This window comes from Nocardia sp. CC213A (genome assembly GCF_030766805.1).
Lineage (GTDB): Bacteria > Actinomycetota > Actinomycetes > Mycobacteriales > Mycobacteriaceae > Nocardia > Nocardia otitidiscaviarum.
In genome coordinates this window covers 56,460-170,437 of sequence record NZ_JASFXA010000016.1, presented here as the reverse complement: position 1 = coordinate 170,437, position 113,978 = coordinate 56,460, and the positions used below count along the sequence as shown (strand labels likewise).

Below are 113,978 nucleotides of genomic sequence, written 5' to 3'. Positions count from 1 at the left end.
CCCTCCGGCGACTGGGTTCCGAACTTCAGCGGAACCTCCCGACCGTCGAAGGGGTCGAGCACCCCGACCGCGCCCAGTACCGGCACCAGCAGCATGAACACGCCGACGACCAGCGCTGCCAGCCCGAAAGCCAGTTCCAGCGCACGCTGATCACCCCGGCTCCACCACGCCTTGTCCACGACGCACCCCATATCGTTTATCGATAGTATCGATAAACGATATGGTCGCGTCAAGCCCGAAGGTTCGGACCGGCTGCGTCAGAGCGTCTTCTGCATGGACTGCGCGGATTGCACGGCCGCCGCGATCCGCGCGGGCAGTTCGTCGAGGGTGCGCTGGAGCTGGTCCAGCTTGGCCGGGATGTCCTGCGACAGCTCATGGGCGTGGGCGTCGGCGTTGAGGACGAAACCGGCGAGGGTGTCGATGGGCTCGTCGGTGTGGCGGCGCGCCGACCGGGAGGAATACCGTTGGGTGAGTTCGCGGTGAATGTCGGCCAACATGTGTGCCTCGTCGGGCGTCATATCGTTGATTTCCTCTCTGCGGTGTGGATCGGCGACCTGCGCGACGGCGATGCCGCCTGGCGGATGAGTTCGCCCGCCCCTACTTGCCAACAGCTGGCGGACGTCGAACGTCCACCGAGTTGATCATCCACGCCGCCTGATCGACTGTTAACAGCCTCGGCAACAACGGATTTCAGCCGCGCCGTCCGATCACTCGTCAGAGTTTGCGGCGGTATGGTGTGCGGCGTGCGAGATTTCAGGGCGGGCTTGGGCTATCTGCTCAATGGACAACGGTGGATGACCCGGCATCGGCAGGACTACGGTTTCGGGCTACTACCGGGGGTTCTCACATTGGCTCTGTACGCCGTGGCGCTGGTCGCGCTCGCGGTGTGGGGCTACGATTTGGCCGCGGCGATCACGACGTTCGCCGATGACTGGCCTAATCCGTGGGCGGGGCTGTTTCGCGGGTTCATCACGGCGCTACTGTTCGCCCTGTTCCTGTTTCTGGCGGTGCTCGGCTTCACCGCGGTGACATTGGTGATCGGGCAGCCGTTCTACGAGGCGCTCTCGGAACGGGTCGACCGCTCGGTGTCGCCGGACGGCACCGCTCCCGAATCCGGTCTGCCGCTGTGGCGGGAGCTGTGGACATCGGCCCGCGACAGCCTGCGGATCCTGGTGCGGGCCGGGTTGTGGGGCGTGGGGCTGTTCGTGCTCGGTTTCCTGCCGGTCGTGGGGCAGACCGTGATTCCGGTGGTCGCGATTCTGGTCACCGGGTTCTTCCTGACCGAGGAGCTGACCGCGGTCGCGTTGCAGCGTCGCTCGATCGAGTTGCGAGAACGGCTGGTCCTGTTGCGGTCTCGCAAGATGCTGGTGTGGGGTTTCGGGGCTCCGCTGGCCGCCGCTTTCCTCGTGCCGGTCGTCGCGGTCTTCCTGATGCCGGGCGCGGCGGCCGGTGCCACGCTACTGGCTCGCGATCTGCTGGGCGAGGACGAACACGACACACCGAACGAGGCCGACCCCGCCAATGCTGACCGCGCACCCGATCAGCATCGACACGACACGACATCACCGCAGCGGCAGGACTTTTCGGTGTAGTCCGCGACGATCGCGACCGAAGGCCGGGCCGCTACTGCATGGCGAAGTGCAGCAGCGCCTGCATATCCCCCTGCTTGATCTTGCCCTTGCGATCCAGCACCTCCAGCTGCCAGTCCGGGCCGTTGCGGAACGCGCGGCAGATCGCGTTGGCGTTGTCGGCGCCCAGTAGCGAGGGCCAGATGTCGGCGACCTGCTGGCTGCTGCCGCCGCTGGCGTCGTAAACCTTGAACGAGATGTTGTTGGCCTTCTCGAAGGAGCTGCCCTTCTTGAACGCGGCGGCCACGAACACGATCGCCGTGATGGCGGTCGGCACGTTGGCGAAGGTGACGTGCACGGTTTCGTCGTCGCCGGCGGCCGCGCCGGTCTGCTCGTCGCCGGTGTGGGCCACGGAGCCGTTGCCGAGCGGGTCGAGCGAATCCAGCCCCGCGAACCGCACCGGGTCACTGCCCTGCATGAGTATCGCGATCAGGTCGAGGTCGACGCCCTTCTTACGACGCGCGATGCCGAGCAGCCCGCCGCTGGCTCCCGCGGAGGGATCCCAGCTGACCCCGACACTCAACTTCGCGATGCCGGCGAGATCGGCGGCACCGTGTTCTTTCCTGAGCGTAATCACAGCTCACAACCTATCTAGCGTTCGTATCACGTTGCGGCACCGGGAATTCGGCGCGAGTCAGATGGTGACCCCGAAGTCGCGGGCGATCCCGGTCAGCCCGGACGCGTACCCCTGACCGGTGGCCCGGAACTTCCACTCCGCGCCGTTGCGGTACAGCTCACCGAACACCATGGCGGTCTCGGTGGAGGCGTCCTCGGACAGGTCGTAGCGGGCCAGCTCGGTCCCGTTGGCGCGGTCGACCACGCGGATGTAAGCGTTGCGGACCTGTCCGAAACTCTGTCCGCGCGAATCGGCGTCGTAGATCGAGACCGGGAACACGATGGTGTCGATGGTGGGCGGGGTGTTGGCCAGGTCGACATTGATGACCTCGTCGTCGCCCTCGCCCTCACCGGTGCGATTGTCGCCGGCGTGCTCGATGGCGCCCTCGGGGGACTTCAGGTTGTTGAAGAACACGAAGTGCCCGTCCGAGACGACCTTCTTGTCCGCACCGAGAGCGATGGCGCTGGCGTCGAGGTCGAAGTCGGTGCCCGTGGTGGTGCGCAGGTCCCAGCCCAGGCCGACGGCCACCGCAGTCAGGTTCGGGGCCTGCTTGGTCAGCGACACATTGCCGCCCTTGGTCAGACTGACACCCATTCCGATTTCTCCTATCGATCATCACGGCGGCCGAGTTCCGGCCCACCGAAAACACCCGGCTCACACCGGGACAACACCACCGGGCCCAGTCGAAGCGGGCCACGGAAACGCCCTGCGATCGCACGCCGCCCAGCCTGGTACCGCCCCCTTGGCCCCGGTCGGACTGCCGATCGCCGCACCGCGAACGTACGTTCGCTGCAATGGCATTCGACGCGGATCGACCCAAAGTCGTACTGGGACTGTCCATGTCGTCCGCGCCAGGCATGACTTGACACTAGCACGTAGCGCTGTATGGATTGCCGCGCTGTCGAGTCGCGGATCGCGTGCGGCTGCCACCGATCTTCGAGTACGGTTCCTGATCGCTGAGGCTGTGTGCCTCAGCGATCAGGAACCGGGTGTTACCGCGTGTTGGCCGCAACGGTGGGAAGCAGTCGTTGCAGCACGTCGGTGATGGTGATCAGCCCGACCAGTTGGCCGGTGTCGGGGGTGGTGACCACGGCCAGATGATTGCGGGCTTCACGCATCGTGCGCAGGGCTTCGTACACCGGCACGGTGGTGGTCATGGTCAGCACCGGCCGCATCAGATCTCTCGCGCTGGTTCGCGGGGCGGCGGTGAGGCTGTCTCGCACATGGACGACGCCGTGGATCGCACTCGGGTCGCGGACCAGCAGCCGGAGGTGACCGGTGGTGCGGGATGTCGTTTTGATCGTGTCCAGGTCGGCGTCGGGGGTGACGGCGCTGGGTGTGGGGTTGGGCCGCACGATGTCGGCGATGGTGAGGCTTTCCAGTTCCAGTGCGCTGGTGAGGTTGCCGTGGTAGCGCTCGTCGAGGGTGCCGACGGTGGCGGAGTGCTCGACGAGGTGGCGCAGCGCGGCGGGGTCCTGCCCGGCTTCGACCTCGTCGACCGGGGTGACGCCCACCTTGCGCAGGCACCAGTTGGCCATGCGGTTCAACGCGGTCAGCAGCGGCCGGGTCAGCCCCATGAACGCTCGCATCGGGATGGCCAGCATGGTCGCCGACTTCTCCGGGTGTGCGATCGCCCAGGACTTGGGTGCCATTTCCCCGACCACCAGGTGCAGGAAGGTCACGATGACCAGCGCCAGCACGAACCCGGCGACATCGGCGAACCACAGCGGGGCACCGAAGTTCTCGAACAGCGGCGTCAGCCAGTGGTGCACAGCGGGTTTGGTGATCGCACCCAGGGCCAGGGTGCACACGGTGATGCCGAGCTGGGAACCGGCCAGCAGCACCGACAGCTCCGAGGAGCTGCGCAGCGCCGCACGGGCGGCGCGACTGGTGGGCGCGGCGTCTTCGAGCCGATGCCGCCGCGCGGCGATGAGCGCGAACTCCACGGCGACGAAGAACGCACTGGCCGCGATCAACGCGAACGTGATCGTGGCGATCGTCCAGGGATTACTCATCCGCGCCGGTCTCCTGCTCGACTCGAACGGACATGAACACCGAGGAGGGCACCCGCTTGTCCACTCCGCGCACCTGCACGACCAGCGTGCGCGCGACCGGCCGGTGCTCGGCGGCGTAGTCGGCGCCGTTGGGCGGCAAGGCGATCTCAACGCGGTCACCGGCCTCGGGCAGGCCGCCGAAGGTCGCGATGACCAATCCGGCGAGGGTTTCGTAGTCTCCTGCGGGCAGGTGCAGATCCAGCAGACGCTCGATCTCGTCCAGGTGCAGATCACCCGCGACGAGCCAGCCCTCACCCTCGGCGACGATGTCGGATTCGGTGACGGCGTCGTGCTCGTCGGCGATCTCGCCGACGAGTTCCTCGGCGATGTCTTCGACGGTGACGATGCCGGCGAACCCGCCGTATTCGTCCACCACCAAGGCCATCTCGTCCTTGGCCGCACCGAGTTGGGCGACGACCTCGGGCAGCGGCAGGGATTCGGGCACCATGACCGCGGGCCGCAGCCTGGCACCGGCGGTCCCGGTGGGCGGGCCGTCGAGTAGGTCGTGCAGATGAATGACACCGCGCAGGTCGTCGTTGGTGGCGCCGACGACCGGGTAGCGGGTATGACCGGACCCCATGCGCGCCAGGACCGCGGAGACCGGCTCGTCCACGTGCACGGTGTCCACCCGCGAGCGGGGAATCATCGCGTGCTCGGCAGTCCCGGTCGGGAAGTCGAGGATGCGGTCGAGCAGCGTGGACAGCTCGCGCGGCAGTTCCCCGGCGTCCCGCGAGGCGGCGACGATGTGCTCGAGGTCGCGGGGGGTGGCCGAGTGTTCGACATCGTGCACCGGCTCGATGCGCAACGCGCGCAGCAACAGATTGGAGGACTGGTCGAACAGCCAGATCAGCCAGCCGAACACCTTCAGATACACCGTGGTCGACATCGCCAGCCATCGGGCCACGGGCTCGGGGCGGGCGATGGCGAGATTCTTCGGGAACAGTTCACCGAAGACCATCTGCACGATGGTGGAGAACGCGATGGCAGCCACGGTGCCTACCGCGACGCCGACCGCGGTCGGCACGCCCACCCCGCCGAACAGTTCGCCGAGTCCTCGCCCGATCAGTGGTTCGGCGACATAACCCACCAGCAGTCCGGTGACGGTGATGCCGAGCTGAGCGCCCGAGAGCATGAACGAGGTGCGGCGCGTGACGGACAGGGCGCGACCGGCGGCGGTGTCGCCGGCTTCGGCGCGGGCCTTGAGGCGGGATCGGTCCACGGCCATGAACGCGAATTCCTGGGCGACGAAATACCCGGTCAACGCGGTGATGAGCAGGACAACCAGAATGCCGAGGAGGATGCTCAACGCGGTCAGCACGAGCTCACCTCGGCGCTAGGTTGCGGAGGAGGGTCCGCAGGGGGCGGGCTGGGTTTTCGATATTTGCGCTTCGCGCGTTTCATGGCCTCTCTCATTCGAGAAAACGGATGTGGGACCGGGAATAGATCAAGGTACGGCGCCGACGCCGGGACGGATTCGGGGCCGCGACGGCCCCGGCCGCGTTCGAGGCCGGGGCTCGCTTTCCGGGTCCGTCTGCGGCGCAGTGCTATTCGCTACCGGCCCGGGGTTCGGATCATTTGCTGCCCGGCGCCCACTTCAATCCCCAACCGTAGGCACGGTCGAGATCGGCCTGATTGCCGCGGATGTAGTCGACCTCGCGTTGCACGGTCACTCCCTGACCGCTACTGGTCAGCAACGCGATCGCGCAGATCCGCGCGCCCTCCACCGCGGAATCCAACCGGACCTCGACCTGTGGGCCCGCGGTCGGGAACATGGTGACCACCCCGTCGACCGCGGCCCAGTTCGGCGCGCCCTGGTAGATCATCGCGAAGACCAGAATCCGTCGGAACACCTCCGGCCGTTCGAGATTGATGTTCAGGTTCTCACCACCCGCGGCGGCGCCGGTGCGGTCGTCGGCGTCCAGTGCCACGAAGGGCGGGGTGTGCAACGCGCCGAAGCTGTTGCCCAGCGCTTGGATCACGCCCTTGGTGCCGTCGGCGAGTTCGTAGAGGCAGCCCAGGTCCAGATCGACACCGCCGCCGAGTCCGGTCAGCTTCGCCAGGAATCCGGTCTTGCGCGGCGCCGCACTGGTCCAGTTCAGATTCACCCGCATCACGCCCTGGCGCTCACCGGCTTTGGTGAGGCTGACGCTGCGCTCGGTCTTGGTGAGCGTGACCTTGCTCAGGCTCACCGCCGACGACCCGGTCGCGGTGTCGGGCTTCTTGGTGTAATCGATTGCCACGTGGTCCCTTTGGTCGATTCGTCGTCAGATGTTGACGCCGTAGTCGCGGGCGATGCCCGCCAACCCCGAGGCGTAGCCCTGCCCGATGGCACGGAACTTCCATTCCGCGCCATTGCGATACAGCTCGCCGAACACCATCGCGGTCTCGGTCGAGGCGTCCTCGGTCAGGTCGTAGCGGGCCAGCTCCGCGCCGTTGGCACGGTCCACGACGCGGATGAACGCATTGCGGACCTGCCCGAACGACTGTTGCCGCGCCGTCGCGTCGTGGATCGACACCGGGAAGAAGATGCTGGTGATGGTCGGCGGCGTATTGGCCAGATCGACGTTGATCACCTCGTCGTCACCCTCACCCTCGCCGGTCAGGTTGTCGCCGGTGTGCTCGATCGTGCCCTCGGGGGAACGCAGGTTGTTGTAGAACACGAAATGCTGATCCGACACCACCTTGTGGTTCTCACCGGTCGCGATCGCGCTGGCATCCAGATCGAAATCGGTCCCGGTCGTCGACCGCACATCCCAGCCCAAGCCCACCGACACCGCGGTCAGATTCGGCGCCTGCTTCGACAACGACACATTGCCGCCCTTGGCCAGACTCACACCCATTACTCGTTCACTCCTCTATTCATCGGGGTTGGCGGCAGACCTCGCACGGTCCACCAGATTCTTGCGGGTATCGATCCGGAACGAAAAGAATGTGCACCCGCGAATGCGGGGGCAGTGGTGCATCCCCCATGGGCTCAACCCATTCCGGCAAGCTGGAATACCCACAGCGCGATCGCGGCACGTGGTCGATGCTCACAGTGTCAGTCGGCGAATCGCTCGCCACGTCGGTGACGGATACGCGCGGTGTGACGATGATCGACAGCAGATAGCGACCGCTGGCCTCCGAGGCAGGCCGACTCTGCGCATCGGCCCTGAAACCGATCGGCCGCTCCGGCTGCGCCGCTGCCCTGTCTATCGCCACCATCATCAGGCATGCCTCACAGTAGCACGCAGCACTGTACGGTTCGGTCTAGCCTGATAAGGGTGTCGTCACCCGCCGAGACGCGCGTGCCCCACGAAAGAGCTTGCTACACACACGAGTTCCGATCCTCTCAGCGAAGCGCCATTGCGCCCCCGGGCGGTGCACGCTGAGCGCGGCTCGGAATTCCTCACGGTAGCACGGGCCACTGTATGGTTGAGATCCATTGCGGAAGGAGGGTGCTGATGACGGAGGTTCTGGTCAAGATCGGCGACCTCGCCGCGCGCGCCGAGGTCAGCGCCCGCACCATCGACTACTACACCGGTTTGGGTCTGCTCGTTCCCGCGCAACGCAGCGCGGGCAACTACCGTCTCTACGATCCCGCCGACGTCGACCGCATCCACCTCATCCGACGCCTCGAGGCACAAGGCATCCCCCTGGACGAGATCGCCACGGCGCTCAAATCCCAGCCCGCCAACGTCGGCGAACTCCTGGCACGGATCGACGACGACCTCAAGATTCTGCAGACCGCCGCCGAGGCCGCACCCAGCGAAGTCCACGGGCTGCTCAATATCATCGCCGCCCGCGTGCACTCACTGATCACTCTCGCCCTGCAAATCCCGCCCGACATCCCCATCCTCTAGCCGCACAGTGAAGAGCGATGCACGGCAAGAGCCAGGCGCTCAGTCTTGCGCGAAACCGTTCGGGAACTCGATCATCGTGTCGGTTTCCAGAATGATCGACGACTGCGCTGTCACCAGCAGATGCACATAACCGTCCGGCCGAGGCAGACTCACGACCTGCGGCTGACCATGCCGGGCCGCCGCGATCGCCCGCACAACGGTGTCGATGCGATCGCCCGGGACGTCGTACCACAAGCCCTCGAACCGAATCCGACTGGACACCAGGCTCCCTTCACAGTGTGAACGGCACTCACAGTAGAGCAAGAAGTCTCCGGCTGCGCCTCAGTCCACCGACGAACCCGCGGCATGCCCGAGCACCGCGGGCGACAAGGACGGTCGTCACAGGTATCGCGTGATCTGCTGTGCCGCCTCCACCGGATGCCCGGCATGAATGGGGTGACCCAGTGCCTGGATCTTCCACACGTCGTCCTCGCGATGCAGCTTCGCGACGACCATGCCGGTGTGCGGACCGCCCGCGGACAGGTCCGCGCGAGTCAGCTCGGCGCCGGTGGTGCCGTCGATCAACCGCCAGAACGCATTGCGGACGCTGTCGAAGGTGTGCCCGGCGTAGGAGGTGATGGTGAAGACGATGGCGGTCACCTGCGATGCCAGCCGGGTCAGGTCGACGGCGATGACCTCGTCATCGCCCTTACCCTCCCCGGTGAGATTGTCACCGGAATGCCGAACCGCCCCATCACGGGTGACCAGCCGCCCGAAATAGGCGGCATCGACAAGAGCGTGACCGAAGAACACCAATGCCGCCGCGTCGAGGTCGATCTCGACCGGGCGCATCCCCCACCGGCCGCGCACGGTGATCGGATCCCAGCCCAGCGCCATCTTCACGAACGACAGATCCGCACCCTGCTTGCGCAGCGGCACGGCTTGCCCCGGACGCAGAACGGGAGCGATCGCCGCTTCCTGTGCCCGCACCGGTCGCTGCGGTGAATTGTGCACGGCCACACCGTGATCGGTGAGCAAAGCCGCGAAACCACCCCGATGACCACGACCCACCGCACGCGCGAACCATCCGTCGTCACCGCGAACCAGATCGACCGCGGCGACGCTGTGCTCGCCGCCGAGACCGTCGATCACGTACTCGTAGAGCGGATTACCGCGATCGTCGGCGACGGTGACATGCGGGGGCGGATGGTCGCCGAAGCGACCGTTGCGGTCGTCGAGGGTCACGACCACCCGAATGCGATCGATACCGGCGGGAACCCCCGGCAGACTGATCGTCATCGAGCTCTGCCCGGGAACCAGCCGCACGCCCGACCCTGCGGCGTGGTTGTAGAACACCAGATCTTCGTCGGTCCGCACCGCACCGCTCGCGGTGAGCAACAACGCGGCCACATCCACTCGGGCGCTGTGGTGCACCGTCACGGTGAGATCGGCAATGCCGAGTCCGCCGGTTTGTCCTTGGGTCAGCAGTGCGGCCACGCCGCCACTCTACGGTGACGATCAACCACGCGGGCAACACCGAACACAGATCGTTCCCGGTGCGCGACACCGCTGCGACGTCCCGGTTACGTCGCCGAATGCGGTCTCGCCGCGGCAACCGTGCACCGTTGCCCGAATCGGTGGCCTGCGAAACCTGGTGCGCGGGTATCAAGATCGGTCCTGGCTACCATGTCCACACAACCCTGACGGGTGCGGGTGAACAACAGGAGCCAATACCGCGTGACCGACGAAGACCGGCCCGCCACCGGGCGGCACTCCCGCCCTGCGCCGTGGGAACGTACCGATCGATTCCCCACCCGCTCAGCGCACACCACCCCGGACGAACCAACCCGCCACCAGTCCCTGCCCGCGCCGTGGATGACCGCGGTCACCGACCAATATCCGCCCGCCCCCGAGTCCGCGCCAGCGCCGCGATCGAGGCGTGAGCGCCGCCGCTCGGCCGAGCGTGCCAGCCGACGACGGGTCCGGGTCCTCGGGCGTGGCGTCGTCACCGTCGTGTCGGTACTGACGCTGCTGGGCACCGGCGGGGCGTGGCAGTACCTGCACGCCATCGACGACGGCTTCACCCACGTCGACGCGCTCGACCTCGACTCCGAAGACGTGGTCGATCCGGGCGGGCAGCGCGGTGACGAAACCTTCCTGATCGTCGGCACCGACAGTCGTGCTGGAACGAACGGGCAGATGGGTGCGGGCTCCGCCACCGATGTGGAAGGCGCACGCGCCGACACCGTCATGCTCATCACCATCCCCGCCAACCGGCAACGCGTCGTCGCCGTCTCCTTCCCCCGCGACCTCGATGTCTCCCGCCCGGCGTGCCCGGTGTGGGACAACGCCACCGCCGGCTACTCCGACCAAACCCTGTATGCCGCCGACGGTGTCAAACTCAACGGCGTCTACGCCGAAGGCGGACCCCGCTGCCTGGTCAAAGTCATCCAGAAGATCTCAGGACTGCGCATCGGGCACTTCATCGGCATCGACTTCGCCGGCTTCGAAACCATGGTCGACCAGATCGGCGGCGTCGAGGTCTGCACCCCCACCCCGCTCATCGACGACCTGCTCGGCGCGGTGCTGCCCACGGCGGGGCGCCAAACCATCGACGGCGCAACCGCCCTCGATTATGTGCGGGCCCGTCACATCCGCAGCGACCCCACCAGCGACTACGGGCGCATCAAACGCCAGCAACGGTTCCTGTCCGCGCTGCTGCGCTCGGCGCTCTCGGGCAAGGTGCTGCTCGACCCCGGCAAACTCAACAGCGTCATCACCGCCTTCGCCAACCAGACGTTCGTCGAGAACGTCACCCCGCAAGACCTGCTCACCCTGGGCCGGTCCCTGCAGAACGTCAATGCCGGCGCGGTCACCTTCCTCACCGTCCCCACCGCGGGCACCAACGACGCCGGGAACGAGATCCCTCGCATGAGCGATATCCGCGCCATCTTCGGCGCCATCATCGACGACACCCCGCTGCCGGGCGAGGAGCGCACCCCGATGCCGGTCACCACCACCCTCGCCGCGGCCGTCCCCGCCACCGACCCGGCCGAGACCGTCGACCCCGAGCAGATCACGGTACGCGTCGCCAACGCCACGACCACCCCGGGACTGGCTTCGACCACAGCGACCGAACTCGCCGGTTATGGCTACACCATCGCTTCGGTGGGAAACCATCCCGAAACCAGCAGCGACACCGTCATCCGTTTCCCCGCCGGACAACGCGCCGCCGCCGACACCCTCGCCACACTGGTGCCCGACGCCGCACTGGAAGAAACCACCGAGAACACCGACGGCATCGACCTGATCCTCGGCACCGACTACACCGGCATCCTCACACCACTCGATACCGACACCACCGCGACGGCGCTGCCGACCGATCTCACCATCACCAACGCCGCCGACGACACCTGCGCCTGACCACAGCCATCGAAAAAGGTCGCCCGGTAGCGCATTTCGTGCGCGTGAACAGTGGCGACTCGCGCCGGAGCCTGGCCGGTCACGCCGCCGAAGAATGCCGCCTGTGCCCCCACGGCGCGCGGGTGCCGAGGAATGTCACCACCAACACCACGGTCAGCACTGCGGCGCCGCCATCGGTCACCACCGTCGGCAATATCCCCGAGATGCCGAATTCCTCACGCGCGGCGGTGAACATCTCCGGCGGCACCAGCACCAGGCCCGCCGCCTGTGTCGCGTTCACCAGCACGACGATCCAGAACAGCCAGGGCCACGGACGACGCAACAACCCCAGCATTCCCACGGCGTTGCCCACGATGTAGAGCGAGCCGGCCAATCGGAAGACAATGAGGAACCACGGCATGGCGTCGGCCGCGGCGGGGTCGGCCAGCTCCATCATGCGATCCAGCGTTTCGAGGTCCACGATGACGAAACACTGCACCGCGGTGCCGAGGGTGAACACCGCCGAGGCGACACCGGTGGCCATCAGCAGCGCGCCGGGCCACCGGTGCGCCCAGCCGCTCATGAATCCGACGACCACACCGGAGACTGGAGTGGACACGGGGATCTCCCAGCGCTCGAACAGCTTTCACTCATCGTGCCCGTCACGACATCGGCACCGCATCCGGGAGATCCCCGAAACCCGACCCTGAATCTCGGCACTGACCGTAGTCGTCGCAACGACGACCGATTCTCCGCGCGTGGGGCGTCCGCGCAAGCACACGGGTCACCAGCGATGCCGCGATCCGGAATCCGTGTCCGACAAGGAATTCTGTCGCCGCGCGCTCGATCTCCTCCAGGGTGCACTGGTCTCGTTCGCCAAGGATGCTGTGCCAGGGTGCCCCCTGAGACTCAGCGGATTCTGTTTCGGCGCGGACGAACTCGGTGCGCTACTCGATCCGGTCGTGAAAGTGCGCCATAGTCACGAGGCTGCGGGCCATGGGACCGGCGTGGTCGCCGGTGGTCGCGCGGTCAGCCCTTGACCACCTGGGTACCGCCCGCGAAGTTGTCGTGCCAGCCCTGTTTGGTCGAGCTCGAACTGACCGTGACCGCGATCGCGATGGCCGAGATGAACCAGAGCAGCCCGCCGACCCACGGAATCAGGTTGAACAGCATGTACGCATTGCGCTTCGCCGACTCCGCGACGCTCGGCTTGTCCGCGCCACCGGACCCGTTGACGTGCAGGCCGAGGGCCTTCTTGCCCGGCGTCGACCCGGTCGCCACCTCGAACAACACGAAGTACAGGAACCCGAATCCGGCGCCAGGCAGGATCGACACCCAACTCGGCAGATCCGAAGCCTTGTCCAACACCCAGAACAGGAGGCCGCCGACGATACCGGCGATAATCCAATCGATGAACCGGGCCGCGGCACGACCGCCGATCCCCGCCGGAGTCACACCGATCGGCGCCTGCCCCGGAATCTGCCCATACCCACCCGCGGTCATCATTCCTCCTCGATATCGATCACGCACCGATCCGACCAGGTCTCCATAACGCCCGGCGCAGCGGCAGACCGAGCATCTCACAGATCGCAACACCCCGTCAGCTCCAATCGGGCAGCGTTGTGGCCGCTCAATGCATCTCGGTTCTGTTGAAGCCCAGCGGTTTCCGACCCGAATACTGCTCCGGGTCGCCGTACCATCGCGGACTCGGTCCTCCAGCCCCGTCTGGCCGCGACAGACTATCCGGGGCAGCAACCGCCGCCACCGGTCGCGATCAACCTGTGGTGGCCGCCGCCGACCCGGTGTATCGATGGTTCATGAGCGGCTACTGGTTCAACCTCGCGCTGGTCGCGGTGCTGGTCATCGCGAACGCACTGTTCGCGGGCAGCGAGATCGCGTTGATCTCCCTGCGAGACAGCCAGATCACCCGCCTCGATCGGCAACGCGGGACAGCGGCCGTGCGGATCCTGGTCCGGCTGGCCCGCGACCCCAACCGCTACCTGGCCACCATCCAGATCGGCATCACCCTCGCCGGTTTCCTCGCCTCGGCCACCGCCGCGGTGACCCTCGCCGAACCACTCGCCACCGCACTCGAATTCCTGGGAGCCACCGCCCAACCGGTCGCGGTCATCACGGTCACACTGCTGCTCACCTTCGCCACCCTCGTACTCGGTGAACTCGCCCCGAAGCGGCTCGCCATGCAGTACTCCCAGCGGTGGGCACTACTGGCCGCACGGCCCATCGACCTGCTCTCCCGCCTGTCCCGGCCCATCGTGTGGCTGCTCGCGACAGCCACGGATCTGACCGTGCGCCTGTTCGGCGGGGACCCGAAAGCCAGCCGAGAACAGCTGAGCCCCGCCGAACTCCGGGATCTGGTCGCGGGCCACCGCGGGCTGACCCCGGAACAGCGCACCATCATCCTCGGCGCACTCGACATCCACGAACGCGTCCTCCGGCAGATCCTCGTACCCCGACGCGCCGTCTTCACCCTCCCCGCCGACCTGCCCGTCACCGACGCCTCCCACGCACTGGCACACGCCGGGCACTCCCGCGCCCCCGTGGTCGCGGGCACACACCTCGACGACACCATCGGCGTGGTCAACCTGCGCACCCTGCTCGACGACGCCACCAGCCTCACCGACGCCGCACGCCCCGCTACGGTCCTGCCCGACACCCTCCGTGTCAGCGACGCCCTGCGCCGATTCAAGAACGACCACGAGCAATTCGCCCTCGTGGTCAACGAACACGGCACAGTCGAAGGCATCGTCACTCTCGAAGACCTCCTGGAAGAGATCGTCGGTGAAATCTACGACGACACCGACCGCGACCTCCTCGCCGTACACCACGAACCCGACGGCAGTCTGCTACTGCCCGGCTCGTTCCCCGTCCACGATCTGACTGACCTGGGTGTCGACCTGGCCGATGCACCCGACGGCGACTACACGACAATCGCCGGCATGGCCCTGATCCTCCTCGGCCGGATACCCCGCATGGCGGGCGACCGGTTGCCCCTCACCGACTGGACCATCGAGATCACCGGCACCGACACCAACACCATCACCGAGGTGCGGCTCCACCCCACCCCGCGGCCTCCGCGAACCTGACCGGACTCACGGCGAAGCCCGACCGGACGCCGCGTTCGGCGCGGTCACGTCGCGGTAGCAGATCACGTGCGGTGGCAGGTCGAGGTCCGGAACCCACACGCCCTGGCAGACGTTGTCGGTGCAGCGCCCACCGGGCTACAACCGCTACACCGAGGCTGTGCAATGACCGAGTTGATCCCTGGCGGCAATCTTGTTCTGCCCGCCTGTGTTCTGACCGTACGGGTCCCCGGCCCGTTCGACGTGTCCGCGCTCATCACCGACGACACCAGGGTCCGCGATGACGGCGACTTCGTGTTCTACAACCAGCCGCGCGCGCCCGGCGTCCGCCTGAGCGCCGACACTCTGATCGTCGATCCGGCGGCGCTGCGTCCGGGCGCGGGCCGGGTCACGGTGGTCGTCAGCGCGGCCGAGCCGGGCATGCCGCTGGATCGGTTGCCCTCGCCCACACTGCAGGTCACCGATCCACGGGGCCGCGCGCTGGCCCGGTTCACACCCGGCCGCATCGGGCAGGCGACCGTGCTGCTGCTCGCGGAGTTCTACCGGCGCGGCGGCGAATGGAAGGTGCGGGCGATCGGGCAGGGGTATGCCGACGGGCTGGCGGGAATCGCCCGGGACTTCGGAGTGGACATCGTCGACGACACGACGCCACCGACGAGTGCACCGTCCCCGTCGGCGCTTCCCTCGGTGCCCGCACCCACGATGAATGGCTTCGCGGACCTGATCAACTCGGCCCGCGCAGCGGCCGGATCCCCGCCGATCTCCGAGCACGTGCGCCTGACCGCCGTGGCCCGTGACCACGCCACGGCGATGGCCACAGCCGCTAGTTTCGACGTCGACCGCCCGGACGGCACATCCGTGCATCAACGTGTCGCCGCGGCCGGATACCCCTGCCTGGTCCTGGGCAAGCTCGTGATCTCCGGGCCACGCACACCCACCGAGCTCCTCGAGTTCTGCCTGTCCGACAACAACTTCCGGCGCACAGTGCATGCTCCGGGCTTCACACACGCCGGTCTGGCGCACTACGGCGGCGGCTCGGGCGACATCTACTGGACCCTGCTGCTGGCCGCGCCCCTCACACCGGATCGCCTGGCGCGGACCCAGGCCGACGTCATCGAACTCACCAACCGCGAGCGCATCAGGGCGGGGCTGCCACCGCTGACCCCCGATCCCCTGCTCACCCGGGCCGCGCAAGCGCACAGCGCGGACATGGTGGCCCGTGACTTCTACGCCCACACCTGCCCCGACGGCAGTCGGCCATGGGACCGTGCCGCTGCGGCGGGTTGCACCCGCCGCACGATCGGCGAGAACATCGCCAACGGCTACCACGATCCCGCCGAGGTCGTGGACGGGTGGATGAACAGCCCCGGTCATCGCGCCAACATCCTGAAACCGGACTTCACCCATATCGGGGTCGGCCTCGTCGGTGGCGGCCGCAACGGAACCTACTGGACCCAACTGTTCGGCGCCTGAACCCCCGTATCGCGTCCCCTGGGCGCGCTTGTTACCGGAGTTCTCGGGGCACCCACGCAACAGTGCGCGGCACGGTGGCAAAAGCACCGCCGCCGTCTCATGAGCACCGCTCGGCGCGCCCCTGCGAGATCGCCGGCCGCGCAATATCGTAGAGGCGTGCGTACTTCGGTGCACCTGCTGCTTTTCGTCTGCGCCGTCGCAATGGCGGGAGGCACGTTCGGCCCACTAGTCGGCACGCTGGGAGCCCGGGATGTACGCTTCGCCGACCTACGCGACGGGTTCGCACCCGATCGTGCTCTCGATCAAATCGGTAGCCGGTCAGTCACTTTCACCTCGTCACTGGAGGTGGTACTGCTCGGGGCTGCCATCGCGGTCCTACTGGCCGCGATGATCGGCTCGTACTCGCTGGCATGGCTGGGCGTGCTCTCCGGGCTGGCAACTCTGCTCGCGCTGGCCTGGCGGTTGAACGAGCGGTTCGACCAGCAGTTGAGCACGCAGTATCGCGATCTGTTCTCTGGAGCGTGGGGACTGTATCTGTTCGGCGGAGGGCTGATCGTCGCCCTATTGCTGCTGATGATGCGGCAAGAACGCCGATTTCCCTAGGCGCGGACAGCAAGACGGAACGTCGGGCATTTCAGCGCTCGCCTCGTCGCTCCCGTCGCGTACGTGAATTGCGCCCGTGCACACGCCAACTCGGCTCGGACAACGCCATCGCGCGTGCAATCCGCAATAGCATGGTGTGGCAGGAGCGGGGCTGGAGTTGAATGGCGGTTTGGCGGTACATGATTCGCTGCCGACAGCTACCTTCGTTTGCGACGGGATGCCAGGAGTGGGAGGAGCTGGTGCGGGTGGCCAGGATCAGAGCGCGGGACCGACTGCGATTCTGGTTCGACCGCACGATGGATCGCGGGACTCCGGCCTTGATCGGCTGGCTGGGTCTGGCGTCGGCAGTACTGATCGCGGTGATCACGGTGCTGGCGACACTGCTGGCACCGGCCGATGTCGCGGGGGTCAAGGGCGGCTGGGTGGGTGTGGCGTGGATGAGTCTGCTGCGCACGCTCGATCCCGGGACGATGGGCGGCGACGACGCGACCGTGTTCAGCGTGCCGTTCCTGGTGCTGATGCTGGCGGTGACGCTCGGCGGGGTCTTCATCGTCAGTTCGTTGATCGGTGTGCTGGTGACCGGCATGGAACAGCGGATCGCGCAGCTGCGCAAGGGCCGGGCGCCACTGATCGAGTCAGGGCACACCGTGGTGCTGGGCTGGTCGGATCAGGTGTTCACCGTGGTGGCCGAGCTGGTCGGCGCGAACAAGGGCACGCGCCGCTCGAGCGTGGTGATCCTGGCCGATCGGGACAAGGTCGACATGGAGGATCAGATCCGCGCCCGCGTCGGCGACACCGGCCGAACGCGGGTGACCTGCCGGTCGGGCAGCCCGCTCAAGCGGATCGATCTGGACCTGGTCAGCCTCGACACCGCCAAAGCGATCATCGTGCTGCCGCCACCGGGCGACGACGCCGATATCGACGTGATCAAAGCCTTGCTGCTGCTGAACAACCGGTCGTGGCCGACCCGGCGCCCGCACGTGGTCGCCGCGGTGCAGCAGTCGGAGAACCTGGCCGCGGCCCGGTTGGCCGCCGACGCGGACACCCTCGTCATCGACGCCGAGGACATCACGGTACGGATCGTGGTGCAGTCGCATCGCCAGTCCGGTCTGTCCACGGTGTGCACCGACCTGCTCGACTTCGCCGGCAACGGAATCTACCTGCGGGCCGAACCCACCCTGGCCGGGCGCACCTACGGTGACGCGCTGAGCGCCTATCACCTCGGTTGCCCGCTGGGACTGCGCCGCGGCGACGGGACCGTGGCGGTGAACCCGCCGATGGACACCATGATCGCCACCGACGACCAGATCATCCTGCTCGCCGAGGGCGATCTGCTGGTGAAGCCGGCGACGACCGAGCCGGTACCGGTCGTCACCGCGGCCCTGGCGACCGTCCCCGACCAGGCCCCCGTACCCGTCCCCGACCGGACCCTGCTGGTCGGCTGGAACGCGCGCGGCCCGTGGATTCTCGGCCTGCTCGACGAGTACGTCGCGCCCGGGTCCGTGCTCGACATCGCCGCCCCGCATCCCCCGCCCGACGAGGTCACCGACAGCCCCAGGGACAACCTGACCGTCGGCTACCGCGTCTGCGAACCGACCAGTCGGCGCTCGCTGGAAGCATTGAACCCGGGCAGCTACCAGCACGTCATCGTGCTCACCGACGACACGCTCGAAGAGGACCACGCCGACGACCGGACCCTGGTGACCCTGTTGCATCTGCGTGACATCGAAGTCCGCATCGGCGATCCGTACTCGATCGTCACCGAGATGAACGACGACGCCAACCGGGAGATCGCGCAGGTCACCAAGGCCGACGACTTCATCGTCAGCAGCAAACTGATCAGCCTGCTGCTGACCCAACTCGCCGAGAACCGCCATCTGCAAGCGGTTTTCACCGACCTGTTCGATCCCAGCGGCTCCGAGATCTACCTCAAACCCGCCCCCGACTACATCACCACCGACACCGAGATCAACTTCGCCACCCTCGTGCATGCCGCGCGCCTGCGCGGCGAGGCGGCCATCGGCTACCGGCTGCACCACCATGCGGACCAGCCACCGGCCTACGGCGTCACCCTCAACCCGCCCAAGAATGCCACGATCACCCTATCCGCACAGGACAGCGTGATCGTCGTCGCCGAAAACTGAACCCCACTATCCGCAGTGGGAACTCGGACCGGATAGGGGCGCAACAGATAACGATCGTGAGTGCGCCACGTTGCACCTCGGTCGCGAAGGCTCTTCAGACCGCGCAGAATTCCGGCCGGAAGGGTGCGTTGAGTCCGCGTGGTGGGCATACCCGACAACGACGTACCCCAAGGACCTCCGTGCCGTGTTCGTCGAAACCGTCGACAGGAACCGCCTAGCGCTTGCTGCCGTTCAGGGCAAAATCGGATTCTACGACCAGCCGTCCAGCGAGAAGATGCTGGTCAGTACTGTTCCCATCCATATAGTGCCCCGCCGGAGATTCGGGCCTGCGACCAGTCCAGAGTCGGCAAATTTCTGGGTCCTATCGACGAGGCTCAGCGCTGAGGACCAACCTCACCCGCATGGACACTTTCTCAGTGTCCAGCGGTACTGAAAATGTGCTCCATTCCCTGATGGCGCACAGGAAACAGCCCCTGACCTGGCAGTACCGGTCAGGGGCTGTGGTCGTTTCATCGGGCGAATCGGCCAATGCCACGACCAGCGCAGGTTCGCCGACAGCTCGGACGGCGAACCCGCGCAGCGCTTTCGCCCGTGAACCCCGCCGAATCAGTCGCCCAGCTTCTCGGCGAGCTCCGCGGCGTACTCGGGGCTGAACTGGGCGGCGTATTCCTCTCCCGGCGCGATCTCGCTGATCATGTCGAGTAGGACGCCGTTCGGGTCGGCGACGATGAAGTGTCGCTGACCGAACGTCTCGCTGCGGATCTCCAGTTCGGGTTTCATGCCGCCCCGCACGACCATGCGCTCCCACTCCGCGTCCACATTCTCGACCTCGAAATTCAGCAACAGACCCTGCACCGGCCTGCGGTATGCGGCGGGCACGGTGGGGTGGGTGTAGTCGAGCAGTGCGAGCTCGTAGGGCTTGGCGCCGGGCCGCCGCAGGCTGACGTACCAGTCGGCTTCGAACGTGATCTCGAATCCCAGCCACTTGGTGTAGAAGTCGCGGCTTTCCGCGATCTTGTCGGTGCCGAGGACGGGGTAGAAGCTGTTCAGTTCCATGATGTCGCCTTTCGCGTACCGCTGGTATGTGAGCTAGAGTAGTTCGCATACCAGCGGCATGTCAAGAGGAGGATTCCGGATGGTGAGCACCCTGCGCAGCCGGCAGCGCGAGGGGACCCGGCAGACCCTGCTGCGTGAGAGCCGACGCCTGTTCGCGGCGAAAGGTTATGGCGCGGTTAGCCTTTCCGAGATCGTCAGTGGCGCTGGGGTAACCAAGGGCGCGCTTTACCACAACTTCGCCAGTAAGGCCGAGGTGTTTCGTGCCGTACTGGAACAGGTGCAACATGAGGTCGGCGAACGCGTCGCCGCGGCAGCCGATGCCGAACCCGACCCGTGGAACCAATTACTCACGGGCTGCCGAACCTTCCTCACCGCCTGCACCGACCCCGACATCCAGCGCATCCTGCTGATCGACGGCCCCGCCGTTCTCGGCTGGCACGAATGGCGCACCATGGACGAGGCCGGCGCCGCCCGCCACCTCGGTGAGGCCCTGCAGTCCTTGATCGATGCGAAAATACTTGCGCCCCAACCGATCGAACCCCTCACCCACCTGCTCTCCGGCGCTATGAACGAAGCCGCCCTCTGGCTGCCGGGTGCCGACGACCCCAACGCCCTGGCCGACACCATCGCCGCGCTGCACCGCTTCCTCGAGGCACTTCGTCACTGAACCGGCCAGCCATCGAACGCGATCGATTCCTATGGAACAGGGCGTCAGCCCGGGCGTCGCGCGGGCCAAGTACGTCGAAACACGTACAGGCTCAACGAATGTCAGGCTCGTCGCGGGCGACGCGGCAGATGGTGTCGATGAAGGCGCGGGTGGCGGTGGTTTCGCGTGCGGTGGGCCACAGGAGCGCGTATTCGACGGGTGGGCCGTCGGACAGCGGGATGTAGGCGACGTCGTGACGGGTGTGGTACCGCTCGGCGCGGGCGGAGCTGATGGTGACGCCCTTGCCTTCGCCGATGTAGCTGATGATTTCGTGGAACGTCATGGTGACGGGGATGTGCTGGATAGGTGCGCCGGTCGGCGTGTGACGCGGATAGTAGAAATCGTAGGAGCCCGGTGGTAGTCCGGCGAAGGTGACCAGCGGAAAGTGCGCGAGATCTTCCAGCGATGCCGCCTTCTGCCGTGCGAGAGGATGCCCGGCGGGGACGAGTAGCGCGGAGGGCCCGGAGAACAGGACGGGACCGGTGGTGATGCCGGGTTCGTCGACCGGGCATTCGCTGAGCTGCAGATCGACTTCGCCCGCTTGCAGGGGGCCGTGCGGATCGGCCAGCGACATCTCCCGAATCCGCACCTCGCACTCGGGATACTCGGCGCGGAACTCGTCGGCGGCGCGGAACATCAGCTTGCCGGACCACGGTCCCGAGAATGCCAGGCGCAGCGGGCCGGTGACGCTCCGTGCGGCGGCGCTGGCGTTGTGGATCGCCTGCTGGACCAGCTGATAGCCGGTGCGCAGCTCGCTGTGGAATTGCCGACCGAGGGCGGTGAGTGTGACCCGGCGGCTGGTGCGTTCGAACAGCGGACCGCCGATGCGGCGTTCCAGCTTCTTGATGGTCTGGCTGACCCGTCCGGGGGAGAGGTGCAGGCGTTCGGCGGTGCGGGCGAAATGCAGTTCCTCGGCCAGTGTCAGGAAAGTTTCGATCTCGTGCCGTTCCATCCCCGACTACCCTTTAATCCCGCTAAACATCAGTTCACCCTATCGCTGTTGTGCCTCCCGGTCATACGGAGTGACGATGAGGGTTTGCCGTTCGTGACTCGTGCCCGGAGGGATTCGAGCGAGGTTAGTTTCGCTAAACCTCCCTTTGTCAGATCGTCATTGCTGCAGGTCACCGCGTTGATCGAGGCTTGAGGAGTACGAACGGCCGACCTCCCGGCCGAGGTTGCCGGCGATCGGGTCCGATCGCCCCTCGATTGGAAGTGGAATCTTCATGCGATCTTCTCCACCCACCGCTGCCGCTACCGTCCCGCGTGCCGGCGTGAAGGAATGGCTCGGACTCGCGGTGCTGTTACTCCCTACGGCGCTGCTGTTCCTCACCATGACGGTGCTCTTTCTGGCAACCCCGGATATCGCCGCGGATCTGCGTCCCAACAGCGGGCAGCTGCTCTGGATCAACGACATCTACGGATTCACGATGGCCGGGCTGCTGGTGGCCATGGGCACCCTCGGTGACCGCATCGGCCGCCGCCGGATTCTTCTGCTGGGTGCCATCGCTTTCGGCGCCGCGTCCGCCGTCGCAGCCTTCGCGCCGAGCGTCGAGACGCTGATCGCCGCACGTGCGGTCATGGGCGTGGGCGCCGCCGCCGTCATGCCGTCCACCCTGTCACTCATCAGCAGCATGTTCCCCGATGCCAGACAGCGCGGTACCGCCGTCGGTTTGTGGGCGGCATCGGTGTCCGTCGGTGTCGCTACCGGCCCGCTGTTCGGCGGCCTGCTGCTGGAGAACTTCTGGTGGGGAGCCACACTTCTCGTCGGTGTACCGGTCATGGCGGTGGTGGTGCTGGCCGTGCCCGCTCTGGTCCCGGAATACCGCACTCCGCGCGCCGGGCGACTCGACCTGCCCAGCGTCGCACTGTCTTTGGTCATGATGCTGCCGGTTGTCTACGGCATCAAAGAGCTCGCCGCGTACGGTGTGACCACCACCGCGGTCGTCGCGGTCCTCGCCGGTGTCGCACTGTTGACGGCCTTCGTGCGCCGCCAGCTGCGTCTCGACGAGCCGCTGCTGGACATGCGGCTGTTCAGCAACCGCACCTTCAGCAGCGCGCTGGGTGTGACGCTGCTCAACACGGTCGCGCTCGGCGGTGTCTACCTGCTCTTCACCCAGTATCTGCAGCTGGTCGAGGGACGGTCGCCGCTGGAGTCGGGCCTGCTGATTCTGCCGGCCGCGGTGATGCTGGTGATCGTCTCGATGCTCGCACCCGTGCTCGCCCGCCGCATCCGCCCGGCGTACATCGTCGCCGCGGGCAGCCTGCTGTCGGTGCTGGGCTATCTCGTACTCACACAGGTCGATTCCGCCTCCGGGCTGGCCCTGCTGATCGTCGGCTTCTATATCCTCTACCCCGGTATCGCGCCGGAGATGGCCCTGGTCACCGATATCGCCCTCGGGTCGGCCCCGCCGGAGAAGGCCGGCGCCGCGTCCGCGCTCAACAGCACCGCGAGCGACCTCGGTGTCTCGCTGGGCATCGCCCTGCTCGGCAGTGTCGGCGCCGCCGTCTATCGCACCGACATGTCCGATATCGACCTGTCCGGCGTCTCCGCCGATGTCGCGGCCGCCGCCCGTGACACGCTGCCCGGCGCCTTGGCGGCCACCGAGAATCTCCCCGCCGCGGTCGGCGACGCGTTGCTGACATCGGCGAAAGAGGCGTTCGCCAACGGCCTCAACGTGGCCGCGGCGACCGCGGCGGGACTGGTCATGCTAGCGGCGGTGCTCTCGGCGACCCTGCTGCGCCGCGTCCCACCGACCGGCACAGCCGTATCCGAGAACTCCGCCGAATCGGACCTCCCGAACCCAGCGGATGCGGATCCCGCCGCCGAGCAGTCGAAAACCCTAGTGCGGTAACGAGCCCCGCCAGGGTGGGTGCCGCAGAATTCCCATGCTCGACGCAATTACACAGGTCAGGCCCGGCGGATCGCCGGGCCTGACCTGTGACGCGGCGGAGTCCGCACCCTGGTTCTCATCGAGACCCAAGCCCGCGCCGCACCGGGCTGGACCCCGATACGGAAGCCTCCACAAGCCGCCTTGGTGGTGCTCGCGGACGAACTCTGCGAATCCACCACATTCGTGCCATACCCCCGCAGCGCGCCGAGGTTGGTGCGAGGTTATGTCCGTCGTCGCTCGTGGCGTCCCGCAGTTCGGTCGAGACGATGCCGAATACCGGCGACATCCTGCCGGTCTTTGCCTCTGCGGGGTCGAGCGTGAGTGATATCCCATTCACGCCGCACGATTCACGCCGCACGCCGCCATAGCCGCGTATAGCATCAGTTGCTATCATGGGCTTCATGACCAGGACCATCACCCAGGCCGAGCTGCGAAACGGCAGCGCTGCCGTCATGGACGCCCTGCTTGCGGGTGATGACTTCATCATCACCCGCAACGGCCGACCCGTCGGCGAACTTCGCCCAATCACCACGAGGCGAACCGTGAGCGCAGCCGAGGCAAAGCGCCGATTCGCCCGATTCGCCGATATCGCTCACAGCGCTGCGGAACGTGCGGAAATCGACGAAGCCTTCGGCGAGGACCGATTGGATGACTGACTCGAATCTCGCCTTCCGCCACCCGGTCGGACTATTGGATACCTGCGTATGCATCGACCTCCCCCTGATCGATGAAGCCGCTCTACCGGTCGAACTCCGAATCAGCACAGTGACACTGGCCGAATTGGGACTGGGCACGGCAATGGCCACCACCGCGGAGGTACTGGCAGTTCGCACCGAACGCCTCCTCGAGTTCGAGCACACCTTCGACGCCCTGCCGTTCTCCTCCACTGCGGCAAGGCGATTCACATCCATGGCGAAACTCGTCGTCGCGGCCGGGCGCAACCCCAAGCCACGACGGATGGACCTGATGATCGCCGCCATCGCCTCAGCGAACGACCTCCCCCTGTTCACCCGCAACCCGGACGATTTCAAGGGAATCGAGCCTCTGCTCACCGTTGTCGCCGTCTGACCGACGCACTGCGCTCGCGGGTGACCATGCCGGGCTGCCATCCGGCCAGCCGGCGGCCAGCGGCCGCCGATGGGGGGCGAGATCCCCGATCAGTTCGTCGAGAACGAGTTCTTCCTCGATGCGCACACCGTGCCGGTGCAGTGTCGGAGCCAACTCGGCGTCCCAGGCCGCGATTGATCGAGCGACGTTCCAGGCTCGTCAGCGGATAGTGCAGCTGTAGACGAATCGACGCCACTCACCGTGCGGTATCGTGACCGCCCGCTTCCAGGCGACGAAGCCCTCCGTCAGCGGACCGGGCGATCCCGGTCAGGCTATGTCGACCGTCCGGCGAAGCGATTGCGGTACCTGCGCGGCGAGATTCCCACCTCCTGTGTGAACGCCGCCCGGAATGTGACCGGCGAACCGTAGCCGACATCGAACGCGATCCGCTCCACGGGATGATCGGTCACCTCGAGCAGTTCGCGAGCGGCTGCCACTCGCTCCCCCGCGACCCACCGGATCGGCGTGGTCCCGACATCCCGGTCGAACCGGCGGGCCAGGGTGCGGGGCGACATGTTCGCGGCCCGGCCGAGTTCGTCGAGGGTGATCGGCCGGTGCAGGTTCGCACGGAGCCAGCAGCGCAGCTCGTCGAGCCATGCCGCGGCGTCGTCGAGTGGTTCGGCGTGGGTGTACTGGGCCTGGTCGCCGTCTCGATGGGCCGAGATCACGAGGTTCCGGGCGATCATGTTCGCGGCCCGGTCGCCGTGATCCTGCCGAATCAGATGCAGGCACAGGTCGAGACCGGCGGCCGAGCCCGCACTGGTGAACACGCCGTCGTCTTCGACGTAGATGGCGCGCGCATCGACCTCGATCCGCGGATACATGCGCTGTAGCAGCGGTGCGTGCCGCCAGTGGGTGGTTGCACGGCGGCCGTCGAGCAGACCGGCTTCGGCCAGCGCGAAGGTGCCGGTGCACAGGGCCGCCAGCCGCGTGCCTCGGTCTGCTGCCGCGCGCAATTCGCGGACCAGCCGCTGGCCCACCGATCGTCCGGGTGGCACGGCGGGAACCAGCACCGTGTCGCTCTCGGACAAGGCGCCCAGCGGACGTTCCGGGCTGAGCCGCGCACCGGTATGAGTTCGTACCCCACGCAGATTGCCGCAGAGCGTCACGTCGTAGAGCGGGCCCGTCCGGTAGTCCCAGTCGTATCCCAGCGCTTCCAGCGGCATACCGATCTCGAACAGCGTCATGCCGTCGACGAGTGGGATCGCAACGGTCGGCCGGCGAATAGTCATCGTGTCAAAATCCAATCGCTCTATGTCCATCTTGCCACTCGTATCCAGGCCGGTCCACTGCGACTGTGGAGGTATGCACGACGTGACTCGGCTCCCGACAGCTACCGACGATTCCCGCTGCGGCGCGACCCGGTGGATCCAGGAACTCGCCCGGCGATTGTGGTCGGGCCTGCGTCACATGGCGTGGGGCCTGGACGCATTCGCCCGCATTCAGCACGGTCTCGACGTGCCGCCGGACCATCCGGCTCGGGCAGCGAACGCGGGGTGAGCCAGCCCAACCACCGACCAGGCGCGACATCGGCAATGGTCTGGGTCGAACGGACCTCACCGGCCAGTCAGGCCACGTGATCGAACCTGTCACCTCACAGTGCAGCAGACCCGCGCCGCACCGCTGCAGCGGCGGTCGCGGATGGACGGTGTCACAGCGTGAATCGGACGAGTTCGGTGCGCTTGGTGATGCCGAGCTTCGGGTAGGCGCGGTAGAGGTGGTGGCCGACGGTGCGGGGACTGAGGAACAGTTGGGCGGCGATGTCGCGGTTGCTGAGTCCGGCCGCGGCGAGCCGGACCACCTGCAGCTCTTGGGGAGTGAGGCGAGCCGCGGGGTCGTGATCGTGCGGCCGGGCGACCGGGCGGTCACCGAGGGCGGTCAGTTCGGCGCGGGCTCGGTCCGCCCAGTCGGTGGCCGCGAGTCGCTCGAAGATGCGCGACCCCTCGGACAGGTGGGTGTGGGCCTCGGTGCGGCGGCGCTGCCTGCGCAGCCATTCGCCGTAGAGGAGTGCGGTGCGTGCGTAGTCGTAGGTGTGTTCGCCCTCCGCGTGCAGTCGAAGGGCGGTGCCGTAACACTTTTCCGGGTCGTCCGTCGCCGACAGGGCGAGGCAGCGTTGCACCAGCGCGTCGGCCTGCGGCCGGCGGGTGTGCTCGGCCCACTCGGTGAGTGCGGGCAGGTGCCGATCCGCCTGTGCCGTCCGGCCGCCGCGGATGGCCGCCTCCATGTGATCCGGAATGGCTCGAACCAGGAAGTCCCGGCGACCGGGCCCGGTGCAGACGGACTCCAAATATTCCGTGGCCGTGTCGAATCGGCCCTGACCGAGGTCGAGCAGACCGAGCGCCCAGGTGGCGAGGGCGGCATTGGTGGGATGCCGAGCCCGGTCACGGAGCATGGTCGCGGCGTGGGTGCGGCAGCTGTCGGCGTTGCCCGCCACCGCCGCCAGCCACGCCGGGATGGCGGACATGATGAGGGCCTGGGTGTGCTGGCCCAGTTCGGCCGACGTCGACAGTGCCTCGGTGACAACGGTTTCCGCGTCGCGGAAGCGCCCCTGGAGCAGCAGCGCGATCGCCAGCGGCTCCTGGGCGTAGGGGAGCCAGCCGAGCGCACCCGAACGGCGGGTATCGGCGACCAGCGCCTCCAGTATCTCGGTGGCGGCCCGATCGTCGATGATGAGCGCCAGATATCCGGCCAGCACCCGCTCCACCATGCCGGGCATGCGTCCCTCGCGCGCTGCGGATATCAGCCGACGCATACCGGCCGTGCCCGAGCGAGCGCGGCCGTCGAACAACTCGCCAACGCCGATCATGCCGTCGACCACCGGCCGCAGCGGATCGTCCGGTGCGAGCCGCACGTCGGCGAGCAGTCGCGCGGCACGGCTCACCAGGTCGTGCGCGCCGCCGTCCTTGGCGCATCCGATGGCGTCGGTGAGCATCGAGACCGCTTGCCGCGGCAGGGTGTCGACTATCGGTGCCGCGCCCGCCAGCATCAGGGCGGCGGCGGTGGTCGGCGAATCACGCTCGTAGGCGATCTGGGCTCGGACCCAGCTGAGGTCGGCGAGAACGGTTCCGCTGGTGGCGATTTCCGCTGCGGTGCGCGCGCAGTCGGCGGCCTGGTCGAGGGCTCCGGCGTCATAGGCCGCGCGAGCGGCGGCGGCGAGTCGTCGGCTGCGCTGTTCCGGATCGGGACTCAGCCGGGCACTGCGTTCGAGTGCGTGCGCGACCGCGGCCGTCCCGCCGCGTCGGGCGGCACGCCGGGCCACCTGCTCCAGGGTGGCGGCGGCGGTCTCATCGACGGTGATGGTGGCCGCGGCCAGATGCCAGGCGCGATGGTCGGCGTAGTCGGCCCCGGTCAGCGTGTCGGCGAGGCTCCGGTGCGCGTCGAGTTGCCAGTGGCGGGGCGCACTCTGGTAGGCGGCGGTCCGAATCAGGGGATGCCGGAACGAGATTCGCTGGGCGGACAGCTCGATGAGGGCGGCCTGCTCGGCCGGTTCCAGGTCGGCGGCGCTCAGTCCGAGCCCGCTCCCCGGCACGCACCACGATCGGCGGATCCGCGGTGACATCGGCCGCGGCCAGCACCAGCAGCCGCCGCGTCGCCTCCGGAAGCGCTCCTATCCTGGCGCTGAAAGCGGCCTGCACCTGCCTGTCCACGGGCAGCGGCTCGACGGGTAGCGACCACGTGCTGCCCGTCGCCGCGCGCGAGGTGATCGCCGCGGTGAATTCGATGATGGCGAGCGGGTTTCCGCGTGCGTCCGCCAGGATCCGGGCGCGCATCGGACCGGTCAGGTCGCCCGCCCGCTGATCGAGCAGTGCGGTCGCGCCGACGCGGTCCAGCGCGGCGAGCCCCTTGGTCTCCAGCCCGGCGGCCGGGAAGTCCGGGACATCCGCACGCGCGGTGAACACCATGGCCACCGGCTCCTGCCGTAATCGCCTGGCGGCGAACAACAGCGCGTCGAGGGAGGCTCGGTCGAACCAGTGCGCGTCATCGACGAGGCATACCACGGGGCCGTCGGCGGCCAGCTCGGACAGCAGCGACAGGGCGGCGACATTGGTCAGGAATCGTTCGCCGATATCGTGGTCGGACAGGCCGAAGGCGGCGCGCAATGCCTGCGCCTGGGGCTCCGGCAAGGTGGCGAGTCGATCCAGGTAGGTGTGGAACAGCAGGTGCAATCCGGCGAAGGGGACCTCGACCTCCGACTCGATGCCCACGCCGCGCAGCACGCGCAGCCCCACTGCGGCGCGTTCGGCGCGGTCGAGCAGTGCGGTCTTGCCGATCCCGGCCTCACCGCGGATCACCAGGGCGCCGCCGTGCCCGTCGCGCGCGTTCGCGAGCAGGCGCTCGATGCGCGCCAACTCCTCCGCCCGCCCGAGTATCACCACTGCACGGTAACAACCGGCCGCGCTCGCGGGGGGCGAAGCCGGACCGGTGCGGTCCAGGTCCGGCGCGCCCTCGGTCTACCGTTGGCCGACGCGGGTCATGGTGGAGTCGTAGCCGCCGCCCCCGGGGTACACCCAGGCCCCGTCCATCACGTCACCGGCGGGGTCGAACGAGCCCCGGAAATACGCCGGTGACCCCTTCTCCCCGGCCCAGATGGTGAGCGCGTCGCCGTCCATCTCGTACACGTAATCCAGCGTCTCGCCCTTGTCGCCGTAATACCTGCTCTTGATGTCGGCGCTGGGTTCCTCGGCTCCGAAGGGCCGCTCCCGCCCGATCACCTCCATCCCGACGATCCGTTCCCCGTACTGCTCCAATTCCACATCCTGGATCAGGAACCGCCGCCCGGTCATCCAGCGGTAGGTGACGGTTCCCACCGCACCCCCGGTGACCCGCCACGTCCCCACCAGCCGATCCAATGCGGCCACTGCGGGATCCACTGCCTGATCGACATGCTCGCTCATCGTCATCTCCTCTGCGTGCTCACCGCGGATGCGGTCGCTGTCATCACGAGGACGACGGTATGAGTGGGCCTATCGGTACCCGCATCGGTCGAATTACCGGTGGGCGTGGCGAGGTGTCGCCGGTAGCGGCGACGCACCGGGGCGGTAACGGTGCTCGACTACCGAATCCGTTCGTAGACGGTGGCGTTGGCCAGACCTCCTGCCTCGCACATGGTTTGCAGGCCCCAGCGGGCGCCGCGGTCGTGCATGGCGTGGACGAGCGTGGTGGCGAGGCGGCCGCCGGAGGCGCCGAGGGGGTGGCCGATGGCGATGGCGCCGCCGTTGACGTTGACCTTGGCGAGGTCGGCTCCGGTGTCGTGGGCCCAGGCCAGGACCACGGAGGAGAAGGCCTCGTTCACCTCGAAGAGGTCGATGTCGGAGAGTTGGAGTCCGGCTCGGTGCAGGACCTTTCGGGTGGCGGGGATGACGGCGGTCAGCATGAGCAGGGGGTCGTCGCCCGCGACGGCGAAGCTGTGGACGCGGGCGAGGGGACGCAGGCCGAGCTGGGCGGCTCGTTCGCTGGTCATGATGAGCACCGCGGAGCTGCCATCGTTGATCTGGCTGGCGTTGGCGGCGGTGATGTTCCAGGAGATCTCGGGGAAGCGGGCCGCCATGGCCTCGCTGTGGTAGGCGGGGCGCAGGCCCGCGAGGGTGTCGAGGGTGCTGCCCACCCGGATGCCTTCGTCGGCGGTGAGTCCGGCCAGTGGGGCCAGCTGGGCGTCGAAGGATCCGTCTTTGGTTGCGCGGGCGGCTTTTTCGTGGCTGGACAGGGCGAACTCGTCGAGCTGGGTGCGGCCGAGATTCCAACGGGCGGCGATGAGTTCGGCGCTGATGCCCTGCGGGACCAGGCCCTCCGGGTACCGTTCGGCGAACGCGATGCCGGTGATGTCCTGCGCGCCGATCAGGTTGGCTCCCATGGGAACCCGGCTCATGGACTCCACACCCGCGGCCACGGCGATGTCGTACGCGCCCGCGATGACGCCCTGGGCCGCGAAGTGGATGGCCTGCTGACTGCTGCCGCACTGGCGGTCGACCGTGGTGGCGGGTACGGATTCGGGGTATCCGGCGGCGAGCGCGGCGCGGCGGGTGAGGTTGGAACCCTGCTCGCCGACGGCGGTGACCACGCCGCCGATCACGTCGTCGATGAGTTCGGGGTCGATGCCGCTGCGCGCCACCACTTCTCGCAGGCTGTGCGCGAGCAGGTCGACCGGGTGCACGTCGTGCAGGGCTCCGGTGGGCTTGCCCTTGCCCACGGGGGTGCGGACGGCTTCGACGATGACTGCGTCTCTCATGGCGATTCCTTCGCATAGGCCGCTGCGTCGCGGCCGACCTTCCGGCGGCTGGCTCAACCGCCCTAAAGCCAGATTAGGAGCTGGCAATAGTTGAGGCAAGTCAGCGAGAGTATGATGAGCGTCATGTCGTTCGTCTTGGAAGGACCGCTCAGGGATCTGAGCGCATGGAAACCCGAGGGCTGCTCGATCGCCAAGGCCCTCGACATCGTCGGCACCCGCTCGGCGATCCTGATCCTGCGCGAGGCGTACTACGGCACCCGCCGCTTCGACGGATTCGCCGCGCGCGTGGGCATCACCGATGCCGCGGCCGCGAGCGCGCTACGCAAACTCACCGACGCCGGGCTGCTGGAGAAACGCCCCTACCAGGAAGAGGGCAAACGCACCCGGCACGAATACGTGCTCACCCCGATGGGCTGGGACCTCATTCCCGCGGTGGTCGCGCTGTGGCAGTGGGGCGACAAGTACCTCCAGGACGGCACCCCGCCGCTGGAGCGCCTCGAGGACACGACGGGCGAGCCGGTCCGCGTCGAGTTGGTCAGCGCCTCCGGCAACGAGGTCGCCCCGGAGCACCTGCGCGTGCGCGTCAACAAGAACTGGCTGCGCCGCCACGGCCGCCTGCCACCGGCCTCCTGACCACGGCCGCCTCCTGACCGCAGCCGCGGGAAACCCGACGGACATGCCGACCCCGCCGTCCCGGCCCGCGACGGCGGTGCGCCACGTCGGGGCTGCGAAAGGGGCGTGCCCACCCGCCGCCGACGCTCGGTCGCCACTTCGCGATATCGCCTGTCGCGTCCGGCATGTGTGCCCCGGCGCGCCCCGACCGGGTGCCGATCCCCGCGTCCGGTCGCGGTGTCATGCCCGCCCGGACCGGGTGGCAGTGCCGAGCTTGACCGGACCGGGTCGAGTGCCCGGCCCGCCCGGACCGGGTGGCAGTGCCGAGCTTGACCGGACCGGGTCGAGTGCCCGGCCCGCCCGGACCGGGTGGCAGTGCCGAGCTTGACCGGACCGGGTCCCCAGTGCCCGGCCCGCCCGCTTCCGGCGTGCATGACCCGCCCGCGCCCCGGCGGGCGGGTCGGCGCTCAGCCCAGCCGTCGCCCGTCCCCGGGCGCGAAGAAGTAGGTGTGCTCGGGGTCGGCCTGGAGCGTCAGCCGGGTGCCCTTGGCGGGCGGGTTGCGCCAATCCGCCCGCGCCACAATGGTTTCGTTGCCGCTCTTGTCCAGGGCGCGACCGTAGACGTAGGCGTCGGAGCCGAGCTCCTCGACCACGTCCACCTCCATGGTGATCCCGTCCGCTTCCTTGCTCAGCCCGTTCGCGGAACCGGCGATCTCGAAGTGCTCGGGCCGGATGCCCACCACGACGCTGCCGTCGCTGGCGTCGGCGACCGTGCGCGGCAGCGGCAGCCGGTGCCCACCCAAGTGCACCGCGCCGCCCTCGACGGCCAGCGTGAACAGGTTCATGGCGGGCGAACCCATGAATCCGGCGACGAACAGGTTGGCCGGATCGCGGTACAGGTCGCGCGGCGAGGCGCACTGCTGGAGCAGCCCGTCCTTCAGCACCGCCACCCGGTCGCCCATGGTCATGGCCTCGACCTGGTCGTGCGTGACATAGACGGTGGTGGTGCCGAGGCGACGTTGCAACTGGGCGATCTGGGTGCGGGTCTGCACCCGCAGCTTGGCGTCCAGGTTCGACAGCGGCTCATCCATCAGGAACACCTGCGGCTGCCGCACGATGGCACGCCCCATGGCGACGCGCTGGCGCTGGCCGCCGGAGAGCGCCTTGGGCTTGCGGTTCAGATACGGCTCCAGGTCGAGCAGCTTGGCCGCCTCCAGCACCCGCTGCGCGCGCTCCTCCTTGGACACCTTCGCCATCTTGAGCGCGAAGCCCATATTCTCCGCCACGCTCATATGCGGGTAGAGCGCGTAGTTCTGGAACACCATGGCGATATCGCGTTCCTTCGGCTCGGCGTGCGTGACGTCGTTGTCGCCGATGAGGATCCGCCCCGTGCTCACCTCCTCCAATCCGGCGAGCATGCGCAGCGAGGTGGACTTCCCGCAGCCGGAGGGGCCGACCAGCACCAGGAACTCGCCGTCGGCGATCTCCAGGTCCAGGGCGTCGACAGCGGGTTTGACCGCACCCGGGTACACCCGGGAGGCGCGATCGAAGGTGACCGTAGCCATCTGGAATTACATCCCTTCACCGGCAGGAACGTGCCGGACGATCCGTTGTAGAGGGTCCGCGACATCCTAGGCGTCCGGACCGCGACGGGCAGTGTGCGGGCGCGGGTTCTCCTGTGAGTGAACGCCGCCGCGTTGAAGCGGCGGACACATCTCCGGATCGGTAGCCTCGGACAGCGAGACGGATAGTCCATGCCGCGACTAGGGAGTGCCACGTGAGCCGACCGGTTCGTATCGGAGTCCAACTGCAACCACAGCACGCGCCCGACTACGGGCTGATCCGCGACGCCGTCCGCCGCGCCGAGGATCTGGGGGTCGACGTGGTCTTCAACTGGGACCACTTCTATCCCCTCTACGGCGACCCGGAGGGCGCGCACTTCGAGTGCTGGACCATGCTCGGCGCGATCGCCGAACAGACCGAGCGGGTGGAGCTCGGCGCGCTGGTCACCGGCGGCGGCTACCGCAATCCCGATCTGCTCGCCGATATGGCCCGCACCGTGGACCACATCAGCGGCGGCCGCCTCATCCTCGGCGTCGGCGCGGGCTGGTTCGAGAAGGACTACGAGCAGTACGGCTACGAATTCGGCACGGCCGGAAGCCGTCTGGCCCTGTTCAAGGAGTCGATGGCCCGCATCGCCGACCGGCTCGCCAAGCTGAATCCGCAGCCGGTGCGCGATATCCCCATCCTGATCGGCGGCGGCGGTGAGAAGAAGACGCTGCGGCTGGTGGCCGAGTACGCCGATATCTGGCACAGCTTCGCCGACCTCGAGGTGCTGAAGCGCAAGACCGGCATTCTGGCCGACCACTGCGCCGAGGTCGGCACCGACGCGGGCGCGATCGAGAAATCGGTGGAGTGGCCGGGCGTGGACTCCGCCCCCGCCTTCGTCGCGGCGGGCGCGACCCTGTTCACCGTGGGTACGGACGGCCCCGACTACGACCTGAGCACCGTCGAGCAGGCCATCCGCTGGCGCGATCAGTTCAATCCCGAGTCGGTGGCGGGTATCGCCTGACACCGTTGGGCGCGGGCTGACCGCAACTCTGGTGTGCCGAATCGCCCCGACTAGGGTGTTTCGTCATGGTTTGCTTGCGCACGGTCAGGTCCCGGCCCACAGGGCGGCGACCTCGCATGACGGCGGTCGCAGGGGTGTTGCTGGTCACACTCGCCGGAATGCTGGCGCTGGGCACCGGGCCCAGCGCCGCCGCACCGGAGAACGACCTGTGTTCGCCCCCGGGGCCCGCCGCCGCCACCGCGCTGCCGCCGAAACTGTCGACCGGCCAGCAGGGCGCGTCCTCGGACCGCTACACCACGCCGAACGTGCAACCGCTCGACAGCATCGACCTGACGCGACTGGGACTCCTCACGCCGGGCAAGCTGAGCGTCGGCACGCTGTCGGACGCGCCGCCCAGTATCTGCGTCAACTCCCAGGGCGCGTTCACCGGCTTCGACAACGAACTGCTGCGGGCCGTCGCCGCCAAGCTGGGCCTGCGGATCGAATTCACCGGGACCGAGTTCGCGGGTCTGCTGGCGCAGGTGGCCAACGGGCGCTTCGACGTCGGCTCCTCGAACATCACCACCACCGACGCACGCCGTCAGCTGGTGGGCTTCACCAACGGCTACGACTTCGGCTACTTCTCGCTGGTGGTGCCGAGCAACAGCGCCATCGGATCGTTCACCGACCTGAACAGCGGCACCCGCGTCGGCGTGGTGCAGGGCACGGTGCAGGACGAGTACGTCGTCAACGAACTGCACCTGGACCCGGTGAAGTTCCCGGACTACAACACCGCGTACGCGAATCTGAAGTCCGGTCAGATCGACGCCTGGGTGGCTCCGTCCGCACAGGCGGTGGGCGCGATCAAGCCGGGCGACGCCACGACCATCGCGCAGAACACCTTCAGCCTCAACAACTTCGCGGCCTGGGCGGTGCGCGAGGACAACCAGCCGCTGATCGACGCCCTCAATGCCGGGCTGGACGCGGTGATCGCGGACGGTACCTACGCCAAGCTCTACGAGGACTGGGTGCCGCGCGAACTGCCGCCGGGCTGGAAGCCGGGCTCCAAGGCCGCGCCGCTGCCGGAGCTGCCCGACTTCGCCGCCATCGCCGCGCAGAACGCGGACAACCGGGCCGATAACGGTGGGGTAGAGCCGAAGTCGACGCTGCGGCAGCTGAAGGACACCTTCTTCGACTGGGAGCTGTACAAGCAGGCGTTCCCCGACCTGATCAAGACGGGCCTGCCGAATACCCTGATCCTGGCGGTGGTTTCGGGCGTGCTGGGCACCGCCATCGGCATGCTGCTCGCGGTGGCGGGCATCTCGCGCACCCGCTGGCTGCGCTGGCCCGCCCGCGTCTACACCGATATCTTCCGCGGCCTGCCCGCGGTGGTGATCATCCTGCTCATCGGTCTCGGGGTGGGGCCGGTGGTCAAGGAGATCACGGGCAACAATCCGTACTGGTTGGGCGCGGTGGCGCTGGCGCTGCTGTCGTCGGCGTATATCGGCGAGATCTTCCGCTCCGGCATCCAGTCGGTGGAGCCGGGGCAGTTGGAGGCCGCCCGCGCCATCGGCTTCGGCTATCGGCAGTCCATGACGCTGGTGGTGATTCCGCAGGGTGTGCGCCGGGTGCTGCCCGCGCTCATGAACCAGTTCATCGCGCTCATCAAGGATTCCTCGCTGATCTATTTCCTGGGTCTGCTGGCCTCGCAGCGGGAGCTGTTCGCGGTGGGCCGGGATCTCAACGCGCAGACCGGAAATCTGTCACCGCTGGTGGCGGCTGGCCTGGTCTATCTGCTGCTGACGGTGCCGCTCACGCACCTGGTGAACTACATCGACAGCCGGTTGCGCACCGGCCGCAAGGAAGATCCGATCGACCCGGTCGAGCAGGCCGTGATCACGGAAGGACGGGGCGCATGAGCGGTCAGGCGCGGAGGAGGCAGCGGAGCGTAACCACGGAGCGCTCCGCTCATGCTCGAAAGGACACAGCAGCATGAGCGGTCAGGCGCGGAGGAGGCAGCGGAGCGTAACCACGGAGCGCTCCGCTCATGCTCGAAAGGACACAGCCGCATGAGTGCCTCTTTGACTGGTACCGGGCTGCATTTGACGTTGGGCCGCACGCACATTCTGCGCGGGGTGGACATCCATGTGGACGCGGGTAAGGCCACCACGGTGATCGGTCCCTCGGGTTCGGGTAAGTCCACGCTGTTGCGGGTGCTCAACCGGCTGCATGAGCCGGACAAGGGCGACATTCTGCTGGACGGGAAGTCGGTGCTCACCGAGAATCCGGACAAGCTGCGCCAGCAGATCGGCATGGTCTTCCAGCATTTCAACCTGTTCCCGCACAAGACGGTCGCGGAAAATATCGAGCTGGGTCCGCGCAAGCTGCACGGGCTGTCCAAGGAGCAGGCGCGCACGCTGGCATTGGAACAGCTGGAGAAGGTCGGGCTGTCCGGCAAAGCCGATGTGCGCCCGGCCAATCTGTCCGGCGGACAGCAGCAGCGGGTGGCGATCGCCCGCGCGCTGGCCATGAAACCGCAGCTCATGTTCTTCGACGAGGCCACCTCGGCGCTGGACCCGGAGTTGGTGAAGGGTGTGCTCGCCCTCATGGCCGACCTGGCGCGCGACGGTATGTCCATGGTCGTGGTCACGCACGAAATGGGTTTCGCCCGTTCGGTTTCCGATCGCGTGGTCTTCATGGACCACGGGCAGGTGGTGGAGACCGGCACGCCGGACCAGCTGTTCGACAGCGCGGAGACGCCGCGGTTGCGGCAGTTCCTCTCCCAGGTGCTCTAGGGGGCGGGAGGGTGTGCCGCATCCTCCCGGCAAACTAAGGGCTACCTAATTGGTCGGTTGTTCATCTGCTCGTCTCCTCCGGCTCTTCTGGCCTGGTTACGGTGCGCCCGACAAGTCGATCCCGGGAGCATGCAGTGTTGAAACCCCTCGCCCTCTTCGTGAAGCATGACGGCGCGTCGTCGCGCGCCGCCGTCACCTGCCGCTACAAGTGCGGCAATGCTTGCGCCCACGAGGTTCCCAACAAGTCCGCCGGAGAATACTTCGGCGACATCGTGGCCTCCATGTCGCGCCGCCGCATGCTCCAAGGCAGCGCGGCGGTGGTGCTGGCGACCGGCACGGCCGGTTTGCTGGCCGCCTGCGGTGACGGCGACGACGTACAGAACGCCGCCGAGACCAGCCCCGGCACGGGGACCGGCACCGACTTCACCCCGGTCGCGCCCAACAAGGCCGACGCGGTGACCGTGCCCGAAGGCTACGAGCAGGGCGTCGTGATCCGCTGGGGCGATCCGGTGCTGCCCGACGCGCCCCAGTTCGATTTCGCCAACCAGACCGCCGCGGCCCAGGCCAAGCAGTTCGGTTACAACAACGACTTCTCGGCGCTGCTGCCCATCGAGGGCCAGGAGAACGGCTACCTGCTGGTGGCCAGCCACGAGTACACCACCGGCCCGTTCATGTTCGCGGGCTACGACGACAAGAATCCGACCCGCGAGCAGGTCGAGATCGAATGGGCCGCACACGGTCTCACCGTGGTCGAGGTCGAGGGCGAGGCCGGTTCCGGCAAGCTCACCCCGGTGATGGGCAAGTACAACCGCCGCATCACCGCCACCTCCGAGTTCCAGCTCACCGGCCCGGCCGCGGGCAGCGATCTGGTGAAGACCTCCGCCGACGCCTTCGGGCTGAAGGTCGCGGGCACCCTCAACAACTGCTCCGGCGGCGTAACCCCCTGGGGCACCATTCTTTCCGGCGAGGAGAACTTCAACCAGTACTTCGCCGGTGAATTCGCGGACCCGACCGCGAAGGAGCGCGGCGAGCGCTACGGCATCGGCGGCGACAACAACGAGCCGCGCGGCTGGGAGCGCTACGACAAGCGCTTCGATCTGGCCGCGGAACCCAACGAGCCCAACCGTTTCGGCTGGGTGGTCGAGCTCGACCCGTGGGATCCCGCCTCCACCCCGGTCAAGCACACCGCCATGGGCCGGTTCAAGCACGAGGCCGCGACCGTCTACGTCACCCCGGACGGCACCGTGGTTTCGTACTCCGGTGACGACGAGCGCTTCGACTACATGTACAAGTTCGTCTCCGCCAAGAAGATTCAGCAGGGCAACACCGCTGCGGCGCGCAAGCACAATATGACCATTCTGGACGAGGGCACGCTGTACGTCGCGAAACTGACCGGCGACCACCCGGATCAGATCGACGGCAGCGGAAAGGTGCCCTCGGACAACGGCTTCACCGGCTCCGGCCAGTGGATTCCGCTGCTGGAGACCGGCGCGGACGGCAAGGGCAAGTCGCTGGTCGAGGGCATGAGCGCCGAGGAGGTCGCGGTCTTCACCCGGCTCGCCGGCGATAAGGTCGGCGCCACCAAGATGGACCGTCCCGAGGACTTCGAGCCGAACCCCGCGACCGGCAAGGTGTACGTGGCGCTGACCAACAACAGCAAGCGCGGCACCGACGGCAAGCCCGGCGTCGACGAGGCCAACCCGCGCAACCAGAACAAGAACGGTCAGGTCCTCGAACTCGTCGACGACCACACCGGCACCGCGTTCACCTGGTCGCTGCTGCTGGTCTGCGGCGATCCCACCGTCGCCGACACCTATTTCGCGGGCTTCGACAAGTCCAAGGTCAGTCCCATCTCCTGCCCGGACAACCTGGCCTTCGACCCGCACGGCAACCTGTGGATTTCCACCGACGGTAATGCCCTGAAGTCCAATGACGGCCTCTTCGCCGTCACGCTCGAGGGCGAGCGGCGCGGTGAGACCAAGCAGTTCCTCACCGTGCCGGTGGGCGCGGAGACCTGCGGCCCGATCGTGACCGATCAGCGCGTGCTGGTCAGCGTCCAGCATCCGGGCGAGGTCGACGACGCCTCCGTCGAGAACCCCGCCTCGCACTGGCCCGACGGCGGGACCGCCCAGCCCCGGCCCGCGGTCGTGGCGGTGTGGAGGCAGGGCGGCGGCAATATCGGCGTCTGAGGTATCGGCATCTGAAATGTCGGTGTCCGACGCTCTCGATGCCTGGCCGGCGGCGCGGGTTCGCTATCCGCCCGCGCTGCCGCTGCCCGGCATCCGTGCGAAAGCTCCGAGATCGCCTTGGGCTCCGCTGTATACGTTGATATCGGTGGGGCCCGGAATGCCCGAGATACTGCCCGAATCGGTGTACTGCCAGAAGGTCCAGGTAGGCCAGCCGCCGGGTACCTCGGGCGCGGCATTGCCGCGGTAGTCCGCGATCCACAGCGGATAGCGGGTGAACTCGGTGGAATTCGCCATGGCCGTCTTCCAGAAGTGCACGCCCGTATAGATGATCGGCGGCCGACCGGTCAGCGCCTCGACGGTGTTCAGGTAGCGGCGGGTCCAGTCGATCAGCGCGGCGGGCGGCAATCCGCCGGAGTCTTCCAGGTCCAGCACCGCGGGCAGATCCAGCGGGCCGTTCTGTCCGAGCACCACCGTCGAGTAGAAGACCGCCTGCGGTTCGGGCGGCAGCGCGGGGCGCGCGAAATGGTATGTGCCCCGGGCTACTCCGGCCGCCCGCATAATGAGACTGTCCGGCACGAAGTACGGGTTCACATAGCTCAGTCCCTCGGTGGCCTTCACCATGGCGAAGGGGTGTCCGGCGGCGCGGACCGCGAACCAGTTGATGCCGCTGCCGCCCGGATGCTGCCAGGAGGAGACGTCGGGGCCGTGCGGCGCGGCGGCCGCCGCACCGCTCAGCGGTAGCAGGGCGGCCAGCGCGAGGGCGGCGGCGAGGTGGGTGCGGGCCACGAGCGGGTGGTTCCGGTCCATGCCGCTCGACAGTAGAGCGCCTGTGACGCATCTCATGCGAAGCTCCGCTGTGGTGTTCGCTACGAATTCGCCACAAAGCGCCGCGTGCTCAGCCCAACCAGTCCAGCACCGAGGCCGCCGTCCAGGACTGCTGCATGCTGCCCAGTGCCTCGCCGGTGAACGGTTCGTAGTACTCGGAGAAGGTGCCGTCACCGGCCTGGCGCAGGCCCTCCGCACGCAGCATGAAGGACCGCTCGGCCCAGCCGCGGCGGGCGAACACCCACGAGAACAGCCAGCTCATCACCGGCCACACCGGGCCGCGCCAGTACTCGCGCGGGCGGAAGTCCTTGGACACCGGTGAGGTGGAGGGCGGCAGTGCGTAGCGCAGATCGGGGTGGCCGCAGTAGCGCGGCCCCTCGAACAACCGCAGCAACCGCCGCTCGGCGTCGCGGGAGAGGCCGCCGCACAGCAGCGGCGCGAAGACGGCCAGGGTCTCGGTCTCGATCCACCGGTCGGCCCGCAGATCGAAGTCCTTGGCCACCCCGCTGCGCGCATCGGTGGTGGCGATGACGCCCGCGCGGAAGTAGTCGGCCCATTCGTACAGCTCCCGTACGTCCGCGTTGGGCAGCCGGTAGTCGTCGCCGATGGTGGCCAGCACCTCGCAGGCCAGCGAGAAGATGGCGGTGACGAACACGTCCTCCACCGCGAAGCTCATGGTGGACGCCAGCTGGTAGTCGTCGTAGCCCGCTCGGCGCATCTGCTCGACCAGCCACATGTAGCGGTCGTACTCGCGGTCGGAGGGCCGCTGCGTCGGATCGTCCACCACGTGCAGATCCTCGCGCTGGTACGGCGGCAGATCGCCCGGCACCACGTTCGCGTAGGCGCGGTCCCAGCGGGGCGAATTGTCCATCCCGGATTCCCAGCCGTGATAGATGGTGATGCGCCCGTGCTGCTTGGGGTCGCGCGCGTAGGCCAGCCAGCGGTGCCAGCGCATGAGGTCGGGCCAGCGCCGGTGCAGGAAGTCCTCGGCGACCGCGCGGGTGCTGCGGCCGTGGCGGCGCGAATGGTCGAGAATCCGCTGCACCGCGATGGCGTGCACGGGCGGCTGGGTGATGCCCGAGGTGTCCGGGCCGTCGGGGGCGTCGGCGGCCAGCCGTCGGCACTCCCAGCGGGCGGGGCCGGGAAAGTACCCGTCCACGCCGTTGGCGAACACGATGTGCGGGATCATCCCGTTGCGCCATTGCGCCGAGAACAGGGTGTCGAGCTCGACCACGGCCCGCTCCACGCTGAGCGGGGCCAGGCCGACCGCCACGAAGGCGGCGTCCCAGCTCCACATGTGCGGATAGAGCTTCGGCGCGGCGGTGGTCATGGTGCCCAGATCGTTGCCGCGCAGCAGATAGGCGGCGCGGGCCGCGAGCTGAGTGGGCGTGAACCCGGGATGTGTCATCGCCCTATTCTGCGACGGCACCGGCAGGTATGCGCGGTGGACGTGGTGTTCGGGGGTGTGATCGGGGGATGGTTCGGGTTCGGCAGCGTTCACCCTTGTCGGCCTTCGTCTGGAGCGAATGGACATGCACACGCGGCGGAGCTCGTAGTTCACGGCGGTCGCCGCGGCCCCCGCGCTCATTCGCGGTGGGCCGTCGGTGCCGTCGCCCGGGATCATCGCCCGCTGTCCATCCCCGTTACGGTGGTCGCATGGCCACCTCCGACACGAGTAGCAGCGACAACCGTCCGACGGCGCTCATCACGGGCGCGAGCCGGGGGTTGGGGGCGGCCGTCGCGCGCGAACTCGCGCCCACGCATCGGTTGATGCTGGGCGCGCGCACCGAGCGGTCGCTCGCTCCGATTCTGAGCGAATTGACCGGTGCGACCGGATTTCCCGTGGAGCTCACCGACTACGAGGCTGTTGCCCGCGCGGCGGAACCGATCGAGCGGCTCGAGGTATTGGTCCACAATGCCGGGGTCGCCGACCTCGGCACCATAGCCGATTCCTCGGTGGCGCAGTGGCGGAATACGTTGGAGGCCAACCTGATCGCGGTCGCCGAGTTGACCAGGGTGTTGCTGCCCGCCCTGCGCGCCGCCAACGGGCATGTGGTGCTGATCAATTCGGGTGCCGGACTGCGTGCCAACGCCGGGTGGGGCGTGTACGCCGCGAGCAAATTCGGGCTGCGCGCCTTCGCCGACGCACTGCGACTGGAGGAGACCGCATTGCGCGTCACCTCGGTGCACCCCGGCCGCATCGACACCGATATGCAGCGCGAGATCGTGGCGGGGGAGGGGCGCGACTACCAGCCGCGGGAGTTCCTGGAGCCCTCGACCGTGGCGCGCGCGGTGCGCAATGCCATCGAGACCCCGCGCGACGCCCACCCCACCGAAATCGTGCTCCGCCCGATCCCGCGCTGATCCCTGCCGCGACCGCTGCGCGCGAGTCCGTTGCACGCGAGCTCGTCGCATGCGAGTCCGTTGCGCGCCACACACAAGCCCGCCACACGCGGCGAGCCCGGCGTGCGCAGTGCCACGCGCGGAGCGTGTCGCGGCTCGGCTTCCGGTCGAGTGCATGCGGTGATGTCGCCGAGGATGTGTCGCAGCAGCCGATTCGCATGCGAGTCCGTTGTACGCGAGTTCGTTACACGCGAGTCCGTTCCGCGCGAGTCCGTCGCGCGCGAGCCCCGTCACACGCGGCGAGCCCGGCGTGCGCAGTGCCGCCGCGTTGCCGTCCGACCGGCGCCGCTCGGGTCGCGCAACCGGCGCGGTCTGCCGCACGTGCCGCGCGTTGCTCACGGTCGAGAGCCGATCACGGCTATAACTGTGGGGTTGCTGGGGATGGCTCGATACTTCGGAGTGATCACGCGTATGGACCGACGTAACCTGCTCGGACTGCTCGCCGCGGGCACCGCCTACGCCCTGACCGGCTGCACCCGAGCCCACAGCGGCACACCGGAACTCGGGGTCGGCGACATTCCGGCGGTGCCCGCGCCGCCCCCGGCCGCCCCGCGACCGTTGCCCGCGCCGCCGACCGGACCCCGGACCCCGATTCCGGCGGGCACCATCACCGCGCTGCCCGGCCCGGGCAGCAGTATGGCGCTCACCGTCGACGACGGCGCGAGCCCCGAGGTGGTCGGCGCGTACATCCGGTTCGCGCGGGACACCGGCGCGCGCTTCACCTTCTTCGTCACCGCGTACTACGACTCCTGGATGGAACACCGCAGTACGTTGCGCCCCCTGGTGGAATCCGGTCAGATCCAGCTCGGCAACCACACCTGGGACCACGCCGACCTCACCGCCGTCTCCGCCTCGGCCGCCGCCACTCAGCTCCAACGCGCCAAAACCTTCCTCCGCGACAATTTCGGCGTCGACGGCACCCCGTACTACCGCCCGCCCTTCGGCCGCCACAATGCCGCCGTCGACCGCATCGCCGCCGACCTCGGCTACACCGTCCCGGTCATGTGGTACGGCTCCCTCTCCGATTCCGGCCTGATCACCGAGCAGTACCTGATCGAATGCGCCCACAAGTACTTCCAGCCGCAGTCGATCGTCATCGGCCACGCCAACTTCCCCCCGGTCACCCGCTGCTACGGCCAGCTCACCGACATCATTCGCGAACGCAACCTGTCCATGGTCACCCTGAACGACGTGCTGCTGCCCCCGGTATGACGGGTGCCGCGGCCGCTCGATGAACACGGGCGACCGCGGACGTCGGCCGCCAGCGCCCGGGCTACTGGGAGAAGTGCTGACGCAGCGCCGTGAGGATGTCCTCGGGCTCGGCCCGCTGGCGGTAGTCGCCGTCGGTGAAGGCGTAGACGACAGTGCCGTCCGGGCCGATGACATACGTGGCGGGGACGGGCAGCTCCCAGTCTCCGGCGGAGAGGTCCGCGCCGACGGTCAGATAGTCGGCGCGGATCGCCTCGTCCACGGTGAAGAGCAGCCCGTAGTCGGCCGCGATCCGATTGCCGCCGTCGGAGAGCACGTCGAAGTCGAGCTCGTGCTTCTCGGCAATGGAGAGCGAATCATCAGGAGACTGTGGGGAAATGGCGACCAGGCGGGCACCGAGGGCTCGGAAGTCGTCGATCCTGGACTGCAAAACGCGCAGTTCGAGATTGCAGTAGGGGCACCAGTTGCCACGGTAGAAGGTCAGCACCACCGGTCCGGAGCGCAGGGCGTCGGAAAGGGTGAAGTCCGCGCCGGTCGCGCCCGGGAGGGTGAAATCGGGCGCTCGGTCACCCACCTGTAGGGCCTTGTCGCCCAGTGGGCTGAGCTTTTCGGCATTGCGATGCAGCCGGGCGACCAGCTCCTCCGGCACCGTGCCACGCATCTGCTCGTACATGCGAATTACCTGTTCCGCGTATGTATTTCCCATGGCGTAGACGCTATGCGGAGTGGTCTGCACGGACCATGACCAAGAAGCGCTGATACATAGCAGATCGTCTCATATGATGAGCCGCATGGATGTGCTCACCGATGTACTCGCGGCAACCAAGGTCGGCGGGGCGGTGACCGCGCAGCTGTGGGCGGCCGCGCCCTGGGGCATTCAGCTCGACGATATGCCCAAGGCCGCCTTCCACGCCGTGGTGCGCGGCAGCTGCTGGATTCGGTTGCCCGGCGAGCGGCCGGTGCAGTTGGCGGCGGGGGATTTCACGCTGCTGCCCATGGGTTCGGGGCATGCCCTGTGCAGTTCACCGGAGGTGCCGCTGCTGCCGTTCGAGCGGATCGCGCCGTCGCCCGGCCAGCGCGTCATCCGGCTGCCCGGTGACGGCTGCGAGACCAGGATCGTCTGCGGCTCCTACCGTTACGACGCCTACCCGGCGCATCCGCTCATGCGCTTGCTGCCGCCGCTGGTGCATCTGCCCGCCGACCAATCGGCGGCCGGACGCGAACTCGCCGACACCCTGCGCATGCTCACCGCCGAGATCGGTGAGGACCGGCCCGGTACCCAGACCGTCACCGACCGGCTCGTCGATGTGCTGTTCGTGCAGGCGCTGCGGGTGTGGACCGAGCACCGCGCCGAGGACGGGGCCTCCTGGCTCATGGCATTGCGCGATCCGGAGATCGCGAAGGCCATGGCGCTGCTGCACGAGAGCCCCGCTCGCCCTTGGACCGTGGAAGAACTCGCGGCCGAGGTCGGCGTCTCCCGCGCCACCCTCGCCCGGCGGTTCAGCGCCCTGGTCGGCGAACCGCCGCTGGCCTACCTGGCCCGCTGGCGCATGGAACTGGCCGCCCGGCGGCTCCGAGACAGCGCCGATTCCGTTGCGGCCGTGGCACACAGCGTCGGCTACGCCTCGGAGTTCGCCTTCTCCCGCGCTTTCAAGCGCCTGCACGGGCGATCACCGGCGGATTACCGGTCGGCACAGCGTCTTTGACGTTGCCGGTCGGCACCGGCGGCTCCGACGACAGCGCCACCGGACGTGACTCGCGAGCGGTGGCGTTCGCCCTGTCAGGCGACCACGTTCACCAGGCGGCCCGGCACCACGATCACCTTGCGGGGCTGTTTGCCGCCCAGCAGTTCCGCGATCTTCTCGTCCGCCAGGGCCGCCGCCTGCACGGCGGCGTTGTCGGCGTCGGCGGGGACCGAGACGCGGGAGCGGACCTTGCCGTTGACCTGGATCGGGTACTCGACCGAATCCGCCACCAGCAGTGCGGGATTCGCGACCGGGAAGGGGCCGTGGGCCAGGGCGGTGGTGTGGCCCAGGCGTTCCCACAGTTCCTCGGCGATATGCGGGGCCATCGGGGCCAGCATGAGCACCAGCGGTTCCGCCACGGTGCGCGGTGCGCCGTTGGGGTAGTGCTTGGTCAGGTGGTTGGTCAGCTCGATCAGCTTCGCGCCCGCGGTGTTGTCGCGCAGGTTGGCGTAGTCGTCGTCCACCCCGGCGATGGTCTTGTGCAGCAGTCGCAGCGTCTCGCCGGACGGTTCCGCGTCGGTGACCTTGGCCGCGCCGGTCTCCTCGTCCACCACCAGTCGCCACACCCGCTGCAGGAAGCGGTGCGCGCCGACGACGTCCTTGGTGGCCCAGGGCCGCGAGGTGTCCAGCGGACCCATGGACATCTCGTAGAAGCGGAAGGTGTCGGCACCGTACAGATCGCACATCTCGTCGGGGGAGATGGCGTTCTTCAGCGACTTGCCGATCTTGCCGTACTCCTGGAAGACCTCGATCTCCCCGTCCGCCGCGGGCGGAGTCCAGAAGAACTTTCCGTCCCGCTCCACCACCTCGGCGGCCGGGATGTACGCACCGCGCTCGTCGGTGTAGGCGTACGCCTGGATGTAGCCCTGGTTGAACAGGCGGCGGTACGGCTCCGAGCCGGACACGTCACCCAGATCGAACAGCACCTTCTGCCAGAAGCGCGCGTACAGCAGGTGCAGCACCGCGTGCTCGACACCGCCCACGTACAGATCCACGCCGCCCGGATCCTTCGGGCCGTGTTCGGCGGTACGCGGTCCCAGCCAGTACTGCTCGTTCTCCGGCGCGCAGAACGCCTCGGCATTGGTGGGGTCGGCGTAGCGCAGCTGATACCAGGAGCTGCCCGCCCAGTTGGGCATGACATTGGTGTCGCGGCGGTACCGCTTGCGGCCGTCGCCCAGATCCAGCTCCACGTGCACCCAGTCGGTGGCCTTGGCCAGCGGCGGCGACGGCTCGGAGTCGGCGTCGTCGGGGTCGAAGGTGACCGGTGCGAAGTCCTCGATCTCCGGCAGCGTCACCGGCAGCATGGATTCCGGCAGCGCGTGCGGCTGGCCGTCCTCGTCGTACACGATGGGGAAGGGCTCACCCCAGTAGCGCTGCCGCGCGAACAGCCAGTCCCGCAGCTTGTACTGGATCTTGCCGTGCCCGTGGCCGTCGGCCTCCAGCCGCTCGATGATGGCGGCCTTGGCGGCCTCTACGTCCATGCCGTCCAGCTCACCGGAGTTCACCAGCGGGCCGTCACCGGAGTACGCGCCCTGGGAGATGTCGCCGCCGGAGATGACCTCCACGATGGGCAGGCCGAAGGCGGTGGCGAATTCCCAGTCGCGCTGGTCGTGGCCGGGCACCGCCATGATCGCGCCGGTGCCGTAGCCGCTCAGCACGTAATCGGCGATGAAGACGGGCACGCGCGCGCCGTTCACCGGATTGGTGGCGTACGAGCCCAGGAAGACGCCGGTCTTCTCCTTGTTCTCCTGCCGCTCCAGATCCGATTTGGCGGCGATCGACTTGCGGTAGGCCGCAACGGCTTCGGCGGGGTTGGCGGAGTCGAAGGTCCAGCGCGGATCGGTGCCCGCGGCGTACTCGGCGGCGGTCAGCCGGTCCACCAGTTCGTGCTCGGGGGCCAGCACCACATAGGTCGCGCCGTACAGGGTGTCGGGTCGGGTGGTGAACACCTCGATGGTGTCGACCCCGCCCGCCGCGGTGTTCGCCTCGAACTTCACCTGCGCGCCCCGGGACCGCCCGATCCAGTTGCGCTGCATGGCCTTCACGTTCTCCGGCCAGTCCAGCTCGTCCAGATCGTCGACCAGGCGGTCGGAGTACGCGGTGATGCGCATCATCCACTGCCACAGGCGCTTGCGGAACACCGGGAAGTTGCCGCGCTCGGAGCGGCCGTCGGCGGTGACCTCCTCGTTGGACAGCACCGTGCCCAGCCCCGGGCACCAGTTGACCACCGAATCCGTCTGGTAGACCAGGCGATACGAGTCGATCACGGCATTGCGCTCGGCGGCGGTCAGCTCGGCCCAGGCGCGGCCCTCGGCCGTACGCTCCCCGGCCTCGAACTCCGCGATCAGCTGTTCGATCGGACGGGCCTTACCCAGCTTCTCGTCGTACCAGGCGTTGTAGATGCGCAGGAAGATCCACTGCGTCCACCTGTAGTACTCGGGATCGGTGGTGGCGAAGGAGCGGCGGCGATCGTGGCCCAGGCCCAGGCGATCCAGCTGCCGCTGCATGGTGGCGATATTCGACTCGGTGGTCACCCGCGGATGCGCGCCGGTCTGCACCGCGTACTGCTCGGCGGGCAGACCGAAGGCGTCATAGCCCAGGGCGTGCAGCACATTCCGGCCGTGCATGCGGTGGTAGCGGGCGAAGACATCGGTGGCGATATAGCCCAGCGGGTGGCCGACATGCAGGCCCGCGCCCGAGGGGTAGGGGAACATGTCCTGGATGAACAGCTTGTCGGCCGGGGTGTCGCCCGCCAGCGGGCCCACCGGATTGGGCGCGTGGAAGGTGCCGCGCTCGCGCCAGTTGCCCTGCCACTTGCGCTCGATCCGTCCCGCGAGGTCGGCGTTGTAGCGGTGTGCGGGCACGTCTCCGTTCCCGGCTTCGATGGTGCCGGTGCTGTCGGTCGCACGAGTGTCCTGCACGGTCCTGCCTTCTGCTCTAGCCGATCCCCGATAAGGTCGCTCACCAGGGTAAAGCGTGGCCCTGCTGTGTCCAACTTGCCCTCCGCTGTGTTTGATTTGCCCTCCGCTCCCCCGCTTCGCTCCTCCGCTCCACTCAGTCCAGAACCGAGACGCGCCGCGAACCAACGGGTTGCGCTGGGGCTGGTTACAAGGTCCTGGTGAAAGGGGTGTTTCAACCTTGCCAAAAGGGCTGGACGGGAGGATCGGGAGGTGTGCTTCACACCCGGCGGGCGCTGGCGTGGTGGGTGGCGCTGGTAGCCTGCTCGGGTGTTCGTGGTGGCAATGGTCCTGTTCGTGTTGGCGGCGGTCGCCGTCGTCACCGGGGTGCTCGGTCTGACCGGCACACTGCCCGGGAACCGTTACTTCGGGGTGCACACCGACGAGGCGCTGGCCTCGGAGGAAGCCTTTCGGCTGGCCAATCGAGTGGCCGGGCCCACGTCCATCGGGGCCGGGATCCTGCTCGCCGCGGGCGGGGTGGTGGCGCTGGTCGCCGGTGGCCTCGCCGCGATTCTGGTGCCGGTCGGCACCGTGGTGATCGCCTTCCTCACGCTGGGCGCGGGAGCCAATGCCGCTGCCCAGGCCATCGAGGGGCTGACCCCGGCCAAGGAGGTCGGCGGCTGCGGCAGCGCCTGCGGGTCCTGCTCGCTGCGCGACGCCTGCGAACCCGCCGCGCACTGATACACCGCGCTCCGGTCGCGCACTGATACACCGCGCTCCAGTTCAGAGCGGCTTGCGCATCCAGATGTGCTCGATTCCCGCGTCCTCCCAGTCCGGCTCGCCGAAGGCCGTGTAGCCGAGCCGTTCGTAGAAGCCCTGCGCCTGGGTCTGCGCGTGCAGTTCCACCGCGACCAGTCCCCGTTCGCGCGCCCGCTCCTCGATGGCGCGCGCCAGCGCCGCGCCCAAACCGGTGCCGCGCGCCCGCTTCGCCACCGCCAGCCGTCCGAGTACGCCGATGTCGTCGCGGCGCGTCAGCCGTCCGGCCCCGATGGGCTCCCCGTCGAGGCGGGCCAGGAAGTGATCGGCGGTCGCGTCGAGTTCGTCGAGCTCGATCTCCGCGGGCACGCCCTGCTCCTCGACGAATACCGCCATGCGAATGGCATAGGCGTCGGCCCGGTCCCGCTCGCTGGCGACGGTGACGATCTCGATCATGGTGCCAGCATGCCGGACTCGTCGTTCAGCGCGCGCAGGGCGGGGGAGGGATACCGCGTGACAGCGGACTTCCGGGCGGGTTGACGTAGAGGACGGTCAGCCGCAGCGGTTTCGTCCCGAGATTGCGCGCCAGATGCGCGTGTTCCGGTCCGCTGGGCTCTCGGAAGATCCGCCCGCGCCGATGGGTGAGCGGTACGCAGTCGGTCCACGGGTGGTCGAGGTCGCCCCCGGTGACCAGCACGAACAGCGTGCCGTCGTGATAGTGCCAGCCGCTCTGGCCACCGGGTTCGACAATGGTCTGCCGCACTACGAACTCGCGCCCGGCGAGGGTGAAGCGGACCAGCTCGCGGCTGGCCGTCCCCGTCGCGGGCGCGGGATTCGGTCGGTACTCGGTTCTCGTAATGACTCAGTGCTCGTCGTAATGCCCGTCGTGTGCGGCGTGGCGGTGGCCGTCGTGAATGTAGTCCACATGGTCGCCGTGCGGCACGGCCACGTGGCCGCAGCCCTCGCCGTGGGCGTGCTCGTGGGCGTCGTGCGCGGCGTGCCCGGCGGGCTCGCATTCGTCGTAGTGCCCGTCGTGGGCGCGGTGCAGATGGCCGTCGTGGGCGTAGTCGGTGTGATCGCCGTGCGGTACGGCAACGTGCCCGCATTCGGGGCCGTGCTTGTGGTCGTGGGCTTCGTGAACTGCGTGAGCTGTGGTCATCGGCGATCCTTTCCGAAGCATTCAGGTCCTGTCGGCTAACTCATATTGACATTAGCACCCACGCATCGTTTTAAACCTCCGCGACCGAGCGGTCCGACATCCGGGACTAATCTCGACCGGTGCGATTTCTCAGCAAGTTCTACATCGACGGATTCATCCTGTCGATACTCGCGGTAGTCGTCCTGGCCAGCGTCTTTCCGGCCCGGGGTGACGGCGCGGAGGTGGTGGGCTGGCTGACCAAGATTGCCATCGCATTGCTGTTCCTGCTGTACGGCGCGCGTCTGCACCCTCCCGAGGCGCTGGCCGGTCTCACCCACTGGCGGCTGCACCTCACCGTGCTCGCCTGCACCTTCGTCCTGTTCCCGCTGCTCGGTCTGGCCTCGCATGTCTTGGTGCCCACCGTGCTCACCGAGGATCTGCACACGGGTTTGCTCTTCTTGACCCTGGTGCCGTCCACGGTCCAGTCCTCGATCGCGTTCACCGCCATCGCCAAGGGGAATCTGGCGGGAGCCATCGTCAGCGCCACCCTGTCGAATCTGCTGGGCGTCTTCCTGACCCCCGCCTTGGTGATCCTGCTCATGAGCACCACCGGACAGGCCGAGGTGGATCTCGGCGCGATCGTGGACATCGTGCTGCAACTGCTGGTGCCCTTCCTCATCGGACAACTGCTGCGGCCCCGGATCTCCGGATGGCTCGCGCGCCACGCCGAGTCCACCAAACTGGTGGATCGCGGCTCGATCCTGCTGGTGGTCTACAGCGCGTTCAGCGCGGGCATGGTGGAGGGCATCTGGCAGTCCATGTCGCCGTGGCGGATCGTCGGACTCACCGCGGTGTGCTGCGCGCTGCTGGCCATCGTGTTGGCGGCGACGGCCTTGGTGGGCGATCTCGCGAAATTCGATCGGGCCGACCGCATCGTGGTGGTGTTCTGCGGTTCCAAGAAGAGTTTGGCCACCGGACTGCCGATGGCCACGGTGCTCTTCGCGGGCGCGCCGGTCGGCCTGATCGTGCTGCCGCTCATGATCTTCCACCAGGTGCAGCTGATCACCTGCGCTGCCCTGGCGCAGCGGTGGGCGCGGACCGCCGAGTGAGTTCGTCCGCCGCGCGCACCGTGCGGGCGCGGATGCTGTCCTCGGGCGAGAGTGGACGGCGCGCCGCCCCCGGACCGCGGGTGAGCGCGCGCAGCACCGCCCGCCCGGCCGCGGCATCGCCGACCGCGATGCGCGCGCTGCCGTCCGGATAGCGTTTGGCCACGATCCCGGCCCGCGCCAGCGCGGCCGCGACACCGTCGCCGGGCAGATACAGGAAGTTGCCGCTGCCGCGCGGAACCCGGATGCCGTTGCGCCGCAACCGGGTACGCAGCAGTTCCCGTTCGGTGGTGATGCGCAGGACGCGCACGGCGAGTTCGTCGGCCGCCGCGTAGGAGGCCGCCACCGCCGCCACCGCGCCGCTCGGCATCCCGAACGGCAGTTGCAGCCGTCGTACCCGGCGCATGAGCTCCTCGGATCCGAAGGCGTAGCCGATGCGCAGCCCGGCCAGCCCGTACGCCTTGGAGAAGGTGCGCAGCACCAGCAGGTTCGGATGCCGCCGGACCAGCTCTATCGTGTCGAGAGCCTCGGCCGCCCCGAGGAATTCGACGTACGCCTCGTCCAGGATCACCGGTGTCCGGGCGGGCACGGCGTGCAGGAACGCCTTCAGCTCACTGCCGGAGACCACCGTTCCGGTCGGATTGTGCGGGCGGCATACCGCCACCAGGTCGGTCCGGTCGTCGATCGCCGCGACCATATCCCACAGGCGCTGCCGACCGGACGAATCCAGCGCTATGCCGACCGATTCCAGCCCGGTCATGGCCGCCATGATCGGGTAGCCGTCGAAGGTGGGCGTCGCGAACACCATGCGACGGCCGGGGGCGGCCAGGGTCTGCATGATCTGCATGGTCACCCCGGTGGCTCCGGTCCCGACCACCACCTGGTCCGGCGTCACCCCCACGTGCTCGGCGATGAGCCGCGGCAGCCGCCGCGGCTCGAACTCCGGGTACAGATTCGTGCGGGGCAGTTCCGCGCTGAGCGCCCGCAGTACCGAAGGCAGTGGGGGAAAGGGGTTCTCGCTCAGACTCAGGTCGTAGCGAACCGGTGCGCCACCCGGTTCCGGGGTGCCGGGCACCGGCAGGGCGGTCATCCGACCGCACCCCAGCGCACGGCGGCAGCGCCCGCGAAGTCCCCGGCGTGGGCGAAGGCCGACATGAGCACCACCGATCCGGGCCGCAGCCGCCCCGCCCGCTGCTCCGCGTCGAGGGTGACGGGAATGGCGGCGGCGAACAGGTTTCCGCATTCGTCGAAGGTGTCGGGGTGACGTTCGGCAGGCAGTTCCAGGGCGTCGTGCCAGTTGCGCAGGAACAGCCGGTTGGGCTGATTGGTGACGAAGGTGTCGATATCGCGGCCCTTCACCCCGATGCGGTCGCAGACCGCCAGGGCCACCTCGGGCACCAGCCGATTGCCGCGCGCGAACACCTTGGTGATCTTGGATTCGCTGAAGGTCACACAGCCCTGCCCCTCGCCCGGCTCCCAGTACTTGCGCTCGGAACCGGTGGAAAAGTCCATATCCCCGGCGAATTCGGGGTACGTACGGCATTCGATACCCAGGATCGGCGCGCTGTTGTCCTTCACCAGCAGGCCCACGCCGCAGCCGTCGCCGGGCACCGGCGCCTGTGCCTTGCCGCGAATCTCGGACTGGGTGAAGACCGGCCCCGCGCAGTTCTGGGTGGCGGCGATGAGCGCGGTGCGGGCGTCGGTGGCGCGCATCAGATCCCGCGCCAGCGACATCATGTGCACGAACGCCGCGCAGCCGCCGTTGTGCACGTCGATCACATGCTTGGGTCGCATCCCCAGCCGCCGTGCCACCTCGGGACCGGCCCCCAGCACGGGATTGTCCGGCAACTGGGTGTGCGTGAGCAGGATGTCGATCGACGAGATGTACTCGCGCCCATGGCGTTCGATGAGCGGCTCGACGGCGCGCTCCACCATGTCCACCGCCGTCTCGTCACGGTCGACGTGATGGCGGGCGCGCGGGGCGCGGAACATGACGTTCTTCGCCATCCGCTCCGAGCGGGAGAACCGGGTGAAGTACTCGGTGCCGACCGGGTCGCCGGGCAGATAGCTCGCCACGTCCACCAGGCTGACCGGTGGCAGTGCGAGCGCCGGGTCGGTGAAATCCACTGCGCTACCTCACTTCATCCAGTCGGGCTTGATCGGCAGGCCGTGCGCGGCACGGTATTCGCAGATCGCCTTGAGATTGTCGAGTTCGAGCTTGTGCCCGGCGGAGAACATCTCCCAGAAGTCACCCACCCAGACCGAACGGCCCGGGGGCGCGGCGTCCGGATAGGGGTTCTCGTCGTAGAACGGGTGGCGGCAGTTCGTCCACAGCACCACCGATCCCGGCTTGTTCAACACCACCTGGGCGTCGACCACCCGCATCAGATAGATCATCCACAGGTGTTCGCCCTGATCCCAGGCGCAGTGGTAGTCGACCGTCATGGCGTCCGGATTGGCGACGGTGCGGGTGTAGATCTCGGTGTTCGGTCCCAACCGATCGGCGGCCAGCCACAGTCCCGGCTCGTCGGTCTCGGTGAAGCCGCGCAGACTGTAGGTCCACTCCTCCAGACTCCTGGTGTCCGAAAGGTATTCGTAGACCTCCCGGGGCGGCGCGGCGATGTAGTCCTGGACCGGACAGTACTGCCCGAAGATCTGATCGTGCGGATACACCGACCGCAGCATGTCCATGATGATCGGCGTGGTGGCCTCCCGGTCGGAGTTCTCGATCCGCAGCACTCCGGGCACCACCTCCTCCGGAATATCGCTGAGAGCGGGCAGGGCGGTGGTCACGGGAGCCTCCTCGAAGCGGTCAGGAAGGGGGTGAACGGGGGGACCTCGTCCGGATCGCAGTCCACGGCCACGAACGAGGGTCCCGGGGCGCCGACGCACCGCCGCAGCGTCGCGGCGAGTTCGGCGAGGGTGGTGGGTCGATGGGTGCGCAGGCCCGGGAACATGGCGGCCACGCCCGCGCCGATATCGGCGGGTTGAAAGCGGTTGTAGCTGTAGCGGTCTCCGTAGAAGAGCTGTTCGCGGGTGATGCACATGGCGTGCGCGTTGTTGTTGAGCACCACGAAGGTGATGGGCAGCCGGTGTTCGACGGCGGTGTGGATCTCCATGCCGTGCATGAAGAACGCGCCGTCTCCGGCGATGACGACGGTGTGCCGCACCTCGCCGTCGGCGCGGCGGCACCGGGCGAAGGCGGAACCGATTCCGGCTCCGAACGCGTACCCCATCCCGCCCATCCCCAGTGCGACGGTGAAGCGTCCGCCGCGCGGCACGCGCAGATGGTGGACCACCGACGCGCCGGTATTGCCCGCGTCGGCGAAGACGTCCGTGCCGTCCGGCAGCGCGTCGTTGAGGGTTTCGACGATGGCGCGATACCGCAGGCCCGGTCCGTCGGCCGGGGGGACGTCGAGGGGGGTGAGCACGTTCACCCGCGACTGCGCCCCGGCCGGCGTCGGCAACTCCGGTCCGGAACCGAGGGGCGTGGTCGTGGACGCGTATTCACTAGTCACACGGCCGGAATCGCGGACGGCGGGTGCGATATCGCCGGTGGGGTGGGTGAGATCGGTGCACAGGTCGGCGAGCGTGGCGGCCAGGTCGGTGGTGTGGGCGTGCAGGCTGGGCAGGAACGGTGATTCGGCTCCGATACCGGCCAGCGTGACCGCGCTCAGCGCGTCCTCCAGCCCGGCCCGCGCCGTGATCGGCATTCGGGTGCCGACGAGCAGACACAGCTCCGCCCGGTGCAGCGCGTCGAGCAGTTCGGGATGTCCCATGCTGCCCGCCACTCCGCAGTAGCCGGGCGCATGATGGTCGTAGACGTCCTTGGCATCGGGTGCGACGCCGACCGAGGCGTCGAGCAGGCGTGCGAGCCTTGCCAATTCGTCTCGGGCGTCGTCGCGGGCGACCTGGTCACCGGCGATGATCACCACCTTGCCGGTGGCGCGGGCGGTCCGCAGCGCCCGCCGCACCCGCTCCAGCCCGGCGCGATCGCGGCGGTGCGCCCGCGCGGGCGGGTGGAATTCGGGCGGCGTCGACAGCTCGGCCTGCTGAATATCCTTGGGCAGCAACAGTACCGCGGGCCCGCCGGACCGGGCCGCCGCCACCGCGTCGCGCAGCTGCGTGGGAAGGTCGGCGGGGGATTCGACGCGCGCGCAGTAGCGGGTGAGGGGTGAGAACAACCGCACGGCGTCGAATGCCCCCGCTCGACCGCTGGAGTCCTGGAAGGCGCCCTTGCCTTCCAGGACCGTCGGGGGCTGCCCGACGAGTGCAAGGACGGGGACTCGGGAGGCGAAGGATTCGGCCAGTCCGGCGACCAGGTTCACCGCGCCGCCGCCGGAGGTCGCGACGACCACGCCGAGTCCGGCGGTGGAGCGGGCGTAGCCGTCGGCCATGGTGGCGGCGGAGAATTCGTGTTTGGCGACCACGGCGGTGAGCGGTGAGCGGTCGTCGTCGGCCCGCCGTTCGAGGGCGGCATTGTGGTCGAACACGGCATCGTAGAGGTCTTCGATATTCGCGCCGTCCACGCCGAACAGATGCCGGATCCCCAGTCGCGAAACGGCTCGAACCAGATAGTCGGCGACCCGGGCCCCGCTGTCCATACACGTCCTCTCGCTGCCGACGGGCTGTCGAGAGCCGGTGCCCGCCGCGTGTAGGGAGATACGGAGCCGATCCACGAGTGGTTCAACGCTGCATTATCGGCGATTCGACCGGGCTGGAATGTCGAGTCTTGTGTGTACGTATACGTCTACGTATAGTGAAGTCATGCCGAACAAGACGATCTACGTATCCGATGACGACCTGACGCTGTTCAGCCGTGCCCAGGAGCTGGTCGGCGGCAATCTGTCCGGTGCGATCGTGACGGCACTGCGTCGCTATATCGAACTGGAGGAGGGCCGACTCGAGGGCTTCGAGGAGATTGTGCTCCCCGTGGGGCACAACGGGGTGCGCCAGGTCCGCTTCTCCGGTTCATTGCTGGGCGAATGGCGCGATATGGACGACACCGCGCAGCGGCACGTGCGGGTGTACCGCAGCCGCAAGGGCAAATTCGTCGCCCACGACCATGTCGCCGACTGGAACGACATGGTCACCGGATCGCTGACGGATAGGAAGAGCTGGCGGCGCATGTTCGGCGTCGGCGACCCGGACTGGGGTGACTACAACCTGACCATCGTGGACGACATCGAGGAGCTGCGGGGGCTGATCCCCGATCAGCTGTTCCGGCGCGTCGCCGATATCGCCGACCGCCCGCCGGTGGAGGACCTCGACATCTGAGTCGAGTAACCCGCCTCCCAACCGAATAGACGACCGCGAAACCTTGACCGGCCCGCCGGGCTGTCACGGCCTACTTGATCCATGCATTTATTCGTATCCCATGATGAAAGAAGCAACCTATGACCGTCGCACACCGCACCCCGGCCATCGTGGCCGACGGGTTGTGCAAATCCTTCGGTGAGCACATCGTGCTCGACCGGATCGACCTCGCGGTCCCCGAGGGCACCATCTTCGCCCTGCTCGGCCCGAATGGCGCGGGCAAGACCACCACCGTGCGCATCCTCGCCACCCTGCTCCGCCCGGACGGCGGCACCGTCACCGTCGACGGGTACGACCTCGCGAGCGAGCCCGCCGGGGTGCGGTCCGCCATCGGCGTCACCGGACAGTTCGCCGCCGTGGACGAACTGCTCACCGGGCGCGAAAACCTGCTGCTCATGGGCGATCTGCACCATCTGCCCCGGAGCGAGAGCGCCGCCATCGCCGACGAACTGCTGCGGCGCTTCGACCTGGAGGAGGCCGCCGACAGACCCGCGGGCGGCTATTCCGGCGGCATGACCCGCCGCCTCGACCTGGCCATGACCCTGGTCGGTGATCCGAGCGTCATCTTCCTCGACGAGCCCACCGTGGGCCTGGACCCGCGCAGCCGCCGCGTGGTCTGGGATATCGTGCGCGACCTGGTCGCGGGCGGCGTCACCGTGCTGCTCACCACGCAGTATCTGGAGGAGGCCGATCAGCTGGCCGACCGCATCGCGGTACTGCACGACGGCCGCATCGTCGCCGAGGGTACGGCGGACGAACTCAAGCGGCTCGTCCCCGGCGGCTACATCCGGCTCGACTTCGCCGACCGGGACGCCTTGGTCGCCGCCGCCCGGATATTCGGGGGCGCCGCACAGGTCAATGGTGATCTGACCCTCGCCATCCCCAGCGACGGCGGGGTGCGTTCGGTGCGCGAGGTGCTCGACCGCCTCGATGTCGAGCGCATCGAACCCGAGGGGCTGTCCGTGCACACGCCCGACCTCGACGACGTCTTCCTCGCCCTCACCGGATCCGGATCGGCCGACGCCGGCCGCGCCGACACCGACCGCATCGAACAGGAGATCGTGCGATGAGCACCGTGCAGACCGCGACCCGAACCTATGACACCAGATCGCACGGGATCGCCGACACCAAGACGATGCTGCGCCGGAATCTGCTGCACGCCAAGCGCTATCCCGGGCTGGCGACGAGCGTTGTGCTGATGCCGATCATTCTGCTGCTGATGTTCAACTACATCTTCGGCGGCGCGCTGAAGGAGGCCACCGGGGACGCGAAGTACATCGACTACCTGGCCCCCGGCATGATGCTGATGGTTCCGGCGTTCGTCTGCGCGGGTCTGGCGGTCATGGTGGCCAGCGATATGACCAAGGGCATTGTCAGTCGGTTCCGGTCCATGTCGATCTCGCAGTCGGCCATGCTCAACGGCCAGGTGATCGGTACCGCCATCCAGGCCCTGCTCGGCGTGATCGCCATGACTCTGGTGGCTTTCGCCGTCGGTTTCCGCACGAACGCGAATCCACTGGAATGGCTTGCGGCCCTTGGCCTGATCGTCCTCGTCACCATCGCGCTGAACTGGCTGGCGGTCGGCATCGGCTTGATCGCCCAGACCCCGGAGAGCGCGGGCAATCTGCCGCTGCCCATCACCATGCTGCCCTTCCTCGGCAGCGGTCTGGTGCCCACCGACACCATGCCCGCCGGGGTGCGGCAGTTCGCCGAGTACCAGCCCTTCTCGCCGATCACCGAAACCCTGCGCGGACTGCTGATGGGCACCGAGATCGGCAAGAACGGCATCTTGGCCATCGCCTGGTGCGTGGCTCTCGCGGTGCTCGGCTACCTCTGGTCCAATGCCATGTTCCGCAGGCGCGCGAACTGACCGACCGGGTGAAACCCCCTGCCTTCGCAGGGGGTTTCACGTCGCCCCGCTACTGCCCGAGCGTCGCCGACAGCAGCACCCGGCCCGCCTCGTCGCGCACCTCGATGGCCCGCAACCGTTCCGGGGGCACGGAAGTCGTTCCGTCCGGGGTGAATTCCGCTCCGGGCGCGGCGGTCCACTCCGCCAACTTGGACTGGGTGCCGTCCGTGCGCACCACCCACAGCGACAGCTCCCACTCATAGGCGTAGTCGCTGGCCGCGTAGGCGCACCACATGTCCACGCGCGATTCCCCGTTCACCGCCAGCAGTTCGAAGGTCGCGGTGATCGGGATCGGGTCCGGTGATTCCAGCGGACCCTGCGCCACCACCTGCTGGACCGAGACGGGCGCGCGGTCGGTGACCGCGGTCGTCACCGGCACCGCGATCAGCACCGCCGCGGCGGCGGCCGCGAGCGCGCCGCCGATGGACCACAGCCGGGCGCGGCGCTGCTCCCGGCGTGCCCGCGCGGCCAGGCCGGACAGCAGTCGATCCGGTGGCGGCGGCACGGTATCCGCGGGCGTGTCCGCGGTGGCGACGGCCTCGGCGGTCTCGGCGGTCACGAGCGCGAGCAGTCCGGGCAGCCCCGCCAGTTCGGTCACCGCCGCGCGGCAGTGGTCACATCCGGCAAGGTGTTCCTCGTAGTCGCGGCGTTCGGCACGGGTGAGCGCGCCCAGGACGTACGGTCCGTCCCAGGTTTCGTAGGCAGCGCAGGGCTCCCGTCCCGCAACCGTTTCCGTCACTTGGTCACCCCCATCTCCTGTAGCGCCAGCCGGAGCGCCCGCATCCCGTAGTGCATGCGGGACTTCACCGTTCCTTCCGGGATATCCAGTTCCGTGGCGATCTGATGCGTCGACAGCCCGCGGTAGTAGGCGCGCACGATCACCGCCCGGTGGTCCGGACTGAGCCGCGCCAGGGCGTCGGCCACCAGCCAGCCGTCCAGCGCGCGGTCGGCCTGATCCGCCACCGGCTGCTCCGGCGGATGGTCCATCCGGAACTCCCGTCGATTGCGGGCACTGCGGTACTCGTCCACCGCCAGATGCCGGGCGACCGTGAACAGCCACGCGCGGGCCGAATGCGTGGACTGATCCAGCACGGCGGGTCGCTGCCAGGCACGCAGCAGGGTCTCCTGCACGATGTCCTCGGCACGGCCCGGATCGCCGACGAGTCCGTAGGTGTAGCGCCACAGTGCCGTGGCGTGCTCGTCATAGAGCACCCGCAGCAGTTCGGCCTGTTCCTCGGGCATCGGATGCACCTCCCGCTACCCACCCACGACGCAGACCGGCCGCGGGTTCAGATCAATTGCGCTCCACCTCGATCGGATGGGTCGCCAACAGGGAGAGCGGCAGCGGCTGGCGGCGCAGCACCTGCGCCCACAGATCGCCGCGGCCCGCGATGGGATCGCTCGGCAGCGCCGACAGCACGATCCAGTCCCCGCGGTCCAATTCGCCCTCCAGCTGTCCGAAGGTCCAGCCCGCATAGCCCGCGAACACTCTCAGGCCCTCCACCAGCGGCGCGATCACCTCGGGATCGGAATCCAGATCCACCAGCGCCACGCGCCCGTCCACCCTGCGCAGACCCGGTACCTCGGTGACCGGGGTGCCCACCTTCACCAGGGCCAGGCACAGGGCGGCATCGCGTTTCACCGGGCCGCCGATGTACAGCGCGCGCGGCGACGCCGCCACCTCGGCCCAGTTCGGTAGCACGTCGTGCACCGCGGTGTCGCTGGGCCGGTTCAGTACGACGCCCAGACTGCCCGCGTCGTTGTGCTCGATGATGTACACGACGGTGCGCCGGAACGACGGTTCCACCAGGTCGGTCGCGGACACCAGCAGTGTGCCCGGCCGAACCACCTGATCCTCGTGCCGGGATTCGCGTCGAGAACGATCGCCGTGTTCCTCTGCGCGTGCCACCTCGACATCATCGCACCGCTACCCCCCGATTGGCTCGGTTTGTTTTGGTCAAGGGCCCATATCGGGGAGTGCGGCGGGGGCAAACGAACCGAGTTAGGGTTTCCCCATGGAACGTCCCGAGGTCGTCCTCGAGAACAGCGATGCCGTGTACGACTTCTACCGGGAGCATCAGCAGAATCGACTGCAGGCGTGGGGTGCCTACGCGTTGCTCGGGCGTCGCTACCATCCGCGGGTCGCATATGCGCCAGGGGCGCGAGAGCGCCTGCGGGAGTTGATTTCCGAGGGTTGTCCGCTGCTCATCTCGATCAACCACCTCTCCCAGCTCGATCCCTACACCGTTGCCGCGGCGGCTTGGCGCAGCGGGCTGCGGCCCGTGATCGGCCGGACCCGGGTGCTGGCCAAGGATGAGCTGTTCGCCGAGGCAAAGCAGCGCCGCCGGATCGACATGATGGGCGGGATCCCGGTCTTCCGCGGAAAGGACCACGGCATCCGCGCCGTGAACGCCGCGGGGCAGCGGATGATCGAGGTCTGCGCCGAGCGGCTCTTCCGCGGCGACGGCATGGCGGTGTTCCCCGAGGGCACCTGCAATGACGTGGATCCCACCCAGGTCCAGTCGGTGGGCAGCGGCATCGGGCACATCGCCTTCAAGTCCATGAAGTTGGGCGCGGAGCCCGCCCTGGTGAGCATCGGCCTGAGCTACGGTCCGCGATCCGATCCGACCGTGGAGCCGACCAAGGAGCAGGTCAAGTCGGCCAGCTTCTACTTCGGCGTGCCGGTCGCCGACCTGCCCACCCGCCCCGCGGAGATCGCGCGGCTGGTGAAGAGCGAGTTGCAGGCGGCGCTGGACGGAGCTGTGGCGGCGTACTGAGTGCTGGGCCGGTTCAGTGCTGGGGTAGCCCCAGTCGTTCCCTGGACCAGTGCGGAACCAGCGTCAGGTACTCCGGCCGCGACTCCACGAAGTGGTGCACCATCGGGCAGAGCGGCAGGATGCCGAGGCCCTCGTCGCGGGTGGCGTCCAGTGCGCCCTGCACCAGCTTGCGGCCGTAGCCGCGGCCCTCGTACTGCGGGTAGATCTCGGTGTGCACGAAGGCCCGCTCGTTCGCGGTGTCCTGATAGGAGGTCACCCCCGCCACCAGGCCGTCGACCAGTAGCTCGAAGCGATCCAAGGCGGGATTGCGGCGCACCTCGATCGACTCATTCGACTCACTCGACATGGGCACGACGCTATCGGGTGGCCCGTGGTCGATTTGCACCGATTGCCATTACTCGCGCTCCGGGCGTGTCGGGAGATCGGTTCGCGCGGCGACCGGGCGTGGCGCAGGTGGGGGCAGCGGTCGCTCGCCGCAGCGTGCAGACTGTGGTGATGACGCAGAAGGGGCCGCGTCGGGTGGTGCTGGCACCCGACAAGTTCAAGGGTTCGCTCACGGCGGCCGAGGTCGCGGACGCGCTCGCGCGCGGTATCAGGCGCACCGCGCCCGGCGCGGACGTGGTGCGACTGCCCGTGGCCGACGGCGGGGACGGCACCGTGGACGCCTTCCTCGCCGCGGGCTGGACGCGGGTGCACCTGCACGCGCCCGGACCCACCGGCGACCCGGCCCCCTGCTCCTACGCGCGCCGCGGCCGGACCGCGGTCATCGAACTCGCCGCCGTGGTGGGACTGTCGAAACTGCCGGGCGGGCAGCAGGATCCGCTGGGGGCCAGCACCTACGGGCTGGGGGTGGTCGTCGCGCACGCGCTCGAGCATGGCGCGCGGGAGATCGTGCTCGGCCTCGGCGGCAGCGCCTCCACCGATGGTGGCGCGGGCCTGCTACAGGCACTCGGGCTGCGGGTCCTCGCCGCCGACGGCACCGAATTGCCGTGCGGCGGCGCGGCTCTGCGGTTCGCCGACCGGATCGATCGGAGCGGTCTGCATCCCGCGCTGGCCGACGCCCATGTCATCCTCGCCAGCGATGTGGACAACCCGCTGCTCGGACCGAACGGTGCGGTGGCGGTGTACGCCCGGCAGAAGGGCGCGAAGCCGAAGGATCAGGCGCTGCTCGAGGACGCTCTGGCGAACTGGGCCCGGATCGTCGCACCCGAACTGGCCGATGCGTCCGGTGCGGGCGCGGCGGGCGGAACCGGTTTCGGCGCGCTGGCCGTCCTCGGCGCCACCAAGCGCCCGGGGATCGAACTGGTCCTGGAACTCATCGACTTCCGCACCCACCTCCGCGGTGCCGACCTGGTAATCACCGGTGAAGGGTCGCTGGACACCCAGAGCCTGCACGGCAAAGCGCCCATGGGCGTCCGGGATGCCGCCCGTGCGGCGGGCGTTCCGGTCATGGCGGTCGCCGGGCGCATCCAGCTCAGCGCGAATCAGCTGCGCGAGGCCGGTTTCACCGCGCACCTCGCCCTGTCGGATCTGGAGCCGAGCCCGGAACGCTGCATGGCCGACGCCGCTGCCATCCTCGAGCGCATCGGCCAGCGCATCGGCGCGAAGTCACCCGCGGCCGGTGACGGGCGGACCACCCGCACCGCGCATCGCGCGCGCGGCCGTTGACGCGGACCGGCTAGCTCGCGGCGGTGAGCGGACGGCCGAGCACCCGGTCCCGATTGCGCTCGCCCCAGCGCTCCAGCGGCCCCAACGCCTCGTTGAGCTCCTGCCCCAGCGGAGTCAGGGAATACTCCACCCGCGGCGGGATCTCGGGGTAGACCTCGCGGTGCACCACACCGCTGGCCTCCAGATGCCGCAGGTTCTCCGCGAGCACCTTCTCGCTGACCCCGTCCAGCAGGCGGCGGATCTCGCCGAACCGCTGCGGGCCCTCGCCGAGCACCCACATGAGGTGCAGCTTCCACTTGCCACCGACCACGTCGATGGCCACGGACATACCGCACACATCGTGATCCGCGTCACTCGCCTGCGACACCGTGTCCTCCTGACCAGATTTCGAACCTCGAGGTAAGCAACCCCACTCGAACGTGCGGTCTTCCCGAGCCTATCGGTCGCGACCAGTATCGGAGTCGGCGCCGACAGCAACCACGTCACGATTCCGAAGGGGCAAAACATGTCTCAGCAGCAGCATTCCGTCTCCGTCCTCGGTCTGGGCCCGATGGGTCAGGCCATGGTCCGGGCCTTCCTGAAGGCCGGGTACGAGGTGACGGTGTGGAACCGGAGCACGGCCAAGGTCGACGCCATGGTGGAACTCGGGGCCAAGCGGGCGGCCACCGTCGCCGAGGCGCTCGACGCCAACGAGGTCGCCGTCCTCAGCCTCACCCACTACGCCGCCATGTATGACGTGCTCGGCCAGGCCACCGACCACCTGGCGGGCAAGATCATCGCCAACCTGTCCTCAGACTCCCCGGAGCAGGCCCGCGCGGGCGGCAAGTGGGTGCGCTCGCACGGCGCGCAGTTCATCGCGGGTGGCGTCATGTCCGCGGGCGACAATATCGAGCACCCGTCGTCCTACATCTTCTACAGCGGTCCCCGCGAGGTGTTCGACGCGCACGCCGAACTGCTCACGCCGCTGAGCCCGCCGGAGTACCTGGGCGCGGACGACGGCCTGTCGCAGATCTTCTACCAGGCCCTGCTCACCGTCTTCCACCCCTGGATGCTGGCCTACGACCAGGCGCTCGCCATGATCGACCGCTCCGGCCACGACATCGCCCAGTTCCTGCCCTACGCGGTGCGCGCCGCCGGTGCCTACCCGTTCTTCATGGAGGAGTACGCCGGTGCGGCGCAGCAGGGCGGCTGGGGCGATATCTCCGCCTACCGCATGATGGACGCCGGTGCCCAGCACATCATCGACGCCAGCGAAGAAGTCGGGGTGGACGCCACCCTCTCGCACGTCTCGCAGAGCCTGTGGCGCAAGGCCATCGAGGTCTCGGACAAGGCCGGGCACGCCGTGCCGGTGTTCCGGATCATGAAGGGCGAGAGCGCCTGACCTGCCCCGGCGGGGCGCGTGTGCGGAACGCCCGCCGTCCGGCATCGGTTTCGGACGGCGGGACGGTCGCCGCTCAGGCGGTTTCGGAGCCGAGGCGGGGGAAGGGAGTGGTGGAGAAGATGACCTCCACCGGTACCTCGAAGTACTGGGCGAGCCGCAGGGCCAGGTGCAGGCTGGGGCTGTACTCGCCGCGTTCCAGATAACCGACCGTCTGGTAGTGCACGCCCAGTGCCTCGGACAGTTCCCGGCGCGAGATGCCGCGCTCGGCGCGCAGCATCGCGATCCGGTTGTAGATGACCTCAGTAGGCACGTTGCAGCGCCTTCTCCCGGCGTGCGGCCAGATTCGCGCCCGATTCGCGGCGGGCCATGCGGCGCAGCATGATCGGAGCGATGAGCAGCCCGGCCACCGTCCACGCGCCCAGTACGGCGGCGGTCTCCCAGTGCCGCCATGAACCCGCGATCTCGACGGCCACCGCGTCGTCCGGCAACATGGCCGAACGCATGCCCAGGCCCAGCCAGTAGATGGGGAACACCTGCGCCGCCCCCTGTACCCAGTCGGGCATGGCCGTGATCGGATAGAAGATGCCGGAGATCGCCACCAGACCCATGATGGGCAAGAACATGATGCCCATCGAACGCGGGTTCTCGAACACCGAGCCGAGGATCGCGCCGATCGGCAGCGTGGCCAGCAGGCCCAGTGCCATCACCCAGAGCAAGGTGAGCCAGCGGCCCACGGAATTCAGCTCCACCCCACCCACCAGCATGGTGCCGAACACCAGTATCAACAGCACCTGGGCGATGACCTGGCCGGAGGTGGTGAGGATCTTGCCGATCAGATAGCCGACCATGCCATTGGGGGTGGCCTTGGCGCGCAACAGGGTTCCGTCCTCGCGTTCCAGCGACAGATAACCCGCGATCCCGAAGATGCCGTTGAACGCCAACAGCATGCCGAGGATGCCGGGCAGTGCCAGCGCCCCCAAGCCCAGGTCGGTGGCCGCGTAGCTGCCGTTGCGCATGAAGAACAGCGCCGCCAGGGTCAGCACCGGCCAGAAGAACATGGAGAACAGGTCCATGCCGTTGGTGAGCGACTGGCGCAGTTCGATCCAGCCGCGCTGGACGCCCGCGCGCACGGCCGCGTTGACGGGTTCGGTGCGGTTCATCGGGTGACCTCCTCCAGGCTGTGCACCTCGGCCTCGCCCTGCCCGGATTCGAAGCGGCGCACCAGCGTCATATACGTGTCTTCGAGGGAGGCGCGGCGTACCTCGAGTTCCCCGATGGCCTCGCCGTGCTGCTGGAACAGCTCGTAGACGAATTTCGTCGATTCGGGCGTGGTGTGGACGAAGCGCTGACCGTCACGGGTCCAACGGATTTCGGCCTCACCGGCGATGCGGCGGGAGAGCTGGTCGGCCGAGCCGTCGGCGATGATGCGCCCGCCCGCCAGGATCAGGATGCGGTCGGCCAGCTTCTCGGCCTCGTCCAGATCGTGGGTGGTGAGCAGGATGGTGGTGCGATCGTCATCGGCGAGCCGGTGCACCAGGTCGTGGAATTCGCGCCGGGCCTGCGGATCGAAGCCCGCTGTCGGCTCGTCCAGGAACAGCAGTTCGGGTCGGCCGACGATGCCGATGGCCACATCGAGCCGCCGTCGCTGGCCGCCGGACAGGGCCATGATCTTGGCGTCGGCGTGTTCGGTGAGGCCGACGGCGGCGATGAGTTCGTCGGTGTCCCAGGGCCTTCGGACGTCCGGGGTGGCGTAGGGGGCATAGAACATGCCCAGGTGGCCGAGCAGTTCCCGCACCCGCCACTTGCCGTGATCGCGCCAGGATTGCAGCACCACCCCGAGTCGCGCCCGCCACGCCTCGTCGCCGTGCGCGGGATCGGTGCCGAGTACCTCGGCGCGGCCCGCCGACCGCATTCGAAAGCCTTCCAATATCTCGATGGTGGTGGTCTTGCCCGCTCCGTTGGGTCCGAGCAGCACCAGCACCTCCCCGCGGTGTGCCTGGAACGTGACGTCCTGGAGCACATCCCGGGTGCCGTAGCGCATGCGCAAGTTCTCGACGTCGATAGCGACGTCGTCGCCGACAGCCATAACACCTTCTCAGTAGTAAACGCCAAACAGTATGTAGCATATCTACTACATTTCACCGCGCGAAGGCTACATCTTTATTGGTTCGTGCTCCGTAGGACGGCAGCGGCCCCGTGACCGTCGGGTCACGGGGCCGCGTTCGGCGTCCGGCGATTCAGCGGGTGCAGAGGAATTCGACCGCGGCGGCGTAGCCGCGAACGCCCATGCCCGCGATGACGGCGGTGGCGATGGGGGAGATGTAGGAGTGGTGGCGGAATTCCTCACGGGCGTGCACATTGCTGATGTGCACCTCGACGATCGGGACCTCCGGGATCACCAGGGCGTCGCGCAGCGCCACCGAGGTGTGGGTGAGACCGCCGGGATTGACGACGATGCCCGACTCGACCCCGCGCGCGGCATGGACGCGGTCGATGAGCGCACCCTCGTGATTGGACTGGAAGGCCACGACCTCGCGGTCGAACCGGGCCGCGGTCGCGCGACAGAGCGCCACCACGTCGTCGAGGGTGTCGGCGCCGTACACCTCGGGCTGGCGGGTGCCGAGCATATTGAGGTTCGGGCCGTTGAGCACGAGGATCGGGCCGCGGGATTCAGCCATGACCGACACTGTATTGGAGACGGGGCATGCGAATCGACGGGCGCGCGAGTCGGTGGGGACGAGTCGGCGGTCACGCGGACGGGATGCGGCAACGATCATTGCGGCGACACGGGCGATGACGTCGGCCGATTCGCCGGGGGCGGCCTGGTCGGCGAGCTGGATCGATTCCGAGGGCAGTCTCGATGGGAGTCGGCTGGGCCGGTGGGGTTGGCCTGGTTGGAGTCGGCTGGGCCGGTGGGGCTGGCCTGGTTGGAGTCGGCCTGGTCGGTGGGGCTGGCCGATCCGGTGGGTTAGGGCGTGCACCCGAGCGACACCACTCGGGGCAGCGGCGCGGGCAATGGGTTGGTCGGAGAGATCAGGGTGCGGTTTCGGCGGCGTGGCGCAGCCGGTCGGCGAGTTCGAGGGCGCGGGCGCGGAATTCGGCCGGTTCCTCGATGATGAACGTCGCGCCGAGCAGGCCCACCCGCAGGATCAGCCATTCGAAGGAGTCCACCCGGGTGGTGACGCGGCAACTGTCCGGGCCCAGCGCCTCGATATCCCAGTCCAGGTACTTCAGCGCGTCGGCGAGCTGGGCGGCGGGCGCGGACACGGTGACCACCGCGCGGTGCCGGGGCGTGCTCATGCCCGCGCGCACGTACTCGGTGGCCGAGCGCGCGGGCAGCGGACGCGGCGGGAAATGCCGTGCGGTGCCGGTGACTTCGGCCATGCGGTCGATACGGAAGGCACGCCAGTCCGCGCGGTCCACATCCCAGGCCACCAGATACCAGCGCAGCCGCAGGTGCACCGCACGGTAGGGCTCGACGCGGCGCTGTGACGCCGTGCCGTCGCGGCCGGCGTAGCCGAAGGTCAGATACTCGTGTCCGGCCGCCGCCGCCCCCACGGTCGCCAGCACCTCCGGAGCGACGGCGGGCGCGGACTGCGGCGCGGTCTCCACCGTGGCGCGCAGAGCGGAAACCCTGGGGCGCAAGCGCTTCGGCAGGAACTGATCGAGCTTGCCGAACGCCCGGTCCGCCGCCGACCCGATATCGGCAGCGCGATCGAGGGTTTCGCCGTAACCGGATGCCGTGCGCTCGCTGATCGCGCGGTGCGGGGTTGCGTCGCCGCGTCCGTCGGTTGCGCCATGTCGGGTCGCGGCGGTGAATTCGGTGCCTTCGCCGGGCTCGGTGCGGCCACCGCGTGCGGCTGGGCCACCGCGTGCCGCTGGGTCACTGGGTTCGGCTGGGTCACTGGGTTCGGCTGGGTCACTGGGTTCGGCTGGGTCACTGGGTTCGGCTGGGTCACTGGGTTCGGCTGGGTCACCGCGTGCGGTGGGCACACCGGGTTCACCCGGGGCGGCCGATCCGGTCCCGCCGTCCCGCGGCGTCGCCGGTGGCGCCGTCGCGCCGAGCAGCGCCAGGCCGACCAGGGTCGCCACCGCCTCGTCGTCGTCGAGCACCAGCGGCGGCAGGGTGCGGCCCGCCGCGAGCTGGTAGAACCCGGTGGGGCCGGGCTGGGTGGACACCGGATAGCCGTACCCGCGCAGCCGCTCCACATCGCGGCGGAGCGTGCGCGGACTCACCTCCAGGCGGGCCGCCAGCTCCTGGCCGCTGAAGCGTCGCCCGGTCTGGAGCTGGGCGAGCAGTTCGAGCATGCGGCGGGTGACATCGGCCATGCCCCCATTCTGGACCCGATTGCGGTCAGAATCCGGCCGCAATGGCTCCTAGCGTGGGCTTATGACCACATTCGAGCAGCACCGCGTGATCCGCATCCGCGCCGCCCGCACCAACAACCTGTGCAGCGTCGACCTCGAGGTGCCGCGCAACAGCCTGGTGGTATTCGCCGGGGTGTCGGGTTCGGGCAAGTCCTCGCTGGTCTTCGACACCATCGCCGCCGAGGCCGGATACCAGGTCAACGAGACCTATCCGCCGTTCGTGCGCAATCGCCTGCCACGCTGGACCCGGCCGGAGGTCGACCACATCGAGGGGCTGTCCCCCGTGGTGGTCATCGATCAGCGGCGGCTCGGCGGCAATGCCCGCTCCACCGTCGGCACCAGCACCGACGCCTACAGCTATCTGCGACTGCTGTTCTCACGGGTGGGTGAGCCGTATGTCGGTGAGTCCAACCACTTCTCGTTCAACGACCCGGCCGGAATGTGCCCCACCTGCTCCGGGCTCGGCGACACCGTGCAGACCGCCGTGGAGCGGGTGCTCGATCCGGACAAGTCGCTGGAGCAGGGCGCGATCCTGTTGCCGGGCTTCGGAAACGGGCAGTACTGGTATCGGCAGTACTCGGATATCGGCTCGTTCGACCCGACCACCCCGCTGCGGGAATGGACCGAGGACCAGCGCCGCGCGCTGCTGTACGGCGGGGAGGCCGCCGCCCGCCTCGGCACCCGCCCGCCGCAGGACTACGAAGGCGTGATCGAGCGCTTCGAACGCGTCTACCTGCACACCGCGGACAACCTCTCCGAACGCAAACAAGCTGTCCTGCAACACTTCACCGATACTCGGCCCTGCCCGGACTGCCACGGCGAACGGCTGTGCGCTGCCGCCCGCACCGCCCGCGTGCTCGATCGCACCATCGTCGAAATGAGCCGGATGGAGATCGCCGAACTGGCGGAACTGATTCCGGACGTCACCGAAGCGAGTGTCGCGCCGGTGGTTTCCGCCCTGACCGAACGCCTGCGCGCCCTCACCGCCATCGGCTTGGGCTATCTCAGTCTGGCCCGTCCGACCACCACGCTGTCCGGCGGCGAATCACAGCGCATCAAGACCGTCCGGCACCTCGGCGGCAGTCTCACCGAAATGCTGTACATCTTCGACGAACCCACCACCGGACTGCATCCCTACGACGTGGAATCGCTGACCGGGCTGCTGAAACAGTTGCGGGACAAGGGCAATACCGTGCTCGTGGTCGAACACGATCCCGATGTCATGCGGATCGCCGATCGCATCGTGGAGATCGGGCCGGGGGCGGGCACCGCCGGGGGAGAGGTGGTGTTCGAGGGTTCGTTCGCGGACCTGCGCACCGCCGACACCCCGACCGGGCGCGGACTGCGCGCCCGCCGCGCGCCACTCGAACCCCGCGTACCCACCGGCAAGCTGCGCGTCGAGAACGCCACCCGCAACAATCTGCGCGATGTGTCCGTGGATATTCCGACCGGCGTGCTGACCGTGCTCACCGGCGTGGCCGGATCGGGAAAGTCCAGCCTGGTCGCCGAACTGGTGCACCAGCATCCCGCCACCGTGGTCGATCAGCGCCCGGTCACCACCAACCGCCGCTCCACCCCGATCACCTACACCGGAATCGCCCCGGCGGTGCGCAAGCTGTTCGCCGCGCGCAATGGCGTGCGGCCCACGCTGTTCAGCGCCAATTCGGAAGGGGCCTGCCCGACCTGCAAGGGACTCGGCGTCGTGTACACCGACCTCGCCTTCCTGGACGGTCAGGAGACCGTGTGCGAGACCTGCGGCGGCCGCCGTTTCACCCCCGAGGTGCTCGCCTACACGGTCGACGGCCTGACCATCGCCGATATCGACGACCTCACCATCGACGAGGCCGCCACCCGGCTGCCCACGGCGGCCATCACCGGCCCGCTGCGGCACCTGGCGGCGGTCGGCCTCGGGTACCTGCGCCTGGGCCAATCCCTGACCACCCTCTCGGGCGGCGAATGCCAACGCCTGAAGATCGCCAAGGAGTTGGCCACCCGCGACGCCCACACCCTCTACGTGCTCGACGAACCCACCACCGGCCTGCACCTGTCCGATATCGACACCCTGCTCGCCGTCCTGGGCACCCTCGTCGAGCAGGGGAACACGGTGGTCGTCATCGAACACAATCTCGACGTCATCCGCCGCGCCGACCACGCCATCGACCTGGGCCCGGGTCCCGGCCGCCACGGCGGACGCATCGTCTTCGAAGGCACGCCGGAAGCCCTGAGCCGCCACTCCGACTCGAAAACCGGCCTCGCCCTGCGCGATTGACCGCGTACCGGCGCGGGTCCGGCGATCGCCACCGGCGTCGCGGGCTCGTCGGCCTGTGCCCTACAGGTCGCGCGGGCCTTCCGCGCGCAGTTCGTCCACCTTGCGCATGGCATCGCGCAGTTCGGCCAGCCATGCCTCCGCGTGTTGGCCCGCGAGCTTGACCGTCCACGCCAGGGCGTCCGATCGGGAGCGCGCCACACCGGCGTCCACCAGGGTGTCGAGCACCTTGCGTTCGGGCTGGCGCAATCGCGTCATGACCGGGGCCGCCACATGGGTGAACATGATGCGCTCGTCGCCGACCCGGACGCCCCAGGAGACGGTGCGCCCGTAGCGGTGCTGCGCCTCGGCGGCGATCCGCATGCGCGCCGGGCGGGTGGTCTCTCGGAAGCGGGCGACGAGTCCCTCGCGGGTGGCCCGGGGTACCTCGGCGGACCCGGACGCGGCCGCCGCGTCGGAATCGGCGGCGGTGGAGCCGCTGTCGGCGGCCTCGCTGTCGGTGGCGCGCGCCCCGGCGTCCTTGCCCGAGGTGTCCTTGCTCCCGGCGGCGCTGCCGGTCGCGGCTTCCGGCTCGGTACCGCCCGTGGCGGCGGTCGCCTTGCCCGCGCGGGTTGTCGGCGGCGCGTCCGGAGCGTCGCCCGGGGGGAGTGGCAGTTCTCCGATCACGACGATTTCGTCGCGGTCGATCTCGAGGGTTGCCGGTCCGGTGAACCAGTCGGAGGGCAATCTTCCAGCGAACCAATCGGGGGCGTCCGCGGGGTCCGGGAGATCGGCTTGCTGCCACCCTCCGGGCCGTCCGAATCCGCGTCCGCGCTGTCCGTATTTCATGGCGTTCACACTCACTTACTGCGTGGAGCTGTAATGCTGATTACAACGTTACAACGCTTGCGGTGTCGTGGATTCTGCTCTCGGAGAACGTGATAGAACTGGGGCCGGAGGGTTGGTGATCTTGCCGAATGGGTACTACGGCACAAGAACCAATCGGTCGGTCATCTGCGGTCGGAGGCGGAAGTCGTTGACGGACCGCCGATCCGACAATCGATCCCGCATGACCGAAATCGGCACTATGGTGGTGGTGCTCGGCGTGGCACGCCAGGCGTGAAGGTGGCACCGCGGGCAATCGGTTCGCGGTACCGTGGTCTTGTTGCTGAAGTGGCAAGAGTGAAGAGTGGGCGATATGGATGTGTGGGGATCCCGCCGCTTCCGGGTACGGGCCGCGATCGCGCTCGCGGCGGTGGCCGCCGTTGCGATCGGGATGGGGTCGTGCGCGGTGCGCGAGCGGTCCAACGGCCCCGAGGCCGTGGTCGAGAAGTTCACCGAACTGCTCGACGCCAAGGACTACGAGGCCGCCGGTCGGCTGACCTCGTATCCGAACGGAGCTTCGGCAACCCTGAAGCAAGTATTCAGCGGCCTGGAACCCGGCACACCCGACTACGAGAAGACCCAGTTCATCACCCTCGACGGCACCACCGGCCTGTTCAGCCTCACGGCGACCTGGACCTTCGGTGAGAACAAGGTCTGGAAGTACGACCTGCAGGGCACCATCCGCAAGCTCAGTCTGGGTTGGCGCATCTCCTGGGAGCCCACCGTCGTCATGCCGCAGCTCGACAGCAAGCGCACCGTCCGGCTGGTGCGCACCTATGCCACCCCGTCACCCAAGGTCGTCGACATCACCGGCGCGCCGCTGATGACCGAGCAGGTCATCAATGTGATCAAACTCGACCCCGCCAAGACCGGCGACCCGGCGGGCTCGGCGCACGCGCTCGCCGCCGCCATCGAACCCGTCGCGCCGCTCATCACGGGTGAATCGCTGCTGGCCGACCTCTCGTCCTCGCAGGGCAAGCCGATCGTGGCCGTCAACCTCCGCGAAGGCGACTTCAACATCTTGGAACCGCGCATGGCCGTCATTCCCGGTGTCGTCATGGAGAAGCAGCCCCGGCTCATCTCGGCCGACCGTCGGGTCTGGTCGCCCATGCTGGACTCGCTGCGCAAGGTGTGGCAGGACAACAACGACGAGCGGGCCGGATGGGGAGTGCAGCTCTTCGGCCCCGACGACAAGTTCATCACCCAGCTCGCCGGGGAACAGGGCCCGCCCGGGCCCGATATCGCCGCCACCATGGATCAGCGCCTGCAGCGGGCGGCCGAGGACGCCGTGGTGAGCTACTGGGGAGCCGCGTCCATCGTGGCCATCCAGCCGTCCAGCGGCGCGGTGGTCGCGGTCGCGCAGAACAGTCAGGCCAGTGCCCAGGGCGCGGTGGCGTTCACCGGCCTCTACCCGGTGGGCGGCATGGTGGAGCTGTTCAAGAACCTGGCCGCCGTCGTGAAGCAGAAAGCGCCGCAGGATGTTTCGCTCGGCGACGTGTCGGAGGCGGCGAGCCTGCTCGGCGTCGGCATCGACTTCCAGGTGCCCGGACTGGACGAGGTGAGCGGTCGCCTGCCCACTGCGGGGCGCGGCGAACAGGTGAAACAGGGTGGCGCGGGGGACACGCTGCTGGCCAGCCCGTGGGGGATGGCCATCGCCGCGGCCGCCATCGCCCACGGACAGACCCCCAGGCCCATGATCGAGATCGGCACCCCCGCCACCGTCGAGGCCGACCTGCCCCCGTTCTCGGGTGAGGTCGCTGACCGGCTGCGCGGCATGCTCCGCGACGCCACCGGCGCGCCGGAACTCGCCAGTCTGCACCGCTACCAGAACGTCAACGCGTTCGCCGCCACCGCGGGCACCAGCGGCTGGCTCATCGCCACCATGGGCGATCTTGCCTTCGCCGTGCACATCGACAATATCGACAGCGGCGACGCCACCGCCCGGATGGCGGCCCGCATGCTCCAGTCGCTGGCCAGCCCGGACACCGCCTAGCGGATCGGTCCTACGCTCGAGCGGCCCGGAACCGAATGGTTCCGGGCCGCGGCAGGTTTCGGGGCAGTCGTTCGGATCACCGGGCAGTCGTACGGATCAGTTGGCGCGCAACGCCTTCCGCGCGGCGCGCGGGCCGAGCAGGAAGAGCGCGAGGGCGGTAGCCGCCACCAGGATGAAACTGAACGCCGTGCCCTGGCCACTGACCACGCGCAGCAGCATGCCGCCGATCAGCGTGGTCGCCCAGATGATCACGCCCGTCGGCCACAGCGACCACCCGTCGAAACGCCGTACCGCCGTATCGAAGTCGCGCTCGGACTGCCACACGCACACCGCGAAGGCGATGGCCCAGCCCAGAATGAGTCCGGCCTCGAACGGCCAGGCGGTGCGCGCCAATCCCGTCAGAATCGACTCGTCGTGACTGCTGCGCCCGATCGCACAGAACAGGACCACCAGCACGGCATCGACGACGAACGGCAGCGGTTTCTTCACGCGCCACAGGGTAGTGCGCCCGCTACCGGTCCCCGCGCAGGGACACCCGGCTCAGGCGGTGCCGACCTCGGGGTCCGGCTGGCGGCGCTCGCTCACCAGCGGGGTGCGGCGCTGTTCGAACTCCTTCTCGTAGTCGGCGTCGTCGGCGTGCGGGGTGCGGAACAGGAAGCCGAGGACGATCCAGCCGACGATCGCCACCAGGACGAAGCTGACCATGCGGTAGGCGAAGGCGGCCGCCACCGCCTGCGCGGCGGGCAGACCGGCGAACGCGGTGAGACCGTAGATGAGGGTGGCGTCCACGTAGACGATGCCGCCCGGCGCGAACGGAATCGAACCCACCGCCTTCCCGGCGGCGAAGGCCAGCACCAGCCCCGCCAGGCGCGGATCGGCCCCCACCGCGTAGCAGGCCGCGCCCAGACAGGCCACATCCGCACCGCGGTGCAGCACCGCCCAGAACGCCACCCACGCGCCGTCCCGGCGGCCCAGGTCCACCGACTCCAGCTGGCTCACGATCTCGGCCAATTTGTCCTCGCCGCGATCACCGGCGCGATGCCGGATCCGATTGATCACGTGCAGCACCCGGCGCACCACCGCCTCGATGGTGCCGGGATGCTTGGCCACGTAGTTCCCGGCCCACACCAGCAGCACCACCGCGCCCAGCGACACGATCAGCTTCAGCGGCCCGACCCGGGCGCCCACCAGCAGCGCGCCCAGCACGCCCAGCAGCGCCAGCCCGGACGCCGCGACCACCCCGGACATGACCAGCTGCCAGGAGGCCACGATGGGGCTCGCGCCCCAGCGTCGGGTCTGCCGGTACGTGAACGCCGTCGAGAACACCTGCCCGGCGGGCAGCGTCAACGCCATGCCGGTGGACCCGTACACCACCGACACCGATTTGCGCTGACTCACCCGCACGCCGCCCGCGCGCAGCAGCTGTTTCTGCACCCGGCCGTAGCCGCTCATCGACACCGCCTGCAACCAGACGCAGACGGCGACCCAGCCCCAATGGATTTCGGTGAGCTTCTGCCAGGATTCCGACAGGCGCGGATACAGATATATGCCCTCGGCGATCAACAAAGCGGCAAGTGCGGCACCAAGTACCCATTTCACCCACCAGAACCGGTGGCGTGTGCTACTCGGGGCCGTCACGCCGTCAGCCTAACGAACCGATGGCCGCGGCGTCTGCAGTCATTTCCTCGCCGCTCTGCTTGGGCCAGGCCAGACGCGTTTTTCTGCGACGGCCGCGCAGCTGCACCTCCTCGCCCGTTTCCCAGTGCCGCTGTTCGGGATCGTCGGCGAAATACAGCGCGCTCGACGAGGTGAGCACCCGTTCGGGACGCTCCTTCGCCAGTTCCGTCAGCCGGGCCGCCTCGTTCACCGGATCACCGATGACCGTGTACTCGAAACGATTCGCCGCGCCGATATTCCCGGCCACCGCCAAACCGGCCGAAACTCCGATACCGATATCCAACCCCGGCACTTCCCGCAGGGCTTCGCGCAGCTCACGGGCGGCGGCCAGGGCGGCGGTGGGCGCGTCGGGACGGTCCAGGGGCGCGCCGAAGATGGCCAGCGCCGCATCACCGACGAATTTGTTGATGAGGCCGTGGTGGCGGTCGATGACATCCACCACGATGCGGAAGAATTCATTGAGCAGGCTGACGACCTCGGTGGGCGGACGTTCCGCGGCGGTTGCGGTGGAACCGACCATATCCACGAACAACACCGCCACGAATCGCGTTTCACCACCGAGCTCGGTGCCGTACTCCAAGGCGCGCCGGGCCACATCCTCACCGACATGCTGACCGAACAATTCCTGAAGTTCGCGACGTTTGGCGGCTTCGTCCATCATGCGGTTGAAGCCGACCTGCAGCAGCCCGATTTCCGAGCCGTCGAAAACCTCCACCTGCACATCTCGCGCCCCCTCCTGCACGCGGTCGATGGCCTGACTGAGCTGGCGAATCGGATCGGAAATACTCGACGCCGTCAGCATGGACAGCGCCAGCGCCTGCATGATCACCACACCGCACAGCAGCAGAATCGACACCGCCAGCGACTGCGCGGAAAACTGCACGCGAGAAGAAATCTGCGTGACGCACAGCAGCACGATCGCGATGACCGGTGCGAAGGTACCCATACCCCAGGTCATGGCCATCCGGGTGCCGACACCCGCGGTGAGCGTGTGATCGAAGGTGCCGGTGGACAGCGCCTCGGCCGCCACCGGGCGCAGAATCCGTTCCCCCAGCATGTAGGTGAAACCGAAGACGATGGTGGCGGCCATACATTCGGTGACGATCACCGCGGCCGCCAGCTCCGGCGTGCGCACGATGATCAGCGAGGCCAGCACACCGCCGCCCAGCAGCCACAGCGCCAGATGCACGATCGACTGCCGCAGCGGCGCGTGCAGCGCCGCCATCTGCTCCTGCCGGCTCGGCGGCCCGCCGCGCATCTGCCAGCGCATGACCGGCCGCAGCATGAGCGCCGACGCGGCCAGGCTCAGAATGCCCCCGATCACGAAGACCGTGCCGGGAATCAGCAGCCCCGTCTCCCGGGTCGCCGCCGTCCCGCCCTCCGGCACCGGCAGCCCGTACTGGATGAAAGCCCACACCAGGACAGCACCGAACGCATTGGCCGCCAGCATGGATGCGAGATACAGCGGCCAGCGGGTTCGCATGGTCTGTTTGACCGCTTCCAGGGGCGCTGACACGCTCACCAATCTAGCTCCCCCGCCTCCCCGCGACTCTTCGCGCACGGCTGAGAGCCGTTCACGGTTATGCACGCGTGCCGGCGGTCGAGTGCCGACCCGAATTCGGGCGTACCCGGCGAGTTACCTGCTTCTTAACGAGATCGGTTGTTTCGTCGGCTGCTCGGGGCGTGGGGGAGCGCGTCGAACAGTGCGGGTACGGCGCTATGAGCGAAACGGACAGTAGGCTCGCAGCCGTGAGCGAGGGGCAGCAGCAGGTGGCGGACGCCGGGACCCGGGACGGGGTGCGGCGGCGGGATGCCGAGGCTGTGCACCCGCTCGTGCGGCAGGCGTCGGAGTGGGCGTGGCGGCTGCTGATCATCTTCGCGGCGGTGCTGGCGGTGGCGTGGGTGGCGCATCGGCTCTCGGCGATCACCATTCCGCTGGCCATCGCGCTGCTCGGGGCGGCGCTGCTGTCGCCGCTGGTGGACTGGATGCAGCGGTTCGGGGTGCCGCGGTCCATCGGGGTGTTCGTGGCGCTCGCGGGATCGCTCGGACTGCTCGCCGGGGTGATGACCTTCGTGATCGAACAGTTCGTCATCGGCGTGCCGCAGCTGACCGACGAGTTCAAGAACAGCGTCACCGAGATTCAGGACTGGCTCATCAACGGGCCCTTCCACCTGAGCACCGAGCAGATCCGCAATGCCGGTGACACCCTCGTCAAGACCATCGAGAACAACCAGGACACGCTGACCAGCGGGGCGCTCACCACCGCCACGGCCATCGGCGAGTTCTTCACCGGGATCTTCCTGACCCTGTTCATCCTCATCTTCTTCCTCTACGGCGGTGAACAGATCTGGGAGTTCGTCACCCGGGTCATCCCGACCGCGCAGCGCGAACGGACCCGCACCGCCGGACGGCTCGGTTTCGGCACCCTGACCGGATTCGTGCGGGCCACCGTACTGGTGGCGGCCGTCGACGCCGTGGGCATCGGAGCGGGACTGGCCATTCTGAGCGTGCCGCTCGCGCTGCCGCTGGCCTCCCTGGTGTTCATCGGCGCGTTCATCCCCATCATCGGATCCTTCATCGCCGGGTCGGTGGCGGTGTTCATCGCCCTCATGACCAAGGGCCTCGTCACCGCGCTCATCGTGCTCGGCATCACCATCGCGGTCATGCAGCTGGAAGGCCATGTGCTGCAACCGCTGCTGCTCGGTCGGGCCGTGCGCATCCACCCGCTGGCGGTGGTGCTGGCGATCGCCGCCGGAGTGGTGCTGGCCGGTATCGCGGGCGGTCTGCTCGCGGTGCCGTTCGTGGCGGTGCTGAACACCGCCATCCGGTCGCTGCTGGCGGATTCCCCCGATGAGCTCTACCAGGAGCTGCACACCGGGAATCCACGCAAACCGATGTTCAGCGCCGAACCCGACACCGACCCCAGCCCGCTCGAACTGTCCCCACCCGCACCGAAGCCACCCGGGTCCAACTCCGCGCGGGGCGAGTCGAGACAGGGCGACACCGGTGACCCCGCGGACTGACCTCGATCCCGGCTATGCCGCCGCCGCGCCGCTGTGGCGGGCGGCGCAGGTGTTCCGGCTGGTCACCCTGATCTACGCGATCGCACAGCAGTTCGCGTCGGTGCGCTACTACGAGCGGCCCGGCCTGAGCTGGGCGTTCATCGGCGTGATGGTGGTGTGGTCGGTGGTCTCCTCGGTCCTGCTGTCGCACTGGCTGGTGCGGGGCACCGCCGGAATGCGGACCGCGGTGGTCGTGGGCGACCAGGTGGTGGTCATCGCGCTCATGGCCGCCACCCGGCTGGTCGCCGACTACGACTGGTACCACGGCCACCAGACCCTGCCAACCACGCTGTGGGCCGCCAACGCCGTCATGTCGGCCGCCATCCGCTGGGGCCCGCTCGGCGGCATCGGCTCGGGCGCGCTGATCTCCCTGGCCAGCACCACGGTGCGGGCGCAATGGGATGTGGACGTGTGGAAGGACGCCACCGCCCCGGTGCTGATCTCGGTGGGCCTGGCGATCGGCCTGGCGGCCAATACCGCGCGCCGGGCCCAGCAGCAGTTGCAGGAGGCGGTCCGGCTCAACGCCGCCACCCAGGAGCGGGAGCGGCTGGCGCGCGAGGTGCACGACGGGGTGTTGCAGGTGCTCAGCTACATCAAGCGGCGCGGCGGCGAGATCGGCGGCCCCACCGCGGAACTGGCGCAGCGTGCGGGGGAGCAGGAGGTGGCGTTGCGGGTGCTCATCTCCGAGCAGGTGGTGCGCGCCGACACCGGTGGCGGACAGGAGGATCTGCGACCGCTGCTCACCGCGCAGGCGACACCGGTGGTCTTCGTCTCCACACCGGGCCATCCCGTCCCGCTCGGGCGGCGGATGGCGCGGGAGGTGGCGGCCGCCGTCGCGGCGGCGCTGTCCAATGTCGCCGCGCACGCCGGGAATGGAGCGAAAGCCTATGTGCTGCTGGAGGATACCGGCGGCGAGGTGATCGTGAGCGTGCGCGACGACGGCCCCGGCATCCCCGAGGGCCGCTTGGTCGCCGCCGAAGCCGAAGGGCGGCTGGGGGTTTCACGCTCGATCGTCGGCCGGATCGCGGCGCTCGGGGGTACGGCGGAACTGTTCACCGACACCGAGACCGGAACGGAGTGGGAGTTCCGGGTACCGCGCGAGCGCGAGGCCCGACAATGAGAGGTGACACGGGAGGCGATATGTCGGAAGACACCGGAGAGCACCGGATCTCGGTCATGGTGGTGGACGACCACCCCATGTGGCGCGACGGGGTCGCCCGCGATCTCACCGAGGCCGGATTCGAGGTGAGCGCCACCGCCGACGGGGTGGGCACGGCCGCCCGGCGTGCCGCCGCCGTCCGCCCCGACGTCGTCCTCATGGATATGAACCTGCCCGACGGCAACGGTGCCACCGCCACCGCCGACATCCTGCGCGTCTCACCGGAGAGCCGAGTGCTGGTGCTCTCGGCGTCGGCCGAACGCGACGACGTGCTCGACGCCATCAAGGCCGGGGCGCTCGGCTACCTGGTGAAAAGCGCCTCCGCCGCCGAACTCGCCGACGCCGTGCAGGCCACCGCGGCGGGACAGGCCGTCTTCACCCCCGGACTGGCCGGTCTGGTACTCGGTGAGTACCGGCGGATCGCCAACACTCCGCCCGACCGCGACGAACCCCACCGGCCCGCCCTCACCGACCGGGAGACCGAGGTGCTGCGCATGGTCGCCAAGGGACTGTCCGCCAAGCAGATCGCCACCCGCCTGCACCTCAGCCACCGCACCGTGGAGAACCACGTGCAGTCCACGCTCCGCAAACTCCAGTTGGGCAACCGGGTCGAGCTGACCCGCTACGCCATCGAACAGGGGTTGGAGTAGTGCCGTCTGCACGCGGTTCGTGACCGATCGCTGATCTCGCTCGCCTGGCTCGGCGTCAGTCGCCGGCGAAATCCTTCGTCCACACGTGGACCGGGTCGATGGCGTAGACGACCCGTTCTTCTTCCCGGGGGTATGGCACTCCCAAGTATTTGTGCGACATCCGGTCGATCACGACCCAGGCCGAATCCCCAGTCAGCCGGCGAGCCACCCGCCCGCGCACCGTGGCCATGACGAAGGGCCGTTGGTGATCGGTGACGGAGATCGCCACGCGGTCATCCCGTTCGAGGTTGCGGGCCTTGCGTGCGTCCGGTCCGGTGAGGAACACGATCGTGTCGCCCTCGACGTCCACCCAGATCGGAACGGTATGCGGTGATCCGTCCGGCAGCAGGGTGGCGATATGGGCGTAGTTGGTTCCGGTGAACAGGTTCCGCACCGCCTCGGGCAGGGCGCGCTCCTCGTGCAGGCTCATCGGTCGAACTCCCATCGGGTCGATCGGGCGGCGTAGCGTTCGTCCGTGCCGAGTCCGCGGACCGTCACGGGTTCGATGGCGAAAACCAGGTAGGGCGGCGGCCCGGCGGCCGGCGCACCGAACGGGGCATGGAAAGCTCCGTCCGGGGTCACTTCCACCGGCCAGCCGTATTTGGTCCGGTAGCCGTCGGCGATGCGGGCGAGGCGGTCGGCGTCGTCCACCTGTCTTGCGACACCCTCGTATATGACGTCCATGCCCTCCGTCGATGTCGCCAGCGTGCAGGGTGCCTGTCGCATCAACGCGGTCTTGCGCGCGGTGGACGACGATGTCGAGCACAACACACCGTCACATACCACGGCGAAGACCGGCCGCACATGTGGCGATCCGTCCGAGCCCTGACTGACATTCCAGTAGAGCTCTGTGGCGTCGAGCCGCTCGAGGCCGAGCTCCCACGGCAGGACGTCGTCCCGGTCAGGCACGTGAAGTTGGTCGTCGTCCCATTGCCGGACGATGTTGATGGCTTTGCTCGGCGTCGGTTCGGTGCGGAGAGGATCAGGCATGGCGGGCACTCCTTGTAAGTTCCTTCAGGAGACTAACACAGTAAGTTCCCTGAGGGAACTATAATGTGCTGATGCAACGTACGGATTTCGGTGCGATGGCCTGTTCGATCGCGCGCACCTTGGACGTCGCGGGTGAGCCGTGGTCGCCGCTCATCATGCGCGATGTCTACGTCGGCATCTGCCGCTTCGACGACATCCAACGTGACCTCGGGATCTCCCGCAAAGTCCTGACCCAACGCCTTCGCTGGCTCGAGGATCAGGACATGCTGGCGCGCCGCCGGTACTCCGAACAACCGCCGCGATCCGAGTACGTGCTCACCGACAAGGGTCTGGCGTTCTGCGACGTGTTGGTCGTCATGGCCGCGTGGGGCGACCAGTGGGCCGTCGGCCCCGAAGGGCCCCCGGCGCTGCATCGCCACCGCGAGTGCGGCCGCATCACGCGCGTGCGCCTGTGCTGCGATCAGTGCGATGCTCGGCTGACCGCCGCTGACATCGACGTCCTGCCCGGCCCGGGCGCAGGGACCTGATTCGCGAGCTCAGCCGTCTCGCGCGACGTCGGCGCGGTTCTCGCGGAGGGCCGGGACCCGGGACGTCCGCTGCGCGCCAGGGTTCGGCCGTGGCGACGCGGGTCCGCAGGATTCGCGGTGATAACTGATGTTCAGGGATTGCCCTGATGTGCGGCGGGCCGGATCGTCGCTAGCCTAGATGGCATGGGTGGTCCTGAAGCGGTTTCCAGGGTGGGCGCCGAGCACGTGGTGGGCGACCGCGACCTGCGGGTGTCCGACGCCGAGCGCGAGCACGTGGGGCGGCTGCTGCAACGTGCGGTCGGGCTCGGCATGCTGTCGCTCGGCGAGTTCACCGAACGCATGGACACGGCGCTGGCGGCCAAGACCCGCGGCGAGTTGAACACGGTGCTGGTCGATTTGCCGGGGATCCGGCTGGCCGGACAGCCCGGGCCGCGGCCCTTCCCGGGGCCGCCACCGGCCGCACCGCACGGCCAGCCCACGGTGCGGCACGTCCCGAACCCGTCCGGGGGGAACATCATCCGCGCCCGCATGTCCGGCGTCACCCGCAAGGGCCGCTGGCAGGTGCATCCGACACTGCTGGTGGACAGTTTCCTCTCCGGTGTGACGCTCGACTTCACCCAGGCCGTCATGTCCACGCAGATCGTGGAGATCCGGGCCGATATCAGCGGTGGCTCACTGAATCTCGTGCTGCCGTCGGAGGCTACCGCCGATCTGAACGGGCTCGAACTCGTCGGCTCCGGCGTCACCAACAAGGTGCACACCGGACCGCCCATGGGGCCGCTGCACCTGGTCGTGCACGGCCGCATCCGCTTCGGCTCGGTCACCGCCAAGCATCCGCTCTCGGCGCACTGGAAGAAGCTCATGGGGATGTGATTCCGGCAACGCCGCACCGGACCCCGGGTGCGGCGCACGCGCGGTATCGTCGCGCTCATGGTGGTTCACGGCTCGGTCGACGCGATTCCGGTACCCGAACCGAGACTGCGGACCGGGCGTGGTGCCCCGGTGCTGTTGCTGCACGGATTCCTGCTCACCTGGCAGTCCTGGGGCGCGGTCATCGACGATCTGGCCGGTGACCACGACGTCCTCGTCCCCACCCTGCCCGGCCACTTCGGCGGACCGCCCGCGCGGCAACCCGCCACCATTCCCGGACTGGTCGATCACGTCGAAGCCATGCTCGACGAAGTCGGTTGGCGCACAGCACATCTGGTGGGCAATTCGCTGGGCGGGTGGATTGCCTGCGAACTCGCCGCGCGCGGTCGCGCCGCCACCCTCACCGCCATCGCGCCCGCCGGGTTCTGGCCCGACCGCCCCACCGCCGAAACCCTCATCCGCAAATTTCGCTCCTTCGGCCCGCTGGTCGGCCTCAACACCGCCGACGGCCTGCCGGTCATGCCGAATATGCTGCGCAGCTTGCTGATTCCGCTGCTGGCCCATCAGCCCGCCGTCGTCCCCAACCGCCTCGCCAACGCCATGGCCGCCACCCCCGCACACTGCACCATCATCAAGGACCTGGCCGAAGACCCCGCCATCCCAGCCGGTTTCACCAAACTCCCCGAACTGGACCTCCCGATCACCATCCTGCGCCCCGAACACGACCGCATCATCCCGCCCCACTTCTACGCCCCCGACGCCTTCACCGGCCACCCCACCCTGACCGACCGCCCCCTCCCCGGCGTCGGCCACGTCCCCATGCTCGAGGCCCCCACCCTCATAGCCACCGAAATCCGCAAATCCATCGCCCGCGCCTGAATCCCACCGGCATCGCGGTGATCGGGCTCCGCCATCACCGATCTGCGTGCATCACCGATCTGCCGTGCCATCACGGGAGGAATCGGAGCTGCTCGCGAGGCGCGTGGAGCTGCTCGCGAATCGCGACGGTGGGTGGCTACCCGCCTCTGGGGGTCTGCGGCGCGCGATCGCGGTCGGATCCGGCTCGTGCTCGACGTCGATCCGGTCGTCGCCGGGCTCACAGCCGACCGAATCACATGTTCGTGCGGTGCGCGGCGTCGATGCCCGAAGAGGTTCAGCGTTCGTCGAATTCGGGGTACGAGCCGCGCAGGCCACCCGCCTTCACCCAGTCCGCGAACTGTTCGCGGCGACGGCGGCCCACCACGTCGGCGAGCGCGGCGTTGACGGTGGCGGTCAACTCCGAGGTGCCGAGGATGGCGGCGGCCTCGGCCAGCAAGGTGTCGTCGATGTGCGGCGCGGGGCGGGACATCGGTGCCTTCCTAGTCGCGGTTCTGGCGGCGGAGGAGTTCGTTGACGCTGACGGTGCGGCCCTCGCCGCCGCGATGGCGGCCCTCATCGTCGTCGTCCTTGGCGGACGGACGGCGGCGGGAGGAGCGGAGGTCGGACATCCACTGTTCGATGCTGCCGCGCGGGCCGCTGCCCTGCGGACGCTCCTCGGCGGCCTGCGGGGGCGGCTGCTGGTCGGGTGCGGCGGTGTCCGGGATCGCCTCGGTCGGTGCGTCCGCCGGGGAACCGACCCGGCGCGGCGCACCCGAATGGCCGGGGGCGGGAGCGCCCGGAGCCGGGTGACGAAGGGCGGGCGGCTGGTCACCCGCCCGGTGCTCCGGCTCCGACGGCTGGCTGTGGCCCGGTCGGCTCTGGCTGGACCGCTCGCCGGAGCCCGGACGACCCGGACCGGCGGACTGAGCCGGAGCCTGGTGCTGGTGTGTCTGCGCGGGCGGTTGACCGGGTGCCGGATATGTCTGCGCGGGCGGCTGACCCGGTGCCGGATATGTCTGCGTGGACGGCTGGTCCGGTGTCGGGTGTGGCTGCGCAGTTTGCTGGCCGGGCACCTGATGTGCCTGGTCGAGCGACTGGCGGTCGGTGCCGGACGGGTCGAACCCGGCCGCGCGGCCGGCTGCCCGGTCACCCTGGGCCAGCGGTGGACGGCCGGTCTCCACCGTCTGGCCCGACTCGTGGCCGAGCTGATCGCCCTGGTGGGTGGGCGGCTGCGGCGGCTGTGCCGAGGGGTACGGCGTCCGAGGCTGTTCCGGCTGCTGCGGTGCGGCCGGGGGATGCGGCTGGTACAGCTGCGCGCGGGTGGCGGGATGCGGGGGCAGCTTCTCCACACCGGGCGGCGGCAGTACCCGTTCCGCACCCGCCACCAGGGGAGTCGCGGGCGATGCCGGAGCATCGCTCGCCGCCGCCGGTGCGGTCGGCTGCCGAGTGCTCGGCTGGGAGATCTGCGGCACTGTTCCGTGCGAGTGGGGTCGGACCTCGTCCGAACTCGCCGCGACGTCCGCACCGGCGCCGCGCGCGGTGCGGTCGCTCGCGTACGGCGCACTGCCGCCCGGACTCCGGGGGGCATCGTCGCGGTTCCGGTCGGCCTCGCCCGGCTGGTCGGCCTCGCCCGACGGGCGCTGGAATACCTCGCCGGAACGCTGGCGATCGCCCGCGCCGGAGCCGAGATCGCTCAGGTTGGTCAGATTCGACGCGGCGCGCGGCTGTACGCCGACACCCGGGGCGGGGGCGGGCTGGCCCGGGTCGCCGGCGGCGGTGCTGTCGGACTCCGTCGGCCGGGTCGACCGAGAGCCGGACGCCTCCGCGCCGGGCCGGGCGTCCACCTTCGGGATGGCCCCGGTGGCACGGGCCACGGCCTCGGCCGCATTGGTCTGGGCGATGCCGCCGGAGGCCGTCACCACGGGCAGCACGGTGGTGGAGTCGTCCAGTCGCTCGGTCGGGGCCTCGCTGTCCACCATCCGGGGGCGGATCTTGCGGAACGAGCGCGGCTTGGTGGCGGGGGTGCCGTCGGCCAGCGCGGGCATCTGCAGGGTGACCGGGTCGGTGACCGGGGTGGTCTTCACCAGGTCCACCATGTCGCCGCCGCCGGGCCGCTCATCGTCGAGGATGGGTTCGCCGAGCCCGACCTTCTCCTGGATCTTCTTCATCCAGGCCGGAGCCCACCAGCAGTCGTCGCCGAGCAGTTTCATGGTGGCGGGCACCAGCAGCATGCGCAGCACGGTGGCGTCGATGAACAGCGCCGCCACCATGCCGTAGGCGATGTACTGCATCATCACGAGTTCGGAGAACGCGAACGCGCCCGTCACGACCAACAGGATGAGCGCCGCCGCGGTGATGATGCGCCCGGTCTGGGCGGTGCCGACGCGCACGGATTCGGTGGTGCTGGCCCCCTGCGTGCGCGCCTCCACCATGCGGGAGAGCAGGAACACCTCGTAGTCCACGGATAGGCCGTAGATGATCGCGATGATCAGCACCAGCACCGGCGACATGATCGGCTGCGGCGTGAAGTTCAGCAGGCCCGCGCCGTGGCCGTCGATGAAGATCCAGGTGAGGATGCCGAGCGTGGAACCGAGCCCGAGCGCGCTCATGAGCGCCGCCTTGAGCGGCAGCACCAGCGATCCGAAGGTCAGGAACATCAGGATGGTGGTGACCAGCAGCACCAGCGCGATCATCAGCGGCATGAGGTCCAGCAGCGAGTTGATGCTGTCCATCATCATGACCGGTTGCCCGGTGACCATGACCTCCGCGCCCTCGGGCACCGGCATCGAGCGCAGATAGTCGACGGTGTCCTCGGGATGCGCGCTGTCGGTGACGGTGGCCTCGGAGACCCAGACGTTCGACCCGTTCGGCGGTTTCGCCGGAATGCCGAACTGGGAGTTCTTCACCAGTCCGGGAGCCTGATTCGCCTCCGCCAGGATCTGGCCGATATTGCGCGAGTTGTCGGTGACGATGATCAGCTGCACCGGATCGGATTTGCGCAGCGGGAAGATCTCGTCGAAGTGCTCCTGCGCCAGTCGGGTCGGATTGTCCGGCGGCAGATAGGTTTCGCTGATACCGCCGAACTGCAGGTTCTTCACCGGGATGATGAGCAGCAGCAGCACGATGGTGAGCGGGATGGCGACCTTGAGCGGGTGCTTCATCACCCACGCGGTCATCCGGCCCCAGAAGCTGTTCTCGACCTCGTCGGCGGTCTTGGTCTTGCGAATCCACTTGAGGCCCAGCATGTCCACGCGCGGGCCGAGGATGCTCAGCATGGCGGGCAGCACGGTGAGCGCCGACACCATGGCCAGCAGCACCGCGGCGATGGTGCCGTAGGCGACCGACTTGAGGAAGCCCTGCGGGAACAGCAGCATGCCCGCGCTGGCGGCGATGATCATGGTGGCCGAGGAGGTGACGGTGCGCCCGGCCGTCATGACCGAGCGGCGCACCGCGGCCTTGGTGTCGTAGCCCTCCGCGAGTTCCTCGCGGAACCGGCTCACGATGAACAGGCCGTAGTCGATGGCCAGACCCAGGCCGATCATCGACACCACGGCGGAGACGAACGAGTTCACCTCGGTGAACTTGGTCAGTCCCATGATGATGCCGTTGGAGGCCAGAATGGTGAGCCCGCCGATGATCAGCGGCAGTGCGGCGGCGACGATACCGCCGAAGATGAAGAACAGCAGCACCGCGACGGCGGGCAGCGCCAGCAGTTCCATGCGCTTCACGTCGCTGGCGATGGTGTCGTTCAGCGTGAACCCGATGGGTTGCAGGCCCGCGACCTCGACCTGGACGCCCGGAATCGTGAAGGCGTCCTGCACCTGCGCGTAGTTCCGCAGCATCTCGGTGTCGTTGTTGCCCTCGAGGGCGAGCGCGGCGAAGGCGTGCTTCTTGTCCTTGCTGCCCGCGACCGACGGAATCCACTCGCCGGTCTCGGTCTGCCAGTAGGCCCCGTTGACCTTGGTGATCAGCGGGTATTCCTTGGGCAGGCTGTTGAGCTTGTCGACGACCGTCCGGCTGAACTCCGGATCGTCGATGGTCTTGCCCTCGGGCGCGGTGAACAGCAGCAGGATGTCGGCGCTGTGGTCGCGGCCGTAGACCTGGTCCTTGAGTTCGGCGGCCTGGGTGGATTCCGAGGTGGGGTCGAACCACCCGCTGGAGCTGAGATGGTTTTCCAGCCCGAACCCGAAACCTCCGAGTGCGAGCATGGCGGCGGTGACCACGCCGAGCACGGCGAAGCGCAGCCGGTAGACCAGGTCGCCCCAGCGGGTGAACACTAAGCGACTCCTTGAGCGGGGCGGGAGGTGAGCAGTGCGGACAGCGGCCGGAAGGGCTGCAGCCATGCTCCCTCGTCGGGCAGCGAATCGAGGCTCACCCTGGGCAGCGGTTCACGGAACACGCCCGGGATGTCCTCCAGATCGATGAACTCGAGGATATCGGACGTGACGGCCCAACTCGCGTGCTCACGGAATCCGAGCACCTGAACGGGAACGCCCGTCGCGGCGATCTCCTCGAGCGGTGCGCGGAACGCCTGTCCGTCCGCGGAGGCGACCATGATGCCCGCCAAGCCCGCGCCGCGACGGCGTAGCTCGATATGGGCGAGCATATCGCTGTCGACGTCGGAATCCTCGTCGATTTTGGGTTTTGCGAAGACTGCGTAGCCGACATTGCGCAGCGCCTCCACCCACGGTCGCACCACATCGGCGGTGCCGGGCGCGATATTGGTGAAGACGGTCGCCTCGGGTTCGACCCGGCGCGGGCTACCTACCGACAGTTCGGCTGTGCGGGCCAGCAGCCAGCGCCCGAGGGCGTCGAAGCGGGGACGGTAGGCGGCGGTGGGGCGGCCGCCGAGGATCGCGCCGAGTCCCATATCGAGATTCGGTGCGTCCCAGACCAGCAGGACGCGGCGCACGTCCGGGGTGCTGACGCCTAGTGCTGGGGTGCCGGGCACTTCCGCGGAGGGGGTGCCGTGCATTATTTCGGCAACATCCGATACCTCCGGGGTCATTTCGCTGACACTCATGATTCGATCTTCCCCCAGATGAACTCGTTGATCGCGCTACCCGCGCGGAGTCCTTTGCTTTCGAACTTGGTAATCGGACGTTCGAAACCGATTGGTGCGGTTTCGCGCCAATCGTCCGAATTGCCCCCGGTCGTCTCATTCAGGCCGATGAGCTGGGGTTCTCCCGCTCCGACCTCGGCAATCCACTCCGCGTAGTCGGCGTGGTCGGTGGCGACATGCAACACGCCGCCGGGTTTCAGCCGCGACGCGATGAGCTTCAGCGTGGCGGGCTGGATCAGCCGCCGCTTGTGATGGCGAGCCTTGGGCCACGGGTCCGGGAAGAAGATCCGGACACCGGTCAGCGACTCCTCGGCAATCATGTTTTCCAGTACGTCCACGGCATCGCCGCGCAGCAGCCGGACATTGTCGATGCCCTCGCGCTCGATGGCCTTCACCAGCATGGCCAGACCCGGCTTGTAGACCTCGATGCCGATCAGGTTGAACTGCGGCTCGTCGAGCGCCATGGCCGCGGTGGCGGTACCGGTACCGCAGCCGATCTCGATGATGAGCGGCGCGCTGCGGCCGAACCAGGCGTCGGCGTCGAGCGGGTCGTCGGACACGTCCTTCCCGATGCGCGGCCACATCCGCTCCCAGGACTCCTGCTGGGACGGCGTCAGCGCGCCCCGGCGGGACCGGAAGCTGGTGACCCGAGGGTAGAGACGGTTGCCGGTGGCCGACCGCGGCCCGGGAACTGACTCGGCAGTGTGGTTCGCGGCGTCGTTCACGGCGTCCATTGTCCAGTATTCGTTGATTAGCGCAGCAATCGACCACGCGTTGGGTGTCCGATCCGTTTTCCGGCGGGCATTTTCGTGATCGCGCCCACCTGCGTTTCCGCGACCGGGTACCGGGAAACGAGCGGTAATGCGACCGTGTCGCCGAATGGGCGGGTCGTGACGCGCCACACAGTGGCGTGGCGCCGGTGATCGGGCGCACCGTCCGCGCCGACCGGTGGGCGGCCGACGCCCCCGGCCAGCGGGGTTGTCCCGATGGCGCAATTCCCGCTTCATGGCGTCGTTTTCGTGACTAGGATTCGCTGTATTCGCGATGGGCACGCGGGTACCGGTGCGGGCACACCGGATTTCAGGGCATTTCTGCCGAAAACACACGTGAGTTATTGCGTTGAGCTACAGCGAGATACGCGATGGATGAAGGTCGAAGCGAACTGGAGCTGCTGCTGACGGCGGTCCGCGCGAGCGATACGCCGGTCCCCCCACGACTCGAAGCCGCCGTCCGGCGTTGGCGGCGGCCGTTGCGCATTCAGGTCACCGGGCGCAGCCGTGCCGGAAAGACCACGGTGCAGCGGGCTTTGGCCCTGCTCGCCGCCGAGGAGACCGCGTCGGTGGACGTGCCGGGGCAACCCGAACCGGTCCTGGACGGCGATCTCGTCCTCTATATCTTGGCGGGCGCGCCGCACCCCGCGGATCGAGCGGTGCTCGCCACCGTGCCGCCGGAGCGAATGCTGCTGGTGCTGAACAAGGCCGACGCCATCGGCAGCCGCTGGAGCGATGCGGTCACCGCCGCCGAGCGCTGCGCCGAGGAGTTCGGCGTGGCCGTTCATCCGGTGGTGGCGAACCTGGCGGCCCATACCCGATCCGGCATCGTCACCGATGCCGAACGGGCCACCCTGTGCCGCCACCGCGACCATCCGGACCCGACGTTCGCCCTCGTTCCCGAACGGTTCACCGACCCCGCCTTCGGCTCCGACACCGCCGACCGGAAGGCGCTGCTCACCCGCTGGCCGCTGCCCGGCCTGGCCTGTGCCCTCTCCGCGCTGCGGTACCGGCCCGAGCTGTCGTCGGGTCGAATCCTGCAGATCCTGCACGCCGCCAGCGGAATCGACCCGCTGCACGCCGACCTGCGCCGCCGCTGCGAAGCGCACGCGGCCCGGCGCGGCGGCGAACTCCTCGACGAGCTCACCCGGCTGGCGGCCTGCCGCATTCCGGCGCGCGACCGCATCGAGACCTACCTGCGGGGCGACGAAGCGCTGGCGCTGGGCCTGCGGGCGGGCCTGTCCAGTCCCGCGCTCGCCCGGCTGCCCGCCACCGACCCCGCCCCCTCCGACCCGGACCAAGCCCTGGCGCACGCCGCCCACTGGCGCGCGGTCGTCGCCGCCGACATCACACCGGATGCCCGTCGCGCCGCGCTGCGCATTCACGACGGCTACATCCGCCTGTGGGAACGGTTGACCGATGCCCGACTCTGAACGCCCCGGCACCGCCCGCGCCACCCGCCGGGAGACCGCCACCCCCATGGTCGGTCCGCCCGCTCCGGACGACGAGCCGTTGAGCCGGGGTCCCGAGCGTCGGGAACAGCCAACGGACGGAACCGTCGAGGAGTCCCGGGGATCCACGCACGGGCGGGAATCGCCCGGCGGTTCCGCCGCGACCGGTGGCGATACCACGGCCGCGGCCGCCGGGTCGGCCACCTCATCCGGTCCGTTTGGAGTTTTATCCCGTCCGTCCGGAGTATCAGCCACTCCGTCCGGAATTCCAGCAGATCCGTATAGAACTAGATCAGCTCCTTTCGGAGTCTTGGCAACTCCGAAAGGAGCTCATGACACTCCGTTCGGAATCTCTGGGATGCCGCGCGGCCTTATCTCGCTGTCCGCGTCGACCGTGCCGGTCGACGCGGCGCACTCAGCTCGGGTCGCCTCCATGGTGCTGCCACCGACGGCGGAAGCCGTTGTGGCGCGCTGGAATCCACAGGGCATGGCCTTGTTGGAGGCGGCGCGCGTCGGCGGTGAGGTGGCGGGTTCGATCACGCTGATCGGTGTCGACGACGCGAACACGGCCTTGCTGCGGGCCGAATTGGCACGTTTCGTTCCCCGGCTCGAGGTGTCGGAGCCGGTCGAGGAGCCTGCGCGGCCGGTGGGGGTGGCGCTGGTGCTGTGCGATGCCGCCGCGCCGATCGGGGCGCACACCCTGGACGTGGTGCGGCGGCTGCGTGCGGGCGGCGCGCGGATCGTCTTCGCGCTGGGCGGTATTCACGCGCACGACGATTGGCGCGTGATCCGGGACCGGAACCGGGAACTGCTGGCCGCGGCATTCGACGACCGTTCCGGGGTCGATATCGTCCCGGTGTCACCGCAATTGGCGGCCGCGGCGCGCACCACGGCGGACGCGGCCCTGGCCGATCGCGCCGGTATCGCCCTGTTGCACGCCCGCCTGGCCGCCGCCGCGGGTGCGGTGACCGCCGCCGACCAGGCCGAGGGTGTGCTGCGGCGGGTGCTCGCGGATACCCGTCGACGCATCGGCGAGCAGATCGAGGCCCTGCGGTCGGCCGCCGATACGGCCGCGCTGCGGGAGGAGCGGGTGGAACTGCTGGCCGTCGGCGACGGCGGGCGGTCGATCGGCATGACGGCCCTGCACAATCGGATGCAATTGGCGAAGGTCGATCTCGTGCACGAGGTCGGCGCGCGGATCCGTTCGCTCAATATCGCTGCCCGCGCCGATGTCGAGCGCCTCGGCCGCGCCGAGCAGCGCGACTATCCGCGGAATCTGCAGCGCGCGGTCGACGAGTTGACCACGGAGATCGACGCCGAGATCCGCCACCGGCTCACCGATCTGACCCGGATCGTCGAACTGACCGTTCGGGTGTTCGCGCTGACCGAGGACGAGGACGCCGAGCCCGAGCCGACCATGCGGGTGGCGCAGCGGGTCGCCGCCCCGCCCCGGGTCGGTCCCGATCCGGAGCCGCGCCGTATCGGCGTGGAGGACCGGTTGATGATCGTGGTCGGCGCGTCCGCCGGTTTCGGGCTGGGGCGGCTGATCGTCTCGCCGTTCGCGCTCATGCCCGCGTTGGACTACGCCACCGTTCCGCTGACCCTGCTGCTGGGCGCGGGGGTGGCCGCCTGGTTGGCGCGGGCGCGCGGCCAGCTGGCCGACAAGGCGCATTTGCGCCAGTGGATCGCGGATGCGCTGGTGAATGTGAAGGCGCACTTGGAGCAGCGGGTGGCCGCGGTCCTGGTGGAGGCCGAGGATCAAATCACAGACCAGCTGGTTCGGTTGGCGACCGAGAATGTGGTGGAAACAGACCGCCGGGTAGGTGAAATCGAGGACCTGCTCCGCGCCGCCGCAGCGCGCCGACCAGGGCAATTAGCGGCCTGTGAACGTGACCTTCGCACACTGGAATTCACATAACCGCTGGTCGGCGGTCTCGACCCGATACCGACTGGACAACCCGATTCCTGCGCCCGGGATATATGGCGTTAACCTCTATAGCAGGAACCCGGGCGTCCGCTTCGTCCCTGTATGCCGTCCAGCCGGGACGTGCTATCGCGCAGACGGCGGGCGGGGGCCCGACCGCAATCGGTGGCAACAGGTGTCGCGAGCTGGACTCACGCCGGCTCGAGCCATCCGAGGCCACCCATCTCAGGAGAGTTTTCATGACCTCAGCGACCATTCCTGGTCTTCACGATGGCACCGCGCCCACCGAGCACAAGGAACTGCTTGCCTGGGTTCAGGAGGTCGCAGAACTGACCCAGCCCGACCGCGTGGTCTGGGCGGACGGGTCCGACGCGGAGTGGGACCGCCTCACCGAGCAGCTCGTCGCCGCGGGCACCTTCAAGAAGCTGAACGAGGCCAAGAAGCCCAACTCGTTCCTCGCGCTCTCCGATCCCTCCGACGTCGCTCGCGTCGAATCCCGCACCTACATCTGTTCGCGCACCGAGGCCGACGCGGGCCCGACCAACAACTGGGTCGATCCGGCCGAGATGCGCGCCACCATGACCGAGCTGTACCGCGACTGCATGAAGGGTCGCACCATGTACGTGGTGCCCTTCTGCATGGGTCCGCTCGGCGCCGACGACCCCAAGCTGGGCGTCGAGATCACCGACTCCGAGTATGTGGTCGTCTCCATGCGCGTCATGACCCGCATGGGCGCCGCCGCCCTGGAGAAGCTGGGCACCGACAAGCCGTTCGTGAAGGCCCTGCACTCCGTCGGCGCGCCGCTGGCCGAGGGCCAGGCCGACGTGCCGTGGCCGTGCAACGACACCAAGTACATCACCCACTTCCCCGAGGACCGCGAGATCTGGTCCTACGGTTCGGGTTACGGCGGCAACGCGCTGCTGGGCAAGAAGTGCTACTCGCTGCGCATCGCCTCCGCCATGGCGCACGACGAGGGCTGGCTGGCCGAGCACATGCTCATCCTCAAGCTCATCTCGCCGGAGAACAAGGCGTACTACATCGCCGCCGCCTTCCCGTCGGCCTGCGGCAAGACCAACCTCGCCATGATCCAGCCGACCATTCCGGGCTGGCGCGCCGAAACCCTCGGCGACGACATCGCGTGGATGCGCTTCGGCAAGGACGGACGCCTCTACGCCGTCAATCCGGAATTCGGCTTCTTCGGCGTCGCGCCGGGCACCAACCACTCGTCCAACCCGAACGCCATGGCCACCATGGAGGCGGGCAACACCGTCTACACCAATGTCGCCCTCACCGACGACAACGACGTGTGGTGGGAGGGCCTGGAGGGCACCCCCGACCACCTGATCGACTGGAAGGGCAACGACTGGTACGAGCGCGAGTCGGAAACCCTCGCCGCGCACCCGAACTCGCGCTACTGCACGCCGATGTCGCAGTGCCCGATTCTCGCGCCGGAGTGGGACGACCCGCAGGGCGTGCCGATCTCGGCCATCCTGTTCGGCGCGCGCCGCAAGACCACCGTGCCGCTGGTGACCGAATCGCTCAGCTGGCAGCACGGGGTGTTCATGGGCGCGACCATGGCCTCCGAGCAGACCGCCGCCGCCGAGGGCAAGGTCGGCACCGTGCGCCGCGACCCGATGGCCATGCTGCCCTTCATGGGCTACCACGTGGGCGACTACCTGGGCCACTGGGGCAATATCGGCAAGAACGCCGACGCCGAGAAGCTGCCGAAGATCTTCTACGTCAACTGGTTCCGCCGCGGCGAGGACGGCCGCTTCCTGTGGCCCGGATTCGGTGAGAACTCCCGCGTGCTGGAGTGGATCATCGGCCGCATCGAGGGCCGCAAGGAGGCCCGCCCGACCCCGATCGGCAATGTCCCCACCGCCGCCGACCTCTACCTCGACGGCCTCGACGTGAACGAGGCCGATGTGGATGAGGCCCTGGCCGTCAATCCCGAGGAGTGGCGTCGCGAGATCCCGCTCATCGAGGAGTGGTTCGAATTCATCGGCGAGAAGCTGCCCTCGGGCGTCCGCGACGAGTTCGAGGGCCTCAAGCAGCGTCTCGGCTAGTCCGCCTCTCCGCGTCTTCAGCCCGCGACTGAGAAGCCGTTGGCAGGCGCGCGCACGGGGTGCGGTTGATATCGAGTGGCCGCCCGCGCCGAGTTCGGTGCGGGCGGAACCGATTCGATGCCCGACTACGAACCCTGGTATCCCATGGGCATGAGCAGGGATTTCTGTTCGCAGTAGGCGTCCAGGCCCTCGGGGCCGTTCTCGCGGCCGATGCCCGAGTTCTTGTAGCCGCCGAAGGGGGCGCAGGGGTCGAAGGCGTACCAGTTGATGGCGTAGGTGCCGGTGCGCACCTTGGCGGCGACCGCCGCGCCGTGCTCGGTATCGGTGGTCCACACCGAACCGGCTAGTCCGTAATCGCTGTCGTTGGCGATGGCGACGGCGTCGTCCTCGGTGTCGTAGGGCAGCACCGACAGCACCGGGCCGAAGATCTCCTCGCGCGCGATGGCCATGGAGTTTGCGACATCTGCGAAGATGGTCGGCTCGACGAACCAGCCCGGCAGACCGTCGGGGCGTCCACCACCGAGGACGAGGCGTGCGCCCTCGTCCTTGCCCCGGGCGATATAGCCCTCGACGCGTTCGCGCTGCCGCTGCGAGATGAGCGGGCCGAGGGTCGCGTCGGGATCGCTCGGAATACCGGTCTTCATGGCGCGCACCGCGTCCGCGAGTCCCTCCACGATCTCGTCGTACCGGCTGCGCGGCGCGAGAATGCGGGTCTGCGCCACGCACGCCTGACCGGAATTCATCAGGCCCGAGAAGGCGAGGGTGGGCATGCTCGCGGCGATATCCAGGTCCGGCAACAGGATTGCCGCAGATTTGCCACCCAGCTCCAAGGAGCAGCGCTTGAGTTGGCCGCCCGCAATGGACGCGATTTTGCGACCCACCGCGGTACTGCCTGTGAAGGTCACCTTGTCCACATCGGGATGGGAGACAAGGTATTCGGAGACCTCCGCGTCGGCGGGTAGCACCGACAGCACCCCCTCCGGCAATCCCGCCTCGACGAACAGGTCGGCCAGCAGGTTGGTGGTCAGCGGGGTGAGCGGCGCGGGTTTGAGCACGACCGTGCAGCCCGCGAGCAGGGCGGGGGCGAGCTTGTTGACGGCCAGGAAGAGCGGCACGTTCCAGGCGGTGACGGCCGCGACCACACCGACCGGTTCGCGCGAGACCCGGGTGGTGCCGAACGCGCCGACGCGAGTCTCGTTCCAGGGGAAGGACTTACCGAGTCCGGCATAGAAGTCCAGGGCGGCCTTGGCCGGGAGGTAGTTGAGCGTATTGGCGGCCATGGCGGGTGCGCCCAGTTCCGCGCTGAGCGCGGCCACCAGGTCTCCGACCCGCTGATCGAGCAGTTGGGAGACGCGGGCGAGAAGGTCGGCGCGTTGCTCCGGCGGGGTGGCGGGCCACGGGCCGCTGTCGAAGGCGCGGCGGGCCGCGTCCACCGCGGCGTCGACGTCGGCGCGGCTCACCACCGGCACGGTGCCGACGGTTTCCAGGGTGGCGGGCGAGACGACCGGGACGCGTTCGGCGCTGGCCGGGGCCGTCCAGTGACCCCCGATGAACAAGCTCTGGTAATTCATGGGAACACGTTACAGTTTTGCGCCGAGTGTTGTCCGGATGATGGTCCGGACTGCTGTCCGGAAGGTGGGGCGCGCCGTTCGGGTGGCGTTCGCCGTCGATGCGCTCATGCGTGCCCTATGCTCGGTGTGGTTCTCGTCTCACGGACCATCGGTCCGATTGCTAAACATTAGCTATTCTTTTCAACTGAGGTTGTTCGCTGCTCGTCTTCGGCATGCGGTTCGGCCGGGGGGGAGCTGAGCCGACTCGTGAAAGGCGGGCGATGGCATGACCGATCTGGATTTCGGCGCTTTCGTGCTCCCGGAGATCACCGACCTCCCGGCGGTGGCCGCCGGCACGCCCCTGCATCGGGAGGCGGGGAAATTGCAGCGGGTGCTGCCGCCGGGCTGGCGGGTCGAAGTCGTGGCGGGTCCGCAGCGTGCGGATCGGGTGGGTCAGCCGGTATTGCGATTGGTCATGCCGGATCGGTGATTATCGAGATCGATGCGAGCGCAGGGTAATTGGGCACATGCGTGGCAAATACCGGGCATTCGTAATCTCGAATTCCAACCTGTCGGTTCGCTTTTCGTGAAACGCACTATTGCATTCTGCAGCTGCTGCGAGCATGCTTATAGCTACCGCGGATTGCTCGTTCGATTCATGAACCGTTACGGCACAGGGAGTCCGAGTCATGTCGGTGCAAGTGATCGGGAGATCGCTGATGACCAGCGATCTCACGCCGCATCAGGCGAAAAGCGTTGGCGCCGGCGGCTGGGTGGTGTCATTCCTCCCCGGCCGGACACTGACAACCGAGCAAGCGACCGCCGCATTGCGAGCCGCCGAAGCCGTCGCCACGGTCAACGAACTCGCCGGACAGGTCGGGCTCACCGCCATGGAAACCGTGGGTCTCGCAAACCAGGAGTCACCGTGGAGCGAACCCGAATGCACGGGCGGATTGCGCCGACTCTGGCGTCGCGGCTGCCTCGAGCGTTGAATTCCGCTTACCGGCCACCACCACCACATTGCTGACCAGTAATTCGCGCAGCCCCGGAATGCGCACCAGCCACCACGCCCAGCGCGGGTGGTAGCGCGGGAAGACCGCCAGAATCTCGATATCCGGCGGGGTCGATCGGGCCCACCGCAGGCCGTCCGCGGCACGCACCGCGAACAGTGACCGCCCGAATCGGTTCTTCGGCTCCCGGCCGTGCTTGCGCCGGTAACGCCGGGCCGCGTACTCCCCACCCAGGTAGTGCCACGGACCGGTCTCGTGCCCGCCGAAGGGGCCCAGCCAGACGGTGTAGGACAGCACCATCAGGCCGCCCGGTTTGGTCACCCGCAGCATCTCGTCGGCCATCACCCACGGCTGCGGCACATGTTCGGCCACATTCGACGACACACAGATGTCCACCGCGTCGTCCCGGAACGGCAGCGCCATCCCCGAACCGCGCACCGCACCCGGCACCGACAGCCCGGCCGCATGCATTTCCGAAGGATCCGGTTCGACCGGGATGTACCGCGCCCCGGCCTTGGCGAACTCGTCCGCGAAGTAGCCGGGACCGCCGCCGACATCCAGCACGACGGTCCCGCGCAGGGAACGCCCGGTCAGATCCCGGAAGAAGTCGCCGACCAGATCGGCCGTATCGGCGGCCACGCCCCCGTAGAACACGGCCGGATCCGTCTGCTCGAATTTGAAACTGCCCAGCAGACGCAGGGACCGCCGGAAGGTAGCGCGACGGGCGAAACGCGGACGTCGCCATCCGGATTGCGCGGCTCGAAGCATGGCGGCCAGTCTCGCACAGCGACCATCGGGCGAAGACGCCCACCCGGGCGCGGACGGCGGCGTTTTCCCGGCCCTGGGCTGGTCAGCTGACCACTGAGGGCCCGGAAACCGGGGTGGGCGGTTATGGTGGAGCCCGTTGTCTGCCCGCATCCGTGAGAACGACCTGGAGAAGCCCGTGCGTGAAGTGTTGCTGCTGTGTTGGCGGGACACCGGGCATCCGCAGGGCGGGGGCAGCGAGCGGTACCTGGAACAGGTCGGGGCGCACCTGGCCGCGCGGGGTGTGAAGGTCACGCTGCGCACCGCCGGATACCCCGGGGCCGCCCGGCGGGAACGGATCGACGGCATCGAGATCAGCCGGGCCGGGGGACGGTACACCGTCTACCCGCGGGCGCTGGCGGCCATCGCCCTGGGACGGCTCGGGATCGGACCGCTCAAGCACGCGCGCCCGGACGCGGTGATCGACACCCAGAACGGCATCCCCTTCTTCGCGCGGGCCGCGAGCGCCGCGCCGACCGTGGTGCTGGTGCATCACGGACACCGTGAACAGTGGCCGGTGGCCGGCCGACTGATCGGACGGATCGGCTGGTGGATCGAATCCCGGCTGTCGCCGCGCGTGCATCGCCGCAACCAGTACCTGACCGTCTCCCTGCCCTCGGCGGAGGAACTGTCGCTGCTCGGCGTCGAACCGGCCCGGGTGGCGGTCGTGCGCAACGGTGCCGAACCCGTGCCCGAGGGCGTCACGCCCGGCTCCGACACCACCCGCACCGCGCATCCGAGCATCGTGGTGCTCTCCCGCCTGGTACCGCACAAGCAGATCGAGGACGCCCTCGCCGCCGTCGCGGCGCTGCGCCCCCGCATTCCCGGCCTGCACCTCGACGTCATCGGCGACGGCTGGTGGGCCGACAACCTGCGGGCGCACGCCGACGAACTCGGCATCGCCGACGCGGTCACCTTCCACGGCCATGTGGACGAGGAGCGCAAACACGAACTGCTCGCCCGCGCCTGGGTGCACGTGCTCCCCTCCCGCAAGGAAGGCTGGGGCCTGGCGGTCATCGAAGCCGCCCAACACGGCGTCCCCACCATCGGCTACCGCAGCTCGCGCGGACTCACCGACTCCATCGTCGACGGCGTCACCGGCCTGCTGGTCGACGACCCCGCCCAACTCACCGCCGCCGTGGGCGAACTGCTCACCGCACCCGAAACCCGCACCGTCCTCGGCGAGAAGGCCCGCGCCCGCGCCCGCGAATTCTCCTGGGAGCAAACGGGAAACGGGGTATACGAGGTGCTCGCGGCCGTCGCCCGCGGAGAGCGCGTCTCGGGGCTGGTGACGGCGGCGAGCGTCGAGGTGTAACCGGCACCGGACGGCCGCGTCGTGCGGTGCGCGGGATCCGGTGTAGCCGGGTGGCTGTCGTACCACGACATGCGTTGTCGCCGCGGCGGCCGGGCGTGCGTCACTCGGGTGCATGTCGTGGCACCGACGGCGACGACCCGTCGACAGCCTCGTCCGCACTCCTCCAGCCCGCGACTCGTGCGTGGTGGGCGCGCGGATGTGCTCAGGAATGACGGGCGGTTTCGGACCGAGCGATGCGGCGAGGGGGCGCGTGAGTGCCCTGCGGCCGGCGGGGCTGACCAGCCGATGCGGGCGGCTCTGCTGGGGCGGATGTCAGGGGGTGGCCGGCCGGGTGTGGGTTGCGCCCGGCGGTATGGGTTGAACGCTGCGAGGGTTGCTGCGTCGGGTAGGGCTGACCGGGCGCTGCCGGGGGGCCTGTGGGTGCGGGTGTGCTCGGGGGTGGCGGATGGCTTGGTCTGGTGTATGGGTTGGGCGCGGCGGCGTGGTGTGAGCGTTGCCAGGGTTCCCGCGACGAGTCGGGCCGACCTGGTGCGGGCGGCTCCGGCGGGGGCGGCGTTCAGGCGGACCGGCGCTGCGGCGGTTCTGGTGGGTGCGGATGTGCGCTCAGGAGGCGGCGGACGGTCCGGTCGGGTGCGTGGGTTGCGCGCGGCGGCGTGGTGTGAGCGCTGCCAGGGTTCCCGCGACGAGTAGGGCTGCCCAGGCGAGGTGGGCGGCTCCGGAGGTGCGGCGGGTGGCCGGGGTGGCGTCGTGGGCGGTGATCGGGCCGGGGACGCGGTAGAGCTGGAGCGCCGGGGTGTAGTAGACCGGTTCCAGCTGTGCCAGTGTGGTTTTCGATTCACCGACCGGTCCGGGGGTGCCGCCCTCGACGAGCACCCAGCCGACGCCGAGCCGCGCCAGTTCGGTCGCGGAGCCGCCGCGCAGCAGCAACCGCTCGACCTCCCCGGCACGGGCTCCCTCGCCCGCCACCGTCGTGCCCCGAACCGGCAGCTCACCGGTCTGCAGGACATCGCGACGGAGCATGCGCGGCGCGGGGTCCAGCACCGGCGCGGGTCCGGAATAGCGGAACTTGCGGAACATGCCGCCCGGCAGCACCGCCACATCCCCCGGAGCGTCCACCAGTTCGGCCACCTCCCCCCACGCGGGCGGGTAGTGCACCGGCCGCAGCTCACCGCCCACACCCCAGGCGAGGTCGGGCAGGGCGGCGATCAGCAGGGCGATGAAAAGCACTGCGACAGCACCTGTTCGAGACCGGCTATCGCCGGGTACGGTCGTGGCCTCGATGCTGGTCGCATCCGCGACGGCGCTGCCGGTCGGGGTGTCGGACCCGAAGGCTGGGGCGCTGGTCGTGGTGTCCAGGACCGTGTCGCTGGCCGGGGTGTCCGGGGTGACGTTGCTTATCGGAATGCCCCGGGTGGTGTTGCCAGTGGGCGAGTCCGCGGCTGTGTCGCTGGTCGGAGTATCCGAGGTGGCACTGCTCATCGGAGTGTCCTGGGCGGTATCTCCGGCGTGCGCGTCCGGGGCGGTGTCTGCGGTAGGCGTATCCAGGTCAGGGGTACCCGTAATTGCGGTCGACGTGGCGTTGTCGGAGGGTGCGGTGCCAGCGGCGAACGTAGGCGACGTGATGCTGTCGGCCGCTGGCTCGGGTGCGGTGCGGTCGGCAGGCGGCGTCGAAGAGTCGCTGCCGCCGGGCGCGTTCGCCGCAGGGTCGTGGTCGGGCGCATCCGGGGCAGGGCCGCCAGCGGAGGCAGGTGAGGTCGCGGGTCGGGGCGCGTCTTCGAATGCGTTGCGGGGCTTGTCATCACCTTCCGCGGCTGCGGCGGGTGGCGGCGTGGTGGGGACGCTCGCGACGACCACTGTGGTGCTGCGGTCGCGGAACAGCAGGCCGGCGGCGGTGTGGCAGCCGGCGGCGGCGCACAGGGCGAAGGCGGGCATCGCGAGTGCGACGTACTTCTGGGTGTCGCGCAGCAGTCCGGCGCCCGGGACGTGTTCGATCAGGGCTTCGCCGAGCGACAGGCCCCAGCCGGTCGCCGCCAGCGCGGGCAGCACGATGGCGAATCCCGCCAGGGCCAGCAGGATTCGGCGGATCCGCCGGGTATCGCGGGCCCCGGTGACCACCGTGCGCACACCGAGGGCGACGATGCTCAACAGCAGCAGGGTGCCGATCACGGCGAAGAACGTGGTGCGGGAGCCGGGGACCGCCGTGCTGTTCCAGATGCCGCCCAGCCCGGCCAGGCTGCCGAGCGTCCCCAGCCCGGGTTCCGCCCGCGCCGCGAAGGCCGCGACTCCGGCCGGGTCCGACGGCTCCGCGCCCGCCCCGGACAGCGCGGTGGCGGTGAGCCAGGGTGCCGCGGTGATCACCCACAGGCCAACCGCCCCTGCGAGATTGCGTCGTCCCACCACCAGCAGCGCCGTCGCCCCGGCGAGCAGCGACCCGGTCGGAGTCAGCCCGGCCGCCGCCAGGCAGCCGCCGAGCAGCGTCCAGTTTCGAGCCCGCTCCCACCGGCCGGAGCCCGCTTCACCACGAATCCGCTGCGCCAGCACCGCGATCCACGGCAGTGCCGCATACCCGGTCAGCAGGCTCCAGTGTCCCTGCAGAAGTCGTTCCGCGACATATGGATTCCACACGGCGACGGTGGCCGCCACCAACCGCGCTCCCGGCGAAGCCCCCAGCAGCTCCCGCGCCAGCACCGCCGCACCCCACCCCGCCAGCCACAGCGCCCCCACCAGGATCACCTTGACCACCACTCCGCCGTCGACCACCCCCGACAGCGCCGCGACCAACGCATCCTGCGGCACCGCCCGCGGCGCGGCATCCCCCACCCCCAATGCGGCATCCGTCAGGTACGACCGCGGCGTACTCACCGCATCCCGCAGCAACAGATACCCCGACCCCAGCAGCGGCCCCACCACCACCAGCGCCAGCACCAGGCTGTACCCCGCGGGCACCCACCGCCACCATCGCTCCCGGACCACCGCGCTCACGCCCAGCACCCTACGTTCACCGCCCGGGGGCCGACGCGGGCAACCATCCCCGGGCGGGTACCGCGCCGCCGACGCGAACACCCGTGTCGCGTCGATTGCCCGGGGGCCTCGCGGTAACAGTGGATTCGGCGGTCATATCGGCCGGTCGCATCTCCGCGGCGGGTCGCCCGGCCGTACCCGCCGTGCAGTGCACTGGTACGCGCCCGCCCCTGAGGCCGACGCCCTCGCTCATGGGGCCCGCAGCAGCAGCGAACCGTCGCACCCGGTGATCTCGTTCGCGACTCCCGCGCGGTGGGGGCCCTTCACAGGTTTCGGACGGGGTGGGGGCGGGTGGTGGGCGTGCGGGTGGGAGCATTGCCGATGTGTCCGCTGTACGCCGTCTGCCTGTTGTCGCGGATCTGACGTTGGTGACGGTCGGGGCCATGACGGCGAATGTCGCGGGCTATCTGCTGCAATTGCTGGCCAGCCGGTGGTTGGGGGTGTCGGGGTACAGCCCGTTCGCGAGTCTGCTGGCGGTGCAGTTGCTGTGCGCGGTTCCGGCGCTGGCCCTGCAGAACGTGGTGGCGCGGGAGGTGGTGCGCGGTGCGGGGATCGGTGCCGCGCGCGGGCTCGCGTGGCGCTGTGCGGCCCTGGTCGCCGCCGTGGCCGTGGTGTTGGTGCCGGTGGTGAGCACGGTGCTGGATGTCGGTGTCTGGGCGTCGGCCGCCGCGCTCGGTGCCGCGCCGGTGCTGGTCCTGCTCTCCGGTGAGCAGGGGATTTTGCAGGGGCAGCGCCGCTTCCGCGAGCTGGCCACCGTGCTCGGCGGTGCGGGAGTCGCCCGCGTGACACCCGCGATCATCGTGCTCGCGATCGGAGGCGGCACGTCCGCGGCCCTGTGGGCGGCCGCCGCCGGCATCGCGGTCGCCGCCGTCTCGGCCCGCCTCGCCGCCGGGGGTGCGCATACCGTGACGGAACCGTCCGCGCGGGTACGGTCCCCGGACTCGCGTCCGGCGTCGGCAAGGGCCGAACAGTGGCCGATTACCGCCGAATCCGAAGCGGTGGGGGTGGTGGCGGTGCTGCGGGCGGCGCAGTTGCAGGCCGCGCTCATGGCGTTGTCGTCGGCGGATCTGATCGTGTCCCGGATCGTGCTGGAGACCGATGATGCCGGTCGGTACGCGTTGGGCGCGGTGGCTACCAAGATCGCTTTCTGGCTGCCGCAGGCGGTGGGTGTGGTGCTGTATCCGCGGATGGCGCAGCCGCGGCATTCGGCGCAGGCGGTGCGCTCCGCGCTCGCGGTGCTGTCGGCCATCGGCGTGCTCGCGGTGGCGGGGGCGGCGGTCGCCGCCCCGCTGGCCCCGTTGTTCGCGGGTCAGGACTACGCCCCGGTGCAGGGCCTGCTGTGGCTGTTCGCTCTCGACGGGGCACTGCTGGCGGTGTTGCAGGCCGCCCTGCTCTCCGCCATCGCGGCCGACCGCACCGCGCCCGCCGCCCTCACCTGGCTGGGCCTGGCCGCTGGGGTGGCCGCCATGCTCACCCTCGCCCACTCCGTCCTCGGCCTCATCACCATCGCCACCACCACCGCCGCGATCACCACCGCCGTCATCGCCGCGCTCGCCCTGGGCGCGACCCGCCGCCCGCGGCCGGTCACGACCTCCACCTGACGGTTCCGGCTTCCGTAGGGGCGGCCTCTCATTCGAAACGCGACCTCGATCAGGACGGCTCCCCCTTCGCGATCGCGGGCCCCGATCGGTGCGGCGGCCCTGGTTCGCGAGTCGCCTTGATTCGTGCGGTGGCCCCGATCCGCGAGGGCGGCCCCGCTGTCCCCTTCGTGCTGACAACGGCCCGCGAAACGACGACGGCTCCCCACCTGTCACAGGTGGGGAGCCGCTGGTTCGGGATCAGTCCGAGATCAGGGTTTCTTCTCGGTGTCGATCTTGCCGATGTCGATCTGCTGCGTCGGCGCGTCCGAGAACGCGTCACCGGAACCCGGCCGCGGACCGGCACCCGAGCGGGCCGCGCCGCGGCGCACCGGATCCTTGCCGCCGCCGAGCAGGCCCAGCACCAGACCCGCGATCAGGGCGATGGCGCCCAGGACGCCGAAGATGATCGGCATGACGCGGCCGTAGAGGGCCAGCTTGTCGGTGTTCTCCTTGGCGACCGCGATCTGCGACTCGATGGTGTTCTCGTCGAAGACCAGTTCACCCTTGAGCACGGTGACCTCGGGGTTGTCGGCGCTGCGCGCGTAGTACTGGTAGATCTTCTCGCCGCCCTTGATGACGGTGCCGGTCTGCGGCTCCACCCACACGTCACGGGTGTTGGTGTACCAGCGGGTCATGGTGACCGGCTCTTCGCCTTCCAGCCCCCACTTGGCGGCGGGCAGGCTCAGCTTGTTGGTCGGCGAGTTCACCACGGTGGAGAGGTCGACGGGCGGGATCGTCTGCGAGAAGTGGTAGACCTTCGTGTTGTTGATCTCCGTCTCCTCGACGAAGTTGATGTCGTAGGTCTGCCGGGCGTTGACGTCGAAGTACGGGTACGTCTTCTTCTCGGTGCCGATCGGGAAGCGGTACTGCAGACCGGTGTGCTGGACCGGGTCCATCACGGTCTGACCGTTCTTGTCCACGGTCGCGCCGATCGCGCCGTTCGGGCCGCCGTCGACCTCGTCGACCGGCATACCGGTCTTGCGGTCCACGGTGACCCGGTCGATGGACGCCGTCAGCAGGCCGGTGTCGCCCTGCTTGTCGGTGCGGCGCAGCGTCTGACCGGCCTGAATGGTCAGGATCTCCGCGCTGACCGGCTCCTCGATGGTCAGGAAGCGCTGCGAGAACAGCGGCACGTTGGTGTCGACCTTCGCCGCGCCCTCGGGGGAGGTCAGCGACTTGGCGTCGAGGACCTCACCGGCGTTCTCGGGTCCATTGGTCGCGACAGTGGTGATCTCCAGGTCGAGCGGCGTCTTGGCGAGCTGATTGACCGTATAGGTGGGGATCATCACCGCGGCGACGAGCAGCATCGCGCCCAACCCCACGAGTAGGCAGGCTACTGTCCTTCTGGTACCGGCACTCAGTGCCATGCAGGTTCTCCTCGTCGTCGAACAGGTCGTTCCGGCGCGGTACTGCGGTCGCCGCGCAGCACGCGTGAGCCCCGACACTAACAGTCCGGTCTGCCCTTACGCTGCGCCGAGGCCGGAAATCCCCGCGAAACGGCCCCAAGTCAAACACGGAGTGCTCACATCAGGCCAGACAAGGCACACTGGATCGCGATGACCACGACCCTGCACCCGTCCTCCGAACCCCTCCGACCGGTCGGTGAAGAAGCCGAATCCGCGCAGGTGGAGGGTGCAATCGAGTCGACTTCCACACCCGTCGGCGCGGGCGGGGACACGGCCGCACCGCCGCGCGGCGATTCCACCGGCGCGACCACTTCGGCTGCCACCGGCCCGACATCCGCGACATCATCTGCTTTCGCTATGGCACCGCGACACGGCGGCTCCGCGCCGACCGCGGCCCGACCCGCACCCGGCGATATCGACCAGCGGGCAGCCGCGGCGGTCTCCGGAGCCGAGGCGGCGGCACACCGGGCGCGGACATCACGGGCCGGATTCCTGCCCGCCTTGGAGGGCATGCGCGGGCTGGCGGCGCTCGGTGTGGTTGTCACCCACGTGGCATTCCAAACCGGGGCGACCAGTTTGCCAGTGGTGGGGCGTGTGCTGGAGCGGTTCGACATGGCTGTCGCGGTGTTCTTCGCACTGTCGGGATTCCTGCTCTGGCGGCCCCACGCCGCCGCGGCGCGCGGACTCGGCACCGCGCCCACCGCGCGGCGGTACCTGCTGCATCGTGCGGCCCGCATCCTGCCCGCGTACTGGGCGGTGGTCTGTGCGGTGCTGATCCTGCTGCCGACCGCGGCGAGCACCGCCGGATTCCGGGTGTGGCTGGCGAATCTCGGCCTGGTGCAGGTATTCGTGCCGCTCACCCTGACCGACGGGCTCACCCAGATGTGGAGTCTGTCGGTGGAGATGGCGTTCTATCTGGTGCTGCCGCTGCTGGCCTTCGCGGTGGCGTGGCTGCGCGGGGAGCGGGCGCGCTGGCGGGTGCCGGTGCTGCTCGCCTTCGGAACACTGTGTCTGACTTGGAATCTCATTCCGGTGCCGACCCCGGACGCCATCAACTCCGACAACTGGCTGCCCGGCTACCTGCCCTGGTTCGCCGCGGGCATGCTGCTGGCCGAACTGGCCGACCTGGCGGTGCCGCGGCTGCGCCGCCTCGCCGGGAATCCGTGGATTCTGTGGCCGATCGCGGCCGCGGCCCTGCTGCTCTCGGCCACCGATCTGGGCGGCCTGCCCGGACTCACCCGGGGTGCGCCCTGGCAGTACGTCATGAAGATGGCCTTCGGCGCGATCATCGGCTTCACCCTGCTCGCCCCCCTGGTGCTGCGCCCCGATATCCGCCACCGTTGGCTGGAGAGCCGCACCGCCGCCATGCTCGGCCGCTGGTCCTACGGCGTCTTCCTCTGGCACCTGGCCGTACTCTCCATCGTCTTCCCGGTCTTCGCCATCGTCCCCTTCAGCGGCGACTTCCCCCAGGTCCTCGCCCTCACCATCGCCCTCACCCTCCCCCTGGCCGCCGCCAGCTACGCCCTCATCGAGGAACCCGTCCGCCGCTGGGCGCGCCGCTTCGGCTGAGCATCGAGGGGGAACTGGTGGCGGGAACCTCTCGGGCGATGCCGCTACCAGTTCCCCCTCGATCTGTCAGCGGGGACGGCCCGGGGGGAGGGCGGCGACGGCGACCGCGATGACGGCGACGAGGGCGGGGAGTTGGGTCCAGAGGGAGCCGCCCATATAGGTCTCGGGGGAGCGCCAGGGGCCGGTGGAGAGCGCGGCGGCGGAGACGGCGGTGCCGCCTGCCGCCAGCGCGACGAGGATGCGGTCCCAGTGGCGTGGACGCAGGTGGCTGGCGACGAGAGCCGTTGCGGCGAGCGCTATTCCGACGGGTCCGGAGATCAGCCCCGCCGTGGCGGTGATTCCCAGTGCGCCCACGGTCCGGCTGCGCCAGGTGCGGGGCGCGGCCGAGTGCCTGGTGATCGCTGGGGTATCCGCCTCCGCGTACGGCTGGTCCGCGTTATGCGCGTGTGGCTCGGCCGCGTCACTCGCGAGTAGTTTGGCCGCAGCATCCGCGTGTGGCTCGGTCGCGTGACTCGCGGGCGGCTCGGCCGGACCGGTGCCGGGGGTGCGCAGCGCGCGCACGCGGTACGAGAGCCAGCCCCCTAGCGCGAGCACCGCGAGCGGCACCAGCAGGACCAGTCCACCGAAGATCGCGAGGCGGTACCAGCGGTCGGCGGGGAAGGAGACGGTGATGGGCCCCTCGGTATCCGCGGGAACCAGCCAGGCCTGCTGCCAGCCGTCGATCACCACCGGCTCGAGCGCGGTGCCGTCGGCGGTATGCGCCTCCCAGCCCACATTGGTGCTGAGCGGCAGCACCAGCAGACGCGTGCCGGGGGCGGCGCGGACACCGGTGGGGGCGGCGAAAGCGGCCGGAGGCGGGGTGGGAGCGGCTGCCGCACTCTCTTCCGTCGCCGGCGCGTACGAACCGCCCAGCGCGGCACGGTTCAGGCGCAGTTCGTCGACGGTGAAGAGTTCGGTCGGCGCGACCGTCACGTCCACCTGTCCGGCGGGCAGGCCGACCAGGTCGCCGCCGGTGCGGTCCCAGTCGTCATCGACCGGCAGGTCCGGCGCGTCGGCGGCCACTTCCTCGGGGGTGCACAGGCGCGCGGGCAGCGGTGCGCCGGAACGCAATTCGTCGATCGTGCCGGTCACTGAGGTGTGCAGGGTGCGGCCGGCCATGGCGATGGTCGGGCCGTTGGCGCAGTCCACGGTGATCGGTGTGCCCGGGTCTGCGGCGGCCGGGTAGTCGGGTCCGAGGACGGCGACCTCCGCCAGGCCGGGCGGCTGTTCCTGCGCGAAACCCAGTGCGGTGCGGTCGAGCACCGTATCCCAGGTGTGAATGCTGAGTTCGATGCGGTCGGTGACCTGTGGATGCAGGTCGACGCGGGAGGTGGCGCCGGAGTCGGGATCCACCTCGCGAATCTGCGGCCCGTCACCGAGATTCACCGATACCGAGGTCGGATGGGCGGGCAGTTCGCCCGGTGACGGTGTGATGGCGATGCCCGTCACCAGCGTCGGCTCGGGCAGTTCGATGACCAGGGTCGGCTTGGGCCCCAGGATGTTTCGCACCGTGGTCTCCGGCGCGACCCAGCTGGTGCGGGGATCGCCGTCGGTGGCCGCCACGGCCGCGCCCCGCGGATCGGCCACATCGGCGCGCCCGCGGGCGACGGGTCGGGTCGGATCGGAGAGCAGCCGCTCCAGCGCGGGTCCGGGCCGGGTGCGGACCATCAGCTCGGGCGATACGGCCAGCGGTTCGGGCACCGAGAGCATGCGCTCGAACACGCCGGGCTCCTCGGCGGCCAGTGCGAGTGCCTTACTGCATCGAATCCGGTCCGGTGCGTCGAAACAGGCGCTGCGGCCGGGGAATTCCTGGCCGAGCCGCCAGCCGTCGATCCAGGCGCCCGCCGGGGTGGGCGGCAGCACGATGCGATGCTGGATATCCACCCGCACGGGATCGTCGCGCCGCCCGTAGTCGTCGAGGGTGAGTTCGCTGATGCCGAACTGCCCACCGCCCGAGCCGTTCTCGGTCTGCCGGGCGGTGATCTTGACCCATTGTGTCCGTCCCGGCGGCAGTGAGATGTTCACCGGCGTACCGGGTTCGGCGACACGCGCGGACACCGTGCCGCGGGCCGTCGCCACCTCCAGCCACTTCACCGGCGAACCGATGGCGGCCCGGCTGGTGGTCACCCGCAGTGCGCCCGCGTCGATCGGTTCGTCCAGATCGAGCCGCAGCCACTGGCCGATGGCGGTCTGGGTGCCGTTGCTCAGCCAGCCGGTGGCCGGATCGCCGTCGACCACCGCGGCGGTGGAGCTGCCGGGCGCGGCACCGCCGAGCTGGGTGGCATCGCCCGCCGAACTGGAGACCGTGATCGTGGCCCCCGACCACTCCCCGCGCACCAGCTGCGCGCCGGGTACCGGATAGTCGGGTACCAGGTTGAAGGTCCGTCGCGGATCGCCCTCCGCGCGCACGGCCGAGCTGTGGTTGTCGACGCGCCCGAAATCGGTCTCCCGGGCCATGGGGGTATCGGTGACGGTGACCGCCTCGATGGGCAGTCCGGCCCGCTCCGCATCGGCGGCCAGCAGTGTCGGTCCGGCGGGGATACCGGGATCGCGGGCCAGCCGCTCCAGTACCTCCGGACCGCCCTGCACCACGGGCACACCGTCCAACGGCACCTCGTACGCACCCGGGAAGGACTCCGGCGCGCCTGTCCCGCTGTTGATGTCGGCGGGCGTGCCCACCGGCCGCGGCTGCACGCGGTAGATCTCGACAGCCGGATAGCCCGGCCGCAGGTCTCCGTCGGAGACCAGGCCGTCGGCCTTCCCGTTGGTGTCCACGGGATCGCCGAACTCCGCCACTTTGCGCAGTCCCGGCGAGCCCTCGATCGCCTGGTGCGCCAGCATGGGTCGCGTCGAGCGCGAGGTCTCCGGATCGAGATCGTTGCGCAGCACCAGCACGCCGATGCCCTGCTCGGCCAGCGTGGCCGCGAGTCCCGCCGACGGCCGCCCGTCGGCGATGAGGCGCTGTACCGAATCCATGGCGCGGATGGCGCCGGGGGGATTGAGCGGCACCGCGTCCCGGACCGCCCACGGGGTGCTCGCCAGGGCCTGGAGCGGTTCGTCGCGGGTCAGGCCCCACACCTGGCTGCCGAACGGCGCACCGGGCACCACCAGTGCGCGGGTGTCGGCGGCGTTGTGCGCCAACCACTGCGCGGTCTGCTTCCAGTAGCCCGGCACCTCGTCGTAGGCGCCGCGCGGGGCCAGCTTCCCGGTCCACGCCAGCGAGGTGGACAGCGCCAGGGCGGTGAGCACGAGCGCCGTCACCGCCACCATGCGGTGCCGTTCGGGATGGGCGAAGGCTTTGCGCCACACCGGCATCGGAACCGACGCGGGCAGCGGCACCCGGCTCAGCAGGTGTGCCAGGCCGACCACCAGCGGTATGCGGATGAGCGGTTCCAGTTTGTGCACATTGCGCAGCGGTGCGCCGCCGGAATCCAGGAACAGCCGCACCTGTTCGGCGAACGGGCCGCCCAACTGCCCGACGTAGCCGGCGCAGATGCCGACCAGGCCCACGCACAGGATCAGGACGAAACGGCCGCGCCAGGGCATGGAACGCAGGGCGAGTCCGGCCATGCCCGCGGCGGCGAGCATGCCGGTGGCGAGCACGGCGGCGGGCTGGGTCACCAGCACCGCACCGGCGATGCGCTCGGGGGAGACGAAGGGGGTCCAGCTGTCGGTGCCGCGCAGCACCTCCGCCAGGGAGGCCCACTGGGTGGTCACCCCGGCGGACTCGATGTAGTCCAGGAACGGCGGGCTCACCCGGCCGAGCAGCAGCAACGGAACGACCCACCAGCAGGTGGCGAGGGCCAGCAGCGGAATCCAGGCGCGGGTGAAGCGCCACCACAGTGGGTTGGGCCGGTAGGAGGCCCACCACAGCGCGGCGGGGAGGAAGGCGGCGGCCGTGGCGACGGCGTTGACCGAGCCCATGAGGGCCAGTGCGAACGCGCTGGCGGCGGGGGTCGTCGCGCCGCGCCACGGCCTGGGGTCGGTCGCGAGTCGGGACGACTCGTCGCCGCTGGGCGTGCGCGGGGAGGTCTCGGGTCGCGGCGCGCCGCCGGGCGCGGGCGTGAACCGCCGTGGCCGCAGTCTGCCCAGCATGGACGCCGCCGGGGGCTGGTGCTCGCCCGGCGCGGATGGCCCGAGCGCGGTCGTGCGGTGCGCGGGTCGCCCGGGTGCCGTCGCACCATGTGCGGGTCGATCGGAACCGGCCGTCGGGGTTGTGGGTTCCGCGGGTGCCGCCCCCGGGGGTGCGGGCTGGTCGGCCGTCACCGTTCGGCGGCGGGTCAGTGCCGCGCCCAGGGCGGCGGGGGCCAGCAGGACCCAGGGGGCGAGCATCATCGGGAGGGTTTCCGATGAGATCGAGCCGAGGGTGGTCAGCACGCGGGGGGAGAGGGCGAAGGCGGTGGCGGCGATGACGCGGGAGCCGCGGCTGCCGATGCCGAGGGTTTCGCAGAGGCGGACGATGCCCCAGAAGCCGGCGAGCAGCAGCAGCGCCCACCAGATGCGCTGCGTCACCCAGGCGGGCAGGCCGAGCCAGTGCCCGAGGGAGAAGAACGCCCCGTGCGGAAAGAAGTACCCGTACGCCTGGTTCTGCACCTGTCCCATGGGTGCCTGGGAACTCCACAGGTGGGCGGCGCGGGCGAGGAAGCCGAGCGGGTTCTGCGCCAGGTCGTATTTGGTGTCGGCGACGGTCTGGCCGGGGGCCTGCAGGAAGGTCAGCAGGAAGGCGGCGAGCACCGTGCCGATCAGCCAGCGCCGACCCAGCGGTGCGGTGGCCGGGGACCGGTCGGATAGACCGGTCCCGGCGGAATCAGCGGAGGTCAGTTCAGCGTGCGCCGTACTCGACGTTGTTGAGCAGCGAGCTCGAGGCATCTCCGCTGCGGTCGATGTCCGGGCGCGAGTTCTGGCTCGCCGCCATCGTCACCAGCAGCACGGCGACCAGTCCGAGCAGGGCTCCACCGGCAGCGCTCGCTACACCAGGGACGGCAAACTTCATCGCGGTACTCCCATACATCGACGCATGCGTAACTGGAGAGCCAACCTAGCAGGTCGATGGCGGGGAGGCAGACATGTACGTACCGGTAGCCCGGTTGTGGGCGGCTCCGCGCGCGGTCGTCTCCGGATGAGTCCCAGGTCACAGGGCTGATGGCGGGAACAGCACCGATCCGGCGGTGCTAGGTGGGAAGCGCGCAGCGCTAGGTGGGAAGCTCGCAGCGCAGCCTACCCAGGAAGGTGCGCAGCTTCGCGCTGGTTTCGTCGAGTTCGGCGCGCGGGTCGGAGGCGGCGACGATCCCGCCGCCGCCGAAGGCGCGCAGCGCCCGGCGGTCGGCGGACAGCTCGGCGCAGCGGATGGCGACCACCCACTCGCCGTCGCCGTGGGCGTCGCACCAGCCGACCGCGCCGCCGTAGAACCCGCGATCCTCCTCGAGTTCGGTGATGGCGTCGAGCGCGAGGTCGGTCGGGGTGCCGCAGACGGCGGGGGTGGGGTGCAGCAGGACGGCGAGATCGAGGGCGGTGACGTCCGGGTCGCGCAGCCGCCCGGTGATCGGGGTGGCCAGATGCCAGACCTCGGCGGTGCCGATGATCTCCGGCCCGTCCGGAACGGTGAGTTCGGCGCAGACGGGGGTGAGCCGCTCGCGGATCCACTCGATCACGAAGGCGTGCTCGTCGCGGTTCTTGGTGCTGGCCAGCAGTTCCCGCGCCTGGGCGGCATCGTCGGCCGGGTCGGGCCGCCGCGGCAGCGTTCCGGCCAGCGGGCGCAGCGTGACCGTGCGACCGTGCCGGGCGACCAGCACCTCGGGGGTGGCCCCGATGAGCGTTTCGCCGCCACGCCCGGCCGGACCCAGATCTACGGCGAATACGTTCGCATTCGGGTGTCGTGTAATAAGATGCGCCGCAATGACTTCCGGTTCCAACGGCGACTCCGCCGCCGCGATGAGCGAGCGGGCCGCCACCACCTTGCGCAGCGGTTGTCCCGGATCGGCGAGTTGTTCGACCAGTTTGGTCACCCGCGCCACATGCTCTGCCGCACTGGGCATCTCGGTGACGACCCGGACCGGCGGCAGTTCCGGCAGCGCGGCGGGCCGCCACGGTCCGGCGGTGTGCGCGGAGCGCTCGGGTACCGCCAGGGCGGCCGGTCGGCGCGGGTCGAAGGCGAGCGCGCCGACCACCAGTTCCGCCCCCTCCCGCAGTGCCGCCGCCGCGCCCTCAACGGTATCGAGGGCGGCGCGCACACCGGCGGTCCGCAGGACCGCCCCGGGAGTCGCGAGCAGGAATCCGTCCATGATCTTTCCGACCATAGTCCGGTGCCGCGGCCTCTCGGCGGCGGAGCGACGAAGGTCTCAGCGCGCCCCGAAATCCCGGACCGCGACGGTTCCCGGCATCGCCGGGACGGGTGCGGTCGGCGATTCCACGGCGCGGGATCAGTGATCCTTCGGGTCCCGGCCGGGCGGTACCAGCAGGACCGGCCGGTGGCAGTGTTTGAGCACGGCGTCGGCCACGCTGGAGTGCAGCAGCGCCCGGATGCCCGTGGCGCCGCGCGTGCCCGCCACGATGATGTCCACGTCCAGTTCGTCGGCCACGTCCACGATGGCGTTCCAGATGGTGGTGGTGCACTCCACGGTCCGCGCCTCGGCGTTGAGCCCGGCCAGTCCGGCCAGTTTCGCGCCCTCGGCATTGATGTTCTTGGCGTCGGTGTAGGCGACGTCCTCGATCTCCTCGTCGGTCACCCACTCCGGCTGGAGGACGCCGGAGATACCGGACAGCCGCGCGGCCTGGCGCACCATGGGCTCCCATGCGGTGAGCACGACGGCTCGGTTTGCGGTGAGGAAGCGGCCCGCGTATTCGACGGCCCGCCGGGCGTTCTCGGAGCCGTCGTAGGCAATCAGCATCAGGTCGCACGGCATGACGAACCTCCTGGTAGGAG

103 protein-coding genes and 1 pseudogene (1 of these 104 only partly in view) are annotated in these 113,978 nt (G+C 68.9%); 43 read left to right on the top strand and 61 right to left on the bottom strand.

Going from position 1 to position 113,978, the window contains the following annotated elements; genetic code table 11:
* Together QJS31_RS26675 and QJS31_RS26670 are read right to left on the bottom strand one after the other, a co-directional pair.
* A protein-coding gene (locus QJS31_RS26675; protein ID WP_282776369.1) for a DUF2975 domain-containing protein crosses the window boundary here: on the bottom strand, nt 1-191 show its beginning. It extends 427 nt beyond the left edge of the window; 191 of the gene's 618 nt are visible here — the first part of the coding sequence; it begins with the start codon at nt 189-191; its stop codon lies beyond the left edge, outside the window.
* Between the two features lie 66 nt (nt 192-257).
* Nucleotides 258-518 (bottom strand): hypothetical protein, encoded by a 261-nt coding sequence (locus QJS31_RS26670; protein WP_282776371.1) that lies wholly within the window; start codon nt 516-518, stop codon nt 258-260.
* Between the two features lie 225 nt (nt 519-743).
* On the opposite strand from QJS31_RS26670, the gene QJS31_RS26665 reads away from it, so the two are divergent.
* A complete protein-coding gene (locus tag QJS31_RS26665) occupies nt 744-1,592 on the top strand; it encodes an EI24 domain-containing protein (RefSeq protein ID WP_282776373.1) in 849 nt (282 codons plus the stop codon).
* Between the two features lie 31 nt (nt 1,593-1,623).
* Here QJS31_RS26665 and QJS31_RS26660 read toward each other — a convergent pair whose 3' ends face one another.
* The 6 genes from QJS31_RS26660 to QJS31_RS26635 form a co-directional block, all read right to left on the bottom strand.
* Nucleotides 1,624-2,205: a TerD family protein gene (locus tag QJS31_RS26660; protein ID WP_282776375.1), complete on the bottom strand. Its 582-nt coding sequence runs from the start codon at nt 2,203-2,205 to the stop codon at nt 1,624-1,626.
* A gap of 57 nt (nt 2,206-2,262) precedes the next feature.
* Nucleotides 2,263-2,838, bottom strand: coding sequence for a TerD family protein (locus QJS31_RS26655; RefSeq protein ID WP_282776377.1), 576 nt, complete (start codon nt 2,836-2,838; stop codon nt 2,263-2,265).
* A 398-nt stretch (nt 2,839-3,236) separates the two neighbouring features.
* Complete coding sequence (locus tag QJS31_RS26650) at nt 3,237-4,259, bottom strand: hemolysin family protein (RefSeq protein WP_282776379.1); 1,023 nt, start codon at nt 4,257-4,259, stop codon at nt 3,237-3,239.
* Entirely contained in the window at nt 4,252-5,616 is a 1,365-nt protein-coding gene (locus QJS31_RS26645; protein ID WP_282776381.1) for a hemolysin family protein, read from the bottom strand. Before QJS31_RS26645 ends, QJS31_RS26650 begins: the two co-directional genes overlap by 8 nt.
* Nucleotides 5,617-5,869: 253 nt before the next feature.
* The gene (locus QJS31_RS26640) at nt 5,870-6,538 is read right to left on the bottom strand and encodes a tellurium resistance protein (protein WP_282776383.1); all 669 of its coding nucleotides are present in this window, start codon (nt 6,536-6,538) and stop codon (nt 5,870-5,872) included.
* A gap of 24 nt (nt 6,539-6,562) precedes the next feature.
* Nucleotides 6,563-7,138, bottom strand: a complete 576-nt coding sequence (locus tag QJS31_RS26635; protein ID WP_282776385.1) for a TerD family protein — start codon at nt 7,136-7,138, stop codon at nt 6,563-6,565.
* A gap of 603 nt (nt 7,139-7,741) precedes the next feature.
* Between QJS31_RS26635 and QJS31_RS26630 the strand changes: the two genes are divergently transcribed.
* On the top strand, nt 7,742-8,140 hold the full coding sequence (locus QJS31_RS26630) for a MerR family transcriptional regulator (protein WP_282776387.1): 399 nt from the start codon (nt 7,742-7,744) through the stop codon (nt 8,138-8,140).
* A 39-nt stretch (nt 8,141-8,179) separates the two neighbouring features.
* On the opposite strand, the gene QJS31_RS26625 is transcribed toward QJS31_RS26630, so the two are convergent.
* Nucleotides 8,180-8,401 (bottom strand): hypothetical protein, encoded by a 222-nt coding sequence (locus QJS31_RS26625; RefSeq protein ID WP_282776389.1) that lies wholly within the window; start codon nt 8,399-8,401, stop codon nt 8,180-8,182.
* Nucleotides 8,402-8,518: 117 nt separating this feature from the next.
* On the bottom strand, nt 8,519-9,616 hold the full coding sequence (locus tag QJS31_RS26620) for a TerD family protein (protein ID WP_306358013.1): 1,098 nt from the start codon (nt 9,614-9,616) through the stop codon (nt 8,519-8,521).
* 240 nt (nt 9,617-9,856) lie between these two features.
* On the opposite strand from QJS31_RS26620, the gene QJS31_RS26615 reads away from it, so the two are divergent.
* Nucleotides 9,857-11,542, top strand: a complete 1,686-nt coding sequence (locus tag QJS31_RS26615) for an LCP family protein (RefSeq protein ID WP_306358012.1) — start codon at nt 9,857-9,859, stop codon at nt 11,540-11,542.
* Nucleotides 11,543-11,621: 79 nt separating this feature from the next.
* On the opposite strand, the gene QJS31_RS26610 is transcribed toward QJS31_RS26615, so the two are convergent.
* Nucleotides 11,622-12,140 carry a hypothetical protein gene (locus QJS31_RS26610; RefSeq protein ID WP_282776394.1) on the bottom strand — a complete coding sequence of 173 codons (519 nt, stop codon included), beginning with the start codon at nt 12,138-12,140 and terminating at the stop codon, nt 11,622-11,624.
* 410 nt (nt 12,141-12,550) lie between these two features.
* The gene (locus QJS31_RS26605; protein ID WP_282776395.1) at nt 12,551-13,024 is read right to left on the bottom strand and encodes an RDD family protein; all 474 of its coding nucleotides are present in this window, start codon (nt 13,022-13,024) and stop codon (nt 12,551-12,553) included.
* A 314-nt stretch (nt 13,025-13,338) separates the two neighbouring features.
* Here QJS31_RS26605 and QJS31_RS26600 point away from each other — a divergent pair, with 314 nt between their 5' ends.
* From QJS31_RS26600 to QJS31_RS26585, 4 genes are all read left to right on the top strand, one after another.
* Nucleotides 13,339-14,625, top strand: a complete 1,287-nt coding sequence (locus QJS31_RS26600) for a hemolysin family protein (RefSeq protein WP_282776397.1) — start codon at nt 13,339-13,341, stop codon at nt 14,623-14,625.
* Between the two features lie 162 nt (nt 14,626-14,787).
* The gene (locus QJS31_RS26595; RefSeq protein ID WP_282776398.1) at nt 14,788-16,095 is read left to right on the top strand and encodes a CAP domain-containing protein; all 1,308 of its coding nucleotides are present in this window, start codon (nt 14,788-14,790) and stop codon (nt 16,093-16,095) included.
* A 156-nt stretch (nt 16,096-16,251) separates the two neighbouring features.
* Nucleotides 16,252-16,698, top strand: coding sequence for a hypothetical protein (locus QJS31_RS26590; protein ID WP_282776400.1), 447 nt, complete (start codon nt 16,252-16,254; stop codon nt 16,696-16,698).
* 245 nt (nt 16,699-16,943) lie between these two features.
* Entirely contained in the window at nt 16,944-18,842 is a 1,899-nt protein-coding gene (locus tag QJS31_RS26585; protein WP_282776401.1) for a hypothetical protein, read from the top strand.
* A 606-nt stretch (nt 18,843-19,448) separates the two neighbouring features.
* On the opposite strand, the gene QJS31_RS26580 is transcribed toward QJS31_RS26585, so the two are convergent.
* The gene (locus QJS31_RS26580) at nt 19,449-19,898 is read right to left on the bottom strand and encodes a VOC family protein (RefSeq protein ID WP_282776404.1); all 450 of its coding nucleotides are present in this window, start codon (nt 19,896-19,898) and stop codon (nt 19,449-19,451) included.
* Nucleotides 19,899-19,977: 79 nt separating this feature from the next.
* On the opposite strand from QJS31_RS26580, the gene QJS31_RS26575 reads away from it, so the two are divergent.
* Nucleotides 19,978-20,565, top strand: coding sequence for a TetR/AcrR family transcriptional regulator (locus QJS31_RS26575; protein ID WP_282776406.1), 588 nt, complete (start codon nt 19,978-19,980; stop codon nt 20,563-20,565).
* Nucleotides 20,566-20,656: 91 nt separating this feature from the next.
* On the opposite strand, the gene QJS31_RS26570 is transcribed toward QJS31_RS26575, so the two are convergent.
* Nucleotides 20,657-21,556, bottom strand: a complete 900-nt coding sequence (locus QJS31_RS26570; RefSeq protein WP_282776407.1) for a LysR family transcriptional regulator — start codon at nt 21,554-21,556, stop codon at nt 20,657-20,659.
* A 271-nt stretch (nt 21,557-21,827) separates the two neighbouring features.
* Between QJS31_RS26570 and QJS31_RS26565 the strand changes: the two genes are divergently transcribed.
* The 3 genes from QJS31_RS26565 (at nt 21,828) to QJS31_RS26555 (ending at nt 24,563) form a co-directional block, all read left to right on the top strand.
* On the top strand, nt 21,828-23,456 hold the full coding sequence (locus tag QJS31_RS26565; RefSeq protein WP_306358011.1) for an MFS transporter: 1,629 nt from the start codon (nt 21,828-21,830) through the stop codon (nt 23,454-23,456).
* 440 nt (nt 23,457-23,896) lie between these two features.
* Nucleotides 23,897-24,151, top strand: coding sequence for a type II toxin-antitoxin system Phd/YefM family antitoxin (locus QJS31_RS26560; protein ID WP_282785086.1), 255 nt, complete (start codon nt 23,897-23,899; stop codon nt 24,149-24,151).
* Complete coding sequence (locus tag QJS31_RS26555; RefSeq protein ID WP_282785087.1) at nt 24,144-24,563, top strand: type II toxin-antitoxin system VapC family toxin; 420 nt, start codon at nt 24,144-24,146, stop codon at nt 24,561-24,563. The genes QJS31_RS26560 and QJS31_RS26555 overlap by 8 nt, the downstream gene beginning before the upstream one ends.
* On the opposite strand, the gene QJS31_RS37445 is transcribed toward QJS31_RS26555, so the two are convergent.
* Together QJS31_RS37445 and QJS31_RS26550 are read right to left on the bottom strand one after the other, a co-directional pair.
* Nucleotides 24,480-24,737 (bottom strand): DUF2399 domain-containing protein, encoded by a 258-nt coding sequence (locus QJS31_RS37445; RefSeq protein ID WP_372341713.1) that lies wholly within the window; start codon nt 24,735-24,737, stop codon nt 24,480-24,482. The two genes, QJS31_RS26555 and QJS31_RS37445, sit on opposite strands and share 84 nt — an antisense overlap.
* Nucleotides 24,738-24,874: 137 nt before the next feature.
* Nucleotides 24,875-25,834 carry a GlxA family transcriptional regulator gene (locus QJS31_RS26550; RefSeq protein ID WP_306358010.1) on the bottom strand — a complete coding sequence of 320 codons (960 nt, stop codon included), beginning with the start codon at nt 25,832-25,834 and terminating at the stop codon, nt 24,875-24,877.
* A gap of 73 nt (nt 25,835-25,907) precedes the next feature.
* On the opposite strand from QJS31_RS26550, the gene QJS31_RS26545 reads away from it, so the two are divergent.
* Nucleotides 25,908-26,102: a hypothetical protein gene (locus tag QJS31_RS26545; protein WP_306358009.1), complete on the top strand. Its 195-nt coding sequence runs from the start codon at nt 25,908-25,910 to the stop codon at nt 26,100-26,102.
* A 151-nt stretch (nt 26,103-26,253) separates the two neighbouring features.
* Here QJS31_RS26545 and QJS31_RS26540 read toward each other — a convergent pair whose 3' ends face one another.
* The 4 genes from QJS31_RS26540 to QJS31_RS26525 all read right to left on the bottom strand — a co-directional run bounded on the left by QJS31_RS26540 (nt 26,254) and on the right by QJS31_RS26525 (nt 30,828).
* Nucleotides 26,254-26,826, bottom strand: a complete 573-nt coding sequence (locus QJS31_RS26540; RefSeq protein ID WP_306358028.1) for a LuxR family transcriptional regulator — start codon at nt 26,824-26,826, stop codon at nt 26,254-26,256.
* A 1,060-nt stretch (nt 26,827-27,886) separates the two neighbouring features.
* Nucleotides 27,887-28,975 carry an AAA family ATPase gene (locus QJS31_RS26535; RefSeq protein WP_306358008.1) on the bottom strand — a complete coding sequence of 363 codons (1,089 nt, stop codon included), beginning with the start codon at nt 28,973-28,975 and terminating at the stop codon, nt 27,887-27,889.
* A gap of 78 nt (nt 28,976-29,053) precedes the next feature.
* Nucleotides 29,054-29,497 (bottom strand): hypothetical protein, encoded by a 444-nt coding sequence (locus QJS31_RS26530; protein WP_282785090.1) that lies wholly within the window; start codon nt 29,495-29,497, stop codon nt 29,054-29,056.
* A 158-nt stretch (nt 29,498-29,655) separates the two neighbouring features.
* Entirely contained in the window at nt 29,656-30,828 is a 1,173-nt protein-coding gene (locus tag QJS31_RS26525; protein WP_306358007.1) for a thiolase family protein, read from the bottom strand.
* Between the two features lie 111 nt (nt 30,829-30,939).
* On the opposite strand from QJS31_RS26525, the gene QJS31_RS26520 reads away from it, so the two are divergent.
* Nucleotides 30,940-31,461: a winged helix-turn-helix transcriptional regulator gene (locus tag QJS31_RS26520; protein WP_372341714.1), complete on the top strand. Its 522-nt coding sequence runs from the start codon at nt 30,940-30,942 to the stop codon at nt 31,459-31,461.
* Between the two features lie 446 nt (nt 31,462-31,907).
* On the opposite strand, the gene QJS31_RS26515 is transcribed toward QJS31_RS26520, so the two are convergent.
* Nucleotides 31,908-33,005 (bottom strand): ABC transporter ATP-binding protein, encoded by a 1,098-nt coding sequence (locus tag QJS31_RS26515; protein ID WP_306358005.1) that lies wholly within the window; start codon nt 33,003-33,005, stop codon nt 31,908-31,910.
* A 212-nt stretch (nt 33,006-33,217) separates the two neighbouring features.
* Between QJS31_RS26515 and QJS31_RS26510 the strand changes: the two genes are divergently transcribed.
* From QJS31_RS26510 to QJS31_RS26495, 4 genes are all read left to right on the top strand, one after another.
* Entirely contained in the window at nt 33,218-34,012 is a 795-nt protein-coding gene (locus QJS31_RS26510) for an LLM class F420-dependent oxidoreductase (RefSeq protein ID WP_306358004.1), read from the top strand.
* A gap of 65 nt (nt 34,013-34,077) precedes the next feature.
* Nucleotides 34,078-35,910 (top strand): ABC transporter substrate-binding protein/permease, encoded by a 1,833-nt coding sequence (locus QJS31_RS26505; protein WP_372341711.1) that lies wholly within the window; start codon nt 34,078-34,080, stop codon nt 35,908-35,910.
* A gap of 150 nt (nt 35,911-36,060) precedes the next feature.
* Nucleotides 36,061-36,786, top strand: coding sequence for an amino acid ABC transporter ATP-binding protein (locus tag QJS31_RS26500; RefSeq protein ID WP_195147511.1), 726 nt, complete (start codon nt 36,061-36,063; stop codon nt 36,784-36,786).
* Between the two features lie 137 nt (nt 36,787-36,923).
* Nucleotides 36,924-38,975 (top strand): PhoX family phosphatase, encoded by a 2,052-nt coding sequence (locus QJS31_RS26495; RefSeq protein ID WP_306358026.1) that lies wholly within the window; start codon nt 36,924-36,926, stop codon nt 38,973-38,975.
* A 63-nt stretch (nt 38,976-39,038) separates the two neighbouring features.
* Here the strand turns inward: QJS31_RS26495 and QJS31_RS26490 are convergent, their stop codons facing one another.
* Both QJS31_RS26490 and QJS31_RS26485 read right to left on the bottom strand, forming a co-directional pair.
* Nucleotides 39,039-39,782: a glycoside hydrolase family 25 protein gene (locus QJS31_RS26490; RefSeq protein ID WP_282780295.1), complete on the bottom strand. Its 744-nt coding sequence runs from the start codon at nt 39,780-39,782 to the stop codon at nt 39,039-39,041.
* An 88-nt stretch (nt 39,783-39,870) separates the two neighbouring features.
* Entirely contained in the window at nt 39,871-41,208 is a 1,338-nt protein-coding gene (locus tag QJS31_RS26485) for a glycogen debranching protein (protein WP_306358003.1), read from the bottom strand.
* A 248-nt stretch (nt 41,209-41,456) separates the two neighbouring features.
* Here QJS31_RS26485 and QJS31_RS26480 point away from each other — a divergent pair, with 248 nt between their 5' ends.
* Together QJS31_RS26480 and QJS31_RS26475 are read left to right on the top strand one after the other, a co-directional pair.
* Nucleotides 41,457-42,164, top strand: coding sequence for an SDR family oxidoreductase (locus tag QJS31_RS26480; protein ID WP_306358002.1), 708 nt, complete (start codon nt 41,457-41,459; stop codon nt 42,162-42,164).
* 450 nt (nt 42,165-42,614) lie between these two features.
* Entirely contained in the window at nt 42,615-43,415 is an 801-nt protein-coding gene (locus tag QJS31_RS26475) for a polysaccharide deacetylase family protein (RefSeq protein WP_282780300.1), read from the top strand.
* Between the two features lie 61 nt (nt 43,416-43,476).
* Here the strand turns inward: QJS31_RS26475 and QJS31_RS26470 are convergent, their stop codons facing one another.
* Nucleotides 43,477-44,118, bottom strand: coding sequence for a peroxiredoxin-like family protein (locus QJS31_RS26470; RefSeq protein WP_282780302.1), 642 nt, complete (start codon nt 44,116-44,118; stop codon nt 43,477-43,479).
* An 85-nt stretch (nt 44,119-44,203) separates the two neighbouring features.
* On the opposite strand from QJS31_RS26470, the gene QJS31_RS26465 reads away from it, so the two are divergent.
* Nucleotides 44,204-45,118 carry an AraC family transcriptional regulator gene (locus QJS31_RS26465; protein WP_306358001.1) on the top strand — a complete coding sequence of 305 codons (915 nt, stop codon included), beginning with the start codon at nt 44,204-44,206 and terminating at the stop codon, nt 45,116-45,118.
* A gap of 74 nt (nt 45,119-45,192) precedes the next feature.
* Here the strand turns inward: QJS31_RS26465 and leuS are convergent, their stop codons facing one another.
* Nucleotides 45,193-48,078 (bottom strand): leucine--tRNA ligase, encoded by a 2,886-nt coding sequence (leuS, locus tag QJS31_RS26460; RefSeq protein ID WP_306358000.1) that lies wholly within the window; start codon nt 48,076-48,078, stop codon nt 45,193-45,195.
* 306 nt (nt 48,079-48,384) lie between these two features.
* Here leuS and QJS31_RS26455 point away from each other — a divergent pair, with 306 nt between their 5' ends.
* A complete protein-coding gene (locus tag QJS31_RS26455; protein WP_282780308.1) occupies nt 48,385-48,795 on the top strand; it encodes an SdpI family protein in 411 nt (136 codons plus the stop codon).
* 42 nt (nt 48,796-48,837) lie between these two features.
* On the opposite strand, the gene QJS31_RS26450 is transcribed toward QJS31_RS26455, so the two are convergent.
* The 3 genes from QJS31_RS26450 to QJS31_RS26440 form a co-directional block, all read right to left on the bottom strand.
* Complete coding sequence (locus QJS31_RS26450; RefSeq protein ID WP_282780310.1) at nt 48,838-49,266, bottom strand: GNAT family N-acetyltransferase; 429 nt, start codon at nt 49,264-49,266, stop codon at nt 48,838-48,840.
* 25 nt (nt 49,267-49,291) lie between these two features.
* A complete protein-coding gene (locus QJS31_RS26445) occupies nt 49,292-49,573 on the bottom strand; it encodes a cupin domain-containing protein (protein ID WP_306357999.1) in 282 nt (93 codons plus the stop codon).
* Between the two features lie 99 nt (nt 49,574-49,672).
* Nucleotides 49,673-49,969, bottom strand: coding sequence for a hypothetical protein (locus QJS31_RS26440; RefSeq protein ID WP_282780313.1), 297 nt, complete (start codon nt 49,967-49,969; stop codon nt 49,673-49,675).
* A gap of 119 nt (nt 49,970-50,088) precedes the next feature.
* On the opposite strand from QJS31_RS26440, the gene QJS31_RS26435 reads away from it, so the two are divergent.
* On the top strand, nt 50,089-51,057 hold the full coding sequence (locus QJS31_RS26435; RefSeq protein WP_282780315.1) for a bile acid:sodium symporter family protein: 969 nt from the start codon (nt 50,089-50,091) through the stop codon (nt 51,055-51,057).
* Here the strand turns inward: QJS31_RS26435 and QJS31_RS26430 are convergent.
* Genes QJS31_RS26430 through QJS31_RS26415 form a run of 4 tightly spaced genes read right to left on the bottom strand, consistent with a single transcriptional unit; the run spans nt 51,011 to nt 55,658 of the window.
* On the bottom strand, nt 51,011-52,144 hold the full coding sequence (locus tag QJS31_RS26430; protein ID WP_306357998.1) for an aminotransferase class I/II-fold pyridoxal phosphate-dependent enzyme: 1,134 nt from the start codon (nt 52,142-52,144) through the stop codon (nt 51,011-51,013). The genes QJS31_RS26435 and QJS31_RS26430 overlap by 47 nt on opposite strands.
* Entirely contained in the window at nt 52,141-53,154 is a 1,014-nt protein-coding gene (locus QJS31_RS26425; RefSeq protein WP_306358025.1) for a 3-oxoacyl-ACP synthase III family protein, read from the bottom strand. The genes QJS31_RS26430 and QJS31_RS26425 overlap by 4 nt, the downstream gene beginning before the upstream one ends.
* A gap of 36 nt (nt 53,155-53,190) precedes the next feature.
* Complete coding sequence (locus QJS31_RS26420) at nt 53,191-53,847, bottom strand: SRPBCC family protein (RefSeq protein WP_306357997.1); 657 nt, start codon at nt 53,845-53,847, stop codon at nt 53,191-53,193.
* Nucleotides 53,844-55,658 carry a thiamine pyrophosphate-binding protein gene (locus QJS31_RS26415; RefSeq protein WP_306357996.1) on the bottom strand — a complete coding sequence of 605 codons (1,815 nt, stop codon included), beginning with the start codon at nt 55,656-55,658 and terminating at the stop codon, nt 53,844-53,846. Before QJS31_RS26415 ends, QJS31_RS26420 begins: the two co-directional genes overlap by 4 nt.
* Nucleotides 55,659-55,821: 163 nt before the next feature.
* Here QJS31_RS26415 and QJS31_RS26410 point away from each other — a divergent pair, with 163 nt between their 5' ends.
* The 3 genes from QJS31_RS26410 to QJS31_RS26400 all read left to right on the top strand — a co-directional run bounded on the left by QJS31_RS26410 (nt 55,822) and on the right by QJS31_RS26400 (nt 58,240).
* Entirely contained in the window at nt 55,822-56,331 is a 510-nt protein-coding gene (locus QJS31_RS26410) for an EXLDI protein (RefSeq protein ID WP_282785293.1), read from the top strand.
* A gap of 119 nt (nt 56,332-56,450) precedes the next feature.
* Nucleotides 56,451-57,440, top strand: coding sequence for an ATP-binding cassette domain-containing protein (locus QJS31_RS26405; RefSeq protein WP_282785294.1), 990 nt, complete (start codon nt 56,451-56,453; stop codon nt 57,438-57,440).
* Nucleotides 57,437-58,240 (top strand): ABC transporter permease, encoded by an 804-nt coding sequence (locus QJS31_RS26400; RefSeq protein WP_306357995.1) that lies wholly within the window; start codon nt 57,437-57,439, stop codon nt 58,238-58,240. The genes QJS31_RS26405 and QJS31_RS26400 overlap by 4 nt, the downstream gene beginning before the upstream one ends.
* A 49-nt stretch (nt 58,241-58,289) precedes the next feature.
* On the opposite strand, the gene QJS31_RS26395 is transcribed toward QJS31_RS26400, so the two are convergent.
* From QJS31_RS26395 to QJS31_RS26385, 3 genes are read right to left on the bottom strand one after another with little or no spacing between them, the layout of a single operon-like run.
* Nucleotides 58,290-59,018, bottom strand: coding sequence for a zf-HC2 domain-containing protein (locus tag QJS31_RS26395; RefSeq protein WP_306357994.1), 729 nt, complete (start codon nt 59,016-59,018; stop codon nt 58,290-58,292).
* Nucleotides 59,015-59,521, bottom strand: coding sequence for a sigma-70 family RNA polymerase sigma factor (locus QJS31_RS26390; protein WP_029930297.1), 507 nt, complete (start codon nt 59,519-59,521; stop codon nt 59,015-59,017). Before QJS31_RS26390 ends, QJS31_RS26395 begins: the two co-directional genes overlap by 4 nt.
* A gap of 52 nt (nt 59,522-59,573) precedes the next feature.
* Nucleotides 59,574-60,188 (bottom strand): YqgE/AlgH family protein, encoded by a 615-nt coding sequence (locus tag QJS31_RS26385; protein WP_280354764.1) that lies wholly within the window; start codon nt 60,186-60,188, stop codon nt 59,574-59,576.
* Between the two features lie 106 nt (nt 60,189-60,294).
* Between QJS31_RS26385 and QJS31_RS26380 the strand changes: the two genes are divergently transcribed.
* On the top strand, nt 60,295-61,056 hold the full coding sequence (locus QJS31_RS26380; RefSeq protein ID WP_306357993.1) for a 1-acyl-sn-glycerol-3-phosphate acyltransferase: 762 nt from the start codon (nt 60,295-60,297) through the stop codon (nt 61,054-61,056).
* 13 nt (nt 61,057-61,069) lie between these two features.
* Here QJS31_RS26380 and QJS31_RS26375 read toward each other — a convergent pair whose 3' ends face one another.
* Nucleotides 61,070-61,402 carry a GNAT family N-acetyltransferase gene (locus QJS31_RS26375; protein ID WP_029930294.1) on the bottom strand — a complete coding sequence of 111 codons (333 nt, stop codon included), beginning with the start codon at nt 61,400-61,402 and terminating at the stop codon, nt 61,070-61,072.
* Nucleotides 61,403-61,551: 149 nt separating this feature from the next.
* On the opposite strand from QJS31_RS26375, the gene QJS31_RS26370 reads away from it, so the two are divergent.
* Nucleotides 61,552-62,724 carry a glycerate kinase gene (locus QJS31_RS26370; RefSeq protein ID WP_306357992.1) on the top strand — a complete coding sequence of 391 codons (1,173 nt, stop codon included), beginning with the start codon at nt 61,552-61,554 and terminating at the stop codon, nt 62,722-62,724.
* 10 nt (nt 62,725-62,734) lie between these two features.
* On the opposite strand, the gene QJS31_RS26365 is transcribed toward QJS31_RS26370, so the two are convergent.
* Entirely contained in the window at nt 62,735-63,052 is a 318-nt protein-coding gene (locus QJS31_RS26365) for a winged helix-turn-helix transcriptional regulator (RefSeq protein ID WP_372341715.1), read from the bottom strand.
* 177 nt (nt 63,053-63,229) lie between these two features.
* On the opposite strand from QJS31_RS26365, the gene QJS31_RS26360 reads away from it, so the two are divergent.
* Entirely contained in the window at nt 63,230-64,105 is an 876-nt protein-coding gene (locus tag QJS31_RS26360) for an NAD(P)-dependent oxidoreductase (RefSeq protein WP_282786037.1), read from the top strand.
* A gap of 73 nt (nt 64,106-64,178) precedes the next feature.
* Here the strand turns inward: QJS31_RS26360 and QJS31_RS26355 are convergent, their stop codons facing one another.
* The 6 genes and pseudogenes from QJS31_RS26355 to QJS31_RS37440 form a co-directional block, all read right to left on the bottom strand.
* Nucleotides 64,179-64,415, bottom strand: a complete 237-nt coding sequence (locus tag QJS31_RS26355) for a helix-turn-helix transcriptional regulator (RefSeq protein ID WP_282786036.1) — start codon at nt 64,413-64,415, stop codon at nt 64,179-64,181.
* A complete protein-coding gene (locus tag QJS31_RS26350) occupies nt 64,405-65,265 on the bottom strand; it encodes an ABC transporter permease (protein ID WP_282786035.1) in 861 nt (286 codons plus the stop codon). Before QJS31_RS26350 ends, QJS31_RS26355 begins: the two co-directional genes overlap by 11 nt.
* Entirely contained in the window at nt 65,262-66,191 is a 930-nt protein-coding gene (locus tag QJS31_RS26345; RefSeq protein WP_282786034.1) for an ABC transporter ATP-binding protein, read from the bottom strand. The genes QJS31_RS26350 and QJS31_RS26345 overlap by 4 nt, the downstream gene beginning before the upstream one ends.
* 151 nt (nt 66,192-66,342) lie before the next feature.
* On the bottom strand, nt 66,343-66,783 hold the full coding sequence (gene aroQ / locus QJS31_RS26340; RefSeq protein ID WP_306357991.1) for a type II 3-dehydroquinate dehydratase: 441 nt from the start codon (nt 66,781-66,783) through the stop codon (nt 66,343-66,345).
* 355 nt (nt 66,784-67,138) lie between these two features.
* Complete coding sequence (locus QJS31_RS26335) at nt 67,139-68,098, bottom strand: WYL domain-containing protein (RefSeq protein WP_372341817.1); 960 nt, start codon at nt 68,096-68,098, stop codon at nt 67,139-67,141.
* Between the two features lie 75 nt (nt 68,099-68,173).
* A pseudogene (locus QJS31_RS37440) lies at nt 68,174-68,434 on the bottom strand (helix-turn-helix transcriptional regulator); the annotation flags it as partial.
* A gap of 61 nt (nt 68,435-68,495) precedes the next feature.
* Here QJS31_RS37440 and QJS31_RS26330 point away from each other — a divergent pair.
* The gene (locus QJS31_RS26330; protein WP_282785760.1) at nt 68,496-70,742 is read left to right on the top strand and encodes an excinuclease ABC subunit UvrA; all 2,247 of its coding nucleotides are present in this window, start codon (nt 68,496-68,498) and stop codon (nt 70,740-70,742) included.
* A 60-nt stretch (nt 70,743-70,802) separates the two neighbouring features.
* On the opposite strand, the gene QJS31_RS26325 is transcribed toward QJS31_RS26330, so the two are convergent.
* Complete coding sequence (locus QJS31_RS26325; RefSeq protein ID WP_372341712.1) at nt 70,803-71,567, bottom strand: hypothetical protein; 765 nt, start codon at nt 71,565-71,567, stop codon at nt 70,803-70,805.
* A 349-nt stretch (nt 71,568-71,916) separates the two neighbouring features.
* Between QJS31_RS26325 and QJS31_RS26320 the strand changes: the two genes are divergently transcribed.
* Nucleotides 71,917-73,596, top strand: coding sequence for an NTF2-like N-terminal transpeptidase domain-containing protein (locus QJS31_RS26320; protein ID WP_282785758.1), 1,680 nt, complete (start codon nt 71,917-71,919; stop codon nt 73,594-73,596).
* A gap of 96 nt (nt 73,597-73,692) precedes the next feature.
* Here QJS31_RS26320 and QJS31_RS26315 read toward each other — a convergent pair whose 3' ends face one another.
* From QJS31_RS26315 to QJS31_RS26305, 3 genes are read right to left on the bottom strand one after another with little or no spacing between them, the layout of a single operon-like run.
* Complete coding sequence (locus tag QJS31_RS26315) at nt 73,693-74,085, bottom strand: DUF3054 domain-containing protein (protein WP_039818097.1); 393 nt, start codon at nt 74,083-74,085, stop codon at nt 73,693-73,695.
* A 51-nt stretch (nt 74,086-74,136) separates the two neighbouring features.
* Complete coding sequence (locus QJS31_RS26310) at nt 74,137-75,234, bottom strand: YbhN family protein (protein ID WP_306357989.1); 1,098 nt, start codon at nt 75,232-75,234, stop codon at nt 74,137-74,139.
* Between the two features lie 4 nt (nt 75,235-75,238).
* Nucleotides 75,239-76,756: an adenylate/guanylate cyclase domain-containing protein gene (locus tag QJS31_RS26305; protein WP_282783815.1), complete on the bottom strand. Its 1,518-nt coding sequence runs from the start codon at nt 76,754-76,756 to the stop codon at nt 75,239-75,241.
* Between the two features lie 338 nt (nt 76,757-77,094).
* On the opposite strand from QJS31_RS26305, the gene QJS31_RS26300 reads away from it, so the two are divergent.
* The 3 genes from QJS31_RS26300 to QJS31_RS26290 are packed head-to-tail and all read left to right on the top strand — an operon-like array spanning nt 77,095 to nt 80,145.
* Entirely contained in the window at nt 77,095-78,297 is a 1,203-nt protein-coding gene (locus tag QJS31_RS26300) for an AI-2E family transporter (RefSeq protein ID WP_282783814.1), read from the top strand.
* On the top strand, nt 78,281-79,456 hold the full coding sequence (gene macS, locus QJS31_RS26295) for a MacS family sensor histidine kinase (protein WP_282783808.1): 1,176 nt from the start codon (nt 78,281-78,283) through the stop codon (nt 79,454-79,456). Before QJS31_RS26300 ends, macS begins: the two co-directional genes overlap by 17 nt.
* Nucleotides 79,457-79,476: 20 nt before the next feature.
* Nucleotides 79,477-80,145, top strand: a complete 669-nt coding sequence (locus QJS31_RS26290) for a response regulator transcription factor (protein WP_282783806.1) — start codon at nt 79,477-79,479, stop codon at nt 80,143-80,145.
* 55 nt (nt 80,146-80,200) lie between these two features.
* Here the strand turns inward: QJS31_RS26290 and QJS31_RS26285 are convergent, their stop codons facing one another.
* Together QJS31_RS26285 and QJS31_RS26280 are read right to left on the bottom strand one after the other, a co-directional pair.
* Nucleotides 80,201-80,614, bottom strand: a complete 414-nt coding sequence (locus QJS31_RS26285; protein ID WP_282783804.1) for a TIGR03618 family F420-dependent PPOX class oxidoreductase — start codon at nt 80,612-80,614, stop codon at nt 80,201-80,203.
* Complete coding sequence (locus QJS31_RS26280; RefSeq protein ID WP_282783802.1) at nt 80,611-81,174, bottom strand: pyridoxamine 5'-phosphate oxidase family protein; 564 nt, start codon at nt 81,172-81,174, stop codon at nt 80,611-80,613. The genes QJS31_RS26285 and QJS31_RS26280 overlap by 4 nt, the downstream gene beginning before the upstream one ends.
* A gap of 71 nt (nt 81,175-81,245) precedes the next feature.
* Here QJS31_RS26280 and QJS31_RS26275 point away from each other — a divergent pair, with 71 nt between their 5' ends.
* The 3 genes from QJS31_RS26275 (at nt 81,246) to QJS31_RS26265 (ending at nt 83,450) form a co-directional block, all read left to right on the top strand.
* Nucleotides 81,246-81,701 (top strand): helix-turn-helix domain-containing protein, encoded by a 456-nt coding sequence (locus tag QJS31_RS26275; RefSeq protein ID WP_282783800.1) that lies wholly within the window; start codon nt 81,246-81,248, stop codon nt 81,699-81,701.
* 228 nt (nt 81,702-81,929) lie between these two features.
* Nucleotides 81,930-82,574, top strand: a complete 645-nt coding sequence (locus QJS31_RS26270) for a DUF1707 domain-containing protein (RefSeq protein ID WP_306358023.1) — start codon at nt 81,930-81,932, stop codon at nt 82,572-82,574.
* A gap of 57 nt (nt 82,575-82,631) precedes the next feature.
* Nucleotides 82,632-83,450, top strand: a complete 819-nt coding sequence (locus QJS31_RS26265; protein WP_306357988.1) for an alpha/beta fold hydrolase — start codon at nt 82,632-82,634, stop codon at nt 83,448-83,450.
* A gap of 274 nt (nt 83,451-83,724) precedes the next feature.
* On the opposite strand, the gene QJS31_RS26260 is transcribed toward QJS31_RS26265, so the two are convergent.
* Genes QJS31_RS26260 through trmB form a run of 4 tightly spaced genes read right to left on the bottom strand, consistent with a single transcriptional unit; the run spans nt 83,725 to nt 89,225 of the window.
* Nucleotides 83,725-83,919 (bottom strand): type II toxin-antitoxin system VapB family antitoxin, encoded by a 195-nt coding sequence (locus tag QJS31_RS26260; RefSeq protein WP_282783790.1) that lies wholly within the window; start codon nt 83,917-83,919, stop codon nt 83,725-83,727.
* 10 nt (nt 83,920-83,929) lie between these two features.
* A complete protein-coding gene (locus tag QJS31_RS26255; RefSeq protein ID WP_306357987.1) occupies nt 83,930-87,706 on the bottom strand; it encodes an MMPL family transporter in 3,777 nt (1,258 codons plus the stop codon).
* On the bottom strand, nt 87,706-88,452 hold the full coding sequence (locus tag QJS31_RS26250) for an NYN domain-containing protein (RefSeq protein WP_029930272.1): 747 nt from the start codon (nt 88,450-88,452) through the stop codon (nt 87,706-87,708). The genes QJS31_RS26255 and QJS31_RS26250 overlap by 1 nt, the downstream gene beginning before the upstream one ends.
* Nucleotides 88,449-89,225 carry a tRNA (guanosine(46)-N7)-methyltransferase TrmB gene (gene trmB / locus QJS31_RS26245; RefSeq protein WP_282785464.1) on the bottom strand — a complete coding sequence of 259 codons (777 nt, stop codon included), beginning with the start codon at nt 89,223-89,225 and terminating at the stop codon, nt 88,449-88,451. The genes QJS31_RS26250 and trmB overlap by 4 nt, the downstream gene beginning before the upstream one ends.
* 407 nt (nt 89,226-89,632) lie before the next feature.
* Here trmB and QJS31_RS26240 point away from each other — a divergent pair, with 407 nt between their 5' ends.
* From QJS31_RS26240 to QJS31_RS26230, 3 genes are all read left to right on the top strand, one after another.
* A complete protein-coding gene (locus QJS31_RS26240) occupies nt 89,633-90,694 on the top strand; it encodes a hypothetical protein (RefSeq protein WP_282785462.1) in 1,062 nt (353 codons plus the stop codon).
* A gap of 376 nt (nt 90,695-91,070) precedes the next feature.
* The gene (locus QJS31_RS26235; RefSeq protein ID WP_306357986.1) at nt 91,071-92,630 is read left to right on the top strand and encodes a hypothetical protein; all 1,560 of its coding nucleotides are present in this window, start codon (nt 91,071-91,073) and stop codon (nt 92,628-92,630) included.
* Nucleotides 92,631-92,875: 245 nt separating this feature from the next.
* The gene (locus tag QJS31_RS26230; protein ID WP_282782991.1) at nt 92,876-94,702 is read left to right on the top strand and encodes a phosphoenolpyruvate carboxykinase (GTP); all 1,827 of its coding nucleotides are present in this window, start codon (nt 92,876-92,878) and stop codon (nt 94,700-94,702) included.
* Nucleotides 94,703-94,827: 125 nt separating this feature from the next.
* Here QJS31_RS26230 and QJS31_RS26225 read toward each other — a convergent pair whose 3' ends face one another.
* Entirely contained in the window at nt 94,828-96,273 is a 1,446-nt protein-coding gene (locus QJS31_RS26225) for an aldehyde dehydrogenase (protein ID WP_282782989.1), read from the bottom strand.
* Between the two features lie 265 nt (nt 96,274-96,538).
* Here QJS31_RS26225 and QJS31_RS26220 point away from each other — a divergent pair, with 265 nt between their 5' ends.
* Complete coding sequence (locus QJS31_RS26220) at nt 96,539-96,742, top strand: hypothetical protein (RefSeq protein WP_043600838.1); 204 nt, start codon at nt 96,539-96,541, stop codon at nt 96,740-96,742.
* A 430-nt stretch (nt 96,743-97,172) separates the two neighbouring features.
* Here QJS31_RS26220 and QJS31_RS26215 read toward each other — a convergent pair whose 3' ends face one another.
* Nucleotides 97,173-98,030, bottom strand: a complete 858-nt coding sequence (locus QJS31_RS26215) for a class I SAM-dependent methyltransferase (protein ID WP_306357985.1) — start codon at nt 98,028-98,030, stop codon at nt 97,173-97,175.
* A 175-nt stretch (nt 98,031-98,205) separates the two neighbouring features.
* Here QJS31_RS26215 and QJS31_RS26210 point away from each other — a divergent pair, with 175 nt between their 5' ends.
* Nucleotides 98,206-99,381, top strand: a complete 1,176-nt coding sequence (locus QJS31_RS26210; protein ID WP_282782997.1) for a glycosyltransferase family 4 protein — start codon at nt 98,206-98,208, stop codon at nt 99,379-99,381.
* 603 nt (nt 99,382-99,984) lie between these two features.
* On the opposite strand, the gene QJS31_RS26205 is transcribed toward QJS31_RS26210, so the two are convergent.
* A complete protein-coding gene (locus tag QJS31_RS26205) occupies nt 99,985-102,354 on the bottom strand; it encodes a hypothetical protein (RefSeq protein WP_306358022.1) in 2,370 nt (789 codons plus the stop codon).
* 431 nt (nt 102,355-102,785) lie between these two features.
* On the opposite strand from QJS31_RS26205, the gene QJS31_RS26200 reads away from it, so the two are divergent.
* Nucleotides 102,786-104,003 (top strand): polysaccharide biosynthesis protein, encoded by a 1,218-nt coding sequence (locus QJS31_RS26200; RefSeq protein WP_306358021.1) that lies wholly within the window; start codon nt 102,786-102,788, stop codon nt 104,001-104,003.
* Nucleotides 104,004-104,251: 248 nt separating this feature from the next.
* Here the strand turns inward: QJS31_RS26200 and QJS31_RS26195 are convergent, their stop codons facing one another.
* Nucleotides 104,252-105,409 (bottom strand): DUF3068 domain-containing protein, encoded by a 1,158-nt coding sequence (locus QJS31_RS26195; RefSeq protein WP_306357984.1) that lies wholly within the window; start codon nt 105,407-105,409, stop codon nt 104,252-104,254.
* 549 nt (nt 105,410-105,958) lie between these two features.
* On the opposite strand from QJS31_RS26195, the gene QJS31_RS26190 reads away from it, so the two are divergent.
* Complete coding sequence (locus tag QJS31_RS26190; RefSeq protein WP_282785494.1) at nt 105,959-107,017, top strand: acyltransferase; 1,059 nt, start codon at nt 105,959-105,961, stop codon at nt 107,015-107,017.
* 66 nt (nt 107,018-107,083) lie between these two features.
* Here the strand turns inward: QJS31_RS26190 and QJS31_RS26185 are convergent, their stop codons facing one another.
* From QJS31_RS26185 to QJS31_RS26170, 4 genes are all read right to left on the bottom strand, one after another.
* Nucleotides 107,084-111,925 carry an alpha-(1->3)-arabinofuranosyltransferase gene (locus QJS31_RS26185; protein WP_306357983.1) on the bottom strand — a complete coding sequence of 1,614 codons (4,842 nt, stop codon included), beginning with the start codon at nt 111,923-111,925 and terminating at the stop codon, nt 107,084-107,086.
* Nucleotides 111,879-112,049: a DUF2613 domain-containing protein gene (locus tag QJS31_RS26180; protein ID WP_081592797.1), complete on the bottom strand. Its 171-nt coding sequence runs from the start codon at nt 112,047-112,049 to the stop codon at nt 111,879-111,881. The genes QJS31_RS26185 and QJS31_RS26180 overlap by 47 nt, the downstream gene beginning before the upstream one ends.
* 199 nt (nt 112,050-112,248) lie before the next feature.
* Entirely contained in the window at nt 112,249-113,337 is a 1,089-nt protein-coding gene (locus tag QJS31_RS26175) for an isochorismate synthase MenF (RefSeq protein WP_306357982.1), read from the bottom strand.
* A gap of 138 nt (nt 113,338-113,475) precedes the next feature.
* Nucleotides 113,476-113,958 (bottom strand): universal stress protein, encoded by a 483-nt coding sequence (locus tag QJS31_RS26170; RefSeq protein ID WP_282786282.1) that lies wholly within the window; start codon nt 113,956-113,958, stop codon nt 113,476-113,478.
* Nucleotides 113,959-113,978: the final 20 nt, after the last annotated feature.

Excerpts from the sequence above, each read along its gene's own strand:
- QJS31_RS26670 (WP_282776371.1), bottom strand. The coding sequence starts at position 518 with ATGACGCCCGACGAGGCACACATGTTGGCCGACATTCACCGCGAACTC.
- QJS31_RS26655 (WP_282776377.1), bottom strand. The coding sequence starts at position 2,838 with ATGGGTGTCAGTCTGACCAAGGGCGGCAATGTGTCGCTGACCAAGCAG.
- QJS31_RS26650 (WP_282776379.1), bottom strand. The coding sequence starts at position 4,259 with ATGAGTAATCCCTGGACGATCGCCACGATCACGTTCGCGTTGATCGCG.
- QJS31_RS26635 (WP_282776385.1), bottom strand. The coding sequence starts at position 7,138 with ATGGGTGTGAGTCTGGCCAAGGGCGGCAATGTGTCGTTGTCGAAGCAG.
- QJS31_RS26630 (WP_282776387.1), top strand. The coding sequence starts at position 7,742 with ATGACGGAGGTTCTGGTCAAGATCGGCGACCTCGCCGCGCGCGCCGAG.
- QJS31_RS26605 (WP_282776395.1), bottom strand. The coding sequence starts at position 13,024 with ATGACCGCGGGTGGGTATGGGCAGATTCCGGGGCAGGCGCCGATCGGT.
- QJS31_RS26600 (WP_282776397.1), top strand. The coding sequence starts at position 13,339 with ATGAGCGGCTACTGGTTCAACCTCGCGCTGGTCGCGGTGCTGGTCATC.
- QJS31_RS26595 (WP_282776398.1), top strand. The coding sequence starts at position 14,788 with ATGACCGAGTTGATCCCTGGCGGCAATCTTGTTCTGCCCGCCTGTGTT.
- QJS31_RS26580 (WP_282776404.1), bottom strand. The coding sequence starts at position 19,898 with ATGGAACTGAACAGCTTCTACCCCGTCCTCGGCACCGACAAGATCGCG.
- QJS31_RS26575 (WP_282776406.1), top strand. The coding sequence starts at position 19,978 with ATGGTGAGCACCCTGCGCAGCCGGCAGCGCGAGGGGACCCGGCAGACC.
- QJS31_RS26570 (WP_282776407.1), bottom strand. The coding sequence starts at position 21,556 with ATGGAACGGCACGAGATCGAAACTTTCCTGACACTGGCCGAGGAACTG.
- QJS31_RS26565 (WP_306358011.1), top strand. The coding sequence starts at position 21,828 with ATGCGATCTTCTCCACCCACCGCTGCCGCTACCGTCCCGCGTGCCGGC.
- QJS31_RS26560 (WP_282785086.1), top strand. The coding sequence starts at position 23,897 with ATGACCAGGACCATCACCCAGGCCGAGCTGCGAAACGGCAGCGCTGCC.
- QJS31_RS26555 (WP_282785087.1), top strand. The coding sequence starts at position 24,144 with ATGACTGACTCGAATCTCGCCTTCCGCCACCCGGTCGGACTATTGGAT.
- QJS31_RS26550 (WP_306358010.1), bottom strand. The coding sequence starts at position 25,834 with ATGACTATTCGCCGGCCGACCGTTGCGATCCCACTCGTCGACGGCATG.
- QJS31_RS26545 (WP_306358009.1), top strand. The coding sequence starts at position 25,908 with ATGCACGACGTGACTCGGCTCCCGACAGCTACCGACGATTCCCGCTGC.
- QJS31_RS26540 (WP_306358028.1), bottom strand. The coding sequence starts at position 26,826 with ATGGAGGCGGCCATCCGCGGCGGCCGGACGGCACAGGCGGATCGGCAC.
- QJS31_RS26530 (WP_282785090.1), bottom strand. The coding sequence starts at position 29,497 with ATGAGCGAGCATGTCGATCAGGCAGTGGATCCCGCAGTGGCCGCATTG.
- QJS31_RS26525 (WP_306358007.1), bottom strand. The coding sequence starts at position 30,828 with ATGAGAGACGCAGTCATCGTCGAAGCCGTCCGCACCCCCGTGGGCAAG.
- QJS31_RS26520 (WP_372341714.1), top strand. The coding sequence starts at position 30,940 with ATGATGAGCGTCATGTCGTTCGTCTTGGAAGGACCGCTCAGGGATCTG.
- QJS31_RS26515 (WP_306358005.1), bottom strand. The coding sequence starts at position 33,005 with ATGGCTACGGTCACCTTCGATCGCGCCTCCCGGGTGTACCCGGGTGCG.
- QJS31_RS26505 (WP_372341711.1), top strand. The coding sequence starts at position 34,078 with ATGGTTTGCTTGCGCACGGTCAGGTCCCGGCCCACAGGGCGGCGACCT.
- QJS31_RS26500 (WP_195147511.1), top strand. The coding sequence starts at position 36,061 with ATGAGTGCCTCTTTGACTGGTACCGGGCTGCATTTGACGTTGGGCCGC.
- QJS31_RS26490 (WP_282780295.1), bottom strand. The coding sequence starts at position 39,782 with ATGGACCGGAACCACCCGCTCGTGGCCCGCACCCACCTCGCCGCCGCC.
- QJS31_RS26485 (WP_306358003.1), bottom strand. The coding sequence starts at position 41,208 with ATGACACATCCCGGGTTCACGCCCACTCAGCTCGCGGCCCGCGCCGCC.
- QJS31_RS26480 (WP_306358002.1), top strand. The coding sequence starts at position 41,457 with ATGGCCACCTCCGACACGAGTAGCAGCGACAACCGTCCGACGGCGCTC.
- QJS31_RS26475 (WP_282780300.1), top strand. The coding sequence starts at position 42,615 with ATGGACCGACGTAACCTGCTCGGACTGCTCGCCGCGGGCACCGCCTAC.
- QJS31_RS26470 (WP_282780302.1), bottom strand. The coding sequence starts at position 44,118 with ATGGGAAATACATACGCGGAACAGGTAATTCGCATGTACGAGCAGATG.
- QJS31_RS26465 (WP_306358001.1), top strand. The coding sequence starts at position 44,204 with ATGGATGTGCTCACCGATGTACTCGCGGCAACCAAGGTCGGCGGGGCG.
- QJS31_RS26450 (WP_282780310.1), bottom strand. The coding sequence starts at position 49,266 with ATGATCGAGATCGTCACCGTCGCCAGCGAGCGGGACCGGGCCGACGCC.
- QJS31_RS26440 (WP_282780313.1), bottom strand. The coding sequence starts at position 49,969 with ATGACCACAGCTCACGCAGTTCACGAAGCCCACGACCACAAGCACGGC.
- QJS31_RS26430 (WP_306357998.1), bottom strand. The coding sequence starts at position 52,144 with ATGACCGCCCTGCCGGTGCCCGGCACCCCGGAACCGGGTGGCGCACCG.
- QJS31_RS26415 (WP_306357996.1), bottom strand. The coding sequence starts at position 55,658 with ATGGACAGCGGGGCCCGGGTCGCCGACTATCTGGTTCGAGCCGTTTCG.
- QJS31_RS26410 (WP_282785293.1), top strand. The coding sequence starts at position 55,822 with ATGCCGAACAAGACGATCTACGTATCCGATGACGACCTGACGCTGTTC.
- QJS31_RS26405 (WP_282785294.1), top strand. The coding sequence starts at position 56,451 with ATGACCGTCGCACACCGCACCCCGGCCATCGTGGCCGACGGGTTGTGC.
- QJS31_RS26400 (WP_306357995.1), top strand. The coding sequence starts at position 57,437 with ATGAGCACCGTGCAGACCGCGACCCGAACCTATGACACCAGATCGCAC.
- QJS31_RS26390 (WP_029930297.1), bottom strand. The coding sequence starts at position 59,521 with ATGCCCGAGGAACAGGCCGAACTGCTGCGGGTGCTCTATGACGAGCAC.
- QJS31_RS26380 (WP_306357993.1), top strand. The coding sequence starts at position 60,295 with ATGGAACGTCCCGAGGTCGTCCTCGAGAACAGCGATGCCGTGTACGAC.
- QJS31_RS26375 (WP_029930294.1), bottom strand. The coding sequence starts at position 61,402 with ATGTCGAGTGAGTCGAATGAGTCGATCGAGGTGCGCCGCAATCCCGCC.
- QJS31_RS26370 (WP_306357992.1), top strand. The coding sequence starts at position 61,552 with ATGACGCAGAAGGGGCCGCGTCGGGTGGTGCTGGCACCCGACAAGTTC.
- QJS31_RS26365 (WP_372341715.1), bottom strand. The coding sequence starts at position 63,052 with ATGTCCGTGGCCATCGACGTGGTCGGTGGCAAGTGGAAGCTGCACCTC.
- QJS31_RS26360 (WP_282786037.1), top strand. The coding sequence starts at position 63,230 with ATGTCTCAGCAGCAGCATTCCGTCTCCGTCCTCGGTCTGGGCCCGATG.
- QJS31_RS26350 (WP_282786035.1), bottom strand. The coding sequence starts at position 65,265 with ATGAACCGCACCGAACCCGTCAACGCGGCCGTGCGCGCGGGCGTCCAG.
- QJS31_RS26345 (WP_282786034.1), bottom strand. The coding sequence starts at position 66,191 with ATGGCTGTCGGCGACGACGTCGCTATCGACGTCGAGAACTTGCGCATG.
- aroQ (WP_306357991.1), bottom strand. The coding sequence starts at position 66,783 with ATGGCTGAATCCCGCGGCCCGATCCTCGTGCTCAACGGCCCGAACCTC.
- QJS31_RS26330 (WP_282785760.1), top strand. The coding sequence starts at position 68,496 with ATGACCACATTCGAGCAGCACCGCGTGATCCGCATCCGCGCCGCCCGC.
- QJS31_RS26325 (WP_372341712.1), bottom strand. The coding sequence starts at position 71,567 with ATGAAATACGGACAGCGCGGACGCGGATTCGGACGGCCCGGAGGGTGG.
- QJS31_RS26320 (WP_282785758.1), top strand. The coding sequence starts at position 71,917 with ATGGATGTGTGGGGATCCCGCCGCTTCCGGGTACGGGCCGCGATCGCG.
- QJS31_RS26305 (WP_282783815.1), bottom strand. The coding sequence starts at position 76,756 with ATGCGAACCCGCTGGCCGCTGTATCTCGCATCCATGCTGGCGGCCAAT.
- QJS31_RS26290 (WP_282783806.1), top strand. The coding sequence starts at position 79,477 with ATGTCGGAAGACACCGGAGAGCACCGGATCTCGGTCATGGTGGTGGAC.
- QJS31_RS26285 (WP_282783804.1), bottom strand. The coding sequence starts at position 80,614 with ATGAGCCTGCACGAGGAGCGCGCCCTGCCCGAGGCGGTGCGGAACCTG.
- QJS31_RS26280 (WP_282783802.1), bottom strand. The coding sequence starts at position 81,174 with ATGCCTGATCCTCTCCGCACCGAACCGACGCCGAGCAAAGCCATCAAC.
- QJS31_RS26275 (WP_282783800.1), top strand. The coding sequence starts at position 81,246 with ATGCAACGTACGGATTTCGGTGCGATGGCCTGTTCGATCGCGCGCACC.
- QJS31_RS26265 (WP_306357988.1), top strand. The coding sequence starts at position 82,632 with ATGGTGGTTCACGGCTCGGTCGACGCGATTCCGGTACCCGAACCGAGA.
- QJS31_RS26260 (WP_282783790.1), bottom strand. The coding sequence starts at position 83,919 with ATGTCCCGCCCCGCGCCGCACATCGACGACACCTTGCTGGCCGAGGCC.
- QJS31_RS26250 (WP_029930272.1), bottom strand. The coding sequence starts at position 88,452 with ATGAGTGTCAGCGAAATGACCCCGGAGGTATCGGATGTTGCCGAAATA.
- trmB (WP_282785464.1), bottom strand. The coding sequence starts at position 89,225 with ATGGACGCCGTGAACGACGCCGCGAACCACACTGCCGAGTCAGTTCCC.
- QJS31_RS26240 (WP_282785462.1), top strand. The coding sequence starts at position 89,633 with ATGGATGAAGGTCGAAGCGAACTGGAGCTGCTGCTGACGGCGGTCCGC.
- QJS31_RS26235 (WP_306357986.1), top strand. The coding sequence starts at position 91,071 with ATGCCGCGCGGCCTTATCTCGCTGTCCGCGTCGACCGTGCCGGTCGAC.
- QJS31_RS26230 (WP_282782991.1), top strand. The coding sequence starts at position 92,876 with ATGACCTCAGCGACCATTCCTGGTCTTCACGATGGCACCGCGCCCACC.
- QJS31_RS26225 (WP_282782989.1), bottom strand. The coding sequence starts at position 96,273 with ATGAATTACCAGAGCTTGTTCATCGGGGGTCACTGGACGGCCCCGGCC.
- QJS31_RS26220 (WP_043600838.1), top strand. The coding sequence starts at position 96,539 with ATGACCGATCTGGATTTCGGCGCTTTCGTGCTCCCGGAGATCACCGAC.
- QJS31_RS26215 (WP_306357985.1), bottom strand. The coding sequence starts at position 98,030 with ATGCTTCGAGCCGCGCAATCCGGATGGCGACGTCCGCGTTTCGCCCGT.
- QJS31_RS26200 (WP_306358021.1), top strand. The coding sequence starts at position 102,786 with ATGACGGCGAATGTCGCGGGCTATCTGCTGCAATTGCTGGCCAGCCGG.
- QJS31_RS26195 (WP_306357984.1), bottom strand. The coding sequence starts at position 105,409 with ATGGCACTGAGTGCCGGTACCAGAAGGACAGTAGCCTGCCTACTCGTG.
- QJS31_RS26190 (WP_282785494.1), top strand. The coding sequence starts at position 105,959 with ATGCGCGGGCTGGCGGCGCTCGGTGTGGTTGTCACCCACGTGGCATTC.
- QJS31_RS26185 (WP_306357983.1), bottom strand. The coding sequence starts at position 111,925 with ATGCCTCGAGCTCGCTGCTCAACAACGTCGAGTACGGCGCACGCTGAA.
- QJS31_RS26180 (WP_081592797.1), bottom strand. The coding sequence starts at position 112,049 with ATGAAGTTTGCCGTCCCTGGTGTAGCGAGCGCTGCCGGTGGAGCCCTG.
- QJS31_RS26175 (WP_306357982.1), bottom strand. The coding sequence starts at position 113,337 with ATGGACGGATTCCTGCTCGCGACTCCCGGGGCGGTCCTGCGGACCGCC.
- QJS31_RS26170 (WP_282786282.1), bottom strand. The coding sequence starts at position 113,958 with ATGCCGTGCGACCTGATGCTGATTGCCTACGACGGCTCCGAGAACGCC.